The 115,343-nt window shown below is 55.2% G+C and carries 97 protein-coding genes, 1 pseudogene, 1 riboswitch and 1 other annotated feature (1 of these 100 running past the window's edge); of the genes and pseudogenes, 64 read left to right on the forward strand and 34 right to left on the reverse strand.

Translation table 11 applies throughout. The features are described from left to right. Positions 1-83 precede the first annotated feature (83 nt). Positions 84-755, reverse strand: a complete 672-nt coding sequence (locus tag PV433_RS25210) for a hypothetical protein (protein WP_332074794.1) — start codon at positions 753-755, stop codon at positions 84-86. 690 nt (positions 756-1,445) lie between these two features. On the opposite strand from PV433_RS25210, the gene PV433_RS25215 reads away from it, so the two are divergent. Both PV433_RS25215 and PV433_RS25220 read left to right on the forward strand, forming a co-directional pair. Further along, positions 1,446-2,750, forward strand: a complete 1,305-nt coding sequence (locus tag PV433_RS25215; RefSeq protein ID WP_332074795.1) for an ABC transporter substrate-binding protein — start codon at positions 1,446-1,448, stop codon at positions 2,748-2,750. A 607-nt stretch (positions 2,751-3,357) separates the two neighbouring features. Then, on the forward strand, positions 3,358-4,248 hold the full coding sequence (locus tag PV433_RS25220) for an AraC family transcriptional regulator (RefSeq protein ID WP_332074796.1): 891 nt from the start codon (positions 3,358-3,360) through the stop codon (positions 4,246-4,248). A 27-nt stretch (positions 4,249-4,275) separates the two neighbouring features. Here PV433_RS25220 and PV433_RS25225 read toward each other — a convergent pair whose 3' ends face one another. The 3 genes from PV433_RS25225 to PV433_RS25230 are packed head-to-tail and all read right to left on the reverse strand — an operon-like array spanning position 4,276 to position 5,122. Continuing rightward, on the reverse strand, positions 4,276-4,635 hold the full coding sequence (locus PV433_RS25225) for a copper amine oxidase N-terminal domain-containing protein (RefSeq protein ID WP_332074797.1): 360 nt from the start codon (positions 4,633-4,635) through the stop codon (positions 4,276-4,278). A gap of 36 nt (positions 4,636-4,671) precedes the next feature. Then, entirely contained in the window at positions 4,672-4,974 is a 303-nt protein-coding gene (locus PV433_RS34215) for a leucine-rich repeat domain-containing protein (protein ID WP_442951575.1), read from the reverse strand. Continuing rightward, a complete protein-coding gene (locus tag PV433_RS25230) occupies positions 4,940-5,122 on the reverse strand; it encodes a hypothetical protein (RefSeq protein WP_332074798.1) in 183 nt (60 codons plus the stop codon). The genes PV433_RS34215 and PV433_RS25230 overlap by 35 nt, the downstream gene beginning before the upstream one ends. Before the next feature lie 492 nt (positions 5,123-5,614). Here PV433_RS25230 and PV433_RS25235 point away from each other — a divergent pair, with 492 nt between their 5' ends. Together PV433_RS25235 and cysI are read left to right on the forward strand one after the other, a co-directional pair. Next, entirely contained in the window at positions 5,615-7,432 is a 1,818-nt protein-coding gene (locus PV433_RS25235; RefSeq protein WP_332074799.1) for an assimilatory sulfite reductase (NADPH) flavoprotein subunit, read from the forward strand. A gap of 60 nt (positions 7,433-7,492) precedes the next feature. Then, positions 7,493-9,217 carry an assimilatory sulfite reductase (NADPH) hemoprotein subunit gene (gene cysI, locus PV433_RS25240; RefSeq protein WP_332074800.1) on the forward strand — a complete coding sequence of 575 codons (1,725 nt, stop codon included), beginning with the start codon at positions 7,493-7,495 and terminating at the stop codon, positions 9,215-9,217. A gap of 1,465 nt (positions 9,218-10,682) precedes the next feature. Here the strand turns inward: cysI and PV433_RS25245 are convergent. Together PV433_RS25245 and PV433_RS25250 are read right to left on the reverse strand one after the other, a co-directional pair. Beyond that, positions 10,683-12,104 carry an MBOAT family O-acyltransferase gene (locus PV433_RS25245; RefSeq protein ID WP_332074801.1) on the reverse strand — a complete coding sequence of 474 codons (1,422 nt, stop codon included), beginning with the start codon at positions 12,102-12,104 and terminating at the stop codon, positions 10,683-10,685. A 27-nt stretch (positions 12,105-12,131) separates the two neighbouring features. Next, positions 12,132-13,223, reverse strand: coding sequence for a hypothetical protein (locus PV433_RS25250; RefSeq protein ID WP_332074802.1), 1,092 nt, complete (start codon positions 13,221-13,223; stop codon positions 12,132-12,134). A 252-nt stretch (positions 13,224-13,475) separates the two neighbouring features. Then, positions 13,476-13,784 (forward strand) — a binding site (T-box leader). Positions 13,785-14,022: 238 nt separating this feature from the next. On the opposite strand from PV433_RS25250, the gene trpS reads away from it, so the two are divergent. Beyond that, positions 14,023-15,018 carry a tryptophan--tRNA ligase gene (trpS, locus tag PV433_RS25255; protein ID WP_332074803.1) on the forward strand — a complete coding sequence of 332 codons (996 nt, stop codon included), beginning with the start codon at positions 14,023-14,025 and terminating at the stop codon, positions 15,016-15,018. Positions 15,019-15,239: 221 nt separating this feature from the next. On the opposite strand, the gene thpR is transcribed toward trpS, so the two are convergent. Next, on the reverse strand, positions 15,240-15,842 hold the full coding sequence (gene thpR, locus PV433_RS25260) for an RNA 2',3'-cyclic phosphodiesterase (protein WP_332074804.1): 603 nt from the start codon (positions 15,840-15,842) through the stop codon (positions 15,240-15,242). Between the two features lie 207 nt (positions 15,843-16,049). Here thpR and serC point away from each other — a divergent pair, with 207 nt between their 5' ends. After that, positions 16,050-17,138: a 3-phosphoserine/phosphohydroxythreonine transaminase gene (serC, locus tag PV433_RS25265; protein WP_332074805.1), complete on the forward strand. Its 1,089-nt coding sequence runs from the start codon at positions 16,050-16,052 to the stop codon at positions 17,136-17,138. 116 nt (positions 17,139-17,254) lie between these two features. On the opposite strand, the gene PV433_RS25270 is transcribed toward serC, so the two are convergent. From PV433_RS25270 to PV433_RS25285, 4 genes are all read right to left on the reverse strand, one after another. Continuing rightward, positions 17,255-17,659, reverse strand: a complete 405-nt coding sequence (locus PV433_RS25270; protein ID WP_332074806.1) for a type II toxin-antitoxin system VapC family toxin — start codon at positions 17,657-17,659, stop codon at positions 17,255-17,257. Continuing rightward, complete coding sequence (locus tag PV433_RS25275; protein WP_332074807.1) at positions 17,656-17,889, reverse strand: hypothetical protein; 234 nt, start codon at positions 17,887-17,889, stop codon at positions 17,656-17,658. Before PV433_RS25275 ends, PV433_RS25270 begins: the two co-directional genes overlap by 4 nt. A 189-nt stretch (positions 17,890-18,078) precedes the next feature. Beyond that, entirely contained in the window at positions 18,079-19,779 is a 1,701-nt protein-coding gene (locus PV433_RS25280) for a response regulator transcription factor (protein WP_332074808.1), read from the reverse strand. Further along, complete coding sequence (locus tag PV433_RS25285) at positions 19,769-21,511, reverse strand: sensor histidine kinase (RefSeq protein WP_332074809.1); 1,743 nt, start codon at positions 21,509-21,511, stop codon at positions 19,769-19,771. Before PV433_RS25285 ends, PV433_RS25280 begins: the two co-directional genes overlap by 11 nt. A gap of 167 nt (positions 21,512-21,678) precedes the next feature. On the opposite strand from PV433_RS25285, the gene PV433_RS25290 reads away from it, so the two are divergent. The 6 genes from PV433_RS25290 (at position 21,679) to PV433_RS25315 (ending at position 29,679) form a co-directional block, all read left to right on the forward strand. Further along, on the forward strand, positions 21,679-22,635 hold the full coding sequence (locus tag PV433_RS25290; RefSeq protein WP_332074810.1) for an ABC transporter permease: 957 nt from the start codon (positions 21,679-21,681) through the stop codon (positions 22,633-22,635). Positions 22,636-22,647: 12 nt separating this feature from the next. Further along, positions 22,648-23,511 (forward strand): carbohydrate ABC transporter permease, encoded by an 864-nt coding sequence (locus PV433_RS25295; RefSeq protein ID WP_332074811.1) that lies wholly within the window; start codon positions 22,648-22,650, stop codon positions 23,509-23,511. 72 nt (positions 23,512-23,583) lie between these two features. Next, a complete protein-coding gene (locus tag PV433_RS25300) occupies positions 23,584-25,131 on the forward strand; it encodes an extracellular solute-binding protein (RefSeq protein WP_332074812.1) in 1,548 nt (515 codons plus the stop codon). Positions 25,132-25,236: 105 nt separating this feature from the next. Further along, positions 25,237-26,811: a glycosyl hydrolase family 28-related protein gene (locus PV433_RS25305; RefSeq protein ID WP_332074813.1), complete on the forward strand. Its 1,575-nt coding sequence runs from the start codon at positions 25,237-25,239 to the stop codon at positions 26,809-26,811. Between the two features lie 118 nt (positions 26,812-26,929). After that, positions 26,930-27,976: an alpha/beta hydrolase family protein gene (locus PV433_RS25310; protein WP_332074814.1), complete on the forward strand. Its 1,047-nt coding sequence runs from the start codon at positions 26,930-26,932 to the stop codon at positions 27,974-27,976. 1,010 nt (positions 27,977-28,986) lie between these two features. Then, entirely contained in the window at positions 28,987-29,679 is a 693-nt protein-coding gene (locus PV433_RS25315; RefSeq protein WP_332074815.1) for a hypothetical protein, read from the forward strand. 902 nt (positions 29,680-30,581) lie between these two features. Here PV433_RS25315 and PV433_RS34220 read toward each other — a convergent pair. Together PV433_RS34220 and PV433_RS25320 are read right to left on the reverse strand one after the other, a co-directional pair. Continuing rightward, positions 30,582-30,710: pseudogene (locus PV433_RS34220) on the reverse strand (S-layer homology domain-containing protein); the annotation flags it as partial. Positions 30,711-30,772: 62 nt separating this feature from the next. Further along, a complete protein-coding gene (locus PV433_RS25320; protein ID WP_332074816.1) occupies positions 30,773-31,675 on the reverse strand; it encodes a helix-turn-helix transcriptional regulator in 903 nt (300 codons plus the stop codon). Positions 31,676-32,496: 821 nt separating this feature from the next. Here PV433_RS25320 and PV433_RS25325 point away from each other — a divergent pair. The 3 genes from PV433_RS25325 (at position 32,497) to PV433_RS25335 (ending at position 36,865) form a co-directional block, all read left to right on the forward strand. Further along, on the forward strand, positions 32,497-34,740 hold the full coding sequence (locus PV433_RS25325; RefSeq protein WP_332074817.1) for an Ig-like domain-containing protein: 2,244 nt from the start codon (positions 32,497-32,499) through the stop codon (positions 34,738-34,740). A gap of 228 nt (positions 34,741-34,968) precedes the next feature. Continuing rightward, positions 34,969-35,778 (forward strand): VanW family protein, encoded by an 810-nt coding sequence (locus PV433_RS25330; RefSeq protein ID WP_332074818.1) that lies wholly within the window; start codon positions 34,969-34,971, stop codon positions 35,776-35,778. A gap of 121 nt (positions 35,779-35,899) precedes the next feature. After that, positions 35,900-36,865 (forward strand): MraY family glycosyltransferase, encoded by a 966-nt coding sequence (locus tag PV433_RS25335; RefSeq protein ID WP_332074923.1) that lies wholly within the window; start codon positions 35,900-35,902, stop codon positions 36,863-36,865. 136 nt (positions 36,866-37,001) lie between these two features. Here the strand turns inward: PV433_RS25335 and PV433_RS25340 are convergent, their stop codons facing one another. Continuing rightward, positions 37,002-37,820 carry an AraC family transcriptional regulator gene (locus PV433_RS25340; protein WP_332074819.1) on the reverse strand — a complete coding sequence of 273 codons (819 nt, stop codon included), beginning with the start codon at positions 37,818-37,820 and terminating at the stop codon, positions 37,002-37,004. Positions 37,821-38,246: 426 nt separating this feature from the next. Here PV433_RS25340 and PV433_RS25345 point away from each other — a divergent pair, with 426 nt between their 5' ends. The 6 genes from PV433_RS25345 to PV433_RS25370 all read left to right on the forward strand — a co-directional run bounded on the left by PV433_RS25345 (position 38,247) and on the right by PV433_RS25370 (position 44,257). After that, positions 38,247-39,545 carry an ABC transporter substrate-binding protein gene (locus PV433_RS25345; RefSeq protein ID WP_332074820.1) on the forward strand — a complete coding sequence of 433 codons (1,299 nt, stop codon included), beginning with the start codon at positions 38,247-38,249 and terminating at the stop codon, positions 39,543-39,545. Positions 39,546-39,638: 93 nt separating this feature from the next. Continuing rightward, complete coding sequence (locus PV433_RS25350) at positions 39,639-40,820, forward strand: hypothetical protein (RefSeq protein ID WP_332074821.1); 1,182 nt, start codon at positions 39,639-39,641, stop codon at positions 40,818-40,820. An 85-nt stretch (positions 40,821-40,905) separates the two neighbouring features. Continuing rightward, the gene (locus PV433_RS25355) at positions 40,906-41,655 is read left to right on the forward strand and encodes a hypothetical protein (protein WP_332074822.1); all 750 of its coding nucleotides are present in this window, start codon (positions 40,906-40,908) and stop codon (positions 41,653-41,655) included. Between the two features lie 218 nt (positions 41,656-41,873). Continuing rightward, on the forward strand, positions 41,874-42,557 hold the full coding sequence (locus PV433_RS25360) for a cyclase family protein (RefSeq protein ID WP_332074823.1): 684 nt from the start codon (positions 41,874-41,876) through the stop codon (positions 42,555-42,557). A 5-nt stretch (positions 42,558-42,562) separates the two neighbouring features. Continuing rightward, entirely contained in the window at positions 42,563-43,411 is an 849-nt protein-coding gene (locus PV433_RS25365; RefSeq protein WP_332074824.1) for an AAC(3) family N-acetyltransferase, read from the forward strand. A gap of 27 nt (positions 43,412-43,438) precedes the next feature. Further along, a complete protein-coding gene (locus tag PV433_RS25370; protein WP_332074825.1) occupies positions 43,439-44,257 on the forward strand; it encodes a hypothetical protein in 819 nt (272 codons plus the stop codon). A gap of 284 nt (positions 44,258-44,541) precedes the next feature. On the opposite strand, the gene PV433_RS25375 is transcribed toward PV433_RS25370, so the two are convergent. After that, positions 44,542-45,255 carry a response regulator transcription factor gene (locus tag PV433_RS25375; protein WP_332074924.1) on the reverse strand — a complete coding sequence of 238 codons (714 nt, stop codon included), beginning with the start codon at positions 45,253-45,255 and terminating at the stop codon, positions 44,542-44,544. 214 nt (positions 45,256-45,469) lie between these two features. Here PV433_RS25375 and trmL point away from each other — a divergent pair, with 214 nt between their 5' ends. The 3 genes from trmL to hisS all read left to right on the forward strand — a co-directional run bounded on the left by trmL (position 45,470) and on the right by hisS (position 48,056). After that, positions 45,470-45,934: a tRNA (uridine(34)/cytosine(34)/5-carboxymethylaminomethyluridine(34)-2'-O)-methyltransferase TrmL gene (gene trmL / locus PV433_RS25380; protein ID WP_332074826.1), complete on the forward strand. Its 465-nt coding sequence runs from the start codon at positions 45,470-45,472 to the stop codon at positions 45,932-45,934. Between the two features lie 104 nt (positions 45,935-46,038). Then, complete coding sequence (locus tag PV433_RS25385; protein WP_190931319.1) at positions 46,039-46,287, forward strand: AbrB/MazE/SpoVT family DNA-binding domain-containing protein; 249 nt, start codon at positions 46,039-46,041, stop codon at positions 46,285-46,287. 476 nt (positions 46,288-46,763) lie between these two features. Next, entirely contained in the window at positions 46,764-48,056 is a 1,293-nt protein-coding gene (hisS, locus tag PV433_RS25390) for a histidine--tRNA ligase (RefSeq protein ID WP_332074827.1), read from the forward strand. Between the two features lie 535 nt (positions 48,057-48,591). Here the strand turns inward: hisS and PV433_RS25395 are convergent. Genes PV433_RS25395 through PV433_RS25405 form a run of 3 tightly spaced genes read right to left on the reverse strand, consistent with a single transcriptional unit; the run spans position 48,592 to position 51,730 of the window. Beyond that, entirely contained in the window at positions 48,592-49,659 is a 1,068-nt protein-coding gene (locus tag PV433_RS25395; RefSeq protein WP_332074828.1) for a phosphodiester glycosidase family protein, read from the reverse strand. Then, positions 49,656-50,102: a hypothetical protein gene (locus PV433_RS25400; protein WP_332074829.1), complete on the reverse strand. Its 447-nt coding sequence runs from the start codon at positions 50,100-50,102 to the stop codon at positions 49,656-49,658. Before PV433_RS25400 ends, PV433_RS25395 begins: the two co-directional genes overlap by 4 nt. A gap of 5 nt (positions 50,103-50,107) precedes the next feature. After that, positions 50,108-51,730, reverse strand: coding sequence for a response regulator transcription factor (locus tag PV433_RS25405; RefSeq protein WP_332074830.1), 1,623 nt, complete (start codon positions 51,728-51,730; stop codon positions 50,108-50,110). Positions 51,731-51,899: 169 nt separating this feature from the next. Between PV433_RS25405 and PV433_RS25410 the strand changes: the two genes are divergently transcribed. Beyond that, positions 51,900-52,841 carry an NAD(P)/FAD-dependent oxidoreductase gene (locus PV433_RS25410; RefSeq protein ID WP_332074831.1) on the forward strand — a complete coding sequence of 314 codons (942 nt, stop codon included), beginning with the start codon at positions 51,900-51,902 and terminating at the stop codon, positions 52,839-52,841. A 338-nt stretch (positions 52,842-53,179) separates the two neighbouring features. Then, the gene (locus tag PV433_RS25415; protein WP_332074832.1) at positions 53,180-55,927 is read left to right on the forward strand and encodes a hypothetical protein; all 2,748 of its coding nucleotides are present in this window, start codon (positions 53,180-53,182) and stop codon (positions 55,925-55,927) included. A gap of 51 nt (positions 55,928-55,978) precedes the next feature. Here PV433_RS25415 and PV433_RS25420 read toward each other — a convergent pair whose 3' ends face one another. Continuing rightward, positions 55,979-56,353, reverse strand: a complete 375-nt coding sequence (locus PV433_RS25420; protein ID WP_332074925.1) for a helix-turn-helix domain-containing protein — start codon at positions 56,351-56,353, stop codon at positions 55,979-55,981. 104 nt (positions 56,354-56,457) lie between these two features. Here PV433_RS25420 and PV433_RS25425 point away from each other — a divergent pair, with 104 nt between their 5' ends. The 3 genes from PV433_RS25425 to PV433_RS25435 all read left to right on the forward strand — a co-directional run bounded on the left by PV433_RS25425 (position 56,458) and on the right by PV433_RS25435 (position 57,790). Then, the gene (locus PV433_RS25425) at positions 56,458-56,589 is read left to right on the forward strand and encodes a hypothetical protein (protein WP_332074833.1); all 132 of its coding nucleotides are present in this window, start codon (positions 56,458-56,460) and stop codon (positions 56,587-56,589) included. A gap of 214 nt (positions 56,590-56,803) precedes the next feature. Beyond that, complete coding sequence (locus PV433_RS25430; protein ID WP_190931575.1) at positions 56,804-57,004, forward strand: hypothetical protein; 201 nt, start codon at positions 56,804-56,806, stop codon at positions 57,002-57,004. A gap of 63 nt (positions 57,005-57,067) precedes the next feature. Then, positions 57,068-57,790 carry a diphthine--ammonia ligase gene (locus PV433_RS25435; RefSeq protein ID WP_332074834.1) on the forward strand — a complete coding sequence of 241 codons (723 nt, stop codon included), beginning with the start codon at positions 57,068-57,070 and terminating at the stop codon, positions 57,788-57,790. A gap of 46 nt (positions 57,791-57,836) precedes the next feature. On the opposite strand, the gene PV433_RS25440 is transcribed toward PV433_RS25435, so the two are convergent. The 3 genes from PV433_RS25440 to PV433_RS25450 all read right to left on the reverse strand — a co-directional run bounded on the left by PV433_RS25440 (position 57,837) and on the right by PV433_RS25450 (position 61,750). Continuing rightward, positions 57,837-59,603: an Imm51 family immunity protein gene (locus PV433_RS25440; protein WP_332074835.1), complete on the reverse strand. Its 1,767-nt coding sequence runs from the start codon at positions 59,601-59,603 to the stop codon at positions 57,837-57,839. Between the two features lie 183 nt (positions 59,604-59,786). After that, positions 59,787-60,902: a polysaccharide deacetylase family protein gene (locus tag PV433_RS25445; protein WP_332074836.1), complete on the reverse strand. Its 1,116-nt coding sequence runs from the start codon at positions 60,900-60,902 to the stop codon at positions 59,787-59,789. A gap of 140 nt (positions 60,903-61,042) precedes the next feature. Further along, complete coding sequence (locus tag PV433_RS25450; protein WP_332074837.1) at positions 61,043-61,750, reverse strand: DUF2161 domain-containing phosphodiesterase; 708 nt, start codon at positions 61,748-61,750, stop codon at positions 61,043-61,045. Positions 61,751-62,010: 260 nt separating this feature from the next. Between PV433_RS25450 and PV433_RS25455 the strand changes: the two genes are divergently transcribed. The 8 genes from PV433_RS25455 to PV433_RS25490 all read left to right on the forward strand — a co-directional run bounded on the left by PV433_RS25455 (position 62,011) and on the right by PV433_RS25490 (position 70,126). After that, positions 62,011-63,906: a PrkA family serine protein kinase gene (locus PV433_RS25455; RefSeq protein ID WP_332074838.1), complete on the forward strand. Its 1,896-nt coding sequence runs from the start codon at positions 62,011-62,013 to the stop codon at positions 63,904-63,906. A 624-nt stretch (positions 63,907-64,530) separates the two neighbouring features. Next, positions 64,531-64,656: a hypothetical protein gene (locus PV433_RS25460; protein ID WP_332074839.1), complete on the forward strand. Its 126-nt coding sequence runs from the start codon at positions 64,531-64,533 to the stop codon at positions 64,654-64,656. Between the two features lie 6 nt (positions 64,657-64,662). After that, positions 64,663-64,860, forward strand: a complete 198-nt coding sequence (locus PV433_RS25465; RefSeq protein ID WP_332074840.1) for a hypothetical protein — start codon at positions 64,663-64,665, stop codon at positions 64,858-64,860. After that, positions 64,857-66,212, forward strand: coding sequence for a type I glutamate--ammonia ligase (glnA, locus tag PV433_RS25470; protein ID WP_332074841.1), 1,356 nt, complete (start codon positions 64,857-64,859; stop codon positions 66,210-66,212). The genes PV433_RS25465 and glnA overlap by 4 nt, the downstream gene beginning before the upstream one ends. Before the next feature lie 255 nt (positions 66,213-66,467). After that, positions 66,468-67,190, forward strand: coding sequence for a hypothetical protein (locus tag PV433_RS25475; protein WP_332074842.1), 723 nt, complete (start codon positions 66,468-66,470; stop codon positions 67,188-67,190). A 600-nt stretch (positions 67,191-67,790) separates the two neighbouring features. Next, positions 67,791-68,561: an HAD-IIA family hydrolase gene (locus PV433_RS25480; protein WP_332074843.1), complete on the forward strand. Its 771-nt coding sequence runs from the start codon at positions 67,791-67,793 to the stop codon at positions 68,559-68,561. Between the two features lie 57 nt (positions 68,562-68,618). Then, a complete protein-coding gene (locus PV433_RS25485) occupies positions 68,619-69,173 on the forward strand; it encodes a glycerol-3-phosphate responsive antiterminator (RefSeq protein WP_332074844.1) in 555 nt (184 codons plus the stop codon). A 218-nt stretch (positions 69,174-69,391) separates the two neighbouring features. Continuing rightward, positions 69,392-70,126 (forward strand): glycerophosphodiester phosphodiesterase, encoded by a 735-nt coding sequence (locus tag PV433_RS25490; protein WP_332074845.1) that lies wholly within the window; start codon positions 69,392-69,394, stop codon positions 70,124-70,126. 143 nt (positions 70,127-70,269) lie between these two features. On the opposite strand, the gene PV433_RS25495 is transcribed toward PV433_RS25490, so the two are convergent. Continuing rightward, positions 70,270-71,154 (reverse strand): LysR family transcriptional regulator, encoded by an 885-nt coding sequence (locus tag PV433_RS25495; protein WP_332074846.1) that lies wholly within the window; start codon positions 71,152-71,154, stop codon positions 70,270-70,272. A 250-nt stretch (positions 71,155-71,404) separates the two neighbouring features. On the opposite strand from PV433_RS25495, the gene dapA reads away from it, so the two are divergent. The 5 genes from dapA (at position 71,405) to PV433_RS25520 (ending at position 75,664) form a co-directional block, all read left to right on the forward strand. Further along, a complete protein-coding gene (dapA, locus tag PV433_RS25500) occupies positions 71,405-72,286 on the forward strand; it encodes a 4-hydroxy-tetrahydrodipicolinate synthase (RefSeq protein WP_332074847.1) in 882 nt (293 codons plus the stop codon). Between the two features lie 88 nt (positions 72,287-72,374). Beyond that, on the forward strand, positions 72,375-73,217 hold the full coding sequence (locus PV433_RS25505; protein WP_332074848.1) for a class I SAM-dependent methyltransferase: 843 nt from the start codon (positions 72,375-72,377) through the stop codon (positions 73,215-73,217). A 74-nt stretch (positions 73,218-73,291) separates the two neighbouring features. Further along, positions 73,292-73,378, forward strand: a riboswitch (cyclic di-GMP riboswitch). Between the two features lie 138 nt (positions 73,379-73,516). After that, positions 73,517-73,720 (forward strand): hypothetical protein, encoded by a 204-nt coding sequence (locus PV433_RS25510; protein WP_332074849.1) that lies wholly within the window; start codon positions 73,517-73,519, stop codon positions 73,718-73,720. Between the two features lie 552 nt (positions 73,721-74,272). Beyond that, positions 74,273-74,902, forward strand: a complete 630-nt coding sequence (locus PV433_RS25515) for a DUF3298 and DUF4163 domain-containing protein (protein ID WP_332074850.1) — start codon at positions 74,273-74,275, stop codon at positions 74,900-74,902. A 444-nt stretch (positions 74,903-75,346) separates the two neighbouring features. Continuing rightward, positions 75,347-75,664, forward strand: coding sequence for a hypothetical protein (locus PV433_RS25520; RefSeq protein ID WP_332074851.1), 318 nt, complete (start codon positions 75,347-75,349; stop codon positions 75,662-75,664). 238 nt (positions 75,665-75,902) lie between these two features. Here PV433_RS25520 and PV433_RS25525 read toward each other — a convergent pair whose 3' ends face one another. The 5 genes from PV433_RS25525 to PV433_RS25545 are packed head-to-tail and all read right to left on the reverse strand — an operon-like array spanning position 75,903 to position 80,816. Then, the gene (locus tag PV433_RS25525) at positions 75,903-76,901 is read right to left on the reverse strand and encodes an ABC transporter ATP-binding protein (protein ID WP_332074852.1); all 999 of its coding nucleotides are present in this window, start codon (positions 76,899-76,901) and stop codon (positions 75,903-75,905) included. Positions 76,902-76,908: 7 nt separating this feature from the next. Beyond that, entirely contained in the window at positions 76,909-77,697 is a 789-nt protein-coding gene (locus tag PV433_RS25530) for an ABC transporter permease (RefSeq protein ID WP_332074853.1), read from the reverse strand. Further along, positions 77,694-78,494 carry an ABC transporter permease gene (locus PV433_RS25535; RefSeq protein WP_332074854.1) on the reverse strand — a complete coding sequence of 267 codons (801 nt, stop codon included), beginning with the start codon at positions 78,492-78,494 and terminating at the stop codon, positions 77,694-77,696. The genes PV433_RS25530 and PV433_RS25535 overlap by 4 nt, the downstream gene beginning before the upstream one ends. 1 nt (position 78,495) lies before the next feature. Continuing rightward, positions 78,496-79,644, reverse strand: a complete 1,149-nt coding sequence (locus PV433_RS25540; RefSeq protein WP_332074855.1) for a serine hydrolase domain-containing protein — start codon at positions 79,642-79,644, stop codon at positions 78,496-78,498. Between the two features lie 32 nt (positions 79,645-79,676). Further along, a complete protein-coding gene (locus PV433_RS25545) occupies positions 79,677-80,816 on the reverse strand; it encodes a serine hydrolase domain-containing protein (RefSeq protein ID WP_332074856.1) in 1,140 nt (379 codons plus the stop codon). Positions 80,817-81,241: 425 nt separating this feature from the next. Here PV433_RS25545 and PV433_RS25550 point away from each other — a divergent pair, with 425 nt between their 5' ends. Both PV433_RS25550 and PV433_RS25555 read left to right on the forward strand, forming a co-directional pair. Next, positions 81,242-82,522, forward strand: a complete 1,281-nt coding sequence (locus PV433_RS25550; protein ID WP_332074857.1) for an ABC transporter substrate-binding protein — start codon at positions 81,242-81,244, stop codon at positions 82,520-82,522. Positions 82,523-82,538: 16 nt separating this feature from the next. After that, entirely contained in the window at positions 82,539-85,016 is a 2,478-nt protein-coding gene (locus PV433_RS25555) for a family 78 glycoside hydrolase catalytic domain (RefSeq protein ID WP_332074858.1), read from the forward strand. Positions 85,017-85,161: 145 nt separating this feature from the next. Here the strand turns inward: PV433_RS25555 and PV433_RS25560 are convergent, their stop codons facing one another. Further along, positions 85,162-85,986, reverse strand: a complete 825-nt coding sequence (locus PV433_RS25560; protein WP_332074859.1) for an AraC family transcriptional regulator — start codon at positions 85,984-85,986, stop codon at positions 85,162-85,164. 484 nt (positions 85,987-86,470) lie between these two features. On the opposite strand from PV433_RS25560, the gene PV433_RS25565 reads away from it, so the two are divergent. From PV433_RS25565 to PV433_RS25590, 6 genes are all read left to right on the forward strand, one after another. Beyond that, positions 86,471-87,472 (forward strand): Gfo/Idh/MocA family protein, encoded by a 1,002-nt coding sequence (locus PV433_RS25565; protein WP_332074860.1) that lies wholly within the window; start codon positions 86,471-86,473, stop codon positions 87,470-87,472. 46 nt (positions 87,473-87,518) lie between these two features. Next, positions 87,519-88,292 (forward strand): SDR family NAD(P)-dependent oxidoreductase, encoded by a 774-nt coding sequence (locus PV433_RS25570; protein WP_332074861.1) that lies wholly within the window; start codon positions 87,519-87,521, stop codon positions 88,290-88,292. Between the two features lie 33 nt (positions 88,293-88,325). Continuing rightward, positions 88,326-88,736: a RidA family protein gene (locus PV433_RS25575; protein ID WP_332074862.1), complete on the forward strand. Its 411-nt coding sequence runs from the start codon at positions 88,326-88,328 to the stop codon at positions 88,734-88,736. A gap of 284 nt (positions 88,737-89,020) precedes the next feature. Beyond that, entirely contained in the window at positions 89,021-89,959 is a 939-nt protein-coding gene (locus PV433_RS25580) for a metallophosphoesterase (RefSeq protein WP_332074863.1), read from the forward strand. Between the two features lie 20 nt (positions 89,960-89,979). After that, entirely contained in the window at positions 89,980-90,570 is a 591-nt protein-coding gene (locus PV433_RS25585; RefSeq protein WP_332074864.1) for a hypothetical protein, read from the forward strand. A 197-nt stretch (positions 90,571-90,767) separates the two neighbouring features. Beyond that, on the forward strand, positions 90,768-91,790 hold the full coding sequence (locus PV433_RS25590; RefSeq protein ID WP_332074865.1) for a LacI family DNA-binding transcriptional regulator: 1,023 nt from the start codon (positions 90,768-90,770) through the stop codon (positions 91,788-91,790). A 546-nt stretch (positions 91,791-92,336) separates the two neighbouring features. On the opposite strand, the gene PV433_RS25595 is transcribed toward PV433_RS25590, so the two are convergent. Next, positions 92,337-93,560 (reverse strand): MFS transporter, encoded by a 1,224-nt coding sequence (locus tag PV433_RS25595; RefSeq protein WP_332074866.1) that lies wholly within the window; start codon positions 93,558-93,560, stop codon positions 92,337-92,339. Between the two features lie 356 nt (positions 93,561-93,916). On the opposite strand from PV433_RS25595, the gene PV433_RS25600 reads away from it, so the two are divergent. The 13 genes from PV433_RS25600 to PV433_RS25660 all read left to right on the forward strand — a co-directional run bounded on the left by PV433_RS25600 (position 93,917) and on the right by PV433_RS25660 (position 110,625). Next, positions 93,917-94,987 (forward strand): ABC transporter substrate-binding protein, encoded by a 1,071-nt coding sequence (locus PV433_RS25600; RefSeq protein WP_332074867.1) that lies wholly within the window; start codon positions 93,917-93,919, stop codon positions 94,985-94,987. Positions 94,988-95,104: 117 nt separating this feature from the next. Next, positions 95,105-96,304 carry a M20 metallopeptidase family protein gene (locus tag PV433_RS25605; protein WP_332074868.1) on the forward strand — a complete coding sequence of 400 codons (1,200 nt, stop codon included), beginning with the start codon at positions 95,105-95,107 and terminating at the stop codon, positions 96,302-96,304. 3 nt (positions 96,305-96,307) lie between these two features. After that, positions 96,308-97,231, forward strand: coding sequence for a nucleoside hydrolase (locus tag PV433_RS25610; protein ID WP_332074869.1), 924 nt, complete (start codon positions 96,308-96,310; stop codon positions 97,229-97,231). Between the two features lie 18 nt (positions 97,232-97,249). Further along, positions 97,250-98,179: a ribokinase gene (rbsK, locus tag PV433_RS25615; RefSeq protein WP_332074870.1), complete on the forward strand. Its 930-nt coding sequence runs from the start codon at positions 97,250-97,252 to the stop codon at positions 98,177-98,179. Continuing rightward, positions 98,176-98,994 (forward strand): ABC transporter permease, encoded by an 819-nt coding sequence (locus PV433_RS25620; protein WP_332074871.1) that lies wholly within the window; start codon positions 98,176-98,178, stop codon positions 98,992-98,994. Before rbsK ends, PV433_RS25620 begins: the two co-directional genes overlap by 4 nt. Positions 98,995-99,008: 14 nt before the next feature. Further along, positions 99,009-99,794, forward strand: a complete 786-nt coding sequence (locus PV433_RS25625; RefSeq protein WP_332074872.1) for an ABC transporter permease — start codon at positions 99,009-99,011, stop codon at positions 99,792-99,794. A gap of 136 nt (positions 99,795-99,930) precedes the next feature. Continuing rightward, on the forward strand, positions 99,931-100,947 hold the full coding sequence (locus PV433_RS25630; protein ID WP_332074873.1) for an ABC transporter ATP-binding protein: 1,017 nt from the start codon (positions 99,931-99,933) through the stop codon (positions 100,945-100,947). Between the two features lie 32 nt (positions 100,948-100,979). Next, positions 100,980-102,692, forward strand: coding sequence for an adenine deaminase (locus tag PV433_RS25635; protein WP_332074926.1), 1,713 nt, complete (start codon positions 100,980-100,982; stop codon positions 102,690-102,692). Further along, complete coding sequence (locus PV433_RS25640) at positions 102,667-103,695, forward strand: type II asparaginase (RefSeq protein ID WP_332074874.1); 1,029 nt, start codon at positions 102,667-102,669, stop codon at positions 103,693-103,695. Before PV433_RS25635 ends, PV433_RS25640 begins: the two co-directional genes overlap by 26 nt. Before the next feature lie 48 nt (positions 103,696-103,743). Continuing rightward, the gene (locus tag PV433_RS25645) at positions 103,744-105,066 is read left to right on the forward strand and encodes a uracil/xanthine transporter (RefSeq protein ID WP_332074875.1); all 1,323 of its coding nucleotides are present in this window, start codon (positions 103,744-103,746) and stop codon (positions 105,064-105,066) included. A gap of 86 nt (positions 105,067-105,152) precedes the next feature. After that, positions 105,153-106,556, forward strand: coding sequence for an NAD-dependent malic enzyme (locus tag PV433_RS25650; protein ID WP_332074876.1), 1,404 nt, complete (start codon positions 105,153-105,155; stop codon positions 106,554-106,556). A 206-nt stretch (positions 106,557-106,762) separates the two neighbouring features. After that, positions 106,763-108,202: a cobyrinate a,c-diamide synthase gene (locus PV433_RS25655; RefSeq protein ID WP_332074877.1), complete on the forward strand. Its 1,440-nt coding sequence runs from the start codon at positions 106,763-106,765 to the stop codon at positions 108,200-108,202. Positions 108,203-109,416: 1,214 nt separating this feature from the next. Further along, entirely contained in the window at positions 109,417-110,625 is a 1,209-nt protein-coding gene (locus PV433_RS25660; RefSeq protein WP_332074878.1) for an aspartate aminotransferase family protein, read from the forward strand. A gap of 63 nt (positions 110,626-110,688) precedes the next feature. Here PV433_RS25660 and spoVB read toward each other — a convergent pair whose 3' ends face one another. Beyond that, on the reverse strand, positions 110,689-112,251 hold the full coding sequence (spoVB, locus tag PV433_RS25665) for a stage V sporulation protein B (protein ID WP_332074879.1): 1,563 nt from the start codon (positions 112,249-112,251) through the stop codon (positions 110,689-110,691). 466 nt (positions 112,252-112,717) lie between these two features. Here spoVB and PV433_RS25670 point away from each other — a divergent pair, with 466 nt between their 5' ends. Next, entirely contained in the window at positions 112,718-113,905 is a 1,188-nt protein-coding gene (locus PV433_RS25670) for a hypothetical protein (RefSeq protein ID WP_332074880.1), read from the forward strand. A 163-nt stretch (positions 113,906-114,068) separates the two neighbouring features. Here the strand turns inward: PV433_RS25670 and PV433_RS25675 are convergent, their stop codons facing one another. The 3 genes from PV433_RS25675 to PV433_RS25685 all read right to left on the reverse strand — a co-directional run. Further along, the gene (locus PV433_RS25675; protein WP_332074881.1) at positions 114,069-114,536 is read right to left on the reverse strand and encodes a type II toxin-antitoxin system VapC family toxin; all 468 of its coding nucleotides are present in this window, start codon (positions 114,534-114,536) and stop codon (positions 114,069-114,071) included. Further along, on the reverse strand, positions 114,523-114,885 hold the full coding sequence (locus PV433_RS25680) for a hypothetical protein (protein ID WP_190931608.1): 363 nt from the start codon (positions 114,883-114,885) through the stop codon (positions 114,523-114,525). The genes PV433_RS25675 and PV433_RS25680 overlap by 14 nt, the downstream gene beginning before the upstream one ends. A 406-nt stretch (positions 114,886-115,291) precedes the next feature. Beyond that, on the reverse strand, positions 115,292-115,343 hold the 3' end of the coding sequence (locus PV433_RS25685; RefSeq protein ID WP_332074882.1) for a hypothetical protein. The gene runs 179 nt beyond the window's last position; the window shows 52 of its 231 coding nt (coding positions 180-231); the start codon falls outside the window, past its right edge — the gene reads right to left on this strand; its stop codon occupies positions 115,292-115,294.

Here is a 115,343-nt window from a genome sequence, read left to right on the forward strand (position 1 = left end):
CAGCGATCAGATTCCCAATTCTGGAAACGAACTGCCTGCCCCTTCGGGGCAAGGGGAACAAGTATTGTGAAGGTTTTCACACCTTAATAATCTAAAAAAACTGTCTTGACATCTTGTAGCACCATATGGTGATTAAAACAGTTGTATAAAGCTTGGTAATCATCTTTAACACCATCACCTACAGCTCCAAACCATTTAACATTAATAGCAGCGTTGTCAGTTACCCTTACCCAGCCATTAAAGAAAATGCCACCATCATTTTTGTTAGATTTAGTTGAGTCGTATACAAACTCACCGCCACCTTCTAAAATACCTTGCGCAACATCATAATGCTTTACGAAAACCCTAGAGCCGTTAGCTGGATTAGAAATAGCTAGCATCTCGCTAATATCTAGTAATCCACTATTGATTTCTTGTTGGTTCATACCTGTTGAATCTTTAATGGCACTCGCTGGATGCGCTCCAGCCGTATCACGACCTGTCAGCTCGTTATGGGTTACAAGCTCAAGCTTCGCCGCTATTCCTGGGGGAATTTTGCCCTTGCTGTTAGACCCTTCGTATACGGCACCAGTAACCGATAAACCCTCTTCCCCGTAAGCCGTTAACGATCCCGGGAGTATGCTGCCCGCCGCTAAGGCCGCCCCAGCTATGCCGAGCGACGACAGCATTGCTCTTCTCGTGAGCAATGGCGGTTTGCCGCTGGAATCCAAACCCTTATCTTCTTGTATTTCATCCATTTCTCGCCGTTCCATCAAGTATGCCGCCTCCCATTTTCAATTGGATTTTTATACCTGTATGCGAAATGTATGCGTTATTACAGTCATTGTAGACGGTTCTTTTTAGAATAACTCGCCAAAATCGATCGTTTGATGAGACAAAAATGTTTTTCTCCGCCGCTAAACAGGCATCGCGTGCAGCCTACGGAACTTCGAGGGATTCATCCGCTCATATTTCGTAAACACGCCGACTTGATCTCGCTCTTTTTCAAATGGCGTCGTCCAACCTTTCAGGGAAAGCTCCATCTGGAATGAATCCGACGTAGTACGCGGAGCCCAATCCCAAACACATCGCCAATGTCCGTTCTTCAAAAAAACAGCATATCTCCATAGGGGGTCGGATGGACAAATTCCAGCGAATGCGGATTTCTTCGAAAGAAGGTCGGATGAATGCGGACGCCATATTACTGGACACTGCCTTCCATTCGGGTCAGTTTGTTGGTCATCTCGAACATCTCATCCCACATCCATCTGTCGCAGGCTGCACGCGATGCCCGTTTAGCGGTGGCAAAAAACATTTTTTTTGACGCATCAAACGAGCATTTTTGGCGAGTTATTCTGAAAAGATCCGTCTACAATGGCTGTAATCGCATACATTCGCATACCGGTATAGAAGCGATTACCAACTTGAAAGTGCTTTTAAACTAAATAACGAAAAGGGTGTCATTCATGCTAAAGCCATCGATTGCGCTCGGAACGGCGGGACTGCTGCTTGTACTCACCGCCTGCTCCGGATCGGGCACGCCGGATGCCAGCAAAGAGGCGGGGGGGACTCCTGCCCAGCACGAGAAAAAAGAACCGATCACGCTTTACTTTTACAACGTCGGCGACAACTTCAACCCCGAAGGCTACTTCGAGGAAAAGTTCGGCAAAACGATCAAGGAGAAATTCCCTCACATTACTCCAGTGCTGATCCCTACCACGACCGGAGCGCTTGACAAGCAGATCGCGACGAACCAGTCGATCGACGTCATTTTCGGCTCTGTCGGCCTCGTCTACAACAGCATCTTTTTGAACGAAATGCAGTACGATATCGAACCGCTCGTCAAAAAATACAGGACGGATTTAAGCCGCTTCGAGCCGCAGGCGCTCGAGATGATCCGGCAAATGAGCGGCGGTAAGCTGTACGCGCTGCCTTTTGACACCGCAGCTTCCGTCATTTACTACAACAAAAACTTATTCGACAAGTTTGGCGTCCCCTACCCGAAGGACGGCATGACCTGGGACGAGCTGTACAACATGTCGGTCAAGCTGACGCGCAACGAAGGCGGCGTCCAATATTACGGCTTCACGATTTCGCCGAATCATTACTTTTTGCGCAACCAAATGTCGCTCAACTTCGTCGATCCGCAAACACTGCAAGTGTCGCTGACGAACGACAACGTCAAAAGCCTTATGGACAACATCGCCCGCTTTTATCAAATTCCCGGCTTCAATCCGGATAAGGCAAAGATGGACAGCTTGACCAAAATGTTTTTCAAGGATCAAGTGTCGGCGATGTGGACGCCGGTGGCCGGTCTGCATGTCGAGGATGCCCTGGCCCCACTCAACTGGGATATCGTCTCGTACCCGAAGATGAACGGCTTTGGGCCACAGCCTTATCCGGTCTTCATGTTCCTGAACGTCGCCAGCAAATACAAGGATGACGCGTACCAGGTGATGGACTTTTTGTCCTCCGAGACGTTTCTAACAGAGAAGGCGAAGGCGGCGACGTTCATCCCGTCGCTGAACAGTGCTAACATTTCGAAAGTATTCGGCCAGGACGCCCCTCTGTACAAAGGGCGCAATGTCGCCGCGATCCCGCTGAAAGATATGGCGAAGCCGTCTCCCCAAAGCAAATATTACTCTGCTGCGACGGCGCAGCTAACGAACGCCTTGCGCGGCATTTTGTACGAGAGCAAAGACGTCAATACGGCGCTTCGGGATGCCGAAGAAGCGGTGAAGAAAACGATCGAGGCGGACAAAAAGAAGTAGCTGCGGAGGCCGAAGGTCGGCGGAAGCGGTTTGAACGTAAAGCGGTAAACAAACATGCCGGAATGGTACCCGGAAACGGGCTCCGGCCGGTATGTTTGTTCTTTCGGGAGAAAAGCCCGGCCAATTGTACCCATTTGCATCCGAAAAAGAGGAAATCCGGCGCTAGCGTCGAACATATTGGCTTTGGCTTTGGAGAATTCTCCACCATTACGTAGATAACACGTTTCTTCGATTGTCGGTCCATGCAGCATCGCGCCATTGGCCATTTATTTGAACGATAATGAGTGTCGCTACACTACTCATGGACAGTCAAATTGGTCTATTATTTTTTGAACGCGCTTACATATCATTATGCTGCATCGTAACTCGAACGACGTGTCATGCGCCACGTTCCAGTAGAATCGTTTTCAAAGCACGGCTGCCCTGTATGACAGCCTCGCCTGGAGTACATGTTCAATCGCATGCCTGTGAAGGAAAGCGTTTCGCTTAGATGGCAGGTACTTTGGCAAAATGATTCACGACTTTGCGGACGCCGCGGATCATCTCGCTATAATTTGATACTATATGGTCACAGGAGTATCTCATCGGAAGATGCGGAGGAATGTGTATGACCACGTTTCCTTTTCTTTGGGAGGACCACTTGCGCCTCGTCTCGTTTCGCAAAGGCAGACTGCCGTTATTTATCCGGCACTATCATAACGCCATAGGCTACTCGAACCATCATCATGAATTTGTGGAAATTTCGCTGATTACTCGCGGACATGGAACCGAGATCATCAATGGGGTCAAGCACCCCCTGAAGCAAGGAAGCATCTCTTTGCTGCTCCCGTATCAATTGCACGCGCTGGAATTCGATGAGAACCAACCCGACGGTCTGCACAAGATCAGCGTCATGTTCGATATGCAGTTGCTATTCCAGACTGATTTCGCTGAAGTCGGCAGATGGATTGTCCAGTTGTCGGACAACATGACTCCGTTTTATGAGCTGGCGCCCGCCGCCTATGAAGCGATTGCCGCTGTGTTGACTGTATTGAACAACGAGTACAACGCCGATCCCGAGCCGATGGGCAAGCAGGGGTTTATGCGTCTCCAGCTGTTGGTAGCGATCTACTTGTACTTTCGCCACCATCCCGGCTTCGCCTCGATGGAGCAGCCTTCTCCCGCGCAGCCGACTGAATGGGATTATGTCAAATACGTCCATACGCATTTCCTGGAGGAACAGTTGTCGCTGGAAAACGTTGCACAGCATTTTGGCGTCAACGTGAATGTGTTTCGCCATACGTTCAAACGTCTCGTCGGCAAAAATTTTCTGGAATATTTGCACGAGTTGCGCGTACGCCGCGCAACCGGCCTGCTCAGCGCCACAAATATGTCGGTGGTGGAAATTGCCTACGAAGTCGGCTTCTCTTCCTTGCGCTCGTTTATCCGTGTCTTCAAAGAAACAACCGGCTTAAGCGCAACCGACTACCGCAAACAGCACACACGTGTGGACGAATAGCACAAAAAAGATGGTGGAACATTCTACTTAGATTACCCCGATAAGAATCTGGCAATTATCCCTGTCGAGGATTGGAGCAACAGACATTTCGACGGATTTTCCATTGACGTCGGCAAACTTATGATCGATAACTAAAATGATTTTGGTTCCTGCTTTTTCACCGATAATCGTTTGGCTGGCCTCATCCCAACGGATGCTAAGTCCTAGCTTCTCGAAAATCGGGCGGAAAGGGACGACCAGCGTACCTTCATCCGTAATAAAAGGCGATACTTCAAAAGTAACAGGTACAGCATCAAGTATAACTTTTATTTGATTCTGGGTCTGCTCTTTTGGAACCTCTTTCGTGATGACGCCTTTTTTCGCGAGGTTATCCAGAATGACAGTCACTTCTTCGCTAAGTGGATTATTGTCAACGATTACGGTTTATAAGTTTCGGATCGTTTCCAATACGGCAATATCCTGAATATTATTGTTATCCAGATACAAATGCTCCAACGTCGGATGGTTTCTCAATGGTTCCAATTCTTGAATCTGATTGCTGCTCACTAGCAGCCACTTCAGTTTTGCCCCCGTCACCGGCGATAAATCTAAAATTTGATTATGGCTTGCAAGGAGGTCTGTTAGCTTTGTTAAATTAGCTATTGGACTAAGGTCTTCGATCTTGTTATTATCAATCACAAGCTTCTGAAGATTATGTAAGCTGCTTATCGGAGAGAGGTCGTGTATCTGATTTTTCGGCTGCTTGCTTTAACTCTGCATGAATAGCTTTTTCCAGTATTCCATCCTTAATAATCGATTCCGCAAATAATGGTTTTGGCGTTAAAATAATCAACATGATACTAAATGCCAATAATCCACTGAAAATTTTCCGCATATTGATTCTCTCCCAATTTCTAAATCTCCTTCAACTACACTAATATACCAATTAATAGAAAAAACTATAGATGAATTATTACTAAAAGGGTCTATCGGGAGTGAATTAACAAAGTCCGGTCCCAGGGAAATCGGCGCAGAGCTTTTTGAACAATCTGGGGGATAAGTTTTTATTTTATCTCTCATAGAGACGGGGTCTAATGGACTGGGTTTCCGCCGATTGCAAAGAAGGTCAATATATATAACAAGGTTTTGATTATATTGTCATTGGTGCAGGAACAACAGTTATGCGCCAAAGAGGCTGTCTGTCGGAGTACTCCGTCGGAGGTCTTTTTTCCGTTATGCTTTTCTTTTATCAGTATTCCTGATGAATCCTATAAGATCACTCTAATTGACCGATACCGCCTGTAGTGGTAGGGTTCAAGAGGGAAGTATAATTTAGATAAGAATACTTGGAATTTATTTCAGTGGATGTTAGGCGAGGTGTATACGTTTGGAACTTCGAGTCACGAACAGTCCCTTTAGTCAGGAGCAGGCCGAACTGCTTAACCGGCTGCTGCCAACGCTGACGGAAGCGCAGCGCAATTGGTTGAGCGGCTACCTCACGGCCTTTCAGGCGGCAGGTTCATCGGCCGTACCGGGTACGGCAGTGCCTGCGGCTGCAACAGGCAGCGGAGCGGCTGTTTCCAAGGAAGCGGCCGTGATTTACGGATCGCAGACCGGCAACTGCGCGGGGCTAGCCAAGAAATTCGCCAAAAAGCTGGAGGAGCAAGGCTTCCGGGTTTCGCTCTCCTCGATGAGCGATTTTAAGACGAACGGCTTAAAAAAGGTTGAAAACCTGTTCATTCTGGTCAGCACCCATGGGGAAGGAGACGCTCCGGACAACGCCGTTACTTTCTACGAATTTCTTCATAGCAAAAGAGCGCCGCGGCTGGAAGGTCTCCGCTTCTCCGTGCTGGCGCTCGGGGATACGTCCTACGAGTTTTTTTGCCAGACGGGTAAAGACTTTGACAAACAACTGGAGGCGCTTGGCGGCGAGCGGCTTGTTCCGCGCGTCGATTGCGACGTCGATTTCAGCGAGAGCGCGGCAGAATGGATGAATGCCGTCCTGGCGAAGCTCGGCGAGTCGGTGGCTGCGCCGATTCAGTCCAACGCGGGTTCGGCGGTTGCCGATACGGAATCGGAATATTCGCGGTCGAATCCGTTCCAGGCGGAAGTGCTCGATAATTTGAACTTAAACGGCCGTGGATCGCAGCGCGAGACGCGCCATATCGAGCTGTCGCTGGAAGGCTCGAACCTGCGGTACGAGCCGGGCGACAGCCTGGGCGTCTATCCGGAGAACCATCCTGAGCTCGTCGACGACTTGATCGAAGCGATGGGCTGGAACGCGGACGAAGCCGTACCCGTAAACAAAAACGGCGAAACACGGCCGCTGCGCGAGGCGCTGCTTCGTCATTACGAAATTACCGTGTTGACGAAACCGCTGCTGGCGCAGGCACTGCAGCTTACCGCAAATGACGGGCTGAAGGAACTGCTGGAGGCGGGACGGGAGCAGGAGCTTAAGGCGTATATCGCGGAGCGGGATTTGCTCGACCTGGTGCAAGATCATTCGCTGAAAGGCGTGCCGGCCGGCGAGTTCGTTTCCATTTTGCGGAAAATTCCGCCGCGGCTGTACTCGATCGCCAGCAGCCAAGCGGCAACTCCGGATGAAGTGCACGTTACGGTCCGGGCGGTGCGCTACGAAGCGCATGGACGCGCCCGCCACGGCGTCTGCTCCGTTCAGCTTGCCGATCGGGTAGAGTCGGGCGATACGGTGCCGGTGTTCATTCAACATAATCCGAATTTCAAGCTTCCTGAAAATCCGGATACGCCGATCATTATGATCGGGCCGGGAACCGGCGTCGCGCCGTTCCGGGCATTTATGGCTGAGCGCCAAGAAACGGGGGCGGCGGGGAAATCGTGGCTGTTCTACGGCGACCAGCGGTTCTCCACCGACTTTCTGTACCAGACCGAATGGCAGCGTCTGCTGAAGGACGGCGTGCTGACACGGATGGATGTGGCGTTCTCCCGCGATACCGAACGCAAAGTGTATGTGCAGCACCGGATGATGGAGAAGAGCCGGGAGCTGTACGCATGGCTGCAGGAAGGTGCGCATGTATACGTATGCGGCGATGAGAAGAAGATGGCGCACGACGTCCATGCTGCTTTGGCGACGATCCTCGAACAACACGGGGATTTGAGCCCGGAGGAAGCCGAATCGTATTTGATCCGTATGCAGCAGCAGAAGCGTTACCAGCGGGACGTTTATTAAAATAGGCTGGGGGTAGTCGCAGCCTCGTTATAGAACAATTGCGAGAGGAGATGGCATGTCATGTCGGACAACAATTTGCTTTCGCCAAAAAGTGCGCCGCACAGCGAAGTAGAGCATATTAAACGGGAAAGCAATTATTTGCGCGGAAGCCTCGAAGAGACGCTACAAGACGTCATCACGGGATCGATTCCCGAAGACGACAATCGATTGATGAAATTCCACGGCAGTTACATGCAGGACGATCGGGACTTGCGGAACGAGCGGCAGAAGCAGAAGCTGGAGCCGGCTTATCAGTTCATGCTGCGCGTACGCGCGGCAGGGGGCGTCGTTACGCCGGAACAATGGCTGATGCTGGATCGTCTGGCGGAGGAGGTTGCCGGCTCGACGATTCGCTTGACGACGCGTCAGTCGTTCCAGCTGCACGGTATTATTAAATGGAACCTGAAAAAAACGATCCGCGAAGTGAACGACGCCCTGCTAAGCACATTGGCCGCCTGCGGAGACGTGAACCGCAACGTGATGTGCAACCCGAACCCGTACCAGTCGGACGTTCATGCCGAGGTGTACGAGTGGGCGCGGCAAGTGAGCGAGCATTTAAACCCGCGGACGAGAGCTTATTACGAAATTTGGCTCGACGGCGAGAAAGTGGTGGACAGCCAGGATACCGAGGCCGAACAGGAGCCGATTTATGGACCGGTTTACTTGCCGCGCAAGTTTAAAATCGGCGTAGCGGTTCCGCCGTCCAACGACGTGGACGTTTTCTCGCAAGATTTGGGCTTTGTCGCCATTGTCGAGGACGGACAGCTGCAAGGCTTCAACGTCTCGGTAGGCGGCGGGATGGGGATGACGCACGGCGATCCGAAAACGTATCCGCAGGTCGGTCAAGTGATCGGATTTTGCAAGCCGGAGCAGATTGTCGACGTGGCCGAGAAAACCGTGACGATTCAGCGCGATTACGGCGACCGCGCGGTGCGGAAGCATGCCCGGTTCAAATATACGATTGACGACCGCGGCATCGACTGGTTTATCCAGGAATTGACGAACCGTCTTGGATGGAAGCTCGAAGAGGCGCGCCCGTACCGGTTCGACCATAGCGGCGACCGTTACGGCTGGGTGAAGGGCAGCAACGGCAAATGGCATTACACGTTGTTCATCCAGAACGGACGGATCAAGGACGAGGAAGGCTACCCGCTCATGACCGGTTTGCGAGAAATTGCCAAAGTGCATTCGGGGGATTACCGGCTCACGGCGAACCAGAACCTCATTATCGGCAACGTATCGGCCCAGAAGAAGAAAAAGATCGAGGAAATGATCAAGGAATATGGGCTGAACGACGGCAAACAGCATTCGGCGCTGCGTAGAAATTCAATGGCATGCGTAGCCCTTCCGACCTGCGGGCTGGCTATGGCCGAGTCGGAACGTTACCTGCCTTCCCTGATCGACAAGATCGAGCCGATGCTGGACGAAGCCGGCTTGCGCGAAGAGGAGATCGTCATCCGGATGACCGGCTGCCCGAACGGATGCGCCCGGCCGATGCTGGCGGAGATCGCCTTTATCGGCAAAGCGCCGGGCAAGTACAATATGTACTTGGGCGGCGGATTCGCTGGCAACCGGCTGAACAAGCTGTATAAGGAAAATATCGGTGAGGCGGACATCTTGGATTCGCTGCAGCCGATCGTGAACCGTTACGCGAAGGAGCGAAACGAAGGCGAGCATTTCGGCGATTTCGTCATACGTACCGGGTACGTGAAAGAAGTCAGCTGCGGGCAAGAGTTCCATTCGTGACTAGCGTTATGTTGTAAACCAGGTCAGACCGTTTCGAGTTTATGTGAGCTTCACTCAGAACCGATTATCCTCGAGAAAAAGGACCTTGGCCTCCCACTTTGCTGTGGAAGCCTGAGGTCCTTTCGTTTAATTTATCGGAAAGTGTATCGCGGAAGTGGCTCTAAATCTCGGTAAACGCCAGTGTCAAAGACGCCGTTAGGCGTTTATCCTTGTAATATCAGAATCTTCAAGCGCTTCACCGTACTAAAGTAAAATGGGGGTTCCCTTACTTGCGTTGTTGCCGTTTATGAGCTTTGAGCGGTTAAGCGGTTTATGCGGTGGGGCCCGGTGGTCGTTCACTCAGATGGGGTTGTTATGGGTTTCGTCAGCGCCAGGGCCACCCCCGGTCTTTCCGTCCTCTCCCCCGCAGCATCCTAACGGACATCACAGCAGCTTACAACCGGAAAAAGCGCAAGTTGGAAGCGTAACGGACATCAGAGCCGCTTACGATGGTCGTAGTCCCCTTTTTAGCAGAATGACTGCCCGATACGTGCCGTGGTGACCGTTACAATGAAAAAGTGCGCCGATTTGACGAATAAGCGGCCGTGATGTCCGTTAGTAAGTCATGTGGTGCTTCTGGTGGGGCTCGGCTCCATCGTGGCTACGATGAGGGCTTGCTCCAGGTTAACACCTCGAAGCTGCCAACTAAACGTGGTTGACCACCGTCATGCGACGCCGAGCACCGCGTGCTGGGAGCTTCATGCGGTGGTTCCCTTACGGCTTTGAATATGCGAGGATTTCCCCATGCGACTTCAAACTCCTGTGGTAGGGTAGGTATAGATTGAAGCTCTCTGTCAGGTGCTTCTTCTTCTTCTTCTTCGATAGTCGCTGGGGATTTCCTTTTCTAAGAGGATGATAGGCGAATTCACCGGTATCCAAGAAACGAAAGCCCGTAAAAAAGAAGAAAAAGCTAACGAACGGAAGCAAACGCACGATGACGTCGGAGATGTGTCAACTATATTTGTTTGACCTGCAAAGAGAACGAGGAAATTCCGCTCAGCGTAGTGCGTGACTTTGATGCCATGGATGATGGAGATCCGGAAGTTCCGCCGCAATTTGATTGCGAAGGTTATGGAGGGAGATGTACCCTGAACATTACAAAGGGGTGCACAGTTACGATTACCGGATCGAAGAACGGTTGAGGTTGAATCAAGTGGAAGGCAGCTCGTAAGAGATCAAAGGGAATGGGTACTGGAGCGGAAAGTTTGGGTGTGAATTTGGCAAGAAACACGCCAAAATCACACTCGGGCCGCATTCGAAGTCGCGTTGTAACCGCCAAACCTAAAAAAGACAACACGACTGAGGGCGAGCGGCTGGAGCCCGGTACCATTCCCTCCCACGCGCTAACGTATGGGTTTGCACGTCAAAGGACCGTCAGGGTGATTCCCCTGACGGTTTTTCTTGACATTGGGACGTTCCCACGCCTTCAAAATTGGAAGTAAATAAACGTGTTCTGCTCGCCCTTCAGGAACAGGATGAGGAACGCCGCCACGGCGGTGTACAGGATCGCGCGTACCGGTGCCGGAAAATATTTGTGCCACCACACTCCCAGCCCGGTGCGATGCTTGTGCAGGAAATACTCAAGGATATGGAGCACGAACAATCCGATAACGATGCCGAGGAACAAGTAGTGACCGTCGAAGTTGAACGCCTGAGGCGTCAGCATCCGCTTGATCAGCGACAGCGCGGTTCTTAGCCCTTCGGCGCGGAACAACACCCAAGCGATACAGGTGATATGGAAAAAGACGATGATGGCGATAAACTGGTAGATCCGGCTTTTGTCCAGAAAGCTGAGCCCCAGCTTTTCCTTCAGCATCATGTACAGCTTGTGCACCGTGGCCAATGCGCCGTAGAACATCCCCCAGGCGACGAACGTCCAGGACGCCCCGTGCCAGATGCCGGAGATCGTCATGGCGATGAACAGGTTCGTGAACTGCCGGACCTCGCCATTGCGTGAGCCGCCGAGCGGAATATAGATGTAGTCCTTGATCCAGTTGGACAGCGTAATATGCCAGCGGCGCCAAAACTCCGTCGGATTTTTGCTCAAATACGGGGTTCGAAAGTTGACGGCCAGTTCCAGGCCGAAGAAATACGCAATTCCGAGTGCCATCTCGCTGTAGGCCGAGAAGTCGAAGAAGATCTGGAACGCGAACAAGTAAGCGGCGATCCAGCCTTCGGCTCCGGTCAAGTTGGCGGTGTTCTGAAAAAACGAATCGACGTGCGGCGTCAAATAGTCGGCGAGTACGACTTTTTTGAATATGCCGAGCGACAAAAAGAACGCCCCTAGCCGCCAATTGTCCGCGCTAAAGCGGATTTTGCGCAAGTTGTCGATCTGGGGCATAAATTCGCTCCCCCGCATAATCGGTCCGGCGACCAAGTGCGCGTAAAACGAGATGAATACCCAGAAATGGAACACCGACTGGGCGGGCTCCCACCGTTTTTTATAGACGTCGACAAGGTAAGCGATCATCTGGAACGTGTAGAACGAAATCCCGATCGGAAGTACGATTTTGAGCAGAAACGAGTTCTCCGTCAGCAGGGATACGCCCAGCCCTTTTTCCACCGAGCGGATGAGAAACGTCGTATATTTAAAGAACAGCAGATTCGCTACGTTGACGATAATCGAAAACCAAAGGAAAAAGCGGCTGTACGATCCGCGCAGCGCTTTGGAGCAATAATACGTGAAGGCGGTCATCGCCAAAAACAAAATCAGGTTGCCGACCCCGGCCACGATATAAAAGACGATGTTCGCTACCGTCAGCATCGGAATCCGCCAGCGCGGAAACGCATAAAACAGCACCAGCGAGACGATCATCAGCGAGAAAAACTCGGGAGTATGGAAGAGCATGGTCGTTCTCCTATCCGATCATAATGTCTATTGGTTCAAATACGGCCACAGCACGTCGGCCAGCTTGGCGTTGCCTTCCGGAGTAAAGTGCGTGTGATCGGAAAAATAGTCGCCTTCGATGACGCCCTCCAGGTTTATATACGTAACCGGCTTGTCCGCCATCATCCGGCTGATCGCGTCCAGGTTCGCCTTGTACCCCGGCTTTTCGACCGAGCTTCCCATCAGATCGTGATTCGTCCCGCTAAGCACGATCCAAGTTTTTTTGCCTTGCTGACGTTCGATGATTTTGTTCAGGAAATAGACGTCCACGTTGTTTTCGGTCAAGTCAAACGGCTTGTCCGTAAAGCTTGCAATGAGGAGCGGATCCTCCAGAAACTCGTTGTAATTCAGCCCTTGCGACTCCTGCCACTCCTTCTTAATATACCAGGCACGGGAATCGTCGAGAGCATCGTCGGGAATCGGCCGGTTCGTAAAGTTCAGCCAGGCGTGATTCAGGTTTTGCCGGAAATAATCTTTGTACCTCATCAGCGACAACTGTGGCAGCCATTCTTCGTGCAGAGCGCGCTGAAAATACTTGTAAGGGTCGTCCGGCGTCTTGAAGTCCGAGCTTTTGAGCTGAGGCAGCACATGCTCGTAAGCGTCGCGGTCGAGGACACGCAGATGCTCGCCCAGCCAAAATACCGAGCGCGGAAAAGGATCCCTCGGAATAAAGGAGGCGTATCGGATGTTAAACAGCAGCTTGTCCGTAGAGATTCCGAACTTCTCCAGCTTCAGATGCATGGTGTAAAGATCCCCGAGCTGCATGGCGGGAAACGATAAATTGTAGACGGTTGGCGCTCCCGGTTTTTGCTGAAGAAATACGTTGACAGCCTGATTGGAGCTGCCCGGACTTCCGTAGAAGACCGAGTCTCCGAGCATGACGATATAATCGCTGCGGTCGTTCCGGTCGATATCTCGTTTGACCTGCTGAAGCACGGCGTCAATGTCGTGCATGTTGTTGTTGTCCAGCATCAGCTTGTAATCCATCCGATTGCTATAAACGTCGGAAAGCGAGAAAGCGTATGGCAGCAACAGCTGTACGGCGATGAAGTAGACAATGAAGTATTTGACGGCTTTCATATCAATTGGTTTCACCCGTTTCCGAAGTCAATATACCTATTTTGTCCGAACATCGATTAGACGTCAACTGTCGACGAAAAGTTTCCTTTTTCATGCAAAAAATAGCCGAAATATGCGAAATGTTCGAGATGCGGCGAATGAAAGCGCAGCGAATTCCCGGGCGGCTTTCGGCAATGGAAACAAGCGGTTTCCGGAGAGGGGATTGCGTAAGAGGTCCCGTCGAATGTATAATAATATCCATTCGTAAGTATAACACGCGCGATGAAGAAGAGGAGTACGCACGACGAAAACGTCAGAGAGCCGGTGGCAGGTGCGAACCGGTGTGGACGTCTTGCCGAATGGACTTCCGAGCGTCCGGACCGAACCGTTGCGGGGATTCCCCCTAAACGTTTAGACTCCGGCGGGACGCCTACCCGATATCCCGGGGCACGGTATCGACAATGCGTGACGCTTGGCAGACTATGGCGCCGGCGCTCTCCGACATTGCTCCGTACCGCTAAAGCGAGTTTGCTCATGAGGCAAACTAATTAAAGGTGGCACCGCGGGCTTTCCGTCCTTTTTATGGGGATGGAAGGCTCTTTTTGTTTTCTAATAAGCGGTCAAATGACTTCGGAGGACGTTTGCTGTACGCAGCGGGACGGCCGCCGGAGAAACCGGAAAGGAGTGTGGTCGCAAATGAGCGATGGCTGGTGGCGGATGGTTCCGGACAAACGGAACGGACGGAAGCAATATGCAAGACTAGGCGCAAAGCGGCTAAGCCGCCATATCGGTAGAGATATATACAAATGGAGGGATTTCAATGACTAGAACGAGTATGATATCGGGCATTCGTCCGACGGGAGAGTTGCATGTAGGGAACTATTACGGGGCGCTGAAAGGGCTTGTGGAGGCGCAGGAGCGATATGAGGCGCGTTATTTTATCGCGGATCTGCATTCGCTGACGACGCATCCGAAACCGGACCAACTGCGCTCCTATGTGATCGAGACGGCGCGCAACTATGTCGCAGGAGGCGTCGATCCGCAGCGGTGCACGCTGTATGTGCAATCGTCGCTGGCAGCGGAGATATGCGAGCTGCATACGTATTTGAGCATGGTGATGCCGCTTGGCGAGCTGATGAGAGTGCCGACGTTCAAAGAGAAGGCGAAGCGGCATCCGGACAATATTAATTACGGGCTCGTCGGATACCCGGTCCTGATGGCGGCGGACATCCTGCTGTTCAAGACGGAGCGGGTCATGGTCGGAGAAGACCAGCTCGTCCATCTGGAGATTGCGCGGACGATCGCCCGGCGGTTCAATCAACTGTACGGGGACGTATTCCCGGAAGCGCAGCCGATTATTGAAAATGCGGGCCGGGTTCCTTCGCTTACCGGGAGCGGGAAAATGAGCAAATCGGACGGCGCTGCGACTTACATCAGTCTGAAGGACGACGGGACGGCGATCGGGGAGAAGGTGCGCAGGACGGTATCCGATCCGTTGCGCGTTTACCGCGAGGAGCCGGGGCATCCGACCGTAGAAGGGTGCAACGTGTTTCACCTGCACTCGTACTTTACCGGCGAGGCGGAGCGGGAGACGATTGCGGAGCAGTGCCGGCGCGCCGAGATCGGCTGTGTCGCCTGCAAAGGGCAGCTGGCCGCCAATCTGAACGCGGTCGTCGAGCCGTTCCGGCTCCGGCACGCCCGTTTAAGCGAAGCGGACGCTGTCGATGTGCTTCGGATCGGACGCGATAAAGCGAGAGAGAAGGCGCAAAGCGTGATCGCCGAGGTGCGCCAGGCGATTGGACTGCTGATGGTGTAGGCATGTGGAGGTTGACTCCGTCATGAAGCGCGATCCCCGCAGTTTCGCGCGGTACGGAAAGCGGAGGTGATCCGGCCGTGATCGTACGCCGTCATGCCTAGGGGGCTGGCGCAGCGCGAGTTGCAGCAGCAACAAGCTGTGATGGGGCGGTAAGCGGGGCAGAATGCGGCCTGTCCGCTGCCGGGCTGTACCAGGCTGGGCTGCGCGTCGGGGATGCGGTGTCAGCCGCCCGCGTGAAAGACGACGGTGCGGACCGGCTCGTACATCGGCGTGCGGCCTAGATGGCTGCGGTACAGGACGATCCGGTCGGCGATCCATGCGAGCGCGGAGCCGTCCGCGTCGTCCGGGCGGAACAGTGCCGCAGGCGCCTCTTCCAGTGCCGGAGCGTCGCCGGTATATTGCCGCGCCAACGTAATATGTGGCGAGTAGGGACGTTTTTCCGGAGGGTAGCCGAGCGCGGCCATCTGCCCTTCAACGTCTGCCTGAAGCCGCCGCAGCTGCTCCATTCCGCCGTCCAGACCGGCCCACAGCACACGGGGGGAATGCGGGAGTCCGAACGTGCCGGCGCCGTGCAGACGAAGCGGGAACGGGTTGCTGCGCCCAGCGACCTTCTCCAGCTCGGTCTCGATGGCGGCGATGGAGGCCGGAGGGACGTCGCCGATAAACGTCAGCGTCAGATGCAAATCTTCAGGGTGCACCCATTTCTTATACGACTGAACCTGTCTGAGCCGGTCCATCGCGTCTGCCGCCTTGTTTTGAAGAGCGGCAGGCAGCGGAACGGCGATAAACAGCCTGTGCATTTCGGATGCTGCGATGATGCTCACCTCTTTTTCTGCCATGGTATCCATAGTTTGGCGTACGTTCAAAAGGAGTATACCTCAAGTGCCCGGGAGTGCATACGGACACCCGGACGGAGAACAAATTTTTTCATTTTAAGACAACTTTCGGACAATTTCGCCCTGCTGTATTGAACGGCTTCCCGAATACTGCTATCATAGCCATATTACACAAACGGAAAAGGTGTGGTAACTGTGACGAAACGGGCATACAACTTTAACGCCGGACCGGCTGCGCTGCCTCTGGACGTGCTCCAGCAAGCGCAAGCGGAGTTCGTCGATTATCGCGGAATCGGCATGTCGATTATGGAAATCTCCCACAGGAGCAAAGAATACGAGCAAGTCAACGATGAAGCTCAATCGCTCTTGAAGGAACTGCTTGGCGTACCGAACGGGTATGAAGTGCTGTTTCTCCAAGGAGGAGCCAGCACGCAATTCGCCATGATCCCGATGAACTACTTGAAGCAAGGCCAAGCGTCCGGTTATGTACTGACCGGAAGCTGGGCGGACAAAGCGCTGAAGGAAGCGAAAGGCATCGGCGAGACGTATGTGGCCGGTACCGGCGAAGCAAGCGGATTCCGCCGAATCCCAGCTCCGAATGAGATTGAGGTTCGCCCGAACGCCGCCTACATTCATATTACGTCGAATGAGACGATTGCCGGCTCCCAATACGCGGAATACCCGGATACCGGCAGCGTGCCGCTGATCGCGGACTTGTCGAGCGATATTTTGTGCCGTCCGGTGGACGTGTCGAAGTTCGACTTTCTGTATGCCGGCGCGCAGAAAAACCTGGGACCGTCCGGGGTTACGGTCGTCATCGCGAAGGAAGACATGCTGAAGGATTCGCCTAAGGGGCTGCCTACGATGCTTCGTTACGATACGCACGCCAAAAGCAAGTCGCTGTATAATACGCCTCCGGTTTACTCCGTCTATATCGTAAGCCTTGTGCTCAAATGGATTAAAGGGCTCGGCGGTCTGGAAGCGATGGAACGGATGAATCTCGACAAAACGAAGCTGATCTACGACGCCATCGACGGCAGCGGCGGCTTCTTCGAGGGGCTTGTCGATCCGGGCAACCGTTCGCTCATGAACATTACGTTTGCGCTCGGCAGCGACGAGCTGGAGAAGAAGTTCATCCAGCAAGCGGAAGCGGCCGGATTTATCGGTCTGAAGGGCCACCGCGACGTCGGCCATATGCGCGCCTCCACGTACAACGCCGTGCCGTATGAGAGCTGCAAGGCTCTGGCCGAGTTTATGCAAGAGTTCCAGCGTCAGCACGGATAAAGGAAGCTTGTTCGGTTGTCCGGGTAAGTCGGGCAGCGGAATTGTGGAACGCAAAAAGCCTGCGAGGATGCGCAGGCTTTTTGCGTTTTGGTCTTTGGCCACCCATGCAATAGCTTCTATATTTTCAACAGAGTCATTCCATACTCATTCGTAACAAAGTTCATGTCAGAATCTCGGGAGACCAGTACCAAATTATCTGTAAAGGCTGTTGCAATGATGAGAGCATCAGGAGTTTTTATTTTTCGACCCTTGCTTCTTTGCTCATTTTGTATGGAGGCTGCTTTTCTTGCAACGGCGGAATCGACAGCGATCACATGCTTAGGGGAGAACAATCGCTCCGCTACTAGAAACTGATTATGTTTTATTCCACTCAATACTTCACATTCTGTAATCGTGGAAAAGTAGATTCTCCGTTTTTCTTCCTGGGCTTGTCGTACCAAACTAACAGCAGCGTGATCATTGTCTAGAATAGCGATGACGATGTTCGAATCGAATAAGTAACCGGACGGATTGTGTGTCACTTTCTCCAGCCCTCACGAGATTCCTGAATGTGCTCTAATAATTCTTGCGCTTCCCCAGGTTTTAGAATTCCAGCTACACTTAAAATGTCATCTACGGAATAATCATCAAAGTCCTCAATGGTTTCGGCCTCGAGATCAATGACAAGCTTTTTGGTGGAAATATTGTTTTCCGATAAAAACTCCCTTAGGTTTCTTACTAGTTGAGGGTGGAGTTTGCGTACCATTGACATGGAGAACCACTCCTTATTCAAAATAAGATGCAAAATCATTACTTGCTTCGACCGTCGCAAGCTTTATTTAAGACCCGAAGCTGAATACTTTCTGCTCGCAAGAAAAACTCCATATATCAAATAGTATACCCGATCATGGAACGAATGGATACGACCGCGTATGCACAGACGAGCCTTATGGCGGACTGCTCATTTCCCGCCGCAGGCCCCCGTCCCGGATGCGAGCACCTGCTGCTTGTACTCGCTCGGGGTGTATCCCGTATGTTTTTTGAACTGCGTGCAGAAGTGCGGATAGCTGGCGAAGCCGATCTGCTCGCAGAGCATATAGTTTTTCAGATCCGGCCTCTGGAGCAGCTGCTTGGCCCGCTCGATCCGCAGCCCGGTCAGATGGTCGATAAACGTCGTTCCCGTATTGACCTTGAACAGATGACTGAAATAGCTCGGATTCATATGAATATGCTCGGCCACCTTGGCGAGCGTCAAGTTATCGTGCAGATGGCTGTGCATATAGTCAAGCGCCTTGCCAATATCCTCGTGCATCACAGGGACCGCGAGGGCGGCCGGTGCGGGAGCGGTGTCCCGGTTCAGCACCTTTTCGAGACAGTCGAGCCAGGCGTTCAGCGTCCCGTTGTCGGTCAGCTCGTTCCAGTCGCTGCGGGTCAGCGGCACACCGGACGTCTCCAGCAGGGCGAGCGTCTGACGGCGAAGCTTACCCGGCTCGGGCCGATCGCTCTCCGCATAGTGGCGGAGCACCTGCAAGCTGCCCGGGACGTCCGCCCGGTGAGGCTGGCGCCACTTCGCGAGCAGCTCGGCTTCCACCTTCGGCCATGCGGCCCCCGACGATCCGACAGCCGGCTTGTTTTCGTAAGCATAATACGGAGCTTCCCTGCCGGGCATATAAAAGGAAAGCTCCGAGGCGGCTTCGGCCTCATGCAGCATGTCCCGCAAGCTCTCGCGCGACGTACGGGAAGAGCTGATCCCGACTACGGCGTCGGCGGAGTAATAGTTGGCGAAAAACCGGTTCAGCCGGGTGACGATATGCTGGACGTCCGACTCGGATTTGGATCTGCTGCCGGAGACGGCGAACGTGCGGATCAGGTAAACGCCGCCGGTGGCGTCAGGGAGCGCCGTCCCTCCGCCGCAATCGGCCGCTACTTCCTGAACGGCCTGGAATAAGGAATACTTCACCAGAGGCGCGTCAGCTTCGGGGTAGCGGGCCAGAAGACGCTTCATATGTAGCGCCGTTACGTACATAACTTGAAGCTGGGTCGGATGATCCGACCGAGCAGCCGAAGCATTTGGCGCAGCCGGATCGCTCCTGTCCGCTGAGTTCGGCTTGACGTGCCCGAACAAATACTCCCAATGCGGATCCGTAATGTGGCTGCCCCGCTGCAAATCCAGCAGAAGCGCATGCCGGATGTCCCAAGCGTGCCGGCTCAGCACCTGATCGGCGAACCGGACCCGGAGGCGGCTCTCGCGCTCCGCCCGGATCGTGTCCCGGCAATTCGCCAGCATCCGCTCCACATCCTGGACGAGCACCGGCGTCTTGAGCACATAAGCGAGCGCGCCCGCATTCAGCGCCTCCTGAGCGTAGGCGAAGTCTGGATGCGCAGTCAGAATCGCGAAGCGGAGTCCCGGGAAATCGGGCTTGGCCGAAACGATCATCTCCAGCCCGCTCATCACTGGCATCGAGATGTCGACCAAGGCCAGATCGGGGCTGTAGGCGGCGCATTTCTCCAAAGCCTGTCTGCCGTTCGACGCCTCCGCCACAACCTTCATGCCGAGCCGCTCCCAGCCGATCTCCTCGCGGAGCGTACTCAGTACCATATATTCATCGTCTACGATCAATACCCGAATGTCCGGAGACGGTTCGTTCTCTTCAAGCTGCATGCCGGGTCCCCTCCTCATACGGAATGATGATTTCTACCGTCGTTCCTCCGCTGTCGACACTATGAATACGCAGTCCGTAGCCTTCGCCGTAATACAGCCGCAATCTTTCGTGGATGCTGAACAGTCCGAGATGGTAATACCCGGCGTGAGCGCCGTCCGGTTTCGTTTGCAGCAGCAGACTGCGCCGGTTGTCCGGTATGCCGATTCCGTCGTCGGAGACGCGCAGCACGATCCGCTCGCCGTCCCGTTCCCCGGTCACGACGATGGAACCGAGCTCGCCTTTGGGCAGAATTCCGTGGAAGATCGCATTCTCCACCAGCGGCTGCAGCGTAAACTTCGGAATCGGGACGTGCCTCACCATCTCGTCGATATCGAAGTCGAGGATGAATTGGCCGGGATACCGGAATTCCATAATCGAAGCGTACCGCTTCACCCCTTCCAGCTCCTCGTCGAACGGAACGAACTCTTCCACCTTATCCAGATGAAAATGCAGCAGCGAGGACAAATTCGTAATCATCGTATCCACTTCCTGCGTCCGTCCGCGCTTGGCGAGATAGCTGATCGAATTGAGCGTGTTGTAGAGGAAGTGAGGCTGGATATGCGTCTGCAGCACCTTCAGCTCGTACATCTTTTTCTTAATCTCGGTTTGAACGACCGAGTCCATAAGCTGGCTGATTTTGACGACCATCCGGTTAAAGGAGACGGCCAGTATGCCGAATTCGTCGTTCCGCCGACTATCGATCTGCGTCTGAAAATCGCCTGCGCTCACTTTTTTCATCTGAGGGACGAGCTGCTTAAGCGGTTTGATCATATAACGGGCCAAATAGTACGACACGACGATCGACAACACGAGTCCGGCCAAGCCGATCAGAATCGAAAACGCCTTCATAAAAGCGAGCGATTTGGCCAAAAAGCTGTCGTTCAAAATGAGGATGACCTGCCAGCCCCAGATGTTGCTGTTCGCCCGGGAGATATGCAGCGGGTTTCCTTGCTCGTCCTCCGCCTGCCACGAGTTCACGTTATGCTCCAGCGAATCGGCGGGGAGCCCGGCCAGCGAATACGATTTGGCGAACACATCGTACTTCACGTAAGGCGACCGGACCGAGAGCGGGCGGTTCGCCCGGCTTAGCAGCAGAAGGGATACTTTGGAGCCCAGGTATTCGTCCTCGTAAGCGGCGAGAATCGATTCCAGATCCAGATCGGCAGCGAGGATCGCGGGAGACTCGCCCTCCGCCATCGGGAGTTTGACCGCGATCGTGACGGTATAATCCGATACCGGGGAGAAATAAGGTTCGGTCCACACGACCGGCGAATCGCCAGCCGTCAAGCCGAGATGCACGCTGCGGATGTTCTCCGAGGAGGCGATATCCCACAGCGCCCCGGACGTGCCGAGCACGTGTCCGTCCGAGCTGAACACGTACAAATTTTTAATATCTTTCCACTGAAGCCGGTACTGCTCCAGCAGTTGTACCGTCCCATCGGGCTCCAGTCCCGCCAGCCGCCGGTCCCGGGCGATGAACTGCAAGTCTTTTTGCAAATTTTTCATGAATTGATTGAGGAAATAATCGGTCCGCTTGAGCGCATGGGTGACGTAGGACGTCTGCTGGCTCGCGAACTGGCCGGATACGTAATGCTGGGAGACGGCGACGAGCAGCAGCACGAGCAGCGATATGGAGATGAAGCAAAACGTAAACAATTTAACCGACAAGCTGCCGAACAGACCGCGGATCATGGGCATCCCCCCGTCTCGATTCTATTAAAAATTATAGCACGCTCCGCTGAACCCGTTATTCCGATCCTCCCAAAAAAAACGAAAGTTTCGCCAAACAATCCGAAAGCTCCGGCAAGCCGGCATGCGGTACAATCCAATCATCGCAACCAAAGATGGAGGACAATACGATGAAGACAATTGCGGAAAGCGGACGCGGTGCGGCGATAGCCGGGCGCTCGGTGCCACGCCTGCTTCGCGTCATATGGAAGTACAAGTACCGGTATTTGCTCATCGCCCCGGGACTGCTGTACATTCTTATTTTCAAATACGGCTCCTTGTACGGCGTATCGATCGCGTTTCTCGATTACTCGCCGTTTCTGGGCATAACCGGCAGCGATTGGGTCGGGCTCAAATGGTTCCGAGTATTTTGGGAAAGTCCGGACTTCTGGAAGGTGACGGGCAATACGATCGTCATCAGCCTCATGAAAATCGCGTTCGGAATGACGCCGGACATTATACTCGCCCTGCTGCTTAACGAAGTGGGACGCTCCTGGTTTAAGCGCACGATCCAGACACTCACGTACATGCCGCACTTCTTATCGTGGGTGATCATTTACGGAATCTTGATCGCGTTTCTGTCCCCGACGTCGGGGCTGATCAACTTTACGCTCAAGGAATGGGGATATCAGCCGGTTCAATTTTTGACCTCGAACGACTGGTTTCGCTGGATACTCATTTTCTCCGACATCTGGAAAGACATCGGTTGGGGCGCTATCATTTACTTGGCTGCGCTGACGGCGATCGATCAGCAGCTGTACGAAGCGGCAAAGATCGACGGAGCCGGGAGATGGAAACAAACGTGGCACATTACGCTGCCGGGCATCCGCAATGTCATCGTTCTGCTGCTGATCCTGAAAATGGGCACGATTCTGGACGCGGGCTTCACGCAAATATACGCGATGTACAACCCGCTCGTGTACGACACGGCCGATATTATCGATACGTGGGTGTACCGCAAAGGCATTATCGACAACAACTTCAGTCTGGCGACGGCGGTAGGGCTGTTCAAATCGGTAATCGGGCTGCTGCTGGTGCTGGGGGCGAACCGGCTGGCCAAAAAATTCGGAGATTCCGGAATCTGGTGAGGAGGGGTGCAGATGAGACGTTCTGCCGGAGAAATCGGCTTTCAAACTTTTAACTATATCGCGCTTACGCTGCTCGGCCTCGTCGCGCTGTTCCCGGTATTTTACGTATTGGTCGTTTCCCTGACGCCATATATCGAATTGGTGCGCAACGGCGGATTCGTCGTTTTCCCGAAAGTGGTGACGTTCCAGGCGTACGCGGAGCTGCTGCAGGATACGAAAATCATGAGGGCGCTCGCCAATTCGGCTTACGTGACGATCGTTTCGACCGCGATCGGAGTGGCGCTGTCGATGATGCTCGCTTACGGGCTGTCGAGCAAATCGATGCCAGGGCGAAACGCGATCCTGCTGCTGCTGCTCATCACGATGATGTTCCAGGGCGGCATGATTCCGCAATATATGCTGATCAAATCGCTGGGACTGCTGAACAGCTATTGGGCGCTTATCTTTTCGGGCACCGTAAGCGTCTTCAATGTGCTCGTCATGAAAAGCTTTATCGAAAATTTGCCGCAAAATCTCGAGGAGGCGGCTCTGATCGACGGTTCGACGGAAATCGGCTACTTGTTTAAAATCGTGCTGCCGTTGTCCATGCCGATTATCGCCACCATCTCTTTGTTTTATGCGGTCAGTCACTGGAACTCGTTTTTCGAGGCGATTCTGTACATCTCCGATACGAGCAAGCACCCGCTGCAGGCCGTGCTGCGTTCGATGCTGAACACGCCGGACCCTTCGGAGATGGGCGATATGACGATCGTCGTGCCGACGGAGTCGGTCAAGATGGCGGCGGTGATTCTCTCGATCATCCCGGTGCTCGTCATCTATCCGTTTCTGCAAAATTACTTTACAAAAGGGGTGCTGCTCGGCTCGGTTAAAGGGTAGTAATTAACGGCCTTATGGCCGGTAGGCAATGCGGGAAAGCACGGAGCAAAGCGAGAACAGGGAGGTTTCCAGATGAAAAAGTGGGGTTATGGAGTATTGGCGCTCGCTCTTGCCGGAGCGACGGCCGCTTGCGGGAAGGAAGATAACGCGGCGCAGCCTGCGGAGGAAGCGGGGAAGCCGGTAGCGATCGAGGTTGAACGGTGGGTATCGGTATCGGTGGACGTGCCGCCGCCGGACCAGGACATCGTGCTGCAGACGATCCGGAAGGATCTCGGCATCGACTTGAAGTATGCGTTCTCGAGCGGGAAGTCGGACGAGTGGAGGGCGAAGCTCGGTGCGCGGATCGGCGCGAACGATTTGCCGGAAGCGATTTTGTTTTTCAACATGGCGGATTACCGGAAAGCCCAGGAGCAGGGGTATCTGCTGCCGATGAACGAGGTGCTGAAGCCGAATGCGCTGCCGCCCAACCTGAAATACGCAACCAAGGAAATGCTGTACACCATCTCCGATAAAAACGGCGTCTATCACGGCATTCCGGCGCGTCCGCCGACGATGACGAACAGCTTGTTCATCCGCAAAGACTGGCTCGACCGGCTGAACCTGAAGATGCCAACGACGACAGATGAGCTGAAGGCGGTTATGCAGGCGTTTGCAGGCAACGACCCTGACGGCAACGGCAAAAAAGATACGTTCGGCTTCTCCGCCTCCGGCTCCTCGATGAACGGCCAGCCGTTCTGGCAGCTGTTATCGGCTTTTACGGGCGACGTGCGCGGCTCGTTTTGGGTCGATAAGGCCGGCAAGCTGAGGGGCGGTCCGGTCAGCGGCGAATTCCGCCACTATTTGCAATATATGAACGAGCTGATGAAGTCCGGAGCGATCGATCCGGATCTGGCGACGAACAACCTCGACCGGGTGACGCAGAAGGCGGAGCAGGGACAGATCGGCATTTTCCATAATACGGGCTACCCGAACGCCATCGTGCAAAATATGAAGAAGCTGAATCCGCAGGCAGAGGTCGTGCTGCTGCCTCCGATTACCGGTCCTGCCGGAAAAGCGTCGAACAACGGCAAAACGAACTCGCCGAACGGTATATTGAGCCTGACCGTCAAGCTGAAGGACCAGCCGGAGAAAGTGAACAAAATGATCGAGCTGGCGAATTGGATGAACGGGGAACAGGGAGCGAGGCTGCTTACGTTCGGCATCGAAGGCTTGAATCATAAGAAGACGAATGGGATTATTACGGAGTTCATCGCCGGCAGCCAGAGCAACTACTTGTCCGCCTATTCGATTATGGGCGAGCCTGCAATCAAGACGGCTCCCGAGACGGTCAAGGTGTTTTACCCCGACCCGTTCCTGTACGAGCAGCAGATGAAGCTGATCGGGGACAAACCGGAGATCGGCGGCATTTTCGCGATGGGGCAGGCGAAGGAGCCGACGTTATACGCGGCCGACCTGTCCAAGTATGTGACTGAGATGATGCTGAAGTTCATCTACGGCAATGTGCCGCTGGACGACAAAAGCTGGGACGAATACACGAGTACCTATTTGACGAAGTACAAAGGCCGGCAGTATCTGGATGAGATCAAACGGGAGCTGACCGCAAACGGTTATTTGAAGTAGTTCAGCTGATCGAGGCGTCACGGACCGGCGCCGCTTTCTCCGGCGGCAGCCGGTTGTGCCATAGGCCCTCTGACGGGCCAATTTAAATCGAAGAGGTGGATGCTGTTGGACAAGAAGGAGCAAGCCGTTAACCCGTTGGTGCGCAAGGAACGAGAGGAGCCGGGAGGCCGTGCGGGGATAGCCCGCGTCAATCGCCGGCAAGTGCTGACGACGCTGGGCGCGGCGGGGGTGCTGACCGTGGCGGGAGGGCTGCTGTCCGGCGGAATTGCAAGCGCGCTGGAAGCTGGAGCTCCAGCTGGGGCTATGGGCGAAAAAAAGCCGGGCAATGGCAACGGTAACGGGAGCCCTCATGCAGCGATTGAGGAGCTGCGGGAAGAGCTGGAGGCGCGTATGCGCAGCGAAGCGATCTTGACGGCCGTTAGCTTAAGCTGGTACGGAGCGGCAGGCGACGGCATAACCGACGACACGGCGGCATGGAACGCCGCTATGGCGGACGTCCCGGCTGGGGGATCGCTCTACGTACCTCCCGGCACGTACTACAGCGCTTCCGGATTTCTCTGCGAACGGGGAGATATTACGATATTCGGAGCGGGCCCGTCGTCCCATTTGACTACCGAGGCCCAGACGAACACGCTGCTGATCGGCAAGAGCGACCGGACCACGCGGGTCCGGAACGTCAATGTCCACTCCTTGAAGTTTTCCCAGAAGCCGGGTCCGAGCGGCAGCGGAGGGGCGAACAATTTTGCCGGCGTCAAGGTCTGGTTCGTGGACAGAGCCGTCGTGCACAATAACGATTTTGAAGAGTGCGACGTCTGCATTAGCTTTGGCGGGGGCAACTCCTCGTTAGGGTTCCCGGGCCGGGTGACTTACCGGAATGCGGCGGTTATGAACCGGATGCTGAATACGAACAAGATGGGAGTCGAAGTGTTCTTCCAGAACCATGCGATCGTGTACGCCAATCAGATGATCAACGAGGACGGTTACAAGGTGGCGGAGAGCCACGCGGTCCGATTGATCGGCTCGCATCATTCGATGTGCTGCGACAATGACGTATACCGGTTTCGGACCGGGGTATCGATTCAGGGCGGGAACTCGCTCGGCTACCGGGAAAGCGACCATTTCCTGATCTCGGGCAACCGATTTCGTCAATGCGTCAAAGGCGTACAAGGTTTCGAAGGCGCTTACAACGGGCAAGTTCTGATGAATGTGATCGAGCATGTGCGCGAGTTCGGCATCGAGTTCCGGCAGGAGAAAAACGGGGGCTGGGACCATCTGATCGTAGAGGGCAACCTGATCTCGGCCGACCCGAATTCCACGTCGGGAGGGCAGCGCGGAGCTACGTTTACCGCAGGCCAAAGGCTCGTATTCCGCGGCAACCAGTCGGTCGGCTTCGGTAACAGCCAGACTTCGGGAACCGCCTACCACGTCTACGTGTCGGCCATTGGGCGTATTGCCGTGATCGAGGGCAACTATTTCGAGGACAGCTTCTACCTCTCGTCCGGTTCGCGGAATTTGGGCGCCCGTGTTCTCAACAATGAGAAGACGGTTATCTCGCGCAACAACGTATTCGTCTCGCCTTCCCCGAACCCGGCGGAACAGAACGCACAATCGTCCGGTAGCGGCCAGCTGGTGAAGGGTTTCCCGGGGCTGGAGGATATGAACGATTATTTGCAGGCGTAACCTGCCTGCGAGAATAGGAAAAAATATTGGATATTTGTGCCATTGCCCTCCGGTTGGGGGTATAATCGATTGTGAAGCTTGTATCGTTGATTTAGAGAGCTGGTAGGAGGAGAGACGTATGCAATATTTTAATACGGCCGGCTACAGGGACAATCTGGCCCGCGCCTCGGGCCGCACCTTCGATTACCGTGCGCCGCTTTCGGACGGAAGCTGGGATGCCTGGCGCGCCGACTTTCGAGCCGCTCTCCGCGAGCGGCTCGGTCTGAACCGGATCGGGACGGTTCCCGCAGGGCTGAACCCCCGCTGCACGGAAAGTGTCGAATGCGACGGTTACACACGCGAGAAATGGTACGTGACGAGCGAACCCGGTATCGAGATTCCGTTTTATTTGCTGCTCCCGGGTACCGGAGAAGGGCCTTATCCGCTGGTCGTCACTCCGCACGGACACGGAGCGCGCGGCAAAGAAACTTATGTCGCGAACTACGCTTCCGAAGAGGATAGAGTAAGCAGCGAGCAGGGCGAGAGGGATGTGGCGGTGCAGGCCGTCAAGGAAGGCTACGCGGTTATCGCTCCGGACGTTCGCGGGTTTTACGAGATGGGCGGGGAAGAGGAATGGCTGAAATCGGATGGGAAGGGAAATTCCTGCGTCAATTTTCAAAAAGTGGCGCTGATGTACGGGCGGACGCTGATCGGAGAGCGCGTGCATGATATGGGACGGCTGATCGATTATGCGGCCACGCGGCCGGAAATCGATACGAGCCGGATCGTGATGACCGGCAACTCCGGCGGAGGCACCGTCACGCTGTTCGCGGCGGCGCTCGACGACCGGATCTCCGTCGCCGTGCCGGGGTCGTATGTATGCACGTTCGAGAAATCGATCATTCCGATCGGTCATTGCCCGTGCAATATCGTTCCCGGCATACTGGATCTGGGGGAAATGTACGATGTGGCGGCGTTGATCGCGCCGAGACCGCTGCTTATCGTCCACGGCGTTCATGACGAGATCTATCCGATCGAGGGGACGCGCGAGACGTACGGCCATCTTCGGAACGTCTACGCCGCGATGGATGCCGAATCGAGCTGCGAGCTGTATGAAGGCAGCGGCGGTCACCGGTATTATAAGGAACGGGTGTGGCCTTTCGTCCGCGAATATTTGAAGCGGTAGTCCTTGACTAGGTTATAAAGGCCGCATTCCTGCAGCAACAAATGAAAGTCCGGGGAGGTTCGCCCCGGACTTTATTTTTGTTAGGTAGTGAATTGCTCGTTACAATCACTATACCAAAAGACGGCTACTCCCCCTTTTTCGCATACATCAAGAGGGCTATGGCGTCAACGTGAACCTCCGAGAAGGAAGTACCCACGTCCAGAAAGAGGCCTCAGCCTTGATCTTCCATAGCTTGGAATAGAGGCGCCGCGTGACTGATCGGCCACTGCTGATTCACATGGATGCCGGCAATGACGCAGTGGAGAACCTGAACGTCTGTCTGAACGAAAACGTTTCATTATTAAGTGCAATCTTCGCCGAGAGTTGCCAAATGCGTCAGGCAAGTTAGCGACCAATGATTTGGTGCTGTGCGCGGGACTTTTTGCTTACAATCTGCTACGAGCCATTGATCAGATCTCGCTTCAAGAGGGAGATGCCCCCGTGAAAACGAAAGCAATCGAGTACAAATCGTGATTGAGAATCTCATTTTGGCTAGCCTCCCGTTTGGTTCAGCATGCCAGAGAAACGAAGTTGCGTTTTGGTTCGCCATAGCCCCTGGTTTCCAACCTTTAGCCGCATCTATGCTGTGCTGTCCGGGTGATTCAATCTGTTAGGAATAAAGGGGATACTGACTTTCCGAACGTGAAGGTCTGTTTGCGTCTGCCTTTTAAAACCTCGGTTGCTGATTGTAGTCCCAGTTGAGTATTATCATTAAAACCTCTGGTACAAATAATAGTGTGATAGAAAGGTTGATCCCTGCATTCAAAACATAACAGTTACCTCATCATAAGAAGGGCAATTAACTGTTGCTTGCTTTAAAAGCTGTTGTTGATATTGGGCTTGCATAAACTAAGGTATATGCCTAGCTCCGAATGACAAAAAATAAATAATTTGAGAATACGCAACTCAATGTAAGGTAAAAGTGTTTATTAAAGAAATGAGTTAGTATTTTTTAATGAAGGTGAGGTCCAGTGAAAAAGGATGGTATATTAGTAAATGTTTCGCTTACTTGCTTAATCTGTGTCTCTCTATTATCTGGTTGTGAAAAATCCGTTCAAGATAGCGATGAAGCCATAATGGAAGTACGTAGATCACTAGAAGAAAATATGGTTCTAATCAAAGATATGGTTTCAGACCTTCAATCCGCAGTAAAAGAAATAGTACCCAAATCAACGGAAATTCCCACCGAGTTCAATATTAAACAATTCCTAGAAATGAACTTAATAGAAAAAAATAAAGTAATCAAGCATTACGTTCATTCAAGAATGGGTGGAGTGCAACTTTCTAATTATGATTTATATATGATGGTATATCTTCAAAGCATTTTTAACGATAACGATTCTGTGAATAACACCACTTTCATTCCTAGAGAGAAAATTGAGATGGACACCCGAGTTACAGTATTAAATCAAAACATTACTGATTTGCCGACTGATTACATTGTAATTTATTTTACCCAACTAGCCGGCATCTTGGATCAACAAGCGGACATTGTGGCGATATATACATTTCAAGATGAATTATATCTATCCTTATATCAACAGGACAAATTTATTCAAGGATACAATGTTACCCCGAAGCACAATAAAGATATGTTCATGAAGCTTGGTCAGCTTAAATTGGATTTAATGAACATTCAATGTGGTCAAGGGTCGGATTGTTAGAAAACATAAATTTAAACGGTCGAGATCAGAATATGATCATCGGCCGTTTAAATTAGAATTTAGAAATAATATATTTCAGAAACATTCGAAGTTGAAGACCATGTTCCAGGATTTTCAGCAGCGTCATTATACACTGTGTTCCAATGTGTATCATATTCAGTTGTACCATTTACTTTTCGCGTAAATGATGTACTCGACATACGTTTTAGATGCGTCGTATGGCATAGAGAATTCATAAACATAACTTCCTACATGTACTCCGTTTGATACTCTCCAGGTAGTCTCTCCATTATATCTCCAATACGCTTTAGGGGTTGATGATGGACCTTGGTCTGTTCCATTATAGACCCCATATATTGTCGCATTTAGGGTTCCATAGCTTTTGAAGGAATTCACGAAGTTAATTCCGGAATGATCAGTAGTCCATTTACTCACGTTATACTGTTTCACCAAGTAAGGAAATGGATCTACTGATACCCGAGGACCCAGATAAGTGCTGCTAGAAGTGTTTACTTCCCAGCGAAGATGGGGCGCAACCCCACCTGTATCCCCAGGTACTCCTATTTGTGTATCGGTTGTTACAGTACCAGAGGTTGTTGTTATCGAATCAAGGTGCATATAGGTGGAATACCAAGTCGTCCCACCATAGGAATGTTTTAAAATAATTACCTATTACCTGAACCACTGTTATATCCGTATACTTCAACACACCAACCCCATGTAAACGTATTATCTGCATTGCTAAATGATTCGTTCATTTGAACGAGTCATAACTCATCGAATACACGGTTTGACCCAGGCCCAAGAGATCATGAAAGCCAGCAAGAGAGAGGAAGAGCATCGAACAAAAGAACCGGGCTACCATGTAAAAACGGTGCCCGGTTCTTTTGTTTATTGAAATGCTATGAATTCTTTCCGTCAAAAAACTGCACAACTGCTTCTGCTCGATTCAAATCGTTCAAGGGACGGTATGTACCGTCTTCATATCCTTGAATCGTATTCATCCGAAGCAAGTACTTTACGGCTTCATTTGCCCAATCGCTCTGATCACAAACTTATGGCCTTCGCAAACTTGCCTCATTCAAGACCTGCTCTACAAAGCTTTCGCCCGGCGGGCGGCATGCGACATCCGGTACTCCGACGGAGACATGCCGTGATGCTCGCGGAAGACGCGCGCAAAGGTGCGGTAGTTGTCATAGCCGACCTCCATGCAGATGTCCGAGATCGACATCTCGCTTGCCACGAGTAGTGTGGCGGCCCGGGTGATCCGGAGCGTATGCATATAATCGTTGACGGTTTTACCCGTATGCTCCTTGAACATTCTGCTGATATACGAAGCATGCAGGTCGAAATGCTCGGATACGGAATTCAGCGAGATCGGCTCGTTGAAGTGAAGATGAATAAAGCGCAAAATGCTCCATACGCGAGACCCCGGCTGGTTTTTGCTCACGGTTCCGGACTGGTTCGGATCGGTCAGCGCCCTCAGCATCAACGTGACGGCTTCGATCAACTTGCCCCGCAAGACCGCGTCCCGACCCAGGCGGGATTCCTTATATTCGAGCACGAGCTGCTCGATCAGTGACGTTACGGACGCGAGCCGTTCGCCTTCGAAATGGTAATGCGACGGAATCTCCGAGCCGATTTTGTGAATCCACTGATTCATATACGATTCGTAAGCGTTGCCAAACAAGACGTTGATATCGAACATGCAGCTGTATAATTTAAGCGGATCGTCGGGATTGCTGTACAGCTCGTGAATATGATGGGGCAGCAGCAGCGACATCGTGCCCCGGCGCAGCTCGTGGGCCAGCCCGTTGATCGATTCGGTGCCCGAGCCCTCTACGACGAACGACAGCTCGGCGAAGTCGTGATGGTGCATCGGGTAGTGAGAGTATGGCTGGTTGCACGAAATGTAAAAGGGCAGCTGGCCCTTCTGCTGACCGGACAAAAAACGGTCGTCGGTTTTGGCGTCCTCGTACTCGGGAAAGATCGCCATGCGGATACCTCCTTTTTGAACGATTCAGAATTTTGATGTTCGCTAATGCGTTAGACGAACCGGGACATTCTGAACTAAGAAAAGCTCCCGCTTGCAGGTGGAATAAGAGCGGTTTGAAGCTGCTAAAATCCGCGAAAAGGGTGCTGACCCGATCAGTTGGTTGAAATAAGGGAGGCAAATCGCCTTTATTCGTCTTTGTTATCCCCTTATGCCGAAATTAGAGGATGCTGGAGAGCCTGTCGATTCAATGTGTAGAAGTGCTAGCAGGCCGTTCCAAGTGAAAAGTTACCTTCTTCTACTCAAACAGTTGTCCGGAATCTCTTGTTTGAATAAGGATTGTAAGGTAGGGGATTCCAGACAAAACTCGCCAGAAGGTAATCTTCTCCCTTTCTACTTGTTGTCCATAATGAATCGACAGCCTCGCTGGAGACCCTTATTTTTTACTGTCGTACGTATTAACAACTAAGACAACTTCGTATCAGGTCTATTACTTGTATATTAGTTTAGCACACTTTTTTCGTTGTGCGGGCGAAAAATTTTCGACTTTATCTCTGCGGTTTCGCCAGCAGCGAAGCGGATACAGGGGCTTATGTCCGGTTGCAGCAGACCGGTCTCGTTTACAAATAACGACATTATTCGCTATATACAAGAGGGTTGGAACATTATAAACTATTTATTGTATTTTCTAAGAAATATTATTACATTAAATGAAGTCGCTTCCGAAAAGTGACTGTCGTCTCTTGGAGAGATCTCCCAGACAGGTTCAGGCTCCGGGCAGGCGGATTGATCCATACAAATCAGCGAACAGTCAGGGGGTATCGATGGACGTGAAGGCAGCGTACGGAAACGAAAATGCGAAGACGGAGCCGGAGGCCGTCAGAAGTGACGGCAAACCGCCGGTATTGCTGGAAGAGTTTGCGGACACCCGCCATATAACAGTAACGTCCCTGCGGGCGAATGCCGCACGGGTCGATTTGGCGAGTGCGCCGGCCCCGGCCCCGGCCCGGTATGGCCTCCATGCCGCGAAGCTGAGCTACGACTTTACCGGAACGGACGGGACGTCGGCAGCCTACTTGAACTTCAAGGATGCGGATGGAGCGGACGGCAAACCGGTCGAGGGTTATCCGCTGAGAATCGGGTTATGGGTATATGGCGACGGAGGCAAGCATTGGCTGCGCGGGCAGCTGCGGGACGGAACGGGAACGAAGAAGCCGGTTGATTTTACTGGGGCCGGCGAGCTGAATTGGGTCGGCTGGAAATACGTCGCGGCCGATATTCCGCCCGGTATGCAGATGCCGCTTCGGTTCACGCAGCTGTACGTGGCTGAGACGAGTAATGCGAACAAAGATGCGGGAGCCGTCTATTTTTCTCCGCTGCACGCGATTTACACCGACACGGGCGAAGATCTGGAAGGGCCGAAGTTCAGCGGCATGAAGCCGGAGCCGGACGAGACCGTATACAGGAGCGATCCGGAGATAACCGTCCGAATCTTTGACGAAGGACAGGGAGTCGACCCGGATACGGTCGTATTCAAGCTGAACGGGATTATAGTGTCTCACCGGTACGACGAAGCGACTGGCGAGGCTGCGCACGTAACGGCTGCAGCGCTGGGAGACGGCGCGTATACCGTGACGGTAGACGCCGCCGACAAGGCGGGCAATCCGGCGCTGCCCGGAGCGGCTTGGAGCTTTGTCGTGTACACGGGACCGGATACGGAGCCGCCCGAGTTGAGCGTTATCAGCCCGATGGACGGCATCCGGACGCAGACGAATCGGCCGAGGCTTGCGATCCGTGCGGCGGACCGCTATACAGGAGTGAATGCCGCTTCGATCCGGCTTAAACTGAACGGAGAAACGGTCGGGCACCTATACGACGAGGCCAGCGGCACTTTGTTTTACACGCCTGCGGTTCCCCTCGAGCCCGGTTCGAAGCATACGGCGAGCGTTACGGCGGCGGATCTTGCGGGGAATGGATCGTCGGTCCGGTGGAGCTTCACAGTCGGCGCTCCGCTCGGGCAGCCGGCGAACCCGGACAAGTTCAAGATGTGCGTGATCGGTGACGGCGGGTATTATACGGCCGGTCAAGGCCGGACGGCGTCGGACATTTTGCTGCGGGAACAAATCTCGCGGATCAACGGGGAGAAGCCGGTGCTTGTCGGTTATACCGGCGACATCGTCGAGAACGACACGGCGGCCAATTACGAAGCGGCGCTTGCGAACATGGGCTTGTTCGAAGCGCCTTATACGGTGAGCATCGGCAACCATGAAGTATCCGGTACGGGGTCCCGTCGCAATTACCAGCAGACGTTCGGCGACCCGGCCTACTTGTACGATTACGGCCATACCCGGATCATCGGTCTCGATTCCGCGAACAACTCGATTACCGGCTCCGACGCCTCCCAGTGGACTTGGCTCAGGCAAGTGCTCGAACAGACGAGTCAGCGCCATGTTATCGTTTTTATGCACGTTCCTCCGGACGAGATTTCCGCGGACGGGGAACATTTCCAGACCGGTCACGGCTTCATCGACCCGGACGATACGGTACGCTTGTACGATCTGCTGGGCGCGTTCAAGACCAGACGCCCCGATACGAACGTAGTCGTATTCAGCGGCGATCTTCACGCCTATTTGCACAAAAACGTTCAGGGTGTCGACTATGTCATATCGGGCGGCGGCGGCAAATATACGCATATTCCGCCGGATAAAGGCGGCTTTTACCATTATTTGAACGTATACGTGGATGAAGCTTCTATCCGCTGGGACGTCGTGCCGCTGCTCGACGAGATTACGTTCGGCGCTCTTGCGGTCAGGCTGGGTGTGAACCAGGAAATGACGCTGAGCGCGAATGGAACGTTTCAGACCAGCACCAATTATCCGATCACGATGCCGGTGGCGCCGCCCTTTAAAGTGGAATGGTCGTCCGATAACCCGGCTATAGCCGAGGTGGACGATCTGGGCAAGGTTACAGGCAAAGCGCCGGGAACGGCGGCGGTCACAGTAACGTGCGGCAACCGTCATGCATCGGCGGTTATCGAGGTGACGGACGAGCCGTGCATGATGGAATAAGCCCCTTCGAGCCTCATCGGCCCGTATGGGGCTTTTTGCTGACTGAAAGCGACGGCATTCAGCATAATGTTACCGGTTGTCCTGTCATAAAGAAGGGAAATCGGTGCCGAATGTCCAATATATTCAAAAACCGCCATGGCCAGAATGAACCTTTTACCGGGTTGAACCGTCAATACGGAAGGCGACTACTTGCCGTAATACGACGGCATCCGACTGGAGGATATGAGGATGAAGCCGATTCCGAGATCCCGGCTGCGCATCTGGCTGGGCGCCCGGTATTACACGTGGCGGAGGCGGATGAACTGGTGGTTTGGCGGCCGGCGATATGCGGCTTTACGGGGAAATGAGCCCGGCCAGCCCTATCCGGTGTTCCGTCATCAGACGCCGGTGTACCGTTCGCTGAAAAACGTGGACATGTGGATGCAGCGCAATAAAGCGCACAACTTGTCCATCGCTCTCCGGCAGCTGAGCGGCATTGTCGTTCGCCCGGGCGAGACGTTGTCCTACTGGAAGCAAATCGGCAAACCGACGCGGAGGAAAGGCTACCGGGAGGGGATGGTTCTGTTTTATGGCACGTTTCGTTCCGGAGTAGGGGGCGGCCTGTGCCAGCTATCGAACCTGATCTACTGGATTACGCTGCATACGCCTCTGCAAGTGGTCGAGAGGCATCGCCACAGCTACGACGTGTTCCCCGATTCGTCCCGGACGCAGCCGTTCGGAAGCGGAGCCACCTGTGCTTACAATTACATCGATCTGCAAATTTACAATCCGACGGATCGGCCTTACCAACTGCATCTGGAGCTGGACGACGCGTTTCTGAGCGGAGAGTGGAGAACGGACCGGGCTCCGTTGCACCGGTACGAGGTGTACGAGCGTGATCACTCCATCACCCTGGAAACTTGGGGCCGCTATGTCCGGCACAACACGATATACCGCAAAGTGTATGACCTGCAAGGAACCTGCATAGGCGATGAGTACATTACGGAGAACCATGCGATTATGATGTACGAGCCGCTGTTGAAGGAAGCCGGCGGCTGATCGCTCGGCCGCTTGTTCGACCGGTTCAGCCGTCTGGCTTCGGACCGGCAGGCCCGGGATTCTGGAAGGCAGCCAGAGAGTCCGGGCTATAGGGGAAACAGGGGATTGATATCCGGGAGGGATTGTCATTTATTACTTACTTGCCTTTATCGTTGCATTCGCGATCGTGTACGTCCTGATTCCGCCGCTGCGCAAACTGGCGTTCCGGATCGATTTCGTGGACAAGCCCCGGGAAGACAGCGAGCGGAAAATACATCGGGAGCCGATCCCGCTAACAGCAGGCATCGCCATCTTTATCGGCTTCGTCGTCGCTTTCCTGCTGTTCGTCCGCGAGGAGCCGGGACAGACGACCGCCATCCTGGTCGGAGCATTCATGGTGCTGGTCATCGGTACGATCGACGATTGGTACAAGACACACCGCAAAGAGTTTCCGGCGATGCCGAAATTCCTCGTGCAGGTGGCAGCCGCTTATCTGGTCTACGAATCCGGCATTGTCTTCTATGGATTTACAAATCCGTTTACCGGGCAGGAGGTTATGCTGCCGGGTTGGCTGCAGCTCGTTCTGACGGTGACGTGGATATTCGGCGTTACGACAGTGATCAATTTTTCGGACGGGATGGACGGTCTGGCCGGGGGCTTATCGGCCATATCGGGGGGCACGCTGTTCATCGTAGCGCTGGCCAAAGGCCAGTCGAGCTCGGCGATGATCGCGATGATCGTCGTGGCGATAGCGATCGCCTACCTTCGCTACAACAAGCCGCCGGCCAAAGTGTTTATGGGCGATGCCGGCGCAACGCTGTTCGGTTTTATACTCGCCGTCGTCGCTCTTGACGGGGCGTTCAAACAGGCGACGGTGCTGTCGCTGTTCATCCCGATTTTGGCGCTGGGCGTGCCGATCTTCGATAATCTGTTCGTCGTCTTCCGGCGGATGCGCCAAGGCAAGCCGATTTACCAGGCCGACGCCAGCCAGGCGCATTACAGGCTATTGTCAACCGGAATGAAGCCCAAGCAAGTCGTCGCGTTTCTGTGGCTCGTCAACGTCTGCTTCAGCATGATGTCGATCATATTGCTGCTGCTGAACGTATAGCCGATCCGTGCAAAATATAAACAAGCGGCATCCCAAGGACAGTCCGCTTGTTTACCTGATCATTAGTTTCATTTTTCGGGATGGGAGCAGGGGCTTCCACCCCGTTTTTGTTTTCTTAGCGGGATTCCCGTCAGTTTTATATGTGATGGCTTTGCCGGTACTGAGAAGGGCTGATGTTCATTTTTTGGGAAAAGACACGGCTTAAGTACAGCCCGTTTTCATAACCGCACTGGCTCGCAATTTCATTCAACGTCAATTGGGTTTCCAGCAGCAGTGTCCGCACTTTGCATAACCGTAAGCTGGTGACGTAGTCGGTTGGCGACGAGCCGTACACCGCTTTGAAGCGTCGGGTAAACTGCACGGCACTAAGACCGAGCTCGCCGGATATCGATTTGAGCGATAAACGTCCCATCGCATGATGGCGCAGCAGTTGCTCCGCGCGCTTCATCAGCGGGTCGATTGCCTGCTCCCGCAAATCCCGCTGGGCGCAGTCCCACTCCCACGTATACAGCTGCCACAAGTCTTGCAGCAAAAAATCGCGCCGTTCCAATGCAAACGAATCGATTCGGTCAAGCAGTTTCTGAAAATGGAGATGAGTTGAGGCAAGCCGCTGCATATCTTGAATAACAAATTTTCCGACCGGATTGGGCATCAGCTGACGGTCCGAATCGATCCGCTCTCCTAGCGGGGAAAACCAGTTAAAGTTAACGAGCAGGAACGTGGAAGGCAATGTCATGTGACGGCGAAATAGGGTGTGCGGCGGGCAAAGCAGCAGGTCGTCCGGGCCGGCCACGCCTTCGTGTTTCCCGATTTGATACTGGAACTGCCCTTGCAGCACATAGAACAAAATCCACCAGGGAACATTGACCGAGTGATGCTGAAACGTTTCCTTCTGCACCCATTCCGCCAGAAGAACTAGTTGCGGTCTTAATTGCGCCGGTGTATACGGTTCCATTTTCAAGTCGACTCCTCATACAACCGTCTATTGCGCCTCATTATATCGCCTTGTGAAGGGTGAAATCAAGTGTATGGGCTGTGCATCATTCCTGTATAGGAAAAGGACTGGGGTTTCCTTTATGATGAATGTGTGCACATGGTAGTGGGATCCCATACGAGCAAGTGAGAATGTCATGCAATAGAAGGAAATGTTGTTCCTATACGACGCAGCAAGGACGCAGCTACGTATCGCCGAGGGAGGTTCCGGGACTGCGGCATGATCGATGCTGCGCGCATCGTATGCAGGTGGTGTTGCACCAAGGTAACAAGATCTTTTTGAAAGCGCTTCCTTTAGCGAGGTTAATCCTTGTTCCTATCGGATTATAAAAATCCATAGCGGATCACGGACGCATGCCATTCATTTTCAAACAGGGGGCTTTTTCCTATGAAACGATTTAAAGTACGCACAATTGCACTGTTGACCACTGCAATGGCCGTTGTACTGTCCGGATGTGGCAGCAAAGAAGGCAGTGCCGTAGAAACGAAAGTCAATCAGCCGTCGCCGGTCACGCTTCGTGTTGCCAGCCAAGCGGTCGGGACTTTGCTTGACGAAGAGTTTCAACAAGTTGTCGGGGAGCGTCTCAAGGCGAAATACCCGCACATTACGCTTGAATATGTGCCGGACGCAAAGGGAACGACATTAAATGAACTGATGGCGTCCGGCAGTACGCCGGATTTGATTGTCACCTTTACAGGCGCCTTAGCGTCGTACCGGGATTTGGAACTGGTGATCGACATGGAGCCGTTGTTCAAAGCGCGCAACATGTCCTTAAACCGCTTTGACGCCAATTACATTACAGACGTCCGCAATGCGTCGGACAAAAACGAATTGTACGGTTTGCCGATTAATGTCAACTACCATGCGCTGTATTACAATAAAGACATTTTCGATAAAGCCGGTGCCCCCTACCCGACCGATGGTATGTATTGGGATGACGTGCTGAAACTGGCGAATAAAGTGACACGCACCGATGGCGGCGTGCAGATCCGCGGTCTCGACCCGGGCTACACGATCATTTGGATGTCGCAGCCGCTTGGCGTAGCAGCGATTGACGCGAACAATCAAGTGGTCATCAACAACGACAAGTGGAAGCGCGTGTTCGAGTTGGGGAAGGCGATTTTCTCGATTCCAGGCAACGAGCTGCTTGCGGAATCGCCGAAGGATCAGTTTATGAAAAGCAAGAAGCTCGGCATGCTGCTCGATCTAAACATCCTCAACCAGCTCGTTGCAGCCGAAAAGGATGGGCTTAGCTGGGACGTAGCGCAGTATCCGAGCTATCCGGAAAAGCCGAACACATACGGCAATGCAAGCGTATATACGGTCATTGCGACCAAAACGACAAAACATTTGCAAGATGCGGTCAGCGTTATCGAGACGATGAGCTCGGATGAGGTGCAGTTGGAACTGTCCAAGCGCGGCCGTCTGTCGCCGCTCGCCAGCGATGCGATCAAGCAAGCGCTCGGATCATCCAACCCCGGCTTGAAAGACAAACATTTACCAAGCATTTTCAAAAGCAAGCCCGTTCCATATCCGGTTGCCTCGCAATACCGAAGTCAGGGTGAAAGCATTGCCATCAACAAATTCAAAGAGTATCTGCAAGGGACGATCGACGTCAATCAGGCGCTGTCGCAGGCAGAGGAAGCAATCAAGCTGAAGCTGGCCGAGATCAAAGGCGCTAAGTAATGTAAATTGATTCGATCATCACGGTAAACCTATCAGCCCCCCTTCGATGCATCGAAAGGGGGAGTCATTTCAAGAGCAGGGGTGAATGTCAAGATGGACGATCAAAGACTTGATAGCGAAAAACAAAATCAGACAGCGGAACGAGGGAAATCAGAGAAACGTACACACGATAAATGGAGTCGGAGAGATTTGCTGGCGGCTATCGGCGTAACGGGTGTTACTTTCGCTGCAACCGGCGGGGTTTCCCAGGCATTTGGCCAAGCTAATCCGGCAGCAACTGTAGCTTTATCCACATACGGAAAAGGCGGGGGTAATCCCCATGAACAAATTGGAGATTTATCTTCCTTAAAAACAGCGGATAAATCCAGTCTTGTCGGTGCGATCAATGAAACGTTTTTACAATTGGAAGCGGTTTCTATGGCGGGCGTCGATGAACAAGCGGCAGTAACTCGAACGGCTGCAGATCTTGCTGAACTGATTGCGCTTGTTGCTGAAGACGGTGATCGAGTATTTGTTCGCTCCATTGAAAAATTTTATACGTATATACCCGGCACAACTGAAGAAGAGAACGGTGTAACTGTGACTTCAAGTTGGGTAATGGATATACAACACGCTTATTATGCTTCGTGGTTTGCAACTCCAAATATAGAGGAAGATCAAAAATCACAATTACGCATCGGCTATGCGTACGCAGCGTCCAAGGGCAGACCCTTTGTCATCGATGCCGTATTCTACGGCGCAGTGGATTCGGGAGATGCTTGCCTACTAAGCGTTTTATCTAATTCCGTTTTAAGTTTTACTGAGAACGGCTGGTTAAAATTATTAGGTTCATCCAATACCGTGTATCAGCTAATAAAAACGTATCGTGTAGATAATGCCGTTGTAATTAACGCTAAAGTAGAGGGAGACCGACTGCGGCATACAGGGACAACCGGCGAGTGGGGACATGGAATTCAAATTCTTGATTGTAAACATATTTATTTCCACAAACCTAGAATAGTGGATTGTTGGGGCGATGGTATAGACATCGGAAGACTGGCAAACGTTGTGGGCGGTTATGAGCCAACGAATGTAACGATCTTTGAACCCTACATTTCTGGCGCGAGACGTAACGGGATCTCATCTCGTTCATTTGTGAATGTATCCATCATTCGACCCTATATTGAAAAAGTTGGTGATTATGATGGTGTGAAAGGCACTTTTCCGAAAGCGGGAATTGATATAGAGCCCAATAACGCGATAGGCGGGGAATTGATGTATCAATCTGCTCATTGAATCCCCGACCATTCAAGATGTTTACGCAGGACTGTATTGCGTTAACTATCAAGAACGCAGATATGAAGTTCGTATTACAGGAACAATGAAGCTATACAACACTACAAATACATGCTTAGGTTTTTTTGGCACTCAAACCGGGTCTACCGGGTTTGTAGATATTGACAATGTTATGATTAGCGGCAAGTTCTACATGGGATTGCACAACGGTTGGGTTAAAAGCGGATGCAGGTGCCGAATAAAAAATGTTGAGATTGCCAGATCCGTTACAGCATTCCCAATGCGTCATACCTATAACGGCACCGTTGGTAATGAAACAATCGGAGCATTTGAGGTTACTTTAAATGTTCATGAAAATTGCAATGCTTACTTGGCTTGGTATGCGGGCGATTTGCCGTATCGTCAAGAGTCGCGTTACTTATGCGCACCGAATTCGGAAAGAAAATTAAGCTTATACGCGGCAAGCTTGACCACACTTGCACAGTTTCCGTTTTTTGGTTCCACATTTAAATTAGACGGTGAGACAGTATTAGATCAATCATCACCAAGAATTACAGTTCGCGCGTGTTCAACTGTTCGATATAGAGCCACTACTGACACTGTGGCAGGTGAAATACGGACGGATCGGGACTTTTCTGTAAGAAAAGTTGTGTTTGACCCTGAATCCACTCATACAACGTATGGTGTCTCTGTGCATGGCTTGAACATAACACTCGATGGTGCTATTAAGACAATAGCATCAACAACGCAGCGCGGAGCCTATATAACGTTCCGTAACATGGATGGCGCAGAAACCAAAATACTGGAGCTTGTGGGCGACTGGACTTTTAGTTAAAACGAATCGATTAGCGACTATACGACCGATTATCGAAAGCGCATACTTTCGTAGCGCGGATGCAAGGTGAGTTTGACCCGTACTTGCAGGGCAATGCGAGAGCCGCCGCAGTTGTACGCTGAATAAAGACACGATATGTCTGTTGCAAGAATCCCCGTTTGATGCCATCCTAGAGCAAGGACGGCGCTGCTGCGCCTAGAAGACAAGGGGGGCAAGCGATGAACGTGATCGATATTACCGGCGTTATCCGACAAGGGATGTGGAATTACGAGGAGCCGTTTCCGACCTTCCGGATGCGGCCGCTGGACCGCGTCCCTTGGGTGGAGGCTGTCGTGTATGCCGAAGTGTTCGAAGGGCTGCATTCGCAAACCGGAACGTATTTGGAAACGCCGGCCCATTATTTTGGCGGAGAGAGCAGCTACTACGTTGCCGATATTCCGATAGGCAAGCTGGTGAACATGCGGTGTGTCGTGCTGATGCTGAACGAAGCGGGGCTGGACGTACCCGGCAGGCGTGTTGCGATCGATGCGGCCATGCTGGAGAAATGTGCGGGAAGCGAGCGGATCCGCCCCGGCGACGCGATTCTCGTCGGCACCGGCTGGAGTAAGTATTGGATGGACGATTGCTACTTGGAGCGTTCGCCTTATTTTACATACGATGCGATGAAATGGCTGATCGGCCAAAAGCCGTATTTGCTCGGGTCGGATTTTCCGAGGTGGGACAACTTGGCTAAGTCGGAGCAGTTTTTCGCGGAGTTTTACGAAGCGAATATTTTGATGCTCGCGCCATGCGTCAACCTCGAATCGGTAAGGCAGAGCGAGGTCCGGCTGACGGCGCTTCCCCTCAACATTCCGGGAACGAGCGCGGTTCCGTGCCGGGCGGTCATCACCCAAGGAGGTTAGCGGAGATGGTAAATAAAGACGAGATGAAAACCGCGCTGGAGCTGATGGATATCCAGGCCGGAGATATCGTACTCGTGCACAGTTCCTTGACCAGCATCGGTTATGTGGAGGGCGGAGCCGAAGCCGTGATCGACGCCTTGCTGGAGACGGTAGGCGAGGAAGGGACGATCGTCATGTCGACGCTTACCGGCTGGTCCGAGCCGTTCGATGCGGCAACCACCCCGTCGGCGGTCGGGAAAATATCCGAAGTATTCCGCAGGCGGGCGGATGCGCACCGGAGCCTGCATCCCGTTCATTCGGTTGCCGCGGTCGGGAAACACGCCGAATGGATCACGTCCGGCCACGAGCATTGCGAGACGGGCTGCGGACCGGGGACCCCTTATTACAAAATCCGCGATCTCGGCGGCAAGGCGATGATGCTCGGCGTCGATATGGACCGCAATACGATCATGCACTCCCTGGAGGAAGCGGTCGATGCCCGCTATCTGCTGACCGTCGATATTCCCGCTCCTACCTATATGGAAGATTACAAGAACCGGACCTTTACCCTGAACAAATTTCCGCCGGGCCACCGGGACTTTCTGCGTCTCACTCCCGTCCTGCGGAAGCACGGCGCCTTGATCGAAGGCCGGATCGGTAATGCAGCCGTACTCGTTATGGAGGTCCAAAACGTGTTCGAAATCGGTCTGCAGCTGCTTCGGGACGATCCGCTGTTTTTTATATGCCATAATCCGAACTGCAACTCGTGCCATTGGTCGAGACGGCTGTATTCGGAAGACCCGGTCGATCTGTCCGCGTATATGGAAAACGGCTGCGCCGACCGTACATGCGAAATATGTGTCGTTGCAAATTGACATCGATCGAAGAAAAGGGTGTGCGCCATGTTTAACTTTAGTATGCTGGCGGCGGACAGGGCGGCAGCCGGTCTGGATCAGAAAATCCGGTTGTGCAGCGAGCTGCAAATTTCGAATATGGAGCTTAATGACGAGCTCGAAGGCAAATCGATCGCGGATTGGAGCGGCGAAGAGGTCGAGTACGGGCGGAACCAATTGATTGCCAACCACAAAAAAATCGTGCTGCTAAACGGCAGCCGTCCGGTAACCGACTACGAGTACTATAAGAAACTGCTGGCGAAAGCGCTGCTTCTGCACGTGGAGCATGTCAAGGTTACGGTACGCGGCACGGGAGACGCGGCAGTGGAAGGGGCGAGAGCAGAAGGTGGCCGGTCGGCAGGATTGTGGGCGGAGCCCGGAGAGGACGAGATCGAAGCGCTCCGCAAGCTGGCTACGGCCGCGAGAGTTCAGGGGATTGGCCTGGTCGTCGAAAACGATTCGTCGTCGTGCTTATCGGACGACCGCAAGCTGACCGCCTTGTACAATCGGATCAAGGACGAGAATACCGCTGTCATCTATAACCCTCTGGAATTTGTCCGGGTGAAGGCTCATCCGTTTTTCCACGCGTTTTACAACAGCAAGCTGAAGGGGAAGATCCGGTTTTTGCGGGTCAACGACGGATTATTCGCGGACGGGAGACCGGTGCTGCCTGGTGAGGGCAACGCCGAAGTGAAGGAGCTCGCTTCGATTTTGCTGAAGCGTTCCTACAAAGGTTATTTCTCGTTTACTCCTTATATGCCGGATTCCGACCCCGCTCTGTACCGGAGCATGTTGGACCGTTTCCACAAGATGCTGATGGAGCTGTAGGCGGGGCGGGAACCCTGATTCTCTTCTTGACCGGCGATCCGTGCCGGCTTACTTCTGAGATCCTGGAGGCAGCATCGCTCCTCCTGTCCGGTGTAATTGGTTGTTTCTTGAAAAGCCCGCTCACGGGCAAGAGGGAAGTGAGAATAAGAGCGGTTTGCAGCTTTTATTTTGTCCGAATTCCACGTAGCAGGGGGAATAAGAGCGGTTTGAAAGTATTGAGGTTTGCACGCAAAAAAAACCGTCCGGACGCCGGACGGTTCTTCTTATTAGTTCGCTTGAAAGGATCAGGCTAACGATTCCTTAGCAACCGACTCGGTCAGCTTATAGCCGACATTGCGGATTGTGACGATATATTCGGGATTGCGGGCGTTTTTCTCGATTTTATCGCGCAGATGGCTGATGTGGACGTCGACGATCCGCGTGTCGCCGATGAAGTGGTAGTCCCATACGCCGTGAAGCAGCTGCTGGCGGCTCAATACTTTGCCCCGGTGCTTGCACAGAAACAGCAGCAGTTCGAATTCCTTCGGCGTCAGCTCGATCGGCGTATCGTGCAGCGTCACTTCCCGCTGATCCGGCTGAATCCGGATCGGTCCGATGTGCAGCGTTTCCATCTCGGCCGCAGGTAAGGCGCTCGTCCGGCGGAAAATCGCCTGAATCCGCGATATTAGCTCTTGCGGGCTAAACGGCTTCGTCATATAGTCGTCCGCTCCGTTGTCGAGTCCTGCGATTTTGTCCGACAAATCCTGCAGCGCTGTCAACATAATAATCGGTACGAGGTTGTTTTGCTCGCGCAGCCTTTTGCATACTTCGATGCCGTTTGCTTTCGGCAGCATCAGATCGAGCACGATCAAATCGGGACGGAATTGCGGAATCACTTCAAAGACGGCTTCCCCGTCGAATACGCACATTACTTCATAACCGACCAGCTTCAAATTAAAATCGATAAGCATGGAGATCGAGGGCTCGTCGTCAACCACCAGTATTTTCTTCTTCGTCATCATCGTCTCCCTTTCTTGCAAGTTTTCAGTATGTATCTCTATTATCGCCCCGTTAGATCATGCCAAGATTAAGGATTCGTAAAATCAATGTAAAATTTTATGCGAGGACAATAAAATACACGCTTCAAATGATGGCTCGCCCAGGTTTACTTTCGATCGTTTATTCATTAAAATAACCGTATGTTTTTGTAAATTCAGTGAGGTGACGGTAGTCTTGGCTTTTCATATTGTACTCGTCGAACCCGAAATTCCAGCTAATACAGGAAACATTTCCCGGACATGCGCCGCAACGGGGACGTCTTTGCACCTGATTCGGCCGCTCGGTTTTTTGACCGACGACAAAACGCTGAAGCGGGCGGGTCTCGATTATTGGCATTCGGTGGACATTCACTACTACGATTCGTTCGCGGAGCTTCAGGAGAAGCTCGGCAGCCGCCGTTATTACTACGCCACGACGAAAGCGCAGCGGCTGTATACGGAGTTTGACTATAAGGACGGGGACGTCTTTGTCTTCGGCAAAGAAACGAAAGGACTGCCGGCGGAACTGATCGAAGCCAACGCTGAAACGTGCATGAGAATGCCGATGACGGACAGCGTCCGTTCGCTTAATTTGTCTAACGCCGCGGCGATCGTTTTATTCGAAGGATTGAGGCAGAACGCGTTTCTGGGACTGAAGTAAACGTTATGTAAAGCGGGTACCAGAACTTTTTGTAAAAAGAAGGAATTTATCCTTGTTTGGCGAATCCCTATTGATGAAAGCGGAATGAAGCGAGGTGAGACGAGATGAGACCGGCAGGCGTAGTACGGAAAGTAGACCAGTTGGGCCGAATCGTATTGCCCAAATCGTTAAGGAAAAGATACAAGATGAACGAAGGGGATCCAGTGGAAATACTGGTTTCCGGCGATCACATACTGCTCGAGCGCTACCGCCCGAAATGTGTGTTTTGCGGAGACATGAACGGAGTTACGGAGTACAGAGAGAAGCACATCTGCACCAACTGTATGCGAGAGATGATTCAAGTGCGACCGTAGCTAGTTTCCCGGCATAAGGATTCCGATTACCATAACCGATATGGGAGTCGTACAGATAGCATCACGGCAGCACGCCGTCGGTGCTTTTTTTCGTGTGAAGCTCGTCTGTCTCGTTTTTCTGCCCGGCCATGGAGGACTGGCTTCCAAGGACGGAGTCACTGAGCTGACCGTCACCTGGTCCGAGTTATAAAGCACGGCTGAACCGGCCGGCTTTTCGGGAATGACAGTTGCATATTGCGTCCCTTCAAGATATAATGAGAACCATTCATTAGGAACATGAGGGAGGCGGACGCCATGGCTGCAGCCTTGTTCGCACAACTTCATCATCACAAGAAGCGTTAGCACGCCCTAAGCTTGATTCCAGGGTGGGCTAACGCTGTTCGCGTTGGCCTCCCTGCGGCATACCGAGCGCGCAGGACCAAGAGGTCCGGCGCGTTTTTTTGTTCCTAAAAACAAATGTAAGGAGTGCAGATTGCATGCAAAATGTAAAAGGAACATTCGATTACCGCGGGGAGGAACAACGTCTGCGAAACCGGATTCGCAGCGTGCTGGAGGACCGTTTCGCCTTGTACGACTTCGAGCCGATGGAGACGGCGATCGTGAACGAGCGTTCGCTGCTGGCTTCGAAATATGCGGGCGGCGACGAGATTTTAAAGGAAATGTATACGTTATCCGATCAAGGGGGCCGGGAGCTCGGATTACGATACGACCTGACCGTTCCTTTCGCCAAATTCGTCGCGGGCAGTCCCGGCCTGGAACTGCCGTTCAAACGATACGAGATCGGCAAAGTATTCCGCGACGGGCCGGTGAAGCGCGGCAGATTGCGCGAGTTTGTTCAGTGCGACGCTGATATAGCTGGGATTAACGGCCCTGAAGCGGAAGCGGAGCTGATGCAGCTGGCCGCCGACGTATTCCGCGAGCTCGGGATTGCGATCGTGATCAAGTGGAACAACCGGCGGTTTCTGGGGGAATTGCTGGGAAGGCTGGGGGTTGGAGAAGCCTGGATGCCCTCGGTCATGCTGACGCTCGACAAACTGGAGAAGATCGGTGCCACAGGCGTCGAGCAAGAACTGGCGGATAAAGGGCTGGAGCCGGACGTGTACGGTCCGGTGGTGCGGCTGATTGAAGAGGAGCTTCCGGATTTTGAGGAGCTGGTGACGTTGTACGGGCTGTCGGACAAGGAAGGAACGGCGGAGGTCCGCAGGCTCGGCTCGCTGCTCGAAGGAACCGGCTTGAACGGAATCTGCAAGTTCGACCCGTTTTTGTCGAGAGGATTGTCTTTCTATACGGGTACGGTGTACGAGTGCTTCATAGCAGACGGATCGTTTGGCTCCAGTCTGGCCAGCGGGGGCCGCTACGATGCGATTATCGGCAAGCTCGCCGGCAAGGAGCAGTTTAACTGCCCAGCGGTCGGTCTCTCCTTCGGCCTCGATTCGATTCTGGAATGCTGCCGGGGCCGGGGGCTGGAGCTGGGGATGGAACCGGTATGGCTCGTGCCGATCGGCGATACGATGATCGAGACGCTCCGCGCTGCGTCGATGCTGCGGGACGCTGGAATACGGGCGAAGCTTGCGCCGTCCGGCCGGAAGTTAAAGCGGACGCTGGCTGCTGCCTCTGCGGAAGGGGCGCGTTACGTCGTTCTGGTCGGAGAAAAGGAGGCAGCTGCGGGCCAAATGAAGCTGAAAGATATGCGTGCCGGTGAGGAGATGACTGCGCCGTTGCAGCAACTAGTATGTATGCTTGAAAAAACGGTAACGAAGCGAAAGTGAAACGCAGCTGAAGGGTTAGGGCCAGCGCCGACAGCTAAGTTTGGGAGTTGGAAGAACGAGACCCTAGCTAGGTGAAGCCGGGGGGATTATGCTGGCTCTGGCTGCCGGCGGGCTATAGGAGCTGTTAGAGACTCTTAATTGGCGCAGAAACGGTGATTTTGCGCATATAGAGTGGTTGGCAGCTCTTATTCGGGACCCGGAGGGGAAAAGGAAGGGGAGCGGCGAAACAAAGGGGGCAGCAAACAGCAAAAAACCGCTCTACATCCGCGCTATCGAAAGCGAGGGCGAAGCGGCTGATGGACAACGAACCGATTACAAACCTTTGGTTTTGTCTTCGTTATAAGAAGAAGTCAATATCGCAACGACAAACATCGTTAATACGATCATGACAATCCAGAACGTAGATGAAGCGAAAATAGACATGCCGGGTCGCACCTCCCAGATGGAATACCGTGACAAACTACCCCTATTATACCCAAAGGATCAATAAAAGAAAACGGCCCAAATGTGAACATTATGGCACAATTGGCTGAAATCACTTGAAAAACAAAAAGTGCGTAGGAAGCGAGCGCAGCTGTCCGTCCGACGGTTTATTGACGACTTTGCCCTCGAATACGAGCGATGTCGAACCGCCCCCGTCCAGATTGTAAGCGTCGATGACGCGCATTCTGGCCAGCTTGTCCTGGAGCTCGGCCAGCGTAGCGCCGGAGCTGCCCCGCTCGTTGTAGCCGTCGGCGACGACGAACAGCAGCTGGTTGTTGCCGAAATTCCCGACTACGGTGCGCGGAGCGCGGCGCGGGGAATTGAGCCATTTGGAAGGGATAGCCTGCTTCTGACCGCCCTTCAGCAAGACCGGCACGAACGTGGCGCCGAAGGAAGGATTCAGCTTGTCCAGATCGGACTGACGCGCAAATTTGCCGCCGATCAGCTTCCGGTCTTTGCTGAGACCGATGAAAGCCAAGTCATCGAAGGTCGGTTCGAAGCCGTATACGTATTTGCCGTCCAGCATCGTTGTGCTGAGCGGATACCGCTTGCCGTCCTCGCTGTCCGCGAACCCGCCGGCGTTGATGCCGGCGATTGCGCCATAACGGTTCGCTGCGGCCAGCGTCGTCTCCGAGCCGCCGACTTTGTCTTTGCCGAGCGTCATCTTAACCGCTTGGTCCGACTTCATCTCCACCTTCAAGGCGTATCCCTTGTAATTCGGATCGGAGAACTGGTACAAGCGCAGGTCGATGTTGCCCGACGTGACAGTACGAATCGGCTTGCCGAGCTCGCCTGCGAGCCGGTTGTCGAAGATTTGCGCGGGCCTGCCCGCTTGGGCGACAGCCTGCTTGACCATGGCGTTCATCTCTTTGTTGCTTTCCTCATACAGCTGGAAAAACTTCTCGATCGTCCCCCGCGTAGCGATTGCATTGCCCTTGGCAACTTCGAGGTTTTGATCGATCCTAACCGCCTGCTCGGTTACGGAAAACGGCTGAAGCGCAGACGGAAAGACCAGCTCGGGCATATCCAAGGCGAAGCCGAAAGAGAACAGCCACACCAGCATGCCGATAAACGGGGCGCATGCAAGCAGAAAAAAACGGTTGATCTCACGTGCCGTCATTTCAACACGTCCAGGTTTTGCTTTAATTCGTCCAGCTTTTTCTTCACTTCCGCAAGCTGGGTATACAGCTGGTTGCTGTTGTCGGTTTTGCTGTTCGCGTTGTCCTTCGTAAAGGCGAGCAGCTCGTTAAACGAATCGATCTTCGTCTGCAAAGTCGTCATATCCGCATTGACGGACACTTTGAGCTGTTCGAGCTGTTCCTGATACTGGGCCTGCATCGCTTGAAGCTGCAGCTCGGTTTGGCTGGCAAGCTCGGCGCTCAACTGCTTTTTCAACTGCTCGGTGTACAGCATCGTTCCCAGTACGCCGGTCGCGATCAGCAGAACCCAGCTGGAGAAAAAGATCAGGTACGTTTTTTTAGAAGATTTGGCTGCTTTAGCCGACTTGGCGCTTCTTGCGGCGGCAACGGAAGAACCTGCTTTCGCTTCGATCGGCGTGCTCATACGGATCACCTCGGTTTCGACATTTTGCGGAATGCGTTCGGGGACATTCCGGTCTGCTTTTTGAACACTTTGCTGAAATATTTCTCATCCGGATACCCGACCATCCGGGCGATTTCGGTTATTTTCAGCTGCGGGTTGGCCAGCAGCGCACGGGCTTTGTCCATTCGGATTCGACATAAGTATTCGACGAGATTCTCGCCGAAATGTTGCTTAAATTTTCTAGAAATATATTCGCGGCTTAAATAAAACCGGTCCGCCACATCCTGAAGCGTCAACTGCCGGTCGTAATGCCGGTTCAGATAAGCTTCGATCTGAGGCATCGTTCCGCCGCCTTTGTTTCTCCGCTTCTTCAGCCGCCCTGCCAGACGGAGCAAGCTCTCCGTCAGTTCGCTGCGCCACAGCTCGATCGACAGCTTGCCCTGCTCGTCCAGCGGGACCAGGAAGGTGGAGCTTTCCGAAGGCAGCTTCAGCTCCGGGGGCAATCCGTCGTGGAAAAAATAACGGAGCCACCGTTCCTTGATGACGTTGTATTCATGCCGCCATAATTCGACCTGATCCACCGTAATCCGCTCGAGCCGTCCGACCTCCTGAAGAAAGGCATCGACGGAAGCACGTATTTTGTCGGTTTCACCGCTGCGAAGGGCGAGGCGGATATCTTCTTCAAAGTCGGCAAAATGCACCTTGTTCGGATAGGGCCGTTCGTCGCCGTCATATTTATGAATCCAGCCGCCTTCATCGAGCAGATTGCGGCGGCGCAGCGCCTGGGACGCCTGGTTGTACGACTGATGCAGCCTGTGAGGATGCGATACCGCATCGCCGAGCCCGAAGTCGCTCCGGGTCTGTATTGTTCTGGAGATGGACTGGAGAATACGTGACAGAAGGATGACCGCATGCTCCAGGTTGTCCCACAGCAGTAGGACGATTTCCTTGTCGCTGTTCCGCGGCCGGAACGCAATGCCGATATCGACCGGGATCAAATATGCATTGCATATATCCAGCAGCGAGAAGAAGAGCAGATCCGGATGCAGCGCATATTTGGCACGGACGCTGCGGCTGATCGTGTCCAGACTGAGAATCGCGACCCGGCACGCTTCGGCGTTCTGCAGCGACGGAAGCTCCCGCTCCAATTGTTCGCGGATCAGCCCGAATCCGACGGAATCCGACAAAAGATCCGACAGCAGCTTATCCAAATATAGCGGTTTGAGCCGATCGACCTCAAGCGACCGGGTTCGTTCTTTTTCGCGAATCTGCTCGTCGCGTCTCCATTGGTCGGCGGCGGCCAGCACCGCATCTTGCAGTTGATACAGCTCGGGCGGCTTTAGCAGCAGATCGCTCACGCCCCATTTGATAGCTTGACGGAGCTGGTGCGTATCGTTGAAATCGGTCAAAACGATGATTTTGCTGAAAGGCGCGGAGGCTTGCAGGCGGCCGAGCAGCTCAGGCCCATCTGTGCCCGCAATGCTCCAGTCGAGCAGCAGCAGCTCGGGGCGATCCCGGTCCATCAGGTCCAGGGCGGAAAGTTCGTCTTCCGCTTCCCGTACGGAACCGATTCCGGCTTCCGGCCAGTTGATGCTTGTCCGGATCATATTTCTCAGAAGTTTGTCGGGGGAGGCAATGAGTGCTTTCATGGTGCTGTTCCGTCCTTTGCAAATTTTGTCGCTCGTGTTGTTAGGATTAGACGGCGAAGTCATTTTATCACACAAATTCGACAATAGGAACCGCAGTAGGTCCGTCGGGCATGATCCGTCCTTCGCTGGACACACTATACAGGGAATGAATCGGAGCGGAGGGAACGAAATGACGGTATACGACTGCCTGATTGTCGGCGGAGGGATAGCCGGTCTGCAGGCGGCTATTCAGATCGGCCGTTACGGGCACGCGGCGCTTGTGGTCGATAAAGGCGACGGGCGCTCGACGTTATGCCGCAGCTATCACAATCTGCTCGGATGGCCGGACGGCGTGTCGGGCAGCGAGCTGAGGCGGCTGGGGCGAGTTCAGGCGGAAAGCACCGGGGTGCGTTTCGTCAAGGATGAAATCACGGATGCGGTGCGTCAGGAGGAATGGCTGGAGCTGACGGGGGCCGAGCGGACCTATCAAGCGAGAACCGTACTGCTTGCGACCGGTATCGTCGACCGGTTTCCCGATCTGCCGGGACTGGTGCCGTGTCTGGGCAAAACGGTGTATGTCTGCCCCGATTGCGACGCTCATGAGGTGCGCAACCGCAAGACGATCGTCATGGGCTCGGGAGATACCGGTGCGGCGATGGCGATCACTTTGTCCGGGTGGACCGGCGATTTGCTATACGTGAACCATGAGCGCAAGCCGATCAAGCAGGAGCTGGCGAACCGGCTGAAGGAGGCGGGGATTGCGATGATCCCGGAACGGATCGTCGCAGTGCTGGAGAAGGATGACGGGGTGTTCGGCGGCATTACGCTTCGCGACGGGGGCGACATATGGGCGGAACGAGGGTTTATCGCCTTCGGGGGAAATGAGGTTCGTTCCGGACTGGCCGAGAAGTTAGGCGCAGAGCGGCACGAGAACGGCCATATTATGACCGATGCCCGGACGAAGATGACGACGGTGCCGAACGTATGGGCGGCCGGAGACATCGGCGTACATTCGGAACAGGTGGCCATAGCGATGGGCGAGGGAAGTCAGGCGGCGATCTGGATGCACAAGGCGCTTGGCCGTATGGGCAAAGGGGTGGAGCTGCCGGCCTCAACAGTCGGGCGGAAATAGGGGGGCTGCAGGAGACTCTTCCCGATTCGGTTCCAAGTCGCAGAGAGCGGGAGAAAGGGTTCCCGCGGACATCGCCGTCTTTGCCGTATTCGCCGTCGCCGATGCAAGCCGGGATCGGATTACCTGTTAACGTCAGTGCTTCGCGCACTGGCGTTTTTGGGCTTCAGCGTTATCACCCCCCTTGTTTCCCGAATGTGAATAATTGTAGTTGGATAACAGGATACCTACAGAAGAAAAGTGTCGTTGACAACAACTACCGTTAAAACTATTATATATAATATAGCATATAAATCACATAACATTTATAAACTGGGCCTATTATGAAAGGAGCAGATCGAATGAAACTCGAACTGTTTGCGGAAAGCGACCAGCGGACGCCGCTATCGTTTCCCCATTTTCCTACACGATTGCAAGCCGTCGTCTGGCGCAACTGGGGACTTATTGCCGCGGATAAGCTGGCTTTTACGCTTCGGGCTACCGTCACCGAATTGGAGGAGATTGCGGAAGGACTCGGATTGCCCGTTCCCGAAGCAGCCGATCCGCTCTGGCTGTCGCGCGGCTACATTACGATACTGCGCGCCAACTGGCATCTGCTGCCTTATGAGCAGCTGCTTGTTATGCTGGATTGGACAGAAGAGCAGATGGCGTTCGCGCTCAAAGAGGACGATTTCCTATGGATTAAGATGGGCAGCCTGAAGCCGGCCATCGAGCCGGTCTATTACCGTCCGCTAACCGAAGAGGAGCGGGAGAAGACGGAGCTGCTTCGCGCAACGATAACCCGTTATTTCCCAGAGGACGGTGCGGCCGAGCCGAATGAATGGGGGATCGGGCTTGCCTCGGCGCCAGAGAAGCCGTTTGCCTTCCTTGACGGTTTCCGTTATGCCGGAGCGTCTCAGCGGCAGCGTGAAGCGTCCAGCACCGGCGGAGGAACCGTTCCGGCAGACGGCGAAGACAGGGTGGCGCTGGACGGCAGCACTTCCATCGTTTTGCCGGAAAACGCTTCCGGCCGTGTCCGGACATTCGCTGAACGGTTTGCGAGTAAACTCGAACGTGATTGGGGGTTACGGCTCCGGGTGGCGGACGGCGGCAAGCCGGTCGGTCCGGACTCGAGCGTTGTACAGCTGAAGCTTGCACCGGATGCCGGCAAGCTGCGCGAAAGTCATCGTATCGCCGCAGAAGGCAACCGCGTTACCGTAGAGGCAGTAGATGAGAACGGGCTGCTGCGCGGTTTGCAGTGGATCGCGTCGGGGATGAACGAACAGGGAGGACCTTTCGTGGCCAGGGGCGTGACGAACCGGTCGACCCGCTACGATTTCCGGCTGCTGTACTCTTATTTTGCCGTATATGGAGATCCGCTGCTCGATCCCGAGCTTGATCCGTATCCCGAACACTTGCTCGAAAGTTTGTCGGAGACCGGGGTAAATGCGGTTTGGCTGCAATGCGTGCTGTACCAGCTAGTACCTTTCGCCGAAGCGCCCGAGATGTCGACAGGCTGGGAACGCCGGGTGGAAGGGCTGCGCAGGCTGGCGGCACGGGCAGCCGATTATGGGATCGGAATTTATTTGTACTTTAACGAGCCGCGCTCCATGCCTCTGGAATTTTTCGAGGCGAGACCGGACTGGAAGGGGCATACGATCGGCACTCACGCTTCGATGTGCACGTCGCATCCGGAAGTTCAGCGGTATCTGAAGGAAGGGACAGCGGCGTTGTTCCGGTCGGTTCCGGAGCTGGCGGGGCTGTTCACCATCACGATGTCGGAAAATATGACCAACTGTTACTCCGTGTCCGGCCGATCCAAGCTGACTTGCCCCCGCTGCTCCGAGCGCACTTCGGCTGAAGTGGTGGCCGAGGTGAACCGTCTGATCGCCGAGGGCGCACACAGCGCAAAGCCGGATGCCCGGATCGTATGCTGGACGTGGGGCTGGCGCGAAGTGAACGGATTTGATCTGGAGCGCTGCATCTCGCTGCTGCCGAAAGGGGTCAGCGTCATGAGCGTAAGCGAAGACGAGAAGCCGACGAACGTAGGCGGGGTTCCCGGTCAAGTCGTAGACTACTCGATCTCGCAAGTCGGACCGGGAGATAAGTCGCGGAACGTCTGGAAGGCTGCGCGCCGGCATGGGTTGCAGGCGTACGCTAAGGTGCAGTTCAACAACACTTGGGAATGCTCGGCCGTCCCGTTCCTGCCGGTATTCGACCTGGTTAACGAGCACATTGGCAACTTGAACGAGGAGGGAGTCAGCGGACTGATGCTGAGCTGGACGCTTGGCGGGTATCCGTCCCCGACTTTGGAGATGGCGTCCAGGCACTATTGGACGACCGGGACAGACGAGGAGCGGCATGACGCTCCGGCGGGCGCTAGCCAATCAGCGGCGGATGCTCCGGAGGCTGAGCCCGCTCCGCTCAGCTGGCTGAGAGGCAAATTTGGCGATGAGACCGGCAGCGATATAGCGAGGGCGACGACCGCTTTCAGCGAAGCGTTCCGCCATTTTCCGTTCCATGTCTCAGTCGTGTATACTGCTCCGATGAACTACGGTCCCGGGAATTTGCTGCATCTGACGCCGACCGGCTACAACGCGACGATGGTAGGTTTTCCTTATGACGATGTGCATCGCTGGCGGGCGATCTATCCGCCGGAGACGTTCGAGGAGCAGTTCCGTTTATTGACGGAAGGCTGGAAGCAAGGGCTCGGCCAGTTGATTGAGGCAGGCCGTCAGCTAACGGATTCTTACAAGCAGGACGCTTATACGAATTTGCTGCATAATGCGCTGGGCGCTTACTACCATTTCCGCAGCACGTACCATCAGATCGCTTTCGTCCTGGAGCGGGAGCGGCTGGCCGGGGCGGATGACCCGACTGCAGCGGCAAGCTCCCGGCGGCGGATGAAAGAGCTGGCCGAACGAGAGATCGGCATCACCCGGCAATTGTACGACCTGATGAGACGCGACTCGCGGATCGGGTATGAAGCGAGCAACCATTATTATTACACCGCCCGGATGCTGCAGGAAAAAGTAGTAAACTGCCACGACCTGTGCGAGAAGCTGAGCGCCGCCGAGGTTCCCGTTCAGGAGGAAGCAAGCGGGCAGTAGGCCTGAAATTCAGCAGGTACAAGAAGATCGCCCTTCCGGCCGGAGGGGCGATCATTTGTGTATATACGACGTTTTCCGGTAGTGGGAGGGAGGCTGTCCGGTGCAGCGCTTGAACGACTTGGAGAAGTGATACAGGTCGGAGAACTCGCAGTAATCGGCAATTTCCTGATGGCTTAGCGTCGTGGTGGAGAGCAGCTCCTCGGCGTGTCTAACTCGCAGATGCAGCAAGTATTGATAAGGGGACATGCCGAAGTGTTCGCGAAACACAACGGTAAACCGCGAGGGAGACAAGTTCGCCCGGCGCGCCATCTCGCCCACCGAAACAGGCTCGGATAACCGGAACGACATGTACGAGGTGATCCAGTTCATCATCTGTTTTGAATCTGCAGGCTGAACCTGCTCCTTCAGATGATCCTTCAGTATCATCAGCACGAGTTCGGACGCCGCATTTTGCGCTTCCAGCTACCCATGGAATCGAGGTGGACTCGGACAACAACGTATATGTATTTCATACGGGAACCCCTTCGGTTGTGAAGTTCGATGAAGAGGGCAACTATCTCGGTTCCTGGGGAGAGCGTTTCGAGGGCGGAGCGCACGGATTTTACCTTCACAAGGAAGCAAAGGGAGACTATTTGTATATAACGGATACGGGTGAAGGATAATCCGGATCAGGATGCGTGAATCGGTCATACCAAGCGCATAACGTCCGCATGCGGGGAACAGCGCCCCCTTGCGCCCGGAAGCCTCCTATACCGCAGTTGAAGCGGAAGGAGGTTTTTCGGCATTCGTAGGGAAAGAGATGGATGGCCGCCAAATATGGAACCGGCCCGGGATGAAGCCGTAACATAAAGAAATAACGAAGAAGGAGTGAAGTATATGAGATACGCTGCAGGAAACGCCAAAATTGTTTGCCCGTGCTGCCAAAACGATACGTTTCAGAAGGATTACCGCCAGTTGAACTCCCGGGGAGCGACTTTTTTTGGATTGGACTGGGCGAATCGCAATGCGACGATCCTCGTATGCGATCGATGCACACACATCTCCTGGTTCATGAATGAAGTGGACGACTACGAGTGACGGTTTCCCTCCATAACCGGCTTATTCGGAACGGATGCCTGGCAGGAGAAAGGAGACGAGGGGATGACGGAAGCCGCAGATTGGAAAAACGGCGCGAACGGGCGCAAATTTATCGCTTCTTTCAGCGGAGGGAAGGATAGCACGCTGGCTTTGTATAAAGCTATGAACGCAGGAGATGCGGTAGGTCTCATCGTCATGCTGGAGGAGGAGGGCAAACGTTCCAGATCACACGGCATGCCTCCCGGTCTAATCCGGGCCCAGGCCGAGTCGATCGGCTTGCCGGTATGGACCGGGGCCGCCAGTTGGACGGATTACGAGCGCGTTTTTATGGAATTGCTGGCCGAAGCGAAGCATCAAGGAGCCGAAGTGCTGGTCACGGGAGATTTGGATGTGCCTGTTCAAGATTGCTGGCATGACCGGGTTACCCGCAACGCCGGCTTACAGCTGGGGATGCCGCTTTGGGAGATGAACCACCGGGAAGCCGTCGAAGAGTTCATTCGTCTCGGGTTCATCACGATCGTCGTAACGGTAAATACATCGCTCGGCATGACGGAAGACGATCTGGGGCGAATTTTGTCGATCGGGTACATCCGGGAGCTGGAGGCCCGCGGCATCGACCCTTGCGGAGAAGGCGGGGAGTTTCATACGACCGTTTTGGGCGGTCCGATTTTCCGCTACCGGATTCCCGTCCGCCAAGGCGAGATCGTAAGGGACGGGGTGTACGCTTTTTTGCCGCTGGAGCTGGATGAGCGGAGCTGGAGCGAGAGGGAAACGAAGGACCTCTAAACCGAGCGGTTCGAGGTCCTTTCTCCTGCCGGGACTCTGATAGGGATTAATCCAGTTCGGCTCGGGCAAACAAGTCCCGGATCAGCGCATCGTCTTCGCACGCTTGCTTAAACCCGGTAGCGAAACGGTACATCGCTTCTCTCTCGCTGGAGTAGGCGCAGAACATACTCGCTTCCGGGTCAAACCGGATAACGCCGGCCAGCTCAGGCATCTTCTCCTCCAGGAAAACGGCCGCAAGCGAACCCCAGTCGTAGCCGTTACCTTCAAATCCCTCGTCCGCCCTCAACTCGAATAGCTCGGCTTTGTACTCACCGACGTTCAAAATCATGGACACATTGCCGCTGTCATGTTGGACCAGCACGAACGGCCGGATCTGATCGGCAACTGTTTCAAACGACTCCTCGTCCTGTTCGGGCGATCCCGGAATATCAACAGCTTTCAGCCGGTCGATCAAATCATCCGTCGCCGCCGCTGTTAGCTGCAATGTGCCGTCCTTCTCCACAATCAGCCCTTGCTGCAAGCGGTTATCCAGCCAATCGGTAATAAAACCGGGGGCATACCCTCCAGTGCTGAACTCGCCGCCGAAAGCGATCATCTGTTCATAGACGCCCAGATACCGGTCGCGGGTTGTTTGCGGATACGATTTCGTATACAGCCAAAACTGCAGATCGTACATCAGCATCGAGCGTTCGTCCGCATGCAGCGCGAAAAACCCTTTCTCCTCTACGATTTGGGTGCAGATCGTACGGATGACGTGTTCGATCCGCTCCACTTCGTCCACCTTGACGCATAACTCCGCAAGCAGGGGCGAGAATTTGCCGGCAGCGACTTTCCGGAAATCCTCCTGCTTGTCCTCTTCGGACGTATCGTACACGTCCTCATGGACCAATCCTTGGATGAAAGCGGCGAAATCAGGGGCCAGGAACGTAATGTTGTAGTCCGCTTCCTGGTCGACATGAACGACGGCCGGTTCCCCGTCCCTGCCGCACTCGCGGTAATCCAGCATGATCACATCATGACCGGCGGACGGACAGTCGCAGATAACGACGCCGATGTCGGGATAGCCCCATTCCTCAATCATAAAAGGACTGCCGAACTCACCGCACAGCGAGTAGGCTTTCTCCCGTCCGATTCCCATAATTCCGGATATGGAGATATGATCCTCAGCCCAAGAGGTGGCATTGTCGGTAGGGAAACACGTATGGACGGGAATTCCGCCGTTATGTATTTTCATCATGGCGATATAAGAGGCCGGCAGCTTATAGCCCAGCTCCTCTTCGATGGAAGCGATCAGCTCGTCTGTCGGCGGTTCCGACACGTATTCCTTTCGTGCATAGTCCGAATCGTCCCAGAACCGGGTGAAATCGATCTGGCCGAAGAAGTCACCGTCTGCCGGTGTTCCGGTGCCGCTTGCGTTGTCCGGTTTCACTCGCTTGCTTCGGGTAACTTGACTATGCGGCTTCCCGGCTTCCTGACGGCTTGAAGTCAAAAAGTCCAACGTATCGGGATCTCCGGGATCGAGCTTGTCCGCATCCCCAAACGCGTGAACGGCTTCGTCGTAGCGTTTCAGATAATAGTAAGCGTAGCCGAGGCGGAAATGCCACAGCGGGTCTTGCCTGCCCTGCCCCTCGACGATCAGCAGCTGCCGGACGGCTTCTTCGTAACGATCCAGATTGTTGAACGCCCGGGCGAGAAGGCAGACGGCGTCGTAGTCCCGTTCCGTTTCAGGAATCTCCAGTAACGCGCTGACGATTTTCTGGTGCTCGCTGTGCTTGTGCCAGCGGGTGAGCTGCTTCAAGAGCGATTGGTCCATGATGTCACCTCTGATTCGAATGTAAATCTTTGACACAGGTATTAGACGCTAAAATAGCAGGTTAGGTTGCTGTAACCTCGGATGCGGGACCCAATCAGGAGGAAAGCGGTGCAAAAAACGCCGCAGCGCAGAGGCTGTGGCGTCGGTGCGTTCTATTGGTTGCAGTAAACGGCCAGAATGCCGTCACTTCAGCTTTTTCAAAAACGTCGCCATGCTTTCCTTGCCTCCGATGAAAATTCGTTTGAGTTCAAGCGGAGACTGCGACGGTTCGGTGTGCCCCTGATCGATCGTGAAGGCGAAGCGGACGCCGTGCTTCTCCAGCAGCTTCAGCGTAGTCGCATTGCGATTCCCGTACGGATAACAAAAGGCGAGCGTATCGACTCCCGTATGCTCCTTGAGCTGCTTGATCGATTCGGCAATCTCCAGCTCCTGTTCCTCCGCGCTCAGCTTGTTCAAGTACGGGTGGGTCGCGCCGTGGGGCTGGATGTCCCATCCGGCGTCACGCATCGCGCGGATCTGATCCCAGTCCGCGAAGTAGCCGTCCTGGCCGGTCATGCCGACGGAGACGAACATCGTGGCGCGGAAGTCGTATTTCTTTAATATAGGCATCGCGTTGGTATAGTTGTCGGTGTAGCCGTCGTCGAACGTAAGCAAGACGGCCTTGTCCGGGGCTTCCCGTTTGCCGTCCCAGATGTCGATAAATTCCCGGAGCGTCAGCGTCTTGTACCCTTCGCTTGCGAGGTGGGCCATCTGTTCATCGAGCTTCTTCGGATCGAGAACGGCATTGTTGTCCGGATTCACATCGATGCTGTGATAGTTCAGCACCGGAATGGAAAACTTCTTCTTCACGGCCGGCTTATCGGATGACGATGGTTGCTCCAGCGGCGGCGTTCCGCCGTTCTGCGCGCCCGGGCCGGCGGTCGCCGCAGAGGCGTCTCCGGCTAGGGAGATGCTGCCTGCCGCAGCCGGGGATGAGATCGCGGCTGCTGCTGAACCATTCGGGTCAACGGAACCGTCTCTCTGTGATTTTATGGAATCGCTTCCATGTCCGGGCAGCGTGCCGGCCGGGCCGGCGCTTTCGGAGACGGCCGGCGTATGATCTGTCGGAGCCGGCGCGGACGGGGCAAGCGGCGGCAGCGATTCGGAGGAGCTCAGTCCCTCATGCGTGCGGTCCTGCGATATCGTCAGGATGTCCCGCTCCGCTCCCGCGCAGCCCGCGCACAGCAAAGCCGCGGCTACCCACAGCGGCGCGGTTTTTTGCCGCAAAAGCCTTGTTCTTGAAACCACATGACCCACCATTCATCCCAACCCCCGCAGCGATAATCAATCCGGTTCATCTGTTCTGTTACATCTTATCTTCGGATGCAGGATTCCATGCTTAACCCCGCGACCGCGCACTGACGCATGTCCGGCAGTCCGGTCCTGCAGGCGGTCTCCCGTTACTCGGAAGGAACGGCTTTGTGCAGGACATGACTGTACTGCTGCAGCGCCTGCTCGCCGATAGGCGTGAGGCGGTAGATGCCGCGCCCGGTCCGCTCGAACCAGCGGTAATAATTTTTTTGTAAAAGAAGCGCCACTTTCGGGTTCCCGGTCAATTCCCGCAGCCGCTTGGGCGTCAGGTCGCCGTGCAGCTGCAGCGCTTGTGCGCAGGCGAGCGCCTTCTCCCGGTAGGCAGTCATCAGCTTGCGCTTCGTGCTGCCGCCGACGTTGTAATCTCCGCTGCGTTCGCGGAATTCGTGTACGAGCCGGGACGCCTTCACCTTGCTTTTCCGCGGCATGTATGGCTCCGGATCGCATACGACGTTAACGGCAGGCTTGCGGGTTTTATAAAACCGCACCGTAATCAGGCCCAGGCCGAGACGGCGGCACAGACGGGACAGATCGGACCAGGACGCGCCGTGGGGGGCTTTCCCGGACTCGGGCATCTCGACGGCGACATATACGTGGTCGGACTGCTGCAGCCTGTCGATCCCCTGAATGAGCAACGGAATGTTGAACGTCTTCTTCAACTCCACGATGACCGGAGGTTCGTCGCCGCGCAGCGCGACCAGATCGCAGTGGTGCACTTCGCCGCGCACTTCGTAGCCAAGCGCCTCCATGTAGCGTTTGACCGGTTCGTACAGTTCGGTTTCGCTTCGGATCGGCACGTGTACAGGTCTCCTTGTTTTCAGTAGTTTCATTATAGCATATACGTACGCCGCAGGAACTTGTATCCAGCCGTTTTCATTGATTTTCAAGGGGCGGAACTGGTTCGGAAGTAAAATTTTCGGGCAATTAATGCCGGGCAGGCGCATACGTATTTAATACGCTGCAAAATCAAATAGCCCAAGCATGGAAGCTGGAGCGTGCGAGTTTAACATTCGGAAGGGTGAACCGTCTTGACGCGTGCAGATGAAAGGAGGTTACCATGGATATTTTCAAACGGATAACAGAACACCGACAAGAGCAGGAGAAAGCGTCCTGGACCGGTACGTTTGCCGAATATGTCGAAATCGTCAAGGACAATCCGAGCGTAGCCAAGACCGCGCATGCGCGTGTGTATGATATGATCGCATGGCACGGCATCACGGAGGACAACGGTTTCAGGAGGTACCGTTTCTTCGAGAACGAAATGTTCGGTTTGGACCGGACCCTGGAGAAGCTGGTCGAGGAGTATTTCCATTCCGCGGCAAGGCGTCTCGATGTTCGCAAACGGATCTTGCTGCTGATGGGCCCGGTCAGCGGCGGAAAATCGACGATCGTTACGATGCTGAAGCGGGGGTTGGAGCGTTATTCGCGTTCGGAGGAAGGAGCGCTGTACGGTATTAAAGGCTGCCCGATGCACGAGGAGCCGCTGCATCTCGTTCCGATGGAGCTTCGTCCCGAGGTCGAGAAAGCGCTCGGCGTAAGGATTGAGGGCAATCTGTGTCCGGCTTGCCAGATGCGTCTGAAGACGGAACATGACGGGCGGATCGAAGACGTGCTCGTTGAACGGGTGCTGCTGTCCGAGGAGGATAGGACCGGGATCGGCACCTTCAGCCCGTCGGACCCGAAGTCGCAGGATATCGCCGACCTGACCGGCAGCATCGACTTCTCCACGATTACGGAGTTCGGCTCCGAGTCGGACCCGCGCGCTTACCGGTTCGACGGAGAGCTGAACAAGGCGAACCGCGGTCTGATGGAATTCCAGGAAATGCTCAAGTGCGACGAGAAGTTTTTGTGGAACCTGCTATCGCTAACTCAGGAGGGCAATTTCAAGGCGGGCCGGTTCGCGCTCATCTCGGCGGATGAATTGATCGTCGCCCATACGAACGAATCGGAGTACAAATCGTTTATTTCGAATAAGAAAAACGAAGCGCTCCAGTCGCGTATTATCGTCATGCCCGTCCCTTACAACCTGAAAGTATCCGAGGAGGAGAAAATTTACCGCAAGCTGATCGGGCAGAGCGACATGAAGCATATTCATATCGCCCCGCATACGCTCCGGACGTCCGCTATCTTCACGATACTGACCCGGCTCAAGGAAACGAAAAAGCAAGGCGTCGATCTGATTAAAAAGATGAAGATGTACGACGGGGAATCGATCGAAGGGCTGAAGGAAGCCGATCTGAAGGAAATGCAAAGCGAGTTCGCCGAGGAAGGCATGTCGGGTATCGATCCGCGCTACATCATCAACCGGATCTCAAGCGCGCTCATCCGTCACGATCTGAAATGCATGAATGCGCTCGACGTGCTGCGGGCGATCAAGGACGGGCTCGATCAGCATCCGTCGATTACGAAGGAGGAACGCGAGCGGTTTCTGAATTACATAGGGGTCGCGCGCAAGGAGTACGACGAGCTGGCGAAGAAGGAAATCCAGAAGGCGTTCGTCTACTCGTACGAGGAGTCGGCCAAGACGCTGTTCGACAACTACCTCGACAACGTCGAAGCGTACTGCAACTGGCAAAAAATCCGCGATCCGCTGACCGGCGAGGAGATGGACCCCGATGAGCGGCTGATGCGCTCGATCGAGGAGCAGATCGGCATATCCGAGAACGCCAAAAAAGCGTTCCGCGAAGAAATCCTGATCCGGATGTCGACGTACTCACGTAAGGGCAAGCGGTTCGATTATAACAGCCACGAGCGGCTGCGCGAAGCGATCGAGAAAAAGCTGTTCGCCGATTTGAAAGATATCGTCAAAATTACGACATCGACCAAAACGCCGGACGAGAATCAGCTGAAAAAAATAAACGAGGTAACGAAGCGGCTCATCGACGAGCACGGTTACTGCCCGGTATGCGCCAATGAAATGCTGCGTTACGTCGGCAGTTTGTTAAACCGGTAGTCCGAGCGTCTGCGGTACGGTCAACAGGCACAAGGGTCCGGCGGAGCCACCGCCGGCGTTGTGCCTGTTCGTTATGCTAAGATGCGCGCAAGTGCCGCAGGCCGTCATCGATGCAGCTTGACCCTGTGTGCCCGCTTATGAGCAAAGGGAAAACGAATAAGAGCGGTTTGTGAGGCTGTCGATTCAATGTGTAGAAGTGTTAGCAGGCCGTTCCAAGTGAAAAGCTACCTTCTTCTGCTCAACAGGTTGTCCGGAATCCCTTGATTGAATAAGGATTGTAAGGTAGGGGATTCGCAACCGGGCCGCTTCCTATCTCCGGGGACGAGTTGTACGGAAGCGGCTTGGACGACAGACAAGCCGTTCGGGATTTGGAATTTTACTCCCTACTGTGAGCGCATACAATCCAAATACTAAGCCGTTCTCCTTCCAACCATTTTCCATAGGATGCGGAAGGATATTGGCGTATTTTTCTATTTCTCTGGGGTAACCTCCCCTGAGCCCCGGTCAGCCCGGATAACGCCCGATTCTCGAAGCTGTGCCCGTTTCCCCTCCCCGGCCGATTACGGTAAACTGGATACCATGTCGTCATAGACGCCGACATCAATTCGGTAAGGAGGAATGCGCATGGCACAGCCGAGGTACGTAACCGACATCGACAAGCTTACGCAAATCCCTGAAAAAGAGAGAGGGCGCCTGAAAGCGGTCACGGAACAATTCGTATTCCGGATAAACGCGATCGAGGGCGGCTAGACGAATTTGAACGATCACCAGTCGCAGGACGAGAGATACGGCGAGCACCCGATGCTCGGCGGTCCGGCGGATGCGTCCTGGTTTGACAATTTATCCGGAAGTAAGAAGCGCACGGTTCAACCGGCAAAACAAACGAGCGCCGTCGTATCGGCGACTAGGCTTTCCGATATGCCCAGCGGCGGCAGAGAGAAGGTACGCTTATGAGCGCGGCGGGCGCGCCGGCCGCGCTTAGCGGGAACGAACAGATACGGGAAAAGCTGATCAGCCGGAAAATCGAGTTTATCGGGCTGCAGTTTACCGATCTGCTCGGCTCTGTCAAAACCGTTTACGCCCATATGGATGAGTTCGAGACGATTATGGCGGGCAAGACGATGTTTGACGGCTCGTCGGTGAAGGGCTTTGCCCGTGTCGAGCAGTCCGAGCTGAGGCTGATGCCGGACTTGTCCACGCTGAGAGTCGATGCGTTCGAGGCCGAGCGGGGCCGTGTCGCGTATGTGTACTGCGATGTGCTCCGGCCCGGCGGAGAGACGGCCGAATGCTGTTCGCGCTCGATCCTGAAGCGGGCGCTGAAGGAAGCCGCGCGGCTCGGCTGCAGGCTGAATGTCGGCCTGGAGGGAGAGTTTTTCCTATTCGAGACGAACGAGCTCGGAGAGCCGATCCGGAAGGCGCATGACGAGGTGGGCTACTTCGACGGGGGCCCGGCCGACCGCGGAGAGCGGACCCGGATGGAGATCGCCTCGGAGATGAAGCGGCAAGGCTTTATGCTGGAGGCGGTCCATCACGAAGTTGCCCACGGCCAGCACGAGATCGACTTCAAATACGGGGAAGCGCTCGCGGCTGCCGACCGGTGGATGACGTTCCGTCAGATCGTCAAGCATGTCGCCCACCGCAACGGCCAGCACGCGTCCTTTATGCCGAAGCCGTTCGCCGGGCAAAACGGCAATGCGATGCACTGCAACCAGTCGCTGCAGTCGCTGGACGGAGTCAACGTCTTCTTCGACAACGGCAGTCCGGACGGATTGAGCGATACGGCGCGTTATTATATCGGAGGTCTGCTGAAGCATGCCAAAGGGATAGCCGCGATCTCCAACCCGATCGTGAACTCCTACAAGCGGCTGCTTCCCGGCTACGAAGCGCCGACCCATATCGCCTGGTCGTCGAGCAACCGAACGGCGCTCGTCCGGATTCCGTCCGCACGCGGGAGCGGGACGCGGGTCGAACTGCGGACGCCGGACCCGGCTGCCAATCCGTATCTCGTCTTCGCGGTTATGCTGAGAGCCGGACTGGAAGGCGTCGCTTCCCGGCTCGAGCCGCCGGAGGAGGCGGCAGGCAATATTCACCGGATGAGCGCCGAGGAGCGCGACAAAGCCCGGATCGGCCGCTACCCGCGCGACTTGCACGAGGCGCTGGACGAGATGCGCAGCGACGAGCTTATCCGGGAGACGCTTGGACCCGCCGCATTCGAGATGTATATCAGCCTGAAACAGCAGGAAGCGGATGAATATGCCGCAGTCGTTCATGCGTGGGAGACGGACCGGTATTTGGGACGGCTCTAGATTCGGAACAAGCCTGCCGGTTTGCAGGCATCGGCAAGTTCGGCGCCGTGCACGGAGAAGCAAGCTCTCCTGCGCGGCGTCTGGCGTTTTAGGCCGTTTATGCCCGTCAGGATCGTGTCCGAATATACCCGCCCCGGTTTTTCCGATTTTTACTTCGGCCTGCCGCTTTTTATATGAACGGAACCCGTAGTATAATAGGGAAGAAAATAGGATCGGACTCGTGCCGGAGTTAAGGATTAGGGGCGTACACCACCAATGCATGTCATCTTGTTTCTATCGTTCTCCTCGCTGGAGTGGCTCGCGCTTGTCGTATTAATGTTCACTATGTTTCGATTCCAGCTGCGGGATTACGCAGGACAGCTGCTGTTTACGGCGTTTTTGTTGTCTTTGTTTTCCTACGTCGTGTTTCACACGCTGCAGATCAAACTGGCCTTTACGCTGCTGCAGCCGCCCGTCGTATTTCTCTTCTTATGGCAAATTTATCGGATTCAGCCCTTTTACGCAGGTTTAATGACGACCTACGGCTACTTGGCGTATCTTCTTGTGCAGAAGTCCGTCCTCTTCGCGGTGTACCGGCTCGGGCTGTCGCCGGTCGAGGTGCTTTATGTCACCTGGAAAGGGGCGGCCGTTCAATGCGCCACGGCGGCCATCGCCTTCCTGGCCGCTTATCTGTTCGGCAAATACCGGCTGGGCTACACGTTCGTTCCGGATTCGGTATTCGCTCCGGTGCACTGGAACCGGCTGAACGTCACCCTGCTTGTCCTGAGCCTGATCGGTTACGGAATCGTGGCCGTTTCCGGTCACGACATGTATGAGAGCGGCTCGATGCCGCTGCTGCTTCTGTTTATGACAGGCGGGATTATGGGCGTTCTGCTCCGATTGGCGCTCAAAAAAGAAGAGTCCAGCGCCCGAAGAGCGTTCGGCATGCACAAGATGATGCGGGAACACGGGCGGACGGAGAAGAAGCCGCCTGCTTGAACGAAACGGCATACACCGGGCAGGGAAAGAGACGTTTCCTCCCGCTTCGACGGCGGGGTTGGAAGCGTCTTTGCGCATGTCTGCGGGACATCATCCGGGACGGCGGCAGCTGACGGGTTGCCGAGATAAGTCTTGAGGAATAATTTCCTTTTTAAGTTGGAAGATATTTGCTGTACAATGGAAGCGGATGCAACATTGATTTCGATTCACAAAGCGGCTCCTGTGCGTTACACGTTAGCAAAGGAGATGATAAACATGATCGAAGCGTGGGCGGAGAAAATGGGAATTGCCATCTTTTATTCGATTCCGCTTCACTGGCCGTCCTCTTCCTGGTCCAGGGCCTGTCGCTGTTCCGAGGGAAGCAAGTGTAGAGCTGCAGCGACGGCGGGCGGTCCTGAAGGAACAACGATTGACAAGTACAAGCCCGTCCCTCTATAATTCATAACAACCGAATAGAACGGTCTGGTTCGAGAACAGGAGTAACCTATACCCGTAAACACAGCCTTCGTTAATGCGAAAGCGTGTTTACTGTGGTGTAGGTTTTTTGTTTTTCCGGCCGGCCGTTCCTTCGGGCATAAGGGGAAAGCGAGGGTTTTTCTCATGAAGGGATATATCTTTGATCTGGACGGCACGGTATATTTGGGAAGCCGGATGATAGAAGGGGCGGCGGATGCGATCCGCATCTTGAGGGAGCGGGGCGACAAGGTTGTTTTTTTGACGAATAAGCCGATAGCGACCCGCGCTTCCTACGCACAGAAGCTGACCCGGATGGGGATACCTACGGAGATTGGCGATGTGCTGAACTCATCTCTCATCGTAGCGAGATATTTGCAGAGAACGTTGAAGCCGGGCCAGCGCGTCTACGTCATCGGCGAAGAGCCGATCCGTCAAGAGCTGGAGGCGCACGGGGTCGAGTACACGGAGGACGCCGGGAAAGCGGATATCGTCGTCTTGTCGTGGGACCGCAGCTTTACGTACGACAAGCTGAACGCGCTGTATCAAGCATCGCTGAGGGGGGCGGCCGTGATCGCCTCCAATCCCGACGTTACTTGTCCGCTGGAGGACGGTCAGCTGCCGGATACCGGCACCTTTATCGCCGCGCTTGAGAGCGCGCTCGGCAAGTCCGCCGTCGTCGTAGCGGGCAAACCGTCCCGGATCGCAGCTGAGGAAGCACTGCAGCATATGGGGCTGGAATCAACGAGCTGCTTCGTGGTGGGGGACCGGCTGGAAACCGACGTCCGCATGGCGAACGACGCCGGGATGCATTCGGTGCTTGTGCTCACGGGAGTCGGGACGAGAGAGCAGGCCGAAGCGGGGCCGGACCGGCCGCGCACCATTTTGCCCAGCATAGTTAAAATTGTGGACTTATAGGCCGGGATCGTCCGTTCCGTGTTATAATGGGGATAGTCTGTTACAGGAGGACCTTACATGTACCCGATAGTCGATCTCGTCGATCATCAGACGATCGCCGCCGTTCAGAAAGAATCCGATCTCGATGCTGCGCTTCAAGGGAAAGTCAACGTCATTTTTTTATTGACCGGGTCGCTGCTGAACATCCATGAGCTCACCGAGCGGGTCACGCAAGCGGGCAAGCATGTGTTTCTGCATATGGAATTCATTGAAGGGATCGCCGCAGACAAGGGCGGGCTGGCTTATATCGCCAAACATGTCAGGCCGACCGGCATCATCTCCACCAAAAGCATGCTGATCAAAGCCGCCAAGGATCACGGTCTGCTCGCGATCCAGCGCATCTTCCTGATCGACCGCAACGCCGTCGTGCGCGGCATTAAAGCGGTGGAGCAAAGTTCTCCCGACGCGATCGAAGTGATGCCGGGCATCATGCCCCGCATTATCCGGGAGATGACGACGATGACCCCCCTTCCGATTATTGCCGGGGGACTTGTCGGGAATCAGCAAGAAATCGACGAAGGGCTGAGGGCCGGCGCGCTCGCCGTATCCGTAGGCGCCCACGATCTGTGGTAAGTCGTCCGCCAGTCGGACTTATACATACCTGAACTTCTATGAAGTACGACCTGTCTGGGTGAGGAGACCGAGAGATTGCCCGAATAGGCCGGAGCGGCGTTTTTTCGTCATGCGAAAAGATTAGCTTTTCCGGCTCGTTCGCGCGATCGTCCCGGTCTTTTTTCATTCCGAAAGCTTCGCTCCGCAGGTCCACTATTCGAACACGGGAGGAAACGACAATGAGTTCCAAAAGCAATGTAATGGTCATCGCGCACCGGGGGGCGGCAGGAGAAGCCCCGGAAAACACGCTCGGCGCATTCGCGCTCGGTCTCGAGCAAGGCTGCACCGGTATTGAGCTGGACGTCCACTTGTCGAAGGATGGGGAAATCATCGTATGCCATGACGCCACCCTGGACCGGACGACCGACCTGAAGGGCGAAATCCGCAAGATGACGGTGGAGGAACTGAAGCGTGCCGATGCCGGCAGCTGGTATAACGAGAAATTCGCCGGGGAGCGCATCCCGCTTCTGGAGGAAGTGCTCGACCTGGTGCCTTCCGACGTTCAGATCAATGTCGAGGTCAAAGGCGCCGCAGACGGCCAATTGGAGCCTGCGCTCCTCTCTCTGCTGAAGCGGAAGCAGCGGCTGGACAGCGTCTTCGTCTCCTCGTTCGACTTCGTCTGTCTGGAGCGGCTGAAGGCGCTCGAGCCGGAGATCCGCATCGGTCTCTTGTACAGCTTCAACATCTCGAAGCATTACCGGATGGCCGGTCTGCTCGACGGTCCGGTTTATTCGCTGCATCCTTACTGGGCGCGGCTTGACAAGCAAGCGGTTCAGGATGCCGTGGAAAAAGGGCTGCAAGTATACCCGTGGACGATCAATGAGGAAGAGAAGATGAAGCAAATGATCGATCTGGGCGTCTCCGGCATCATTACCGATTATCCGGGCAGACTGAAACGGCTGCTGGAAAGCTGAGACGAGGATGAGGCCGGAGCTGAAGCCGAAATCAAGTCAGATCGAGGCTGAGCCAGACCAGGCTGAACCAGATCAAGCTGAGCCGGACTAAGCCAAGCCAGACCAGGCTCACCTAGACCAAGCCTTGATAGACCAAACCAAGCTTAGGATGTAGCGGCCGACTCCCGCATCATCGCGATAAACCCTTCGAGCGCGCGGGATACCCAGCGCCCGGCGGGATAGACGAGCAGGACGTACAGCCGCAGCTCGGGCTGCGAGAACGGCAGCGCCCGCAATTGGCCGCCCGCGAGCTCGGCTTCGACCGCGCAGCGGGGCAGCAGCGCCATGCCTAGGCCGTGCAGGACGCAGCGCTTGATCGCCTCGACGCTGCCGAGCTCGCAGGATATTTGCGGCCGTACGCCGCAGTCGGCGAGCAGCCCGGCGAGGGCGCCGCGGTACGCGCAGCTGCGCTCCGGGGCGACCCAGGCGTGTCCGGCGAAATCGCCGGGCACCACTTCCGCGGCGTCCGCCAGCGGATGGTCCGGTCTTGCGACCAGCACCAGCGGTTCTTCCCATAGCGGGATGGTGACGAGATCCGGGTCGGAGCATTTGCGCTCCAGGAACAGGGCGGCGTCGTATTCGCCCTGCAATACGCCCTGAAGCAGTTCGTCTTCGCCGGATGTTTGCAGCAGCAGCTCGGTTTGCGGAAACGCCTCTTTCATCCGCCTTACGTAAGGCGGCAGCACGAACGCCGCCATCGATTCGATCGTGCCGATCCGCAGCGATCCGGCCGACTCTGCGGACACGGCCTGCTTGGATTCCTCGGCGAGATCGAGAAACCGGTCTGCAAAGGCAAGCAGTTGCCGTCCTCCGGGGGTAAGCCGGATGCCGCGTCCGCTGCGCTCGAACAGCGGTACGCCGTACTCCGCCTCGAGCTTGCGGATTTGCGCGGTTACACTGGATTGAGCATACCCGAGCGCTTCCGCCGCTCGGGTTATATGTAATAGGCGCGCCGTCTCGCGAAACGTCCGCATTAATGTTTCATCCACACCTCTCACCATCCTTACTCCATCGAAAATTCCGATTGTTTCTATTCTTTATTATAGCTAATTCCGATTTGATTGGGTATTAATCACGAAGAGATAGAAGAAATCAGCCTTTTCACTTGACCATTCATCGATAAAGCCGATTGTATAAATCGTTTATTATAGCTAACTCCGATCGCATTGTATGTGCTACATTGTTGTCAGAGCCGGAACGATGCGGCCGGCGACAATCCCAGACGAGGAGTGATCCGATATGTTGACTGAGCAATTAAAAGGCGTTATCGTTCCGGTCGTAACCCCTTTTACGGAGGAAGGCGAGCTGGATACGGGCAGCTTCCGCCGCGTCGTGCAGACTCTCATGGACCAGCGCGCGCACGGAATCGTCATTAACGGAACGACCGGGGAATGCCTGACCGTCCGCCCCGAAGAGGTGCGCCTTTTGATGGAGAATGCGCTGGAGGCAAGGGGGGAGCGGACGTTTCCGATTCTGATCGGCACGGGCTCGAACGATACGGCGGAAGCGGTAAGTCTGACGAAGCAGGCTCAGGCGCTGGGAGCGGACGGCGCGCTCGTGGTGACGCCGTATTACAACCGTCCGTCGAAGCAGGGAGTGATGGAGCATTACCGGCGGGTCGCCGATGCCGGGCTCCCGGTCGTCGCTTACCATATCCCGCACCGGACCGGCCTGGAGCTGACCTCCGGCGACATCGCCGCGATTCTCGGGATCGAAGGCGTGGCGGGAATTAAAGAGAGCACCGGCGGAGTCCGCAACTTCATCGAGCTGTCCGGTCATACGGACAAAGCGCTGCTGTGCGGGGACGACCTATACTTCTTCGCAGCTTTATGCTGCGGGGCTAGCGGAGCGATGATGGCTTCCGCGAATATGTATACGGGCCGTTTCGTCGAGGTATATGAGCAGTTCTCTCGGGGCTGCTGGCCGGAAGCGAGGGAGAAGTTCGATAAGCTGGTGCCGCTGATCGGCCTGCTGTTCGCCGAACCGAACCCTTCGCCGGTAAAATGGATGATGAAGCAAACCGGACTGCTGCTCTCGGATCGGGTAAGGCTTCCGATGATGCCTGTCAGCGAAGGACTGGAGCGGAAGCTGGCAGAATTGCTTACATGTAATAGGCAGTAACTATAAATACTATCCATTTCATATATTGGACCAATAACGAAACATCCTTCACAATTACTACTAAATAGAAGGAAGGATGTGCGTGAAGATGAGAATGGAACCCTATGGTCAGAAAGACGGAGATGGTGTGAGTGCCGCAACAGGTGGTACGGGTGCCGGGGGACGTCCGGAGTCGTCCCATGGCTGGGATGCCGCCTTGTACGATTCGAGACTCGGATTTGTGTCCGAGTTCGGCAAATCGCTGGTCGATCTGCTGGATGTACAACCGGGCGAAGCGGTGCTTGACGTCGGCTGCGGAACCGGCGATTTGTGCCGGGTGCTGGCGGACCGGGGAGCGGTGGTACACGGGATCGATTTCTCGGCGGAGATGATCGAAGCGGCCCGGGCGAAATATCCGGGGCTGGTCTTCGAGGTTGCGGACGGCCAATCGTATGAGACGGACCGGCGGTTCGACGCCGTATTATCCAACGCCGCCCTTCACTGGATGACAGATCCGGAAGGCGTTGTCCGGGCCGTCCGGAACGTCCTTGTCCCTGGCGGGCGTTTTGTAGCCGAGTTCGGCGGGAAGGACAACGTTGGCGCGATCGTTGCGGCGATCTACCGGACGCTGGAGAGCTTCGGCGTCGATCCGGAGCCGCGCAATCCGTGGTATTTTCCATCGGTCGGACAATATGCGTCACTGCTTGAAGCTTCCGGCTTCCGTGTCGGATATGCGCTGCACTATTCGCGGCCGACTCCGCTGGAGGACGGCGAGAGGGGAATGGACCATTGGCTGGATATGTTCGGCGGCGCCTTTTTCACCGGACTGACCGATACCCGGAAAGAAGAAGCGTACGAGGAAGTGAAACGTTTGGCGCGCCCGGTCTTGTTCCGGGAAGGACGCTGGGTGGCCGATTACTGGAGGCTGCGGATATTGGCATTTGCGCCTTAAGTCTCAAAATAGTCCAAAATGCCTATTAATGACTCCGGAAATTTGTGGTACTATGGGCATAGTTGATAGGAATTATCGGATAAAGGCAAACCTGGGCGAAAGCCAGGGGCGCAAAGCCACGGGTCTACAGCGAACTTCGCCATGACAGCCGGGTTGCCCATAAGCTGATGCATGTCGTCATCAAACCGGACGGACGTCGCTTTAGGGCGTCGTCTTTTTTTGTGTCGGAGGCTTAGGAACGCTTGGAGAGAAGCGGTGCCTGACGTCATTCGTGACCTTAATCTGGGGGTGATGCGCGTATGAACGACGAAGTAATGCAGTTGAAAACCGATTTGCACCGGTTAACGGTCGAACTGATCGGCAATTGCAAATATTGCTCCTTAATTTCCTCGAATGTGGAGTACAAAACCCCCATTTATTGCACCAAGTTTACCGGTCCCATCCATCCGACCTGCGTCAATGTGACGACCTGCTTGTCATGCCAGGAATACAAAGGAAACTAAGTCCGAATCGAGCCGAATACGAACAAAGGGAGCCTTCCGGACGCAGGGAGGTTTTTTTGATAGTTCAGAGCCTCTTTCCCGGTCGAGTCAGCAAGTGTCGCATCGACACGGAATAGGAGCGGTGGAAGGTAACTTTTCCCTTTCCACTTGGTTGTCCATAATGAATCGACAGCCTCGCCGAAGCCTCCTATTTTGTTCAGAGCCGCGTGCATACATTTCCCCGCGGGGCATACGGTTCAGCGAAGAGGAACACTCTTGCCCGCAAGAACGAGGTTTACGGTTTCGAGCCTCATTGAAGACGAGTATGTTGCCGTCAACCCCCATCAACGAGCGGCTCCCGACCGAAGGTGCCCACTGTCTCCCGTGCACCTAACGTATAGCTCGTACATCAAAGGATCGCCCGGACGTTTTTATCGAAAGGTTTTTCTCAAATCATGCGAGGCTTAATTGTGGCTTCTCCCGGAAAAATACAATCTTGCGCGCACCTTTTCCTTGCTGCTGAATATCGGTAGTACTAGGCGAAGATCCGCGAGGAGGAGGTGTACCGTCGCCATGATGGAATTCCGCAATTTATCGGCCCAAATATCGAAAAAAGTGATGATCAAGCCGCGGCTGCAAATCCGCTATCCGCAGCTGACCGGGCTGCCGAACCGGAAAGCGCAGCATGAGATCAACGACCGGATTCTGAAGCTCGTCTACCAGATGATTCGCGATCAGGGGTATGTCGAGGACCAAAACAAGGAAATGACCGGCATCTATGAGGTCATGCTGAACGAAAACGGGCTGATCAGCATTGTGTTCCAAAACTACGCCTATGCAAAAGGAGCGGCTCACGGCATCACGCTGCAAAAGTCGCTGACGATGGACTTGTGGGACGGGGACGATTACGATTTTGATGATCTGTTCCGCGATGGGAGCGGGTATAAGGCACATATTGACGCGATTCTAAAGCGGCAAATCGAGGAGAACGACATGCCGATCCTGGAAGGTAAAGCGTTCAAGGGAGTCGGTCCGGATCAGGACTATTATTTAACTCCGAGCGAGCTTGTCGTGTATTTCCAATTGTACGAATATACGCCCTACGCTTACGGGTTCCCGACGTTCCCGATTCCGTATACGGAAATAGCGGATATAGCCGATCCCGAAGGACCGATCGGCAAGCTTCAGCACGCCGTGGTCTGAAGATTCGGCGCACGTAATTTGGGGTACACAATGTACAGAATCGTTTTTGAGCGGTTTGCCGCTCTTTTTTTATACACGGCTTTGGACGAGCGAGCTATTGCGACTTCTGTCCTCCGGCGTAAAAAACGCAAACCCGCAGGTCGAGCTTATGAGCTTAAGGTCTTGAGCTAATGAACCGTATCGTTCTTATAGCCGTAACAAGACTTCATAACAGATCTAACGAATCCCAGCTACCTTATGGAGTTGAACATGGGCGGGAGTGCGAACTGATGCAGGAAATAGCATCTCTGGAGTTCGTAACAAATCCAAATCGCTGCATGTTAGCCAAATAAGGGGTCCTAGGTTCGTAAGCCCGTAAGCCCCGTAAGCTGATTATTTTGCAGCTTTGAAACCAAGTCCCATTTTCTGCGTAATAACAACCAAAAGGCGAAGGAGGATACGCCAATGTTAAAACGAATGCTACAAGATTTATTGCATAAGAAGCTGAGCTCCAAAAGACACTATTCGAGATATTCCAGCAGCGACTACTATAAGAGACAAGGCGGTTACCCGCCGCATTACCCGAACTATCCGAATCAGCACCCGAATCAGTATTCGAACCAATACCCAAACCAATATCCGAACCAGAACCCGAACCAGTACCCAAACCAGCATCCGAACCAATATCCAAACCAATATCCGAACCAGCATCCGAACCAGTATCACCATAATCAGGGTTACAAGTACTACAGGCGCAAGCATAAAAGCTATTCCAGCTCGTAGGAACGGGCGGCCCCCGGCGCGGACTAGGCACACTATGCAGAGTTCCATACACGAGGGGCTGTCCCCAAATGCCCGGCAGTACTGGAGCGAGCTCCAAACCGAGCTCCGAAACCGAAAGGACCTCAATTCCACGGCCAAGTGGAGGATGAGGTCCTTTTTGCAGGGAAATACCGATTGAACAATTTCTCCGGCCCTTACGTTTTGCTTCGAATCTCCCCATCGACAATGGAAAAGTGCGTCATCCATCCGTTCGTGGCGAATGCGTCAAATACAATTGTTTGATGACCCGATCGATCGTCAGCTCCTGAACGGACATATCGAGCAGCGTGCACATGCCGTTCATCGTCGCGATAAATTCGCTGATATTCAGAACGCCCGTGTTCAACTCGATTTCGGCCTCATGCTCGGACAGCATCCGTACCACGGTAACGCCGGGTATTTGCAGCTCGGGGAAAGGCTCCGCGGTCAGCAGACGGATCATTTTCCCGCCGCCGACATGGCCCCGCATCGCTTGAATCGTATCGTCGAAGACGACTTCGCCGTGATTGACTACGATGACGCGCTCGGCCAAATGCTCGACATCGTCGAGATCGTGGGTCGTCAGGATGAAGGTGACGCCTTTGCGGTTCATCTTCAGAATGAACTCGCGGATTTTGTCCTTGGCGATCACATCGAGGCCGATCGTCGGCTCGTCCAGGAAGACGATTTGCGGGCGGTGCAGCATCGCCATCATAAATTCGCATTTCATCCGTTCCCCTAGCGATAGCTGTCGCGTCGGCTTGCGCATCACGTCCCGGACATCGAGCAGTGCCGTCAGCTCTTCGAGCGTTTCTTCGAACTCGGACTGCGGAATCGAGTAGATCGCTTTGTTCATATAAAAGGCGTCGAGCGGCGGAATATCCCACAGCAGCTGGGATTTCTGGCCGAATACGGCGCCTATGCGAGCGACGTAGCTTTTGCGCTGCTTCCAGGGGACGTATCCCATCACTCGGACTTCGCCTGCGGTCGGATGAAGCACGCCGGTTAATATTTTGAGCGTCGTTGATTTGCCGGCTCCGTTCGGGCCGAGAAATCCGACGATTTCGCCTTGCCGCACCTGGAACGAGATGCCTTTCACGGCTGGCACCTCGACCGTTTTGCGGAAAACCAGGCTTTTCAGAGCTTCCTTGAACGTATGGCCGCGTTGATGCGTCGTATACGTTTTGCACAGCTCGCGTACTTCGATCAGCATGTTCATGTTAAACTTAACCACCCGCACTCGTATAGTTGCCCAGCATCCGGTGCCAGAACGCCAGACTGAGCAGGAAAAAGGCGAAGCTGACGGCAGCGGCGATCCATACGTCTTGCGGCAGCTTGCCGAGCAGCGCGGACGCCGGGATAAAGCCGATCATCATGACCGGAACGGCATGGAGCACGAGGCCGACGAACGATTTCGAGAAGACGGTCCGGGGATACAGCCCGAACGATGTGACCGAATCGAATATGTCGTAGACGCGGCTGCTGCCGACCCAGCGGAACAGCAGGCCGGACATGAACAGCGCGAACGAGAATAGCACCATGACCGACAGTAGCATCAGCACCGCAAACAACAGCCAGCCGGCGATTCCTGCGGCCGGAACGAGCGAAGCGGCCACTCCGAGCAGCAGCACGCCGCCCAGCAGACGCCCTAAGCCGTCAGGCTGAAAGCCGGTGACCAGCGCCATGTACAGCGCGGAGCGCGGCTTGATGAGCAGCAGATCGAACGTTCCTTCCCGGACTCTGTCGAGCGTATTCCAGACGATCCCGAAGAAAAACGGAAAGGCGATGCCTTTGGACAGCAGGAACACCGCCTGAATGAGCAGCACCTCATTCAGGCTCCACCCGGGGAAGGAAGCGCCCGAGCGATAGATGAGAAACGTAAGGAGCGGCACGACCAGCTCCCCGGCGATCGTCATCAGGGAGCTGATCCAGAAATCGCCGCGGTAGGCCATTCGGCTGGCGATTGATGTTTTGACGATTTCCGCATAGGCGACAAGCCCATTCGTCTTCGTCATGCTCCCACCCCCGTAAAATGCCGGATTCCGAGCCGCCACAAGCATTCGGAGACGAGCCACATGACGAGAACGGCAGCCGCCTGAACGGCAACGATTTGCGGGATCGACATCGTTATGCCCCCTAACTCGTAAGAGCCGATAACCACCCGGGTCGGCACGTACACGATAAATTGGAACGGCAGCACGAACAAGATTTTTTGCAGCGTATCCGGCAACAAGGTGAGCGGGATCAAGACGCCTGCCGATAAGTCGCGAAGCAGATGGAACATCCCGCGAATCCCGTGCGCGTTCGTCAGCCAGAAGGCGGTGAGGCCGATGCAGTAATTGACGAGAAACATCATCAGAAAGCTTAAGCCAATCGATATGACGGCCCACACCGGATACTCGGGTATCAGATCGATATGGAAGCCGAAGTACAGAATAAGGGCGACGGGGACGAGCTCGAGCCAAAAGCCGAGCAGACGGTGGCCCGCTTTCTGCGACAAGGCGAACCAGCGGTGCGACACCGGCCTGAGCAGGAAGGTGAGAAATTTGCCGGTGCGGATCAGCATCTGCAAATTCCAGTCGGCGAAGTCGAAGATGGCATAATGGATGACCGTTATAATGCCGTAATAGGTCAGCATTTGCGTCAGATTCAATCCGCCGACCGTATCCCTCGAGGAGAACACCGCCTGCCAGATGAGCAGCTGAACGAGAAACAGAACGGGCCCTACGAAGAGAGAGACGGCCATATGCGAACGATATGCCGCCCACTCCTTGTAGGTGACGAAAGCGACGGATTTTAATACCCGCAGCATGTCAACGCAAGCCCGACCAAATGATATTGCTCGGATGGATAATCGATTCGGGCAAAAATCCGTCGTGCGCGGTCGGCACGAAATAGACGGCGACCAGCTGCTCGACGGGGTCGATATGCAGCGCGCAGCGGCCCGCCCCTTCGTGGGAGAACGTCGCCGGCGTCTTCAGCTCGCCTCTCTCCAGAAACAAATTGAGCCCCAGCCCGTAGTTTTTGGACGGAATTTGCACGCCCCAGGCGTATGCCGGTACCTTGAACAGCTGGTTGCGGGTCATCGCCTCCACCGTTTTCCGGCTGACGACGCGGCTGCCGCGAAACGCTCCTTTGTCCAGCATCATTTGACCGAACTTCCATAAGTCCGTCAGCGTGGAATGCAATCCGCCTCCGGCACGCGGCATTTTGCCCGGCTGCTTCGTGCTCGTCGTCAAACGTTCCGCGTCGAACGGCGCGACAAGGCATACTTCGTCGCGGAACGGTTCCGGCACATCGAAAAAGGTCCGGTCCATCCCTAGCGGCCCGATAATCGCCTGCTCGACGTAGTCGTTGTAATGCATGCCGGTTACGCGGCCGATCAATTCGCCGAGAATGCCGTAGCCCGAGCTGGAATAGTTGTAAAACTCCCCGGGCTTGCTTCGCGGAGGACCGGACAAGACGCCCTTGATCCAATTATCCTGCTCGCTCGCGTTCCACCAGCCCCGCGGATACGGCTCCAAGTAATAGCCCGGGTCCGGGCAAATGCCCGCCGTGTGCGTGAGGAGGTGAAACACGGTGATCGTTTTATGCAAGGGGGTGTCGAATTCCGGCAAAATCGTGGATACGGGCTGTTCGAGATACAGCTTGCCGTCTTCGACGAGCTTCATGACGGCGACAGCTGTAAACGCTTTCGTCGTGGAGGCGATTCGGCGCAGCGAGTCCGGCTGCAGATCGCCGCCATCCTCGAACCCGACTCTTCGGCCCATCGATTTATGGGCGAATATTTTGCCATGTCGGGCAAGCAAATAGGAGGCGGCTTGGAGCTTTCCGTCCCCGATCAACTGTTGGAAATGCCGGTCCAGCACCTCAAGCCGTCCGCCGTCGAAGCCTACCTCGGACGGGCTTGCGTCCGTATGCCCCAGATGGATGGAGCTTGCATGCTGCTGTTCGATTGCCATTAGCGATCCCTCTTTTCGTCGTCGATTCGTGATTACAGCAAGCCCGACCAGATGACGGCTTTTGTTCCGATGACCGATTCGGGGGCCCATTGAATCCCGGTCGGTACGATAAATACGGCTACGAACCGCTCCTCCGGGTCGACCTTGATGCCGCACCGGCCGAAGCCCTCGTGCCCGTACGTTCCCGGCGTCTCGATCGTAGGCGTGGTCAGGAATAAGCCGAGCCCGAACTGGTAGTCGGTAACGTGGCTTCCCCATACGTGGGTTTTGACGCCGGACAGCTTATTTTTGGTCATCGCCTCGACCGATTTCCGGCTCAGGATGCGGACGCCGCCGAACGTTCCGCCGTCCAGCATCATTTGTCCGAGCTTCCACATATCCTCAAGCGTCGAATACAAGCCGCCTCCGGCCGGGGGAGGACCGTCCGCGCGTTCTTCGCTCCACTCCAGCTCCTCGACCTGCCAGTCGCTCGTCACGCATACTTCATCGCGCAAATGGACCGGCACCTTGAAAAACGTCCGCGTCATGCCGAGCGGCTCCAGGATGCGCTCGAGTATGTATTGCTCGTACGGGATGCCCGACACTTTGGCGATGATCTCGCCCAAAATGGCATAGCCGCAGCTGGAGTAGGCGTATTGTTCGCCTGGTTTGGAGGAGAGCGGGCCCGATATCGCATTCGTAACCCAATCGTCGTACCCCTTCAAACCGCCGAACCAGGCGGTCGGATACGGCTCCATCATGCAGCCGGGGTCCGGATATACGCCCGATGTATGAGTAAGCAGGTGAAACACGGTAATCGACCGGTGCAGCGGCGTATCGAACGGCTTCAGCACGGTTGACACCGCTTGTTCCAAATACAGCTTGCCTTCCTCGATCAGTTGCATGACGGCGACCGCGGTGAAAAACTTGGTGACCGAATACGTCTTGCGGATGCTGTCCGGCATCAAGTCCGGGCTGCCTTCCCGGTAAGTCAGCTTGCCCATCGCCCGGTGCGCGAAAATACGCCCGTCTCGCGCCAGCAAATAGCTGCCGCATTGCAGCTTATTGTGACTGATCAGCTCCGACAAATGCTCGTCGAGCCTGGCTAACCGCGCCGGATCGTAGGCGGCTTGTTCAGGAGTCGCGTCTGTCCGTCCGTCATGGTACAGCGGCACTTCCGTTTCTCGGATCATACCGATTCCTCGCTTCCCAAATATAGAATTGATTCCTGAAATGACCAGATGTTTATCCATTATATGACAGAACGTACGTTCCGTCTATGGGGCGTTTTAGTTTATCCGTTTTTTCCGAAATCGTAAGGACTGCAAGAAAAACCGTCCCGGGGAAAAGGGAACACCTGTCCGGGAACAGCTTGAAGGTGCAGTCGACAGTTTGTATATGATTTGAAAATAGAAAATGCATTTTTATCGGTCTGGATTAATTCTATAATGCAAATGAAGAATAGGTTGGAGGCGCCTCCTTAATACCGGTTTTTCGTGAATGCGGGCGATAAATAGTGAAACGCGGAATTTGCTCAAAAGAAATAGATAGCGAATGTTGCGAACGTTTGTAGCGTAGTTATGATGCTGTCCAAAAAGTTGCGAAGAAGAGGGAGTCGATGGAAAAGATGAAAAGATTCTGGAAGGTTTCTTTGGTAAGCGCTTTCGTTATATGCTCGTTGGCCGCTTGCGGCAAGCCAAATGATCCGTCAGCAACAGGAGCGCCTGAACCGGGCGCTGCAAAACCGAAAAGCAATGAGCCGGTCACGCTCGTTTTCGGAATGACGGGGACGGAAGAGCAATTTAAGCTGAAAATATCGGAAAATCCGCAGGTGAAGGCGAAATTCCCGCATGTCACGTTCGAATACAAAAGCGTGAACGTGGGACTGGAGAAGCTGCTTGCTTCCAACGATATGCCGGATTTGATTAATGTGGTGTACCGAAAGCTTCCCGAAGTGCAGGAGTTGAAGCTGGGCACTGATTTAAGTCCGATGGTCTCTGCGAACCAATTCGATCTCAACAAGTTTCGCCCGGAAAACCTGGAATCGATCCGGCGCTACAGCGGCAACGGACAACTGATTGCTCTTCCAGATTCCACGAACAAAACGTACTCGACCTATGCGCTCGCCTACAATAAAGATCGATTCGATCAATTCGGTGTAGCGTACCCGAAAGACGGAATGACGTGGGATGATGCGATCGATCTTGGCAAAAAACTGACGCGGATGGATGGCGGCCAAGCCTATTACGGGCTGCATGTGAACAATCCGTCCGGCGTCCTGACCTGGCAGCAGGGACTCAATTACGTCAACCAGCAGGGAAAGGTCGACTTGTCCGGGCAGAAATGGGTGGACCTCTTTCGCGTGAATAAACGACTCTATGACGAACAAAACAGAGTGGCGCCGCCAAACGGCATCACGACGTTCACGAATGACAAGAATTTTGCCATGTGGGCGGGCTCGGTGCGGGAGCTGTTCTTGAACGCAGAGAAATACGACAAGGAATTCCGCTGGGATATCGCGACCTTTCCGTCCTTTCCGGATGCACCGGGAGTAGTACCGCCCGAAGGCGGCGTATTCGTTCTCACATCGACCAGCAAGAAGAAGGAAGCGGCGTTTGAGGTGCTCTCTTATTTGCTCAGCGGCGAGCTGCAGGAGGATACGGTGGCTATCTTCGAGAAAGGAGAGAAACTCGGCAAGCATGTGGACGCAGTGAAGAACCGCAAGACGTCGATTTATGTCGCGGACAAAATTACGGAGCAAGGGGACGCCGTGCTTGCCGCCCAGATCAAGGGAATGAACACCAATCAGCTGGACGTCAATACTGCAAATCGCAATGCACAGGAAGCGATTCAGAAAAAATACGACGAAGTGCAAGAACAATCAGCCCGAAACAAATGAAAGGATGATCCATTCGATGACTGCCAAAGAACCGCAATCCGCCAGGGAAGGTCATGCCGCGGAAAGCCGGATGCATCGTTTTTTCCGCCAGCGTCCGGTACATGAAAAAATCCCGTGGGATCGCCGAACGTCGATCATCTGGCATCCGTCCGAGGTTGAAACGCATTACGAGCAGCCAAAAAATTCGTTTTGCCGGTTCCGTCACGAATTCGAACTGCCCGGGACTGCCAAACGAAGCGAGCTTCGGATTTTTGCCGACTCCCGGTACATGCTGTACATCAACGGCCATTACGTGGGCCGGGGACCGTGCCGGAGCGATCCGCGCTGGCAATATTACGACGTATGGGAGATTAGCGCCCTGCTTGTACCCGGACCTAATACGATTGCCGTTCTCGCTCTCCACTACGGTTACGGCACGGGACAATCCGTTCACCGGATTCCGGCGCTGCTGGTGGAATGTACGGTCGATCAGGAGGACGGGGGCTGCACGCGGATCGCCAGCGACGCAAGCTGGAAATGCAGCCTGCATCCCGCCTATGAACGGAATGCACCGCGTATTAACGGCTGTCAAGGACCGGTGGAAGTTTACGATGCGCGGCTCGAGGACGGCCAGTGGCAGCAGCCCGGATACGACGATGGGGATTGGATGTCGGCCAAAGCGCGGAACCGCCAATTGTCGCCGTTCTGGAACCTCGTCCCGCGGGACATTCCGCTGCTCGAAGAAGGTGAGGTTACTGCTTGCCGTATCGCAGGGATCGGCGAGCTGGGCGAACGGCCGGAGGCGGTGGATCGGCTGCATAAGCAGATTATGGAAGAGGAAGCCGGGCTGACCGTTTCTTCTATGGACAGTGTCGGGACGGCTGAATATACCGTGCAGCGGACAGAGCAAGGAAAGGCATCCGTTGTCACCTTTGATTTCGGCCGCATGGAAGTGGGTTTCCTGCAGTTGGACGTGACCGGGGCGGAAGGAGATATTCTCGATGTGGTTTATGCCGAAGAATTATGGGAAGGTAAAGCGCTGCTGAATGCGAACAACAACCGCTCCTTCGACCGGTTCGTTCTCGCCGGCGGACGCAACGAATTGGAGCTGGCCTTCGGCTGGAAGGCGTTCCGCTACGTGCAGATTCGCGTGCGGAATCATAAGGGGCCGCTTACGTTCCATCGTGTCGGCATCCGGACGAGGTATTACCCCGCATCCCGAACCTCGGGTTTTGCGTGTCCGGATCACGAGCTGGAGCGCATATGGACGATATCGGCGCATACGCTGCGCTGCTGCATGCAGGACGGTTTTCTGGACTCGTCCAGCCGCGAACAGCAGCAGTGGATGGGGGACGGGCGCGTACAGTCGATTTACAACTATTACTTTACCGGCGACAGCCGGCTGCACGCGAAGCTGCTCATGCAGATCGGGCAATCCCAGGATGAATCGGGGATGACGAAATCGCGGTATCCGGACGGCCATCATAACTTTCCCCCCATCCCGTCTTTTTGCCTGCAGTGGATTTGTTCATTCAGCGACTACGAGTTCTATACGGCCGACAACAGCAAGGTCGCCGAGTGGTGGCCGAACATCGTCCTGGCGCTTCGCTGGTTTACTGCGTATATCAACGAGGAAGGCGTGCTGGAGGATGTTCCGTACTGGTCGTTTATCGATTGGGGGGAACTGCCGGCGGGATCGGCCCCGGATGTAGCGAGGGGCGGTATTATCGGCGCGCTTAACCTGCAATATGTGGAGGCTTTGCGTGTCGCCGTCCATTTCGCCTATCAAGAAAACGATGCGGAAGCGGCAGCCGTCTTCGGAGGTTTGGCTGATCGGGTGGAGGACGGCATCAAACGGCTTTTATGGAACGAAGCCGCAGGAGGTTACGCCGATTGCGCCGTGAACGGCAAAAAAAGCGAAAAGGTCAGCGAGATTACGAACAGTCTCGCGCTGCTTCATCTGCACCGCCCGGGAGAGGAACGAGCGGGTCGCATCGTGCGGAACGTATTTTTCCGGGAAGCCGGCTATCCGGTTCTTAAAGCCAGTCCCTACTTTATGCTGAGCGTATACCGCGCGCTTTCCACGCACGGGCAATCCGGTCTCGTCCTGCAGATGATTCGCGAAAGGTACGGCGCCATGGTGGAGGCGGGGGCTACGACGACATGGGAAAACTGGGAAGTATTTTACCGGACGGCACAAGGGGACGTGCGGTATCAAAGCGCGAGCCATGCCTGGGCAGCGATGCCGATCGTATTTATGGCGGAGCAGATTCTTGGGGTAAGTCCGGCGGCCCCGGGCTTCAAACGGGTGCATGTAGCTCCCCGGTTGTTCGGCATGGCGCATGCCAAGGGAACGGTCGCCACTCCTGCCGGGGAATTTCATATCGATGTGCGCAGGCAGGAGGATCAGGTCAGCTTGGAGCTGGTTGTGCCCGAGGGCAGCGAAGCGATCGTCAGAGGGCGGATTTGTCCCCCGGGCAGACATGCTCTCGAATGGACGGAGCAAGAAACGTAGGGCATTCATACACAGCTAAGGATAGATAAAAAAATGGCGCCGTTTCTGGCGCCTAAGGTTCATCGGGCAGACACCTGAATCGCGGTGAAATACGATGGCGGAGTTTTCCCCACCTTCAGGTTAGAGGAAGTTCTCTTATCCGGAATCAAATCTGATGCATTTTTCTGTATTTCCCCGGCGTTATGCCCATTTCCTTGGTGAACACCCGATTCAGATAATACCCGTTCTGGTACCCGCAGCACTCCGAAATCTGGTTCAGATTCATCTGTGTTTCCAGCAGCAGGGTACAGGCTTTCTCCATCCTTAATGACGTCATGTAGGTATGGGGTGTGGTAGAGAAGACCTTTTTGAATCGGATTGTAAATTGGGTAGGCGTCAGTCCAAGCACTGCGGCAAGCTGTTTGATTTGCAGTTCTTCGAAAGCATGCCGTTTCAATTCCTGCGCTGCCCAGGCCATATCGGGATCATGTACGGCATGCGGTATCTCATGCGCTACTGTCTGGTTATCATCGCCCCATTCGTCGCAGATCAAGTACCAGATATCGAGAATATAATGGCTTATTTTTCGGCGTCCGGATGGTGTCGCTCTTAACTTGTGCACCTTTAGACGGTCAAAGTTGAGTCGCAGACGTTCCAAATCGGCGATGCTGACTTTCCGTCCCGGGAACAATGGAGGTTCGTGCGATTCCGGCCGTGTCTCCTGTTCGGGAAGACGCAACGCGACTTTTATATTATGAAAGGACAGCGGGGAAACAACGACACGTCTAAAAGGGGTTCGGGGAGGACAAATCACGATGTCGCCCAAAGAAGCGGTTCCCTGCTCTTCCCCGATTTCATAGTAAAACGACCCGTTCTCAACAGCATATATCGTCCAGTTCTCGTCAATATCTTCATACAGCAGAAATTTTTCCTTTCGTTCCCAGTACATGTAATACATATCGTGCGGGACGTAAGCGGATAGGCTCGACAAGGGGGTTCCCTCGCTTTTTTGTAATATTTCGTATATTAGGTCAGAAATAATTTTCATTTCTCCTTAACTATATCATCGATCTATGACGATAAAAAGTATATTGCTGCAGCTGAGGGTGCCAAACCCAAACCCAAACCCAAACCCAAACCCAAACCCAAACCCAAACCCAAACCCAAACCCAAACCCAAACCCAAACCCAAACCCAAACCCAAACCCAAACCCAAACCCAAACCCAAACCCAAACCCAAACCCAAACCCAAACCCAAACCCAAACCCAAACCCAAACCCAAACCCAAACCCAAACCCAAACCCGCAACCCGTACCCGGCCCTCCGCCCTCCGAACTAACCCCGCACCCCAAGCTCCCCTCCAGCCGGTCTAGTAAAAAGAGGTTGAAACGAACGGTTGAAGGCGATATAATTCTATTACATGCATTATATATAATATATAAAAGTTAGCGCGATACTAAAGGAGCGAATAAACGGATGAGCAAAGTGAGAGTGGGGATTATCGGGCTGGGCAGCTGGGGCAGCTGTCATTTGGAAGCGTTTCATGCGATGCCGCAGGTGGAGGTCGTCGCATTATGCGACCGTAACGGGGAGCGGGTAAAGGAACTGGGCGACAAATATTCCGTGCCGAACGTGTACACGAAAAGCGAGGAGCTGCTGGAGCGTACGGACATCGATCTGGTCAGCATCGCGACGTTCGAGCACGAGCATTGCGGTCCTGCGGTCGCGGCGCTTAATTCCGGCAAGCATGTGCTGGTCGAGAAGCCGGTATCCACCAAGCTGGAGGAGGCGGCGGAGATGGCTGCGGCCGCGGAGCGTAACGGCAAATTCATATTCGCCGGGCATCTGCTCCGGTTCGAGCCGCGCTACGCGGATATCAAAAACGCGATCGTATCGGGCCGGATCGGCGAGCCGCAGAGCATGTACTTGAAGCGGGGCCGGACGAAGGGGATGTTCCGCACGTACAAACGGACGCATACCGTGTTCGAGCTGACGGTGCACGATCTCGATATCGCCATCTGGTATGCGGGCAGCCGGGTCAAAACGGTAAAAGCTTACGGCAAGGCGGTTAACGACGAAGTCGTCCCGGATATTTTATGGTCTTGTCTCGAGTTCGAGAACGGGACGATGGCGTTTTTGCACAGCAACTGGATGACGCCGGACGAAGCGGGCATCGTGATGAACGACGCGGCGGAAGTGATCGGGCTGAACGGAACGGCCCAATTTGCCAACAGCGGCTCGAATTTGCAGCTGTGGGACGGGGCGGGACGGACGTCGCCGGACTATTTTATTCACCATACGCTGAACGGTAGCGCATTCGGCGTGCTGCGCGAGCAGCTTACTTATATATGCAATTGCGTGGCGGCCGGTACGAAGCCCGAGTATACGTCGTTCGACGATGCGGTGCACGGGATCGCGGTAGCCGAGGCGATCATCCGCTCTTGCGCGAGCGGCCGGGAGGAATATCCGCAAGCTTAGCCGCGGCCGGCAACTGGCAGGAAGCAAGAGCAGAGGAGGAGAACCCGTGAGACTGCGAGAGAAAGTATGTCTGATCACCGGAGCGGGGTCCGGCATCGGACAAAGTACGGCGCTGCTGTTCGCCGCCGAGGGAGCGGAGGTTGTCGTAAACGATCTGGATACGGACAAAGGCGCCGAGACGGTGAGACGGATCGAAGAAGCGGGCGGAACGGCCGTGTTTCTGCAGGCGGACGTTACGAATCCGGAGGAAATCCGGCTGATGACGGAGCGGGCGCTGGGGCGGTTCGGCCGGATCGACGTGTTGTTCAACAACGCGGGGATCAGCGGTGTCGGCCGATTGCACGAGATCGAGCCGGACGTCTGGGACCGGATCATGAGCATCAATATTAAAGGCGTTTATTTGCCTAGCAAATATATAATTCCCCATATGATGGAACGAAAGCGGGGGGCGATCATCAACATGTCGTCCTGCGTGGCCGAGATCGGACTTGCGCGCCGGGCTTCCTATGCCGCGACGAAGGGGGCGGTGCTTGCGCTGACCAAATCGATGCAGGTCGATTACGCCCCGTACGGCATCCGGGTGAACGCTCTGCTGCCCGGGACGATTTTCACCCCGTTCGTTGAGCAGTATTTGCGCAAGTCGTACGACGACCCCGAGGAGGCGATCGCCTCCATCAAGAAACGTCAGCTGAGCGAAGAGCTCGGGCTGCCCGAAGATGTCGCCAAAGCGGCTTTGTTTCTGGCCTCCGACGAATCTTCCTTTGTGATGGGGGCGCCGCTTTATGTGGACGGCGGGGCTGTATTCGGCAAAAACGCCTGAGTTTATTTTCGCGGAACGACGGAGGGATTATCTGTGAGAAAAGAAATCGTATATACCGATAAAGCGCCGGCACCGGGAGGGACGTATTCGCAAGCCGTCAAGACCGGCAATATGGTGTACGTCGCGGGCACCTGCCCGTTCGAGCTGGGCACCGGCAACGTGCTGTACCCGGACGATATTGTCCGGCAGACGCGTCTCGTGCTTCAGTATATGGCGCGAATCTTGGAGGCGGCGGGCACGTCGCTGGAGCATGTTGTGAAAGTGACGTCGTTTCTGCGGAATCTCGGCGACTTCAAAGCTTATGATCAAGTGTACGCAGAGACGTTCGCCCACGAGCCGCCCGCACGGAGCACGGTGGAGATCGGCCAATTTCCGCCGGGGATGACGGTGGAGATCGAATGTGTCGCCATGCTTCCGTCTTCGCGGGAGACCGCTGGACAATGACGCTTTCGGAAGCGGATGAAACGGGGAATGTCCGAAAGCCGGGGCTGTGCCGTATCAAAGATCATGTAAACGCTTTTGGCGGGATTGACAACATTTTCACGGCTATGCTATAACTAGTACGATGTCGGGCCTTACTAACCGAATAGGAAGTACCGTTTAGGGTGGAGTCAGGAGAGAAAACTCTAAATAGTAGACAGCTTGCTGTGCTGTTTATTATTTGGCTTCTCTCTTTTTTGTTTCACGGAAGCAGTCAAACGACAATAAAAATGTAGAGGTGACGCACATTGGCGGACAACAGACGGGAATTTTCGATCGTCATTATTCCGGATACGCAAATACTGGCGGCGAAATATCCTTCCATCTACCCGGTGAAGGCGCAGTGGATTGTAGATAATGCAGCCGATTTGAACGTGCAAATCATACTCCATCTCGGGGATGTCGTAGATGACGGTGCGGACGACGAAGAACAGTTCCGGATCGCCGCGCAGGCGTTCGAGAAGTTCGATCAGGCCGGAATTCCGTTCCTGGCGACTCCCGGCAACCATGACTACGATAACCAATTGAAGACGGACCGGAGTCTGACGATGTTCAACCGCTATTTTGGAACGCACCGCTACGCGAACCGTCCGTGGTTCAAGGGCACTTATGAAGAGGGGAAAATCGAAAACAGCTATGCCGTGCTGGAGATCGAAGGCGAGCCGTATTTGTTTCTGTCGCTGGAATTCGGGGCCAGGGACGAAGTGCTGGCCTGGGCCGACAGCGTGATGGAGGCGCACAGCTCCCATAAAGTTATCATCATTACGCATACTTACATGTACCAGCACGGGGAGAGAACGAAGCCCGGCGATAACCATAACCCGAAGCTGTACAAGGGCGCAGCCGGAGCGAATGACGGAGAGGATATGTGGCAGAAGTCGTTCCGCAAGCACGGCAATCTGATCGCGGTGTTTTCCGGCCATCACGACCGGGAACTGGTCAGCTACCGGACCGATTTCGGCGACTGCGGCAACCCGGTATTCCAGTCTTTTCAGAACTGGCAGTGCACGGACAACGGGGGAGAAGGGCGCATCCGGATTTTGAAAATGAAGCCGTCCGACTTCCCCTCTTTCAGCCTGGACGTGTACAATCCGCATACCGGATCGTATGAGACGAATCCGGGGTACTCCGTCGAGGTGCCGCTGAAGCGGGAAGACGCTGTGCTGAATATTCGCCATCCGCGCTAGGAAGGGGCTTTGAACCGGCTATGAACGAGAAACGATTCCGCAACGGACGATATGCGGTTCGCCTGCTGCTGGCGGTTTGTATCGCGCTGCCTGCAGGGTCCTGCTCTGGCGGTACGGATAACGCCGGCCGTTCTGCGGTCTCGCAGACCGTGTCTGCGGAAGAGAGCGGCCCGGCAGTTGCAAGTGTGCCGGTCCAATACGAGCAGCTTCAATACAGGAAATACTCCGAAACGTATGGCTGGAAAGCGGCCGATTCGGCGGCGGAATCCGGCCGGGATGTGCCGGACCGGTACGAGCTGTACCGGCAGGCGGTTCCCGGAGGTTTTCTCGTCAGCGAAAACGAAGACGATTATTATATCTGTGTAAGCATCGGCAAGAAACCGTCCGCTAACGAAGGATTTCGGGTGGAAAAGGTAACCGTCTCCGGCGGCGGAGAAGGCCAGACGTCTCCCGCTCGACCGTTTCTGACGATTTCGGTCCGGCCGACGGCTGATGACCCCGTTCCCGAGGGGATGAAGGGTGAGGCGTTCGTCACTTCGCTGCTCCGCATCCCCAAGCAACAGCTGCCGTCCGGCACCGTGGTACGGGATATTTTAATGATAGAGACATAACCCTCTGGCGCCCGAAGCTTCATCACATCCGCCGCCCCAGCCCCTTGCCCGAATCCTCCGATTTCGGCAGGGGCTTTTCGGCGCCAGCCTATTTGACAACCTTCGAGTCATTCCCTACAATAAAACGTATGTAACCGATACCACATATTCGGAAATGATGCAACTCATCACTTTTTTATCGGAAATCAAGGAGACTTATGGCAACGATCAGGGATGTAGCCAAACTGGCTGGCGTTTCCGTAGCGACAGTATCCCGGGTTCTGAACAAGACCGGTTACGTCAACCAGGAGACGAAGGAAAAGGTACAGCAGGCGATCAAGATGCTGCATTACGAGCCCAACGCGATGGCCAAAGGGTTGGCGGGCAAAAAAACGGAGACGCTGGCGCTCATTCTTCCCGATATCGCCAACCCCTTCTTCGCCGAGCTGGGAAGAGCCGTCGAGGATGTCGCGCAGACGTACGGATATACCGTCGTGTTATGCAATTCAGACAACGATACGGACAAAGAGCAGAAGTACATTCAGATTCTGAAAAGCCGTTATGTCGACGGTATTTTGTTCGCGAGCCATACGCTGCGCACCTCCGACGTCGTCGAGTTGAACAAGGCCGGCATTCCGCTTGTCGTGCTCGACCGGGCGCCTGCAAACGTTCCGTGCCTTGTCGTGAGGTCCAATAATAACGAAGGCGCCAAGCTGGCCGTCCGTCATCTGCTCGATAACGGCTGCCGGAAGATCGGCCATCTGTACGGCCCGCAGGAGACGGCAACGGCGAAAGAGCGCCTCGTTGGATATGAAGAGGCGGTCCGGCATTATCCGTGGTATTCCCCGACGCTGCTGGAGCCGGGCAATTTCAGCATTCGAGGGGGGATGGAGGCGGCAGAGCGTTTGCTGGCGCGTCATCCGGATATGGACGGCATCTTTGCCGGCAACGATTTGATGGCGCTTGGTGCGCTAAAAAAACTTCAGCAATTGGGCGTGTCCGTACCCGGCAAGGTCGCGTTGGTCGGCTTCGACGGCATCGACTTGACCGTCATTACCGAGCCGGAGATTACAACAGTGGCTCAACCAATTTACGAGCTCGGCGCACTCGCCACACGTCTGCTGATCAAAAAGATCGAAGGCGTGACGATCGATAACGAAACGTACGAGTGCGATGTTTCGCTGCTCGCACGGGGAACGACACGGCGGGCCAACAACGCGGAGGGAACGGCAGACGATTAGAGGAGCGGCGCTTCGCCGTACGTCGTGCCGAAAAAAATTAGACGAAAACGCTGGGCGCATGAAACGAAAAGCAGTCCGAATCGCATCCCCCCGGGTGCTCTCGGACTGCTTTTTTAATTTATCGGAAAGTGTATCGTGGGAGCGGCTCTTCGCTAAAGTATTCAAGCAAAAAGCGAATTCTAACGAATCGTATCATGCTTATGGGCTGAAAAACGACATTTTCCCAGGCTAACGAATCCGGACATCGTTATTGAGCCGAAAGCGGAAAAAAACAATCCGATTTGCGGCAATAACGAAACAACAGTTCGTTATAAGTTCAAACGTCTGCTTTCGGTTCTGTTAACGAATGCTGGGTTCGTTAGCCATACCGCCAGATAAGACAACACGACTTCAACGGCGGTTGGAGGACTCTTCCCACTCTCTCCGACGAGTTAACGGTAGGTTTGAAAAACAAAGAACCGCCGGGTGCTTTTAGCGGACGGTTTTTGGCTGCAACCCCACACAGACCGTTTTAGCCGATACATTCTCTTGATTACAACCCTCCGATCACCGTACTCCTTTCGCCGGTTCCGGCTTGTCCGGAGCCGGAGCGAGCAAACCGCCCCGCAGCCACAAGGCGCACGCCGCCAGCAGCAATGACGATATCACGAATACGCCGCGAATCGTAAGCGATTCGGATACGAATCCGCCGACCAAGGGACCGAGCATGCTGCCGAGCGCGTACATGCTGGAATTGAGGCTGTACGCCATGCTTTCCCCGTTCGGCGGCGCGTATCGGCCGATCAGCGCGTTGACGGACGGCAGCAGGCCCCCCATGCACACCCCCAGCGCAAACCGTACGGCGATCAGCTGCGGGGTACTGTGCACGAAAGCCTGCGGCAAACTGAGCAAGGCCGAACCCAGCAAGCAGAAGAGAAGAATGCGGCCGGAGCCGATCCGGTCCCCGAGCCGGCCAAGCAGCGGAGCGGCGATCATATTGGACAGTCCGTTCACCGAGCTTACTACCCCCGCGTAAAAGGCGACCATCCCCGCTTGTCCGCTCAGCTCCTGAACGAACAGGGGGAGCAGTGCGACGGGGGCGAGCAGGGCGAATTGGATCACGACCGTCGTCGTATTCAGCATATTCAGCTCCCGTACGCCGAACAGCGGCCGGAACGCCCGGAGCAGCGGCGTCGCTTCCCGTTTCGCCGTTTTCTCCGCAACAACCGGTTCCTTAACGAGCAGCAGGGCCAGCAGCGAAGCGATAAAAATCAGCGATCCTGTTATAAAGAAGATCGGGCGGTACCCGTAATGATCCGCCATAAACCCGCCGAACAAAGGTCCGAATATCGTACCGGCTACGACGCTCGATTGCAGCGTTCCCATCGTAAAGCCGATTTTGTCCTTCGGCGTCCCCGCCGACATCAGCGCGATCGAGGCCGGAGCAAAGCCGGATACGACCCCGTTGACGATCCGCAGCATCAGCAGTTGCCAAGGTCCTCCGGCGAACCCCATCAGCGTCATCACCGCCGCCATGCCGAAGCCCGAGCGAAGGACCATCAGCTTCCTTCCGTACCGGTCGGCCAGATTGCCCCAGACCGGCTGGAACAAAAACGCCGTAAAAAAATTGGCGGCGAAGATGACGCTCGCCCATGCCGCAACCTGATGCGGATCCGTAACGCCAAGCTCTTGAAGGTACAGGGGAAGAAACGGAATAATCATCGTCATGCCCGCGTTGACGAAGAATAGTCCGATGCCCAGCACGATCAAATGAAGGTGCCATCTTGCCATTTGGATCATCTCCCGTCTCTGAGACGGCCGACTGTGAAAGCGCTCGCGGCCGTCTCTTTTTCTGCCATTGACAACCGGTACCGAGGACTTTATTATATATGTAACCGTTACCTCATTTCAATGATCATCCCTTTATTTAATGGTATGATCGATATGTAACAGGTTACCTATAGTGCCGCATTGAGGCGAATCGCCTCGGGCGGTAGACAGAAGCCGGTGCAAGAGCGGCGTGTTAAGGGGGGACTCGGGGGTCGCGACACATTTATAAGATAAGTCTTTGCAATAACGAGTAAACGAACTGTCTGCGGGGAAACTTTGAGTACACACCAAAAACTACTTTCGGGAGTGAACGCATCATGAAGAAGGTTTGGACAGTATCTCTTGCGGCTTCCATGCTGCTTACCACGGTGTTGACCGGCTGCGCGTCCAGCAAAGAAGGTGCAGGGTCGCAAGCGGGGGGCGGCGCGCCGAAGGAACTCGTCGTATCGACCTGGGGCTTCAGCGAAGATTTGCTCAGAAAAAATGTATTTGATCCTTTCGAGAAAGCGAATAACGTCAAAATCAAGCTTGAAGTCGGCAACAACGCGGACAGGCTTGGCAAAGTGCGGATGAAAGCGCACCAGATCGATGTGATTATGCTGGCTGAAGGGTATGCCGCCCAAGGGATCGAGGAAGGCTTGTTCGAGAAAATCGACCGTTCCAAAATCCCGAATATCGAACATTTGTACGATATCGCCAAAGCGCCTAACGGTGCCGACTACGGTCCGGCTTTCACGATCGGCAGCTCCGGCATTATATATGACAAGACGGTTGCCAGCAAGCCGGTCGAGTCGTACGCCGATTTATGGCGAGACGAATTCAAGGGCAAACTGGCGATTCCCGATATTACGACGACGGACGGACCGTTCGTCATCGATTTCTCCTCGAAGGTAGCCGGGGCTTCCGCCCTCGATGCGGACAAGTCGTTCGGTAAACTGAAAGAGCTCGCTCCGAATGTCGTGAAATATTATATGAAAAGCTCCGATCTGGCCAATATGTTCAACCAGAAGGAGGTTGCCATCGCGCCGGTGCAAAACTTCGTCCTGTCGACGATCAAAAAGGCGAACCCGAACGCGGAATGGGTCATTCCGAAGGAAGGTGCCTATGCCGTCCTGAACACGATGAACTTGGTGAAAGGCACGAAAAACAAAGAGCTGGGCGAGAAGTTTATCGACTTTTGGCTCAGCGAGCAGGTGCAGAAGGCCAATGCGATCGACAAGGTCGACTCGCCGGCTAACAAAGACGTCAAGCTGAGCGCAGAGGAAGCGTCGGGCTTGACATACGGCGCGGATTTTATCGCCAAGCTGAAGACGGTCGATTGGAACGTGGTCAACAAAAACATGAAAACGTGGATTGACCGCTGGAACCGGGAAGTCATTTCAAAGTAAAGGTTGTTTCAATGAGGCGGTCCAGGCGGGCCGCTTCAAGAAATTATAGGACTGTACGGCGCTGCGGACCGGCCAGGCCGTTGTGCGGCAGCAGCCGGAGAAAGCGGGGACTTGATCATGAACGTCATTTCGGCTGAATTAGTCGAACAAAAGCTCGGAACTTATTTACACGACACGTTCCGGCATTTGCATACGAACCCGGAGTTGAGCGGCCGTGAATTCGAGACGCAAGCTTTTTTAAAGTCGGAGCTGGACAGGCTCGGCATTCCTTATAAAGAGATGGCGTGGACCGGACTGTGCGCCGAGCTGAAGGGGGCGCGTCCCGGGGCTGCGATTTTGCTGAGGGCGGATATCGATGCTTTGCCGATCGAGGAACAAACCGGTCTGGCTTACGCTTCCAATAGAGAAGGCGCGATGCACGCATGCGGCCATGACGCCCACATGACGATTGTGCTCGGAACGGCAGCCATGCTGCTGGAACGGCAAAACGAATGGAGCGGCACGGTAAAGCTGATGTTCCAGCCGTCGGAGGAAAAACATCCGGGCGGGGCAAAGCCGATGATAGCCGAAGGGCTGCTGGACGATCCGAAGGTAGACGCGGCAATCGGCATTCATACGAACCCTTATCTTGCGCCCGGCACCTTCGGCTTGAAGGACGGGGCCATCTTAGCCAACGCGGACCGGTTCTACATCCATCTGATCGGCAAAGGCGGCCATGCGGCGGCTCCGCATGAAGGCGCCGATGCGATCGCGATGGCCGGGCAGCTGATCGTCTCGATCCAAAATCTTGTCGCCCGCCAAGTATCGCCGTTTGACAACGCCGTCGTCACGATCGGTGAAATCAAGGGCGGTTACGCCCCGAATACACTGGCCGACCGCGTGTATATGGCGGGTACGGTGCGGACGATGAACGACGACACGCAAGCGATGATGGAGAAAAAGATCGGCGTGCTGCTGCAGGGAATCGCGGATTTGTGGGGCGGCTCGTTTACGTACGACTACGTGCGCGGTTACCCGATCACTTGGAACGATAAAGCGATGACCGATATCGTCCGGCACGCAGCCGAAACTTGTCTGGGCAAAGAAAGCGTTGTCGAAATGCCTCATGGCTATATGAGCGCGGACGATTTTGCTTATATCGCCCAAGCGGTGCCTTCCGTATTTATCGAATGGGGAACGGGCGAATGGGCGGAGGAAGCGCGCGGGACAGCCGTACCTTGGCACAATCCGGCATTCAGGGTGAATCCCGATGCGTTCAAATACGGAGTGGCTGTCGTCACGCAATCGATCCTGAACTATTTGCAAGGAGGAAAATAACTGATGCAGAAAGTGATCATCGACGCGGATACGGGAATCGACGACGCGCTTGCGCTGCTGCTGGCCGTCAAAAGCGGCAGGCTCGACATCCTCGGCGTTACGACGGTATGCGGCAATGTGCCGCTGGAGCAAGCTACGGCCAATACGTTGAAAGTGCTGAAGCTGCTTGGCAAGGAGGGGGAAATTCCCGTTATCCGCGGCGCCGCTCTTCCGCTGCTGAGGGAGCCGCGCCACGAAACCGGCGTACACGGAGCCCGCGGCCTTGGCGGCGCGCTGGAAGAGATGGAGCCCGGGGAAGCGGCGGACGGATATGCGCCCGACTTTATCATCGAACAGGCGCGCAAGCATCCGGGAGAGCTGTCCTTGATTCTGATGACGCCGCTGACGAATATGGCGCTTGCGCTGCGCAAGGAGCCGGAGCTTCGATCGTGGATCAAGGAACTGATTATTATGGGCGGCGTCGTATCCGGTCCGGGCAACTTGACACCCGTGGCGGAGTACAACATCTTCGCCGATCCCGAAGCGGCCAAGCTGGTTTTCCACTCGGGCATTCCGATTACACTTGTCGGGCTGGACGTGACGAGAAAGGCACTGCTCCATGAAAGTCATGTGCGCCAGCTCGCGGGGACGGAAGCGGGAGAGTTCGTAGAGATGTGCACCTCGCATTATATCGAGCGGTACAGCCGGATGAACGGCGTTCGCGCTTGCGCGCTGCACGACCCGCTTGCTGTCGGGGTAGCGATCGACAGAAGCATCGTGCAAACCCGCAAGCTGTTCGTCGACGTAGAGACGCGAAGCGAGCTGTGCGACGGGCAGACGGTGTGCGATTTTCAGAACCGGCTAAACCGGATACCGAACGTTGATGTTTGCCTGCAGGTGGATGAGGAACAATTTCTGGATATGTTCGTCCATTATTTGAAGCAATAAATGCGAGGGGAAATTGCGATGAATAACGGATCTGTCCTTGTAGTTGGCAGTCTGAATATGGATTTGGTGGCGCAGGTCCGCGACATGCCCCGAATAGGCGAAACGATTATAGGGCATAGCTTTGATAGAATGATGGGCGGCAAAGGGGCGAACCAGGCGGTCGCCGCCGCACGCCTCGGAGCGAAGGTCTCGATGATCGGCTGTTTCGGCAGCGACGAATTCGGCGACGACATGCGGACGATTCTCGCCAAGGAGCGAATCGAAACCGAAGGCATCCGCACCGTGGAGAACGTCTCGACCGGAACCGCGATGATTCTGGTCGACCGCCACGGTGACAATTCGATCGTCGTCGCGCCGGGAGCGAACGTTCATCTGAGTCCGGCCGATATCGACATGCACGCCGGCTTGTTCGAGGCTTGCGACGTCGTCGTGCTGCAGCTCGAAATTCCGCTGGAGGCGGTGCGGCACAGCGTCGCTACAGCCAAAAGGTTCGGCAAAACGGTCGTTTTTAACCCGGCCCCGATGCAGCCGTTGCCCGAAGCGATGCTGGAGCATATCGACTACCTGATTTTGAATGAGGTGGAGGCGGAGGAGCTGACGGGCGCGCCTGCATCCGACTTCGACCTATTGGCAGCCCGTCTGTCTGCGCTTCCGTGCGGACACGTCGTGCTGACGCTCGGCGGGGATGGAGCGGCTTCCATTTGCGGTAACGGGGTTGTGCGGTATCCGGCGATAAAAGTCGATGCGGTTGATACGACCGGAGCCGGCGATTCGTTTATCGGGGCGTTCGCCAGCCGTCTCGCCCGCGGTGACTATGCCGAAAGCGCCGTCCGTTACGCCATCAAAGTGGCCGCCATCACCGTCACGAAGCTGGGCGCTCAAGCGGCGCTGCCGACGGAGGAGGAAACGATGAAGTTTGAACAAGGATGGGGGGCAGAACGCCGATGAAGAAACCCGCTTATTGGCTCGTATTGCCGGGCGCGCTGTTTTTGACCGTCTTTATGGTCATTCCGATTGCCCTAATCATTTTGTCTACGTTCCGTACGGATGAAGGCATCAGTCTGGCTGGCTACATTTCCTTTTTTACCGACTCGTATACGCTCGGGATATTGTGGACGACGCTGAAGCTTAGTCTGATTACTACGGTCTTATGCATTTTGCTCGGTTTCCCGGCCGCTTATTACATTTCGCGGACGAAGGTAAGCCGCAGAGGGATTTATTTGGCGCTGGCGATTTTCCCGCTGCTGACCAGCGCAGTCGTCCGTTCGTTCAGCTGGATGGTTACGCTCGGCAAAAACGGGCTGATCAACAACCTGCTGCTCGACCTGCACGTGATCGACAAGCCGATTCAAATCTTGTATACGGAAACGTCGATTATAATCGGGCTCGTTCACCTGTTTCTGCCGCTGATGATCATATCGCTGATCGGCGTGCTTGAAAATATCGACGGAGATTTGGTGAAGGCTGCGGCCAGTCTGGGCGCATCCCGTTTCAAGTCGTTTATTAAAGTGATTTTGCCGTTAAGCGTTCCCGGCTTGCTTGTCGGCAGCACGCTTGTGCTCGTCGGCAGCTTGACCGCCTATGCGACTCCGCAACTGCTGGGCGGCAAAAAACGGGTGCTTGCGACACTGCTCTTCCAGAATACGATGACGCTCGGCGACTGGAAGACGGCGTCGATTATCGCCACCATTATGATTGCCCTGACGTTTCTGCTGATCGGCATCATCAATTCGCTTGCCAAAAAATTGAATCCGAACGGGTAAAGGGAGGGTAGACGATGAAGGAAAAACAAACGCTGCTGGGTTTATTTACTTTTGTCATTTATATTTTTTTGCTGGCGCCGCTCATCATCATTATCGGGGCATCGTTCGGGCCGGACAATTATTTGGCTTTTCCCCCGAACGGGTTCTCCATGAAATGGTATGCGAACATTTTCCGCGTCGAGATGTTCTGGAGCTCGTTCAAAATCAGTATGACCGTCGCCATGGCCGGCATCTTTATTTCGTTTCTGCTCGGCATTCCGGCCGCTTATGCGCTTAGCCGGTTCAAATTCAAGGGACAATCGTTTTTTAGCTCGTTTTTCATCTCCCCGATTATCGTGCCGGGTATCGTTTTCGGATACGGCTTGCTGAAATATTTGGTCATTACGTACAAAATTCCGATTTTTCCCGGTGTGCTGATCGGGCACGTCGTCATTATGATCCCTTACGTGATCCGGGTCATCTCGTCGAGCTTGATGAATTTTGACTATTCGGTCGAGGAAGCGGCGATGAGCCTCGGGGCGAGCCGGTTGAAAACGTTTTTTGTCGTCGTGCTGCCGAATATCCGCTCGGGCATTATCGCAGGCATTTTGCTCGCCTTCCTGGAATCGTTCAACAACGTGGACGTCTCCGTGTTTATGACCGGGCCGGGAGTGAGCACCCTGCCGATCAGCATGCTCAACTATGTGGAATATTACTTCGATCCGACGATCGCCGCCATCTCCGTACTGTTAATGATCATGACGGCCATTTTGATCGGAGCGATCGAACGGACGCTCGGCCTACGATTTTTTACCAAGTAACGGTTGCGAAATATCGACCTGCTTAGCGAATATAAGCTTTCCGTGCCAAAAGCAGGCATATGATTTCGCAACAGTTGCCAAGTAACGATATAACCAACGCACGGGTACGGACCAATATAACGCTGGAGGTAACGACATGGCGCTGATTGAACTGAAGCAGATTACGGTCGCGTACGACCAGAAAAACAATATTTTGAAAAATTTCAATTTGTCAGTGGAAGAGGGGGAGTTTTTATCGCTTCTCGGTCCAAGCGGCTGCGGCAAAACGACGACGCTCCGTCTGATCGCCGGATTTAACGAAGCGAAGGACGGACAGTTTTTGTTCGACGGGAAGGACTATACGAAGGTTCCCGTCCACAAGCGGAATTTCGGCTTCGTCTTCCAGGGGCATGCGCTGTTTCCGCATCTGAACGTATACGACAATGTCGCGTTCGGCCTCAAGCTTCGCAAAACGGAAGGCAAGGAAGCGAAAGAAAAGGTGCACCGCATTCTCGAGGTTGTCAACCTGAAAGGATTCGAGGACCGTTACCCGGCCCAATTGTCCGGAGGCCAGCGCCAGCGGGTGGCGATTGCGAGAAGCCTAGTCATCCAGCCCGATCTGTTGCTGTTCGACGAGCCGCTCAGCAGCTTGGACGCCAACCTGCGGATACAGATGCGGATGGAAATCCGGCGTATTCAGAAGGAACTGAAAGTGACGACCGTGTATGTCTCCCACGATCAGGAAGAATGCTTCTCGATCTCGGACAAGGTCGCGATCATGAACAAGGGCGAAATCGAGCAGCTCGATTCCCCCCAAGTCATCTATAAGCAGCCCAAAACTGAATTCGTCGCCCGGTTCGTCGGTTTTGAGAACATTATCGATACGGCAAAAGCCGGGGCGGCGTTCACATCCGCTTCGACCGGCGGAACCCAAAGCGGCAAATGGGCGATCCGTCCGGACGATATCGTGATCGGAGAAGATGGAGCGTTGCTTGCGGCAAACGTTTCGCAGGGGACGGTCAAAGTTACCACGTATTTGGGCCGCGAGTATCAGTACGTTGTCGAGACGCAGCTCGGCGAGTTCATCGTCAACGACGGACGTGAGAAGCCTTACGAGCATGGGGAGCGGGTAACGCTCGGATTCCCGGCGGAAAAGCTGGTGCCGGTACTGTGAGATCTGATCCCGTCATGGAAATGGAGAAAACGATGAAAGCCGATCTGCTTATCGTAGACGTCCAAGTGTACAACAGCGCGCTCAAAACGTTCCGTAAGGCCAACGTAGCCGTCGCGGACGGCAAATTTCTGTATATCGGCGACAAAGGACCGGAGACGATCGCGGCGGCTGCCGTGCTGGACGGCCGGGGCCGTGCGATGATCCCGGGCTTGATCGACATTCACCTGCATATCGAAAGCACGATGGTGACTCCCCGGACGTTCTCCCACGGGATTATCCGCTGCGGAGTAACAAGCATCGTAGCCGATCCGCACGAGATGGCCAACGTATTCGGCATCCGCGGCATCCGCGAAATGATGGAAGCCGGGCGGAGCTGTACGGCGGATATGTTCTGGGGCATTCCGAGCTCGGTTCCCGCGACGCTGCTCGAGACGACGGGGGGAAAGATCGACGTTGAGGAGATCGACGAGCTGATGGGCATGGACGGCGTCGTTTGTTTGGGCGAGGTGATGGATTACGCCGATATGGCCGCCAATCCGGAAGGCCGGACGAACCGGATATTGCGCCATATGCGCACCCGGTATCCGCAGCTCCCGATCGAGGGGCACTGCCCAAAGCTGGTGGACGTTGAACTGAGCCGCTTCGTATTCGCGGGCATCGATTCCGATCATACGCAGCAGACGGTGGAAGAGTTCGAGGAACGTATCCGCGCCGGTATGTTTATCGAAATTCAGGAGAAGTCGATGTCGCCGGAGCTGATCCGTCATTTGATCGAAAACGACCGAAGCGAGCATTTTTGTTTTGTGACCGACGACGTCATGCCGGATACGTTCGTTGCCTACGGACATTTGGATCATCTTGTCCGCAAGGCGATCCGCATGGGCATGAAGCCCGAGGCGGCCATATACGCCGCTACGATGACTCCGTCGAAACGGATGAATTTGCGGGACCGGGGGCGGATCGCGCCAAACCGGATTGCCGATTTTATTTTGCTTGACGATGTGGGTCGGTTTACGATCGGAGAAGTATACAAAAACGGCTCCAAAGTATACGATGCCAAGGAACTGTATAAAGAGGAGCCGGCGGATGGGCGGTTTCCGGCCGATTTTTATACGAGCGTCAAGCTGCCACGGGTCGGGCCGGCCGACTTTACCGTACCGGCCCCTCCGGGTAGCCGCGAGATCCCGTGCCGGGTCATTCTGGTCGGGGACGGCTCGACTTTTACGAGAGAGCATATGGATCAGGTTCCTACGGCCGGCGGCGAGCTGCTGTGGGAGAACAGCCCTTACAATCTGATTGCGATTATGGAGCGCTACGGGAAAAGCGGCAACCGGGCGTTCGGCCTGGTCGGCGGCGATGCGATCCAGCGGGGCGCGATCGCGACTACGTACGCCCACGATAACCATAATCTGCTCGTCCTCGGCCGAAGCAAGGTGGACATGGAGCTCGCGGCCAATACGGTCATCGAGCGCCAAGGTGGTTACTGCGTCGTCGAGGACGGGGTCGTGCTCGCCTTCCTGCCGTTGCCGGTCGGCGGTATCCTGTCCGAAGCGACGCTGGAGCAGCTCGCTTTCGAGACGGCCAAGCTGCGTGAAGCGATGAAGAAGCTCGGCTACCGCCACTACAACCCGATCATGTCGCTGAGCACGTTGTCGCTGCCGGTCAGTCCCGCACTCAAAATTACCGACTTCGGCTTGATCCGCACGAAGGAAGGAAAGGTTGTCGATCTGTTTGACCAGTCATGAACAACCGGGCCGCGGCCGGCTGCCGCGGATAAAGGTGCTTGCCGTCGGCGGCACGATCGCCGGGAAAGGGACGGATGCAAGCCGGACGACCCAATACGAAGCAGGCGTTATCGGAATCGGGCAGCTGCTGGAAGCGGTGCCGCAGTTGAACCGGCTCGCGGAGATCAGCTCCGCGCAGGTTGCCAATATACCCAGCTTTTCCGTAACCGGCGATCTTTGGCTTAGGCTCGCGTCCCGGGTGAACGAGGAGCTTGCCGACGAGGACTGCGACGGGATCGTCATTACGCACGGAACGGATACGCTGGAGGAGACGGCTTATTTCCTTCATCTGACCGTAAAAAGCAGCAAGCCGGTCGTCGTAACCGGCGCCATGCGGCCCGCTACAGCGTTAAGCGCCGACGGTCCGCTTAATTTATACAACGCGGTGGCACTTGCCGCCGATCCAGACGCCCGTGGCCGCGGCGTGCTTATTACACTGAACGATGCGATCGGCTCCGCACGGGATATGTCCAAGCGTCATACGTCGACGGCGGACGCCTTCGGCCAGCGCGATTACGGTCTGCTCGGCTGGCTCGTCGACGGCGTCCCCCGGTATTATTACGACAGTGTCAGGCGCCATACGATTCAGACGGAGTTTGAGGTCAGCTCGCTTGGTTCGCTTCCGCGGGTCGATATGCTGTACGGCCACGGCGACGGCGCCCGCGAGCTGGTCGAGGCCGCCGTGGCAGCCGGAGCGGCGGGGATTGTACACGCCGGGATGGGGAACGGCGGGATGTTCCCGGACACCCGCGAGGCGCTGGCGGAAGCCGTCGCCCGCGGAGTAGTCGTCGTGAGCGCCTCGCGTACCGGAAGCGGTGTCGTTACCGCCAAGCCGGCCGATCGGCTCGGGCGGTTCGTAACCCCGGACAATTTGAATCCGCACAAAGCGCGGGTGCTTCTGATGCTTGCATTAACCCGGACCGCCGATCCCGGGCTGATCCAGGCGATGTATGACATCTACTGATCCTGGCTTCGGACGGCCCGGTCCGGCGGAAGAGGGGAGGCTGGAGCCGTGAACAAGTGGACCTCCGCTTCATTTTGGCTGGCGGGCGTGCAATGGATGTTCTTTTTATTTGCGAATACGGTTGTCGTGCCTCTGTCGGTCGGAGTGGCGCTCGGATTTTCTCCGGGGCTCATCGCTTATCTCGTCAAGGTGACGTTCGTCGTGACCGGAGCGGCCAGCATTCTGCAAGCCTGCTTCGGTCACCGGTACGCCTTGATGGAAGGACCGGCCGGGCTTTGGTGGGGGCTGATCCTGAGTCTTGCGGCGGCGGCCCCCTCGATGGGCATGAGTCCGGGCGAGCTGGGCGGAGCGTTGTCCGCCGGCATGATCGCGGCGGGAGCGCTTACCTCGCTGCTTGGCGCGCTCGGCTTCGGGGCGTTGCTGAAAAAGGCGTTTACGCCGGTCGTTATGTTCGTTTATTTGTTTCTGCTGTCGTCTCAGTTGATTATCGTATTTTTTAAAAGCATGACCGGCGTGTCCGCCGGAGGACGGATCGATCTGCCCGTTGCCGCATTGTCGGCGGCCATCGTGATTCTCGTCGGCTGGATCGGCATCAAAGGCCGCGGTTTGCTTGGCAACTACTCGATCTTGATCGGCATGGTGGCAGGATGGGCCGCCTATCGGCTGCTGTTTCCCGGAGCCGAAGGGAGCGGGGCCGGACAGGCGGGTACCGGGCCCGGTATGATACTTTTCCCTTGGGGGGCGCCCCGGATCGAAACCGGCGTGATGTTCGCCGCTTTATTGGCGGGGCTTATTAACATGACGAATACGGTGACAGCGCTTAGCGCGGCGGACAAGCTGTATGGCCGCTTGAGCACGGACGCCTCGTATAAGCGTTCGTTTCATTTGACGGCGCTCCACACCGCCGTAGCGGGCTTGTTCGGTCTCGTCCCTTACGGGCCGTATACGTCGTCGATCGGTTTTCTCGAAAGTACGCGAATACTGGACCGTTCCGCCCTCGTACTCGGAGGAGCGCTGTTTGTCGTGCTCGGTTTCGTTCCGGCGCTCGGAACGTTTTTTGCAGCGATGCCGGCCAGCGTCGGCGGAGCCGTGCTGTTCGTCGTATATTTGCAGCTGTTCGGCACGGCGTTCCGCAATTTGCAGGGGTATTCCTTTAACCCGAAAACGGTGTACCGGATCGCGGCTCCCGCTCTGCTCGGTATCTCGATTCTGAATGTGCCTGCGGACGCATTCGCGGGATTTGCGGGAGCGATTCGGCCGATCGTCGGCAACGGATTGCTGATGGGTGTGCTCGTCTCGATTTTGTTGGAGAACATGGTGGATTGGTCGGCATACGGACAGCTTCGTCAGACGGAGGAGCGGCGGGAGTAAGGGTCGTTCTGGCGCCGGAGATCGGGGGATAGACGGTTTCCGTTACATTTCTTATGATTTTTTCCATTTATATTAGGAGGCCGACTATGGCACAAACCAGCATCATTATCAGATTGGAGCTCGATCATGGCAAAGTTACGTTCGGAGACGTAGCCTCAGCGATCAGTACCGCGGGCGGCGATATTACGTCGATCGACGTTATCCGTCCGGGTCTGGATTCCTCGGTACGGGATATTACGGTGGATGTCGCCGAATCCGCGGAGGCGGACGTCGTCGAGGCGCTCCGGCAGCGGGAAGGAATGAAGCTGATCAACGTGTCCGACCGGACGTTCCTGGTCCATCTCGGCGGCAAAATTGCGATGCAGCCGACGATGCCGATCCGCAACCGCGACGATTTGTCGAAGGTCTATACACCGGGAGTGGCAAAAGTATGCGCCGCCATCCACGATCATCCGAACAAAGCGTATTCGCTAACGATCAAGCGGAATACGGTAGCGGTCGTTACCGACGGGACGGCCGTGCTCGGTCTGGGCGATATCGGACCGCATGCCGCCGCTCCGGTGATGGAGGGCAAGGCGATGCTGTTCAAGCAGTTGGCCGGGGTGGACGCATTTCCGATCTGTCTCGACACGAAAGATACGGAAGAAATTATCCGCACGGTCAAAGCGATCAGCCCGATCTTCGGAGGCATTAATCTGGAAGATATCGCGTCGCCGCGCTGCTTCGAGATTGAGACGCGACTGGCCGAGGAACTGGACATTCCCGTCTTCCACGACGATCAGCACGGCACGGCCGTCGTTCTGCTGGCAGGCCTGCTGAATGCGCTGAAGGTGGTGGGCAAGCGGATCGATCAGGTGCGCATCGTCGTAAACGGAATCGGCGCGGCGGGCGTATCGGTATGCAAAATGCTGCTGGCCGCCGGAGCGAAACGTCTCGTGCCGGTCGACCGCGACGGGGCGATCGTACGCGGCGGTTCGTATGAACAGCCGATGTGGAACTGGCTGGCGGCCCAGCCGCAAGTGGAGGCGACGGAGGGCGGGTTGAAAGATGTGCTTCCGGGAGCCGACGTTTTTATCGGGGTGTCGCGCGGCGGGCTTCTTGCAGCTGCAGACATCCGGACGATGGCGCCGGACCGGATCGTTTTCGCGCTTGCCAATCCGCGGCCCGAGGTCGATCCGGAGGAGGCGCTTCCGCACGTCCGCGTCCTGGCGACGGGGCGGAGCGATTATCCGAATCAGATCAACAACGTGCTCGCCTTCCCGGGCATATTCCGGGGGGCGCTCGATTGCCGGGCGCGCGCGATCAACGAACCGATGAAGCTGGCCGCGGCGCGGGCCATCGCATCGGTCGTAACCGACTCCGATCTGAACGAACAGTATATTATTCCGAGTATTTTCAACGAGCTAGTCGTTACGAAAGTACGCCACGCCATTATCGAAGCGGCGATTTTGACCGGTACGGCCCGGCGTATTCCTCCTGATTTCCGCTAGGTTTTGTTAGTGGCTGGAACTGTAACAGAATGGCGGAAGCAAGTTTTCCTTGAGCGACCGGGCATGTGCGGGACAATAACCGCCGCCCGGTCGTTTCTCGTATGCAGCGCAGCCTGCCGCCAAGCTGTATAATGGAAACCGGACATACCGGAACCTGACCAAGCAAAAGTCGGGCCATGTAACGATTTCTGTAGGAGTGATATAGCATGAATAAAGCGATGGCAAAAAGGGAGCAGCCGGCTGCTCCGCGGCGGATCGTAATCGCCGGCACGGGGAGCGGCGCGGGCAAGACGACGCTGACGATCGGCATCATGGCAGCGCTGCAGGCGAGAGGGCTGGTCGTGCAGGGCTTCAAGTGCGGCCCGGATTATATCGATCCGACGTACCATACGGCGGTGACGGGCAGGCCGTCGCGCAATCTCGACAGCTGGATGGTCGGGACGGAAGCGGTCAAGGAAATATTCGTCCGGGCAAGCGAGGGGGCGGATATATCCGTCATCGAAGGCGTCATGGGGATGTACGACGGCAAAAGTCCGCTGTCCGATGAAGGAAGCACCGCCCATATCAGCGGGCTGCTCGAGGCTCCGGTGCTGCTGGTGATTAACGTGCAGAGCATGGCCCGCAGCGCGGCGGCCATCGTCAAAGGCTTTCAATGCCTATCCCCCGGCTCGCGCATCGTCGGCGTCATCGCCAATAAAGCGGGCAGCGAAGGGCATTACCGGATCGTGAAGGAAGCGATCGAGCAGGAATGCGGCGTTCCGGTCATCGGCTATTTGAAGCGAGAAGAGCAGATCGAAATTCCGGAGCGCCATCTCGGGCTCGTGCCTTCGGTGGAACGCGGGGAGCTGGACCCGTTTTTTGCGAAACTCGGAGAGCTCATAGCCGGACATCTCGATCTCGACCGGCTGCTGCAGCTGGCCGAAAGCGCTCCGGTCGCGTGCGAACCGGTTCTGTTCAAGCCAAACACCGCCATAACACGCACCCGGCGCGTCCGGATTGCGGTCGCCAAAGATCCGGCGTTTCATTTCTACTACCCGGAAAATCTCGGGCTGATCGAGCATTACGGCGGCGAGATCGTTCCTTTTTCACCGCTTGCGGGAGAAAAAGTGCCGGACGACGCTGACGGGTTATATATCGGGGGAGGTTTCCCCGAGGAGTTCGCGGAGCGGCTGGCCGGGCTGGAGGACGTGAAAGCTTCGGTCCGGGAGAGGGTGCAGGCCGGGCTTCCGACTTTGGCCGAGTGCGGCGGCTTTATGTATTTGACGGAAGCGATTGTGGACCGCCAGGGGAACGAATACCCGATGGTCGGCCTTATTCCGGGCAAAGTAAGGATGCAGGCGAAGCTGGCGGCGCTTGGCTACCGGGACATCACCGGGACGGAGGCGAACTTTATGCTCGGCAGCGGCCAAACCGCGAGGGGCCACGAGTTCCATTATTCCGTCTTTGAGCCGGGCGAGCGCGGCGGCGAGGCGGCAGAGCAGATTGCCTACGCGTACGAAGCGAAAGGGCGGTTTGGCACGAAGCCGGAAGGTTTTGCGGCCGGCCGTCTGGTCGCAGGTTATACGCACGTGCATTTTGCCTCCAATCCGGATATGGTGCTGGGGTGGCTGGAAGCATGCGAAGCGATGCGAAACGGCAAAAAGTGATCGCGGATGGCCGGCCGTTATAGAAACTGTTTAAAAGCCGCCGGTGGTCCGCAGCTGCGAGTCCCGCGAGATGGAAACGCACGGTGCGGCAAGGCGGCTTGGGCGGTAGACGGCAGAAGGATGGGGAGTTAGCTAGTCTAAGGATTGTGGGATATCGTTACGAGCTTCGCTGCCTGTTGGTGGCGGGGCTTGTTTTTTTGTGTCCAGAAAAATAGGGACGACCAAACGTCGAAATGCGTTTGTGTGTACCCGGATGCAGCAGCATAAACCGTGCATCGTACGAGGTTACCCGGAGCAAGGGGCTCGGTGTACGTTGACGGTAGCGGTGAGCCCAAGTGATAAAAAGCAAGCTGTGCCCTATACGGCATAACGGTATTACCAGTGGTTAATATTCCTGCCGGTCAATCGTCCGTCCCCCTCCGCCTCCGTTTACCGGCAATCATCAGAAGAGCCGAGCCTAAGTAAAGCAAGGGTAAACTGCCGATTTTATTCAATGATTGCCCGGGCTCCAACGCGCCTAGCAGCGGGGCGGAAAGGAGGAACGCTATAAAAAGAGGCAGCGGTCTCCGAATCAGTATGGCAACTAGTACCAGCAGCACAGAGGGGATCAGAAACGCGGATAACGATCGAGATTCCTCGCGGCTTAACCATGTGATCGAGTAATAAACGGTGGCGGCAAGAGAAATGCTGATGCCAAGCCTGCGTAACTGAAGGCTGATTTAGAATGCAGCGGATTCATTACTATTCCCCTTTCTTTTCTATACTTACAAAGACACTGGAGGCAGGAGTTATGTTGCAGATTCGGAATTGGCATTTGTCAGTTTCATTACTAGCGGAAGTTTAACTTCCTTTATCCCGATAATCCGTCGTTCATTTGGCGGATAGCGGAAGTTTGGCTTCCTTTATTGCAGGAAACAGTGCGGAATCGATGCGGAATCAGCGAAATAAAGGAAGTAAAAGTTCCGGTTCGCTCCCTTGGAAGGCTGAGATCGCCGTATAACGGAAATAAGTCTTCCGCTAGAGTTCGAGTCAGCCGATGGACTACTGGAGCTGGGATGCACGGTCGGCGCTTGAACACTGGATCTTGATTACACCTGGAGCAGAGACAACCGCTAGAGCCGGAACGAATCGGGATAAGGGGGTGAGAGAATTTTGGATTGAATAATTATACATTAATATGTATAATTACACATTATCTTGGGAGGTGGAAAAGGATGCAAGAAAACGAGAAGTCCCCGATCACGCAGCAGTTGCTTGCTGATGCCGGGCAGTCGGTATTGTTTACGGCGAAGCGGCCGGAGCTCGTTATGGAGCGCGGGGAAGGGATGTATTTGTGGGATACGGACGGCAACCGGTATTTGGACTTTGTCGGGGGATGGGCGGTTACGTGCCTCGGACACTCGCCGGCCGTGCTCCGGGAAGCTTTGACGCGGCAAGCCTCCACGCTCGTGAATGCAAGTCCGGCTTACTTCAATAAGCCGATGATTCAGTTTGCCAAGCAACTGACCGGGCTGTCGGGGCTGGATAAAGCGTTTTTCGCGAGCAGCGGGGCGGAGGCGAATGAGGGAGCGATCAAGCTGGCCCGAAAGCATGGAGCGGTCCGTCTGGACGGCGCTTACGAGATCATCGCGACGACGAACAGCTTCCACGGGCGCACGCTGGCTACGATGTCGGCGACGGGAAAGACGCATTGGCAGCCGCTTTTCGCTCCGAAGGTGCCCGGCTTCAAGCATGTGCCGCTAAACGATTTCGATGCGCTGCTCGCAGCCGTCGACCGGAATACATGCGCGATCATGCTGGAGCTCGTGCAGGGCGAGGGCGGGGTGCATTCGGCGGAAGCGGATTATGTGGCCAAGCTGCGGGAGTTATGCGACGAACGCGGGATTATGCTTATTTTTGACGAGATCCAGACCGGAATCGGCCGGACCGGCAAGCTGTTCGCCTGCGAGCATTACGGCATCAAGCCGGATGTGATGACGCTCGGCAAAGGGATCGGCGGGGGCTTTCCGCTATCGGCGCTGCTGGCGGCGAGTTCGTTCGATCTGTTCGAGCCCGGGGATCAGGGAGGAACCTACTCCGGCCAACCGCTGGCGATGGCCGTCGGGCTAGCGGTTGTCGAAGAGGTCGTTCGCCGGCGACTGCCCGAACATGCCGGGTGCATGGGCGCTTATATGACCGGGCGGCTGCACGAGCTGGCGCGGCAGTATCCGATCCGGCAAGTCCGGGGCCAAGGACTGCTGCAAGCGTTCGAGCTTGAGCGGGGCGACGGCGCTTCGCTGGTGGAGACGTGCCGGGAGAGCGGACTGCTGATCAACTCGCCGAATCCTTCCACGATCCGGCTGATGCCCCCGCTCATCGTTACGGAGGCTGAGATCGACGAGATGATCGGGCTGCTGTCCAAAGCTATGGACGCGATCGGGTGAGCGCAAGTGGTTGTGCGGCGCGTGACGCGGCAGCCTGCATCGGACGGCGGCCTCCGGCCGCGCTTATTTTCTCCACGAGATCGCGCCCCGCATGCCGCCAAAGCGGAACGGTTCTTTCCTTCCGGCTGCTCCCGTCAGCAGCAGCGCCAGGCCGAACACGGCCAGCGACAGGATAATGGAGCCAATCAGACTCCACACCGGCAGGAGGCCTTCATGCTGCAGGAACGAATAGGCCGACTGCCCGGCGATTGCCATGACGGCCATGCTGATCGCCACCTTCACCATGCGGCGCAGGTCGAAATAAAAGCCGATAATGCTCGAGATGGAGAAGAAGTTGAGCATCGTAATGAAACAGATGCCGAAATTAAGTCCCAGCACCACCCCGGTAATGCCGTAATTCATACCGAGAAAATAAATCGCGGCCGCCTTCATAATCGTCGTGGCGATGAAGTTCCACATCGCCGTAGAGGCTCTACCGAGGCCAAGCAGGACGGCGTGGAGCGGCGCCTCGAAATAGTGCAGAAAGAAAATCGGCGCAATAAGCCTGAGCAGCGGCCCCGCTTCCGGCGCGTTGTAGATCAAAGTTGTCAGCGGAGTTGCCCATAGGATCAGGATGACGGTGGCGGGAGCGCCGACGAATAGCGCGATGCGCATCGCCTGGTCCATCCGCCGGTGAACGTCCAGCCCTTTGCGCTCCGCCATCGCTTCGCTGACGGCCGGTATGAGCGCGGTGGACAGCGAATGGGTGATAAAGCTCGGGAAGACAAGCAGCGGAAATACATAACCCATCAGCAGGCCGTACTGCTTGGTCGCCAGGGCGGTACCGAGCCCGAAGAGCATAAGGCTTTTCGTGACGAGCATCGGCTGAAAGGCGCTGTAAATCGATTGAATGAAGCCGAGCCCTGTCGTAGGCAGGCCGATGTGCAGCAGCTCGGCGAGCGTTCGTCTGCCTTTGCGCAGATGCTCGGCGAAAGGCTCGCCGGGATGGCTCCGGTCGCGCTGAAGCCGGTAGTTGGTCAGCAGGATTATCAGTCCGACCGCTTCGCTCGCGACGGAGCCGACCATAGCGCCGGCGGCCGCGTATTCGATGCCGTAAGGCAGCAGCAGATGAACGAGTGCGACGATGCAGGCGATATGGGCCAGATGCTCGCTTACGTCGGAGAAGGCGATCGTTTTCATATTTTGCTTGCCGCGGAAATAACCTTTCAGCACGGCGGAGATCGCGACGATCGGGGCGATCGGCGTAATGGCGAGCATTGCGTAATACGCACGCGGGTCTGTCAGAAAAATGCCGGCGATCAGCTTCGAGCCGAACAGGGCGAGCGCGGTCAAAATAATGCTGAGTGTCCCTGTAACGGCGAGCGATACCGCCAATATCCGTCTTTGCTTCGCCGCATCCCCCCGCACGTCCGCTTCCGCCACCAGCTTCGAGATCGCTACCGGCAAACCGAGCTCGGTCAAGGTGATGACCAGCGGGACGAGCGGATGCGCCATCATCAGCAGTCCGATTCCTTCCGCTCCCAGCATGCGAGCCAAATAAATGCCGCTTATAAACCCGAGCAGTCTCGTAATCAGGGCCGCCCCCGAAAGAATGAACGTCCCCCGGATAAACGATTGTTTCTGCATAAGCCGCCTCTTTCGAAAAATCCGTTTTTATCCATATATATTCGGGCATGGACCAATACATGCGAACAAGCTTCGGACCAGGCGGACGATCCGAACAAGGCCGGATGGAAGCGGGCTTGCAGAAGTTGTGGTGATCCCCGCCGCCAGTAGTTCGGAGTAGTTTTGAAAAATTACAAATTCCGTGAACGATTGTATACCCGCAGGTGCAAAAAAGAAGAGGCATTGTCTAAAGAACGGACGCTTTATTCACGATATGATGAAGACGGAATTGCCCGAATGGCCCGCACGGAGGAAAGACACAGGATAGGGCCGGAAAACGGGAGTGCGGCTACACCGCAAATGGGAAGCGCTTACTGGCTAAAGGGAAGCTATGTACGGCAAGCCGGCAAGACCAGCGGGCTGCGGTGTTTCTGTACGGACCCGGATGTCATGCCGTTGCGCCGATTCATCGATGGGAGGGAAAGAGATGTCGAACTTGTTTCGGCTCGCTGCAGCCGGAATCGCCCTATGTCTGGCTTATGTGCTGACGGTACGGGGATTGGCCGCGATTCAGAAAGCCGATGCGCCGCCGCCCGGTTTCGCCGTGAACGAAGGCTTCGACACCGGAGAAGGAGAAAGCAAGCCGGACGGAACGGATACCGCATCACCGATAACCGGCAAGTCCGCCCTAGGTTCTATAACGCCGTCCGACACGGAGCGGTACGATTTCGTCCAATCGCTGCAGGAGCATAACGAGACAGCAGGTCCGCTGTACGCGAGAGTGGCCGGGGACCGCAGGATCGAGGTGCTGATCCCGTTTAACGGGGGACGTTACGCCCATTACTCGTTTCTGAAGGACGACAAAGACGATTTTATCAAGCTGCAAAACGGCGCCGTATCCGTGCTTGAACAGGGAAGCATCGTGAAGCTGTTCGACACGCTGCAGCCTTGGAGCAACAAGGAATTTGCCTTCAACGTCTTGCCGGAGGGTGCGGCGCGCAAGGCCGAATGGATACCGGAGCACAGCGGCGTCGGTACGGCGTTCGCCGAATCGCAGCGCATTTCTTTCGATGGTACGGAAATAACCGATTGGACGCCGGGCAAGCCGCTGCAGGCAGTCGGGGCGGTTAAGATCGAGCAGCGGCTGAAGGCGATTTTCCCGGACGATCCGGTACATCCGGTCGCTGATATCGAAAGCTTGTTCACCGCTGACAAGGGCGGGGTGTCGATCCAAGCCAAAATCACGTGGCTGCAAAACGCGACGGTCACGGCCGGCTACGGCATGATGTTTCCCGCACTGAGCTCTTTTGCCGGCAAGCTCGTTACCAGTTACGGGAACGTGTACGACGCCATGGCAACCGACGGCAGCGTAACGAATCTGATCGAGGACGACCGCGCGTCCGGATATGCCTTCATTCATACTTCCGGAGGCGGAAACGGAGAATCCGGCGTTATGGTGGCGATGAATGTGGACGATATCGCCAAAACGTTCCGCTACGGGGAGGCGGGTAGAAGAGCGGCCGGCCCGATCGTCTGGCTGCAGCACCGGGACCAAACGATGCAGAAGCTGTATCCGCATGTGTACCACAATCATCCGGTGAAGCCGGGGGATACGTATGAGGTGGCCGGGCGTTTCTTCATCGGTGAAATGCCGCAGGTGTTCACGGCCAGGTAAGCGCGCAGCTCAGAAGTGGTCCGATAGGGGACGTCGGCCCGATCGGCGAAAAGGACCTCAGTTTCCACGTCGCAGTGGAGATTGGGGTCCTAACTCTTGAGATGGGCGTTTTCCGTGCCGCGTGCACACGATCCGGGACAGCCCTGTTTGTTGCAGCTCCTATTTACCAGACACTCGGCAAAACTTTAATCTCGCGGTCCAGCCGGGACAGGAACGAATAGTTCGGGTTAAAGGTGAAGATCCGCCGAATCCGGTAGTGCAGCAGCACGACTGCAGTGAGCGCCTCGTTCAGCGAGAACCGGCAATCCTGATACTCCGTCAGCAGCCGCCTCGCTTCCCGCTCCAGCTCGGGGCCTCCGGGGATGATCGTAAGGATGCCCATCTGTTCGGCTTTGTCCACCGTGTTCAGAAACATTTGCGCATCCGAAAAGTCGAAATGGTTGCGCAGCCACTGATGCGTCTCGAAGACGACGTAGTTGGTCGTGGACAGCGGCCGGTCCAAGTCGTGAAGTTCGTAGAACAGCGAACGGGCCTTCAGATAATAAGGGTCCTCCGGGTTCATAAATGCCATCCAGGCGGACTGATCGAGAAAGACGGAATAGGCCGGGGACGATTGATCATGCGAATTCATCGATCTCCACCTCCGTTTCCGCGTCCCGGCTTTGTCTGCGGCCGGTCAGTCCGTCCAAGGCGAGCAGCGGATTGTTTTCGATCTGCAGCGAATTCACCTTGGCGATCCGCTCCTGTCCTCGAAGCAGCAGTTGCTGCTTCAGCAAGTAATGAACGACGGCGCTAACGGACGTATTCTGGGCTTCGGCGAGCTGCCGGCACTTTTCGTAGTATTCGGGCTGAAGCTCTACGGCTGTGCTCGCATCATCGGGCATTTCCCGGGTGCCGTCCTGATCGTGTCCGATGAACTGATTGGCGGCATCCTTCCATTTTTTTAGCTGATTGTGCATAAAATCTTTCGAGCTGCTCATGAGGTTTCACCTTCCGCTTACTTGGAATAGTCGAATAATGACGACGATATGTATGTCGATACAGAGTCAAATTTCTATTCAAAATCAATCCCACGAACGAACAAACTGGAGAACCGGGTACGGATATGTAACGATTATGAAAGAGACTCTCCAGTCCAGTATATAAAATCCGACAGGCGTCCGCCAGACTTCGATTCGCAGCTTTCTACAGCATTCGGGACAAGACGACATTTTCTGGGCGCGGCAAAGCAAGCGGGCGCCCTTTTTTGCCGGCATCCCGTATCTTTGGCCTGCTCGAATTCGGCATAATCCGCTATTACCCAAAAAATCGACAGTTGAAACACCGCTATTTTCAAAAAGCTGCGCTTGCCCGGCAGGCCGGACAAAAATGTTTCCGCTTTACTTCTTACTGACCGGCAGTCTCCCGTTCCTCCGCTTGCCGGGGAGTCGCCTGATCT

Origin of the sequence: Paenibacillus sp. GYB004 (assembly GCF_036577605.1) — a bacterium.
Taxonomy (GTDB): Bacteria; Bacillota; Bacilli; order Paenibacillales; family NBRC-103111; genus Paenibacillus_AB; species Paenibacillus_AB oceani.

What these genes read in the sequence shown, in the direction of transcription:
- PV433_RS25215 (WP_332074795.1), top strand. Translation starts at nt 1,446, where the DNA reads ATGCTAAAGCCATCGATTGCGCTCGGAACGGCGGGACTGCTGCTTGTA.
- PV433_RS25220 (WP_332074796.1), top strand. Translation starts at nt 3,358, where the DNA reads ATGACCACGTTTCCTTTTCTTTGGGAGGACCACTTGCGCCTCGTCTCG.
- PV433_RS25230 (WP_332074798.1), bottom strand. Translation starts at nt 5,122, where the DNA reads ATGCGGAAAATTTTCAGTGGATTATTGGCATTTAGTATCATGTTGATT.
- cysI (WP_332074800.1), top strand. Translation starts at nt 7,493, where the DNA reads ATGTCGGACAACAATTTGCTTTCGCCAAAAAGTGCGCCGCACAGCGAA.
- PV433_RS25245 (WP_332074801.1), bottom strand. Translation starts at nt 12,104, where the DNA reads ATGCTCTTCCATACTCCCGAGTTTTTCTCGCTGATGATCGTCTCGCTG.
- PV433_RS25250 (WP_332074802.1), bottom strand. Translation starts at nt 13,223, where the DNA reads ATGAAAGCCGTCAAATACTTCATTGTCTACTTCATCGCCGTACAGCTG.
- trpS (WP_332074803.1), top strand. Translation starts at nt 14,023, where the DNA reads ATGACTAGAACGAGTATGATATCGGGCATTCGTCCGACGGGAGAGTTG.
- PV433_RS25275 (WP_332074807.1), bottom strand. Translation starts at nt 17,889, where the DNA reads ATGTCAATGGTACGCAAACTCCACCCTCAACTAGTAAGAAACCTAAGG.
- PV433_RS25280 (WP_332074808.1), bottom strand. Translation starts at nt 19,779, where the DNA reads ATGCAGCTTGAAGAGAACGAACCGTCTCCGGACATTCGGGTATTGATC.
- PV433_RS25285 (WP_332074809.1), bottom strand. Translation starts at nt 21,511, where the DNA reads ATGATCCGCGGTCTGTTCGGCAGCTTGTCGGTTAAATTGTTTACGTTT.
- PV433_RS25290 (WP_332074810.1), top strand. Translation starts at nt 21,679, where the DNA reads ATGAAGACAATTGCGGAAAGCGGACGCGGTGCGGCGATAGCCGGGCGC.
- PV433_RS25295 (WP_332074811.1), top strand. Translation starts at nt 22,648, where the DNA reads ATGAGACGTTCTGCCGGAGAAATCGGCTTTCAAACTTTTAACTATATC.
- PV433_RS25300 (WP_332074812.1), top strand. Translation starts at nt 23,584, where the DNA reads ATGAAAAAGTGGGGTTATGGAGTATTGGCGCTCGCTCTTGCCGGAGCG.
- PV433_RS25310 (WP_332074814.1), top strand. Translation starts at nt 26,930, where the DNA reads ATGCAATATTTTAATACGGCCGGCTACAGGGACAATCTGGCCCGCGCC.
- PV433_RS25320 (WP_332074816.1), bottom strand. Translation starts at nt 31,675, where the DNA reads ATGGCGATCTTTCCCGAGTACGAGGACGCCAAAACCGACGACCGTTTT.
- PV433_RS25325 (WP_332074817.1), top strand. Translation starts at nt 32,497, where the DNA reads ATGGACGTGAAGGCAGCGTACGGAAACGAAAATGCGAAGACGGAGCCG.
- PV433_RS25330 (WP_332074818.1), top strand. Translation starts at nt 34,969, where the DNA reads ATGAAGCCGATTCCGAGATCCCGGCTGCGCATCTGGCTGGGCGCCCGG.
- PV433_RS25340 (WP_332074819.1), bottom strand. Translation starts at nt 37,820, where the DNA reads ATGGAACCGTATACACCGGCGCAATTAAGACCGCAACTAGTTCTTCTG.
- PV433_RS25345 (WP_332074820.1), top strand. Translation starts at nt 38,247, where the DNA reads ATGAAACGATTTAAAGTACGCACAATTGCACTGTTGACCACTGCAATG.
- PV433_RS25350 (WP_332074821.1), top strand. Translation starts at nt 39,639, where the DNA reads ATGGACGATCAAAGACTTGATAGCGAAAAACAAAATCAGACAGCGGAA.
- PV433_RS25355 (WP_332074822.1), top strand. Translation starts at nt 40,906, where the DNA reads ATGAAGCTATACAACACTACAAATACATGCTTAGGTTTTTTTGGCACT.
- PV433_RS25360 (WP_332074823.1), top strand. Translation starts at nt 41,874, where the DNA reads ATGAACGTGATCGATATTACCGGCGTTATCCGACAAGGGATGTGGAAT.
- PV433_RS25365 (WP_332074824.1), top strand. Translation starts at nt 42,563, where the DNA reads ATGGTAAATAAAGACGAGATGAAAACCGCGCTGGAGCTGATGGATATC.
- PV433_RS25370 (WP_332074825.1), top strand. Translation starts at nt 43,439, where the DNA reads ATGTTTAACTTTAGTATGCTGGCGGCGGACAGGGCGGCAGCCGGTCTG.
- PV433_RS25375 (WP_332074924.1), bottom strand. Translation starts at nt 45,255, where the DNA reads ATGACGAAGAAGAAAATACTGGTGGTTGACGACGAGCCCTCGATCTCC.
- PV433_RS25385 (WP_190931319.1), top strand. Translation starts at nt 46,039, where the DNA reads ATGAGACCGGCAGGCGTAGTACGGAAAGTAGACCAGTTGGGCCGAATC.
- hisS (WP_332074827.1), top strand. Translation starts at nt 46,764, where the DNA reads ATGCAAAATGTAAAAGGAACATTCGATTACCGCGGGGAGGAACAACGT.
- PV433_RS25395 (WP_332074828.1), bottom strand. Translation starts at nt 49,659, where the DNA reads ATGACGGCACGTGAGATCAACCGTTTTTTTCTGCTTGCATGCGCCCCG.
- PV433_RS25400 (WP_332074829.1), bottom strand. Translation starts at nt 50,102, where the DNA reads ATGAGCACGCCGATCGAAGCGAAAGCAGGTTCTTCCGTTGCCGCCGCA.
- PV433_RS25405 (WP_332074830.1), bottom strand. Translation starts at nt 51,730, where the DNA reads ATGAAAGCACTCATTGCCTCCCCCGACAAACTTCTGAGAAATATGATC.
- PV433_RS25410 (WP_332074831.1), top strand. Translation starts at nt 51,900, where the DNA reads ATGACGGTATACGACTGCCTGATTGTCGGCGGAGGGATAGCCGGTCTG.
- PV433_RS25415 (WP_332074832.1), top strand. Translation starts at nt 53,180, where the DNA reads ATGAAACTCGAACTGTTTGCGGAAAGCGACCAGCGGACGCCGCTATCG.
- PV433_RS25420 (WP_332074925.1), bottom strand. Translation starts at nt 56,353, where the DNA reads ATGATACTGAAGGATCATCTGAAGGAGCAGGTTCAGCCTGCAGATTCA.
- PV433_RS25430 (WP_190931575.1), top strand. Translation starts at nt 56,804, where the DNA reads ATGAGATACGCTGCAGGAAACGCCAAAATTGTTTGCCCGTGCTGCCAA.
- PV433_RS25435 (WP_332074834.1), top strand. Translation starts at nt 57,068, where the DNA reads ATGACGGAAGCCGCAGATTGGAAAAACGGCGCGAACGGGCGCAAATTT.
- PV433_RS25440 (WP_332074835.1), bottom strand. Translation starts at nt 59,603, where the DNA reads ATGGACCAATCGCTCTTGAAGCAGCTCACCCGCTGGCACAAGCACAGC.
- PV433_RS25445 (WP_332074836.1), bottom strand. Translation starts at nt 60,902, where the DNA reads ATGGTGGGTCATGTGGTTTCAAGAACAAGGCTTTTGCGGCAAAAAACC.
- PV433_RS25455 (WP_332074838.1), top strand. Translation starts at nt 62,011, where the DNA reads ATGGATATTTTCAAACGGATAACAGAACACCGACAAGAGCAGGAGAAA.
- PV433_RS25460 (WP_332074839.1), top strand. Translation starts at nt 64,531, where the DNA reads ATGGCACAGCCGAGGTACGTAACCGACATCGACAAGCTTACGCAAATC.
- glnA (WP_332074841.1), top strand. Translation starts at nt 64,857, where the DNA reads ATGAGCGCGGCGGGCGCGCCGGCCGCGCTTAGCGGGAACGAACAGATA.
- PV433_RS25475 (WP_332074842.1), top strand. Translation starts at nt 66,468, where the DNA reads ATGCATGTCATCTTGTTTCTATCGTTCTCCTCGCTGGAGTGGCTCGCG.
- PV433_RS25480 (WP_332074843.1), top strand. Translation starts at nt 67,791, where the DNA reads ATGAAGGGATATATCTTTGATCTGGACGGCACGGTATATTTGGGAAGC.
- PV433_RS25485 (WP_332074844.1), top strand. Translation starts at nt 68,619, where the DNA reads ATGTACCCGATAGTCGATCTCGTCGATCATCAGACGATCGCCGCCGTT.
- PV433_RS25490 (WP_332074845.1), top strand. Translation starts at nt 69,392, where the DNA reads ATGAGTTCCAAAAGCAATGTAATGGTCATCGCGCACCGGGGGGCGGCA.
- dapA (WP_332074847.1), top strand. Translation starts at nt 71,405, where the DNA reads ATGTTGACTGAGCAATTAAAAGGCGTTATCGTTCCGGTCGTAACCCCT.
- PV433_RS25505 (WP_332074848.1), top strand. Translation starts at nt 72,375, where the DNA reads ATGAGAATGGAACCCTATGGTCAGAAAGACGGAGATGGTGTGAGTGCC.
- PV433_RS25510 (WP_332074849.1), top strand. Translation starts at nt 73,517, where the DNA reads ATGAACGACGAAGTAATGCAGTTGAAAACCGATTTGCACCGGTTAACG.
- PV433_RS25515 (WP_332074850.1), top strand. Translation starts at nt 74,273, where the DNA reads ATGATGGAATTCCGCAATTTATCGGCCCAAATATCGAAAAAAGTGATG.
- PV433_RS25520 (WP_332074851.1), top strand. Translation starts at nt 75,347, where the DNA reads ATGTTAAAACGAATGCTACAAGATTTATTGCATAAGAAGCTGAGCTCC.
- PV433_RS25525 (WP_332074852.1), bottom strand. Translation starts at nt 76,901, where the DNA reads ATGAACATGCTGATCGAAGTACGCGAGCTGTGCAAAACGTATACGACG.
- PV433_RS25530 (WP_332074853.1), bottom strand. Translation starts at nt 77,697, where the DNA reads ATGACGAAGACGAATGGGCTTGTCGCCTATGCGGAAATCGTCAAAACA.
- PV433_RS25535 (WP_332074854.1), bottom strand. Translation starts at nt 78,494, where the DNA reads ATGCTGCGGGTATTAAAATCCGTCGCTTTCGTCACCTACAAGGAGTGG.
- PV433_RS25540 (WP_332074855.1), bottom strand. Translation starts at nt 79,644, where the DNA reads ATGGCAATCGAACAGCAGCATGCAAGCTCCATCCATCTGGGGCATACG.
- PV433_RS25545 (WP_332074856.1), bottom strand. Translation starts at nt 80,816, where the DNA reads ATGATCCGAGAAACGGAAGTGCCGCTGTACCATGACGGACGGACAGAC.
- PV433_RS25550 (WP_332074857.1), top strand. Translation starts at nt 81,242, where the DNA reads ATGGAAAAGATGAAAAGATTCTGGAAGGTTTCTTTGGTAAGCGCTTTC.
- PV433_RS25555 (WP_332074858.1), top strand. Translation starts at nt 82,539, where the DNA reads ATGACTGCCAAAGAACCGCAATCCGCCAGGGAAGGTCATGCCGCGGAA.
- PV433_RS25565 (WP_332074860.1), top strand. Translation starts at nt 86,471, where the DNA reads ATGAGCAAAGTGAGAGTGGGGATTATCGGGCTGGGCAGCTGGGGCAGC.
- PV433_RS25585 (WP_332074864.1), top strand. Translation starts at nt 89,980, where the DNA reads ATGAACGAGAAACGATTCCGCAACGGACGATATGCGGTTCGCCTGCTG.
- PV433_RS25590 (WP_332074865.1), top strand. Translation starts at nt 90,768, where the DNA reads ATGGCAACGATCAGGGATGTAGCCAAACTGGCTGGCGTTTCCGTAGCG.
- PV433_RS25595 (WP_332074866.1), bottom strand. Translation starts at nt 93,560, where the DNA reads ATGGCAAGATGGCACCTTCATTTGATCGTGCTGGGCATCGGACTATTC.
- PV433_RS25600 (WP_332074867.1), top strand. Translation starts at nt 93,917, where the DNA reads ATGAAGAAGGTTTGGACAGTATCTCTTGCGGCTTCCATGCTGCTTACC.
- PV433_RS25605 (WP_332074868.1), top strand. Translation starts at nt 95,105, where the DNA reads ATGAACGTCATTTCGGCTGAATTAGTCGAACAAAAGCTCGGAACTTAT.
- PV433_RS25610 (WP_332074869.1), top strand. Translation starts at nt 96,308, where the DNA reads ATGCAGAAAGTGATCATCGACGCGGATACGGGAATCGACGACGCGCTT.
- rbsK (WP_332074870.1), top strand. Translation starts at nt 97,250, where the DNA reads ATGAATAACGGATCTGTCCTTGTAGTTGGCAGTCTGAATATGGATTTG.
- PV433_RS25620 (WP_332074871.1), top strand. Translation starts at nt 98,176, where the DNA reads ATGAAGAAACCCGCTTATTGGCTCGTATTGCCGGGCGCGCTGTTTTTG.
- PV433_RS25625 (WP_332074872.1), top strand. Translation starts at nt 99,009, where the DNA reads ATGAAGGAAAAACAAACGCTGCTGGGTTTATTTACTTTTGTCATTTAT.
- PV433_RS25630 (WP_332074873.1), top strand. Translation starts at nt 99,931, where the DNA reads ATGGCGCTGATTGAACTGAAGCAGATTACGGTCGCGTACGACCAGAAA.
- PV433_RS25635 (WP_332074926.1), top strand. Translation starts at nt 100,980, where the DNA reads ATGAAAGCCGATCTGCTTATCGTAGACGTCCAAGTGTACAACAGCGCG.
- PV433_RS25650 (WP_332074876.1), top strand. Translation starts at nt 105,153, where the DNA reads ATGGCACAAACCAGCATCATTATCAGATTGGAGCTCGATCATGGCAAA.
- PV433_RS25655 (WP_332074877.1), top strand. Translation starts at nt 106,763, where the DNA reads ATGAATAAAGCGATGGCAAAAAGGGAGCAGCCGGCTGCTCCGCGGCGG.
- PV433_RS25660 (WP_332074878.1), top strand. Translation starts at nt 109,417, where the DNA reads ATGCAAGAAAACGAGAAGTCCCCGATCACGCAGCAGTTGCTTGCTGAT.
- spoVB (WP_332074879.1), bottom strand. Translation starts at nt 112,251, where the DNA reads ATGCAGAAACAATCGTTTATCCGGGGGACGTTCATTCTTTCGGGGGCG.
- PV433_RS25670 (WP_332074880.1), top strand. Translation starts at nt 112,718, where the DNA reads ATGTCGAACTTGTTTCGGCTCGCTGCAGCCGGAATCGCCCTATGTCTG.
- PV433_RS25675 (WP_332074881.1), bottom strand. Translation starts at nt 114,536, where the DNA reads ATGAATTCGCATGATCAATCGTCCCCGGCCTATTCCGTCTTTCTCGAT.
- PV433_RS25680 (WP_190931608.1), bottom strand. Translation starts at nt 114,885, where the DNA reads ATGAGCAGCTCGAAAGATTTTATGCACAATCAGCTAAAAAAATGGAAG.